The 113,354-nt window shown below is 69.0% G+C and carries 109 protein-coding genes (1 of these 109 running past the window's edge); 61 read left to right on the forward strand and 48 right to left on the reverse strand.

The genetic code is table 11. From position 1 onward, the window contains the following. Positions 1-178: 178 nt before the first annotated feature. Positions 179-946 carry an IclR family transcriptional regulator gene (locus CQ042_RS06280; RefSeq protein WP_105669813.1) on the reverse strand — a complete coding sequence of 256 codons (768 nt, stop codon included), beginning with the start codon at positions 944-946 and terminating at the stop codon, positions 179-181. A 58-nt stretch (positions 947-1,004) separates the two neighbouring features. On the opposite strand from CQ042_RS06280, the gene hutH reads away from it, so the two are divergent. The 3 genes from hutH to hutI are packed head-to-tail and all read left to right on the forward strand — an operon-like array spanning position 1,005 to position 5,467. Further along, positions 1,005-2,546: a histidine ammonia-lyase gene (gene hutH, locus CQ042_RS06285; protein ID WP_105669628.1), complete on the forward strand. Its 1,542-nt coding sequence runs from the start codon at positions 1,005-1,007 to the stop codon at positions 2,544-2,546. Next, positions 2,539-4,248, forward strand: coding sequence for a urocanate hydratase (hutU, locus tag CQ042_RS06290; RefSeq protein ID WP_258132087.1), 1,710 nt, complete (start codon positions 2,539-2,541; stop codon positions 4,246-4,248). The genes hutH and hutU overlap by 8 nt, the downstream gene beginning before the upstream one ends. 55 nt (positions 4,249-4,303) lie before the next feature. Continuing rightward, a complete protein-coding gene (gene hutI / locus CQ042_RS06295) occupies positions 4,304-5,467 on the forward strand; it encodes an imidazolonepropionase (protein WP_105669629.1) in 1,164 nt (387 codons plus the stop codon). Positions 5,468-5,553: 86 nt separating this feature from the next. Here the strand turns inward: hutI and CQ042_RS06300 are convergent, their stop codons facing one another. Genes CQ042_RS06300 through CQ042_RS06315 form a run of 4 tightly spaced genes read right to left on the reverse strand, consistent with a single transcriptional unit; the run spans position 5,554 to position 10,605 of the window. Beyond that, positions 5,554-7,419, reverse strand: coding sequence for a glycogen debranching N-terminal domain-containing protein (locus CQ042_RS06300; RefSeq protein ID WP_105669630.1), 1,866 nt, complete (start codon positions 7,417-7,419; stop codon positions 5,554-5,556). After that, positions 7,416-8,258 (reverse strand): carbohydrate ABC transporter permease, encoded by an 843-nt coding sequence (locus tag CQ042_RS06305; protein ID WP_105669631.1) that lies wholly within the window; start codon positions 8,256-8,258, stop codon positions 7,416-7,418. The genes CQ042_RS06300 and CQ042_RS06305 overlap by 4 nt, the downstream gene beginning before the upstream one ends. Next, the gene (locus CQ042_RS06310; protein WP_105669632.1) at positions 8,255-9,352 is read right to left on the reverse strand and encodes a carbohydrate ABC transporter permease; all 1,098 of its coding nucleotides are present in this window, start codon (positions 9,350-9,352) and stop codon (positions 8,255-8,257) included. The genes CQ042_RS06305 and CQ042_RS06310 overlap by 4 nt, the downstream gene beginning before the upstream one ends. A gap of 2 nt (positions 9,353-9,354) precedes the next feature. Continuing rightward, on the reverse strand, positions 9,355-10,605 hold the full coding sequence (locus CQ042_RS06315; RefSeq protein ID WP_105669633.1) for an extracellular solute-binding protein: 1,251 nt from the start codon (positions 10,603-10,605) through the stop codon (positions 9,355-9,357). A gap of 152 nt (positions 10,606-10,757) precedes the next feature. On the opposite strand from CQ042_RS06315, the gene CQ042_RS06320 reads away from it, so the two are divergent. Continuing rightward, positions 10,758-11,762, forward strand: a complete 1,005-nt coding sequence (locus CQ042_RS06320; protein ID WP_105669634.1) for a LacI family DNA-binding transcriptional regulator — start codon at positions 10,758-10,760, stop codon at positions 11,760-11,762. Between the two features lie 23 nt (positions 11,763-11,785). Here the strand turns inward: CQ042_RS06320 and CQ042_RS06325 are convergent, their stop codons facing one another. Next, positions 11,786-12,703 carry an arginase family protein gene (locus tag CQ042_RS06325; RefSeq protein ID WP_105669635.1) on the reverse strand — a complete coding sequence of 306 codons (918 nt, stop codon included), beginning with the start codon at positions 12,701-12,703 and terminating at the stop codon, positions 11,786-11,788. Between the two features lies 1 nt (position 12,704). Then, on the reverse strand, positions 12,705-13,982 hold the full coding sequence (locus CQ042_RS06330) for a DUF445 domain-containing protein (RefSeq protein WP_105669636.1): 1,278 nt from the start codon (positions 13,980-13,982) through the stop codon (positions 12,705-12,707). Between the two features lie 105 nt (positions 13,983-14,087). Between CQ042_RS06330 and CQ042_RS06335 the strand changes: the two genes are divergently transcribed. Further along, positions 14,088-14,360, forward strand: coding sequence for a metal-sensitive transcriptional regulator (locus CQ042_RS06335; protein ID WP_105669637.1), 273 nt, complete (start codon positions 14,088-14,090; stop codon positions 14,358-14,360). 177 nt (positions 14,361-14,537) lie between these two features. Here CQ042_RS06335 and CQ042_RS06340 read toward each other — a convergent pair whose 3' ends face one another. After that, positions 14,538-14,891 carry a hypothetical protein gene (locus CQ042_RS06340; protein WP_105669638.1) on the reverse strand — a complete coding sequence of 118 codons (354 nt, stop codon included), beginning with the start codon at positions 14,889-14,891 and terminating at the stop codon, positions 14,538-14,540. 204 nt (positions 14,892-15,095) lie between these two features. Between CQ042_RS06340 and CQ042_RS06345 the strand changes: the two genes are divergently transcribed. The 5 genes from CQ042_RS06345 to CQ042_RS06365 are packed head-to-tail and all read left to right on the forward strand — an operon-like array spanning position 15,096 to position 20,853. After that, a complete protein-coding gene (locus CQ042_RS06345; RefSeq protein WP_105669639.1) occupies positions 15,096-16,256 on the forward strand; it encodes an ABC transporter ATP-binding protein in 1,161 nt (386 codons plus the stop codon). Next, positions 16,253-17,431 (forward strand): spermidine/putrescine ABC transporter substrate-binding protein, encoded by a 1,179-nt coding sequence (locus CQ042_RS06350; protein ID WP_105669640.1) that lies wholly within the window; start codon positions 16,253-16,255, stop codon positions 17,429-17,431. Before CQ042_RS06345 ends, CQ042_RS06350 begins: the two co-directional genes overlap by 4 nt. Beyond that, the gene (locus tag CQ042_RS06355) at positions 17,424-18,308 is read left to right on the forward strand and encodes an ABC transporter permease (protein ID WP_105669641.1); all 885 of its coding nucleotides are present in this window, start codon (positions 17,424-17,426) and stop codon (positions 18,306-18,308) included. Before CQ042_RS06350 ends, CQ042_RS06355 begins: the two co-directional genes overlap by 8 nt. Then, the gene (locus CQ042_RS06360; RefSeq protein ID WP_219844821.1) at positions 18,305-19,189 is read left to right on the forward strand and encodes an ABC transporter permease; all 885 of its coding nucleotides are present in this window, start codon (positions 18,305-18,307) and stop codon (positions 19,187-19,189) included. Before CQ042_RS06355 ends, CQ042_RS06360 begins: the two co-directional genes overlap by 4 nt. Before the next feature lie 2 nt (positions 19,190-19,191). Beyond that, positions 19,192-20,853 (forward strand): amidohydrolase, encoded by a 1,662-nt coding sequence (locus CQ042_RS06365; RefSeq protein ID WP_105669642.1) that lies wholly within the window; start codon positions 19,192-19,194, stop codon positions 20,851-20,853. A gap of 76 nt (positions 20,854-20,929) precedes the next feature. On the opposite strand, the gene CQ042_RS06370 is transcribed toward CQ042_RS06365, so the two are convergent. Next, on the reverse strand, positions 20,930-22,318 hold the full coding sequence (locus CQ042_RS06370; protein WP_105669643.1) for an aspartate aminotransferase family protein: 1,389 nt from the start codon (positions 22,316-22,318) through the stop codon (positions 20,930-20,932). A gap of 15 nt (positions 22,319-22,333) precedes the next feature. Further along, positions 22,334-23,818, reverse strand: a complete 1,485-nt coding sequence (locus CQ042_RS06375) for a CoA-acylating methylmalonate-semialdehyde dehydrogenase (protein WP_105669644.1) — start codon at positions 23,816-23,818, stop codon at positions 22,334-22,336. Positions 23,819-23,918: 100 nt separating this feature from the next. Here CQ042_RS06375 and CQ042_RS06380 point away from each other — a divergent pair, with 100 nt between their 5' ends. After that, positions 23,919-25,466 carry a PucR family transcriptional regulator ligand-binding domain-containing protein gene (locus tag CQ042_RS06380; protein WP_105669645.1) on the forward strand — a complete coding sequence of 516 codons (1,548 nt, stop codon included), beginning with the start codon at positions 23,919-23,921 and terminating at the stop codon, positions 25,464-25,466. 246 nt (positions 25,467-25,712) lie between these two features. On the opposite strand, the gene CQ042_RS06385 is transcribed toward CQ042_RS06380, so the two are convergent. The 6 genes from CQ042_RS06385 to CQ042_RS06410 all read right to left on the reverse strand — a co-directional run bounded on the left by CQ042_RS06385 (position 25,713) and on the right by CQ042_RS06410 (position 31,779). Next, positions 25,713-27,107, reverse strand: a complete 1,395-nt coding sequence (locus CQ042_RS06385) for an aspartate aminotransferase family protein (RefSeq protein WP_105669646.1) — start codon at positions 27,105-27,107, stop codon at positions 25,713-25,715. Continuing rightward, positions 27,104-27,571: an Lrp/AsnC family transcriptional regulator gene (locus CQ042_RS06390; RefSeq protein ID WP_105669647.1), complete on the reverse strand. Its 468-nt coding sequence runs from the start codon at positions 27,569-27,571 to the stop codon at positions 27,104-27,106. The genes CQ042_RS06385 and CQ042_RS06390 overlap by 4 nt, the downstream gene beginning before the upstream one ends. 84 nt (positions 27,572-27,655) lie before the next feature. Then, positions 27,656-28,831, reverse strand: coding sequence for an acyl-CoA dehydrogenase family protein (locus CQ042_RS06395; protein WP_105669648.1), 1,176 nt, complete (start codon positions 28,829-28,831; stop codon positions 27,656-27,658). Then, positions 28,828-29,586: an alpha/beta fold hydrolase gene (locus CQ042_RS06400; protein WP_105669649.1), complete on the reverse strand. Its 759-nt coding sequence runs from the start codon at positions 29,584-29,586 to the stop codon at positions 28,828-28,830. Before CQ042_RS06400 ends, CQ042_RS06395 begins: the two co-directional genes overlap by 4 nt. A 64-nt stretch (positions 29,587-29,650) precedes the next feature. After that, positions 29,651-30,574, reverse strand: a complete 924-nt coding sequence (locus tag CQ042_RS06405; RefSeq protein WP_105669650.1) for a sugar kinase — start codon at positions 30,572-30,574, stop codon at positions 29,651-29,653. After that, complete coding sequence (locus tag CQ042_RS06410) at positions 30,571-31,779, reverse strand: MFS transporter (RefSeq protein ID WP_181157479.1); 1,209 nt, start codon at positions 31,777-31,779, stop codon at positions 30,571-30,573. The genes CQ042_RS06405 and CQ042_RS06410 overlap by 4 nt, the downstream gene beginning before the upstream one ends. A gap of 390 nt (positions 31,780-32,169) precedes the next feature. On the opposite strand from CQ042_RS06410, the gene nrdH reads away from it, so the two are divergent. Genes nrdH through nrdF form a run of 4 tightly spaced genes read left to right on the forward strand, consistent with a single transcriptional unit; the run spans position 32,170 to position 36,012 of the window. Further along, positions 32,170-32,403: a glutaredoxin-like protein NrdH gene (nrdH, locus tag CQ042_RS06415; protein WP_017828869.1), complete on the forward strand. Its 234-nt coding sequence runs from the start codon at positions 32,170-32,172 to the stop codon at positions 32,401-32,403. 6 nt (positions 32,404-32,409) lie between these two features. Further along, positions 32,410-32,844 (forward strand): class Ib ribonucleoside-diphosphate reductase assembly flavoprotein NrdI, encoded by a 435-nt coding sequence (gene nrdI / locus CQ042_RS06420; protein WP_029262703.1) that lies wholly within the window; start codon positions 32,410-32,412, stop codon positions 32,842-32,844. Next, positions 32,841-34,985 carry a class 1b ribonucleoside-diphosphate reductase subunit alpha gene (gene nrdE / locus CQ042_RS06425; RefSeq protein ID WP_105669652.1) on the forward strand — a complete coding sequence of 715 codons (2,145 nt, stop codon included), beginning with the start codon at positions 32,841-32,843 and terminating at the stop codon, positions 34,983-34,985. The genes nrdI and nrdE overlap by 4 nt, the downstream gene beginning before the upstream one ends. Positions 34,986-35,034: 49 nt before the next feature. After that, on the forward strand, positions 35,035-36,012 hold the full coding sequence (gene nrdF, locus CQ042_RS06430) for a class 1b ribonucleoside-diphosphate reductase subunit beta (protein WP_105669653.1): 978 nt from the start codon (positions 35,035-35,037) through the stop codon (positions 36,010-36,012). A gap of 191 nt (positions 36,013-36,203) precedes the next feature. On the opposite strand, the gene CQ042_RS06435 is transcribed toward nrdF, so the two are convergent. Next, on the reverse strand, positions 36,204-36,530 hold the full coding sequence (locus CQ042_RS06435; protein WP_258132090.1) for a helix-turn-helix domain-containing protein: 327 nt from the start codon (positions 36,528-36,530) through the stop codon (positions 36,204-36,206). A gap of 166 nt (positions 36,531-36,696) precedes the next feature. On the opposite strand from CQ042_RS06435, the gene CQ042_RS06440 reads away from it, so the two are divergent. Then, complete coding sequence (locus tag CQ042_RS06440; protein ID WP_105669655.1) at positions 36,697-36,993, forward strand: DUF1330 domain-containing protein; 297 nt, start codon at positions 36,697-36,699, stop codon at positions 36,991-36,993. A gap of 210 nt (positions 36,994-37,203) precedes the next feature. Here the strand turns inward: CQ042_RS06440 and CQ042_RS20405 are convergent, their stop codons facing one another. From CQ042_RS20405 to CQ042_RS06455, 5 genes are all read right to left on the reverse strand, one after another. Next, entirely contained in the window at positions 37,204-37,368 is a 165-nt protein-coding gene (locus CQ042_RS20405; protein ID WP_181157480.1) for a hypothetical protein, read from the reverse strand. 84 nt (positions 37,369-37,452) lie between these two features. Next, positions 37,453-37,611, reverse strand: coding sequence for a hypothetical protein (locus CQ042_RS20410; RefSeq protein WP_181157481.1), 159 nt, complete (start codon positions 37,609-37,611; stop codon positions 37,453-37,455). Positions 37,612-37,716: 105 nt separating this feature from the next. Next, positions 37,717-37,992 (reverse strand): hypothetical protein, encoded by a 276-nt coding sequence (locus tag CQ042_RS06445; protein WP_258132091.1) that lies wholly within the window; start codon positions 37,990-37,992, stop codon positions 37,717-37,719. 223 nt (positions 37,993-38,215) lie between these two features. After that, the gene (locus tag CQ042_RS06450; RefSeq protein ID WP_105669657.1) at positions 38,216-38,959 is read right to left on the reverse strand and encodes an alpha/beta fold hydrolase; all 744 of its coding nucleotides are present in this window, start codon (positions 38,957-38,959) and stop codon (positions 38,216-38,218) included. Next, positions 38,956-39,501, reverse strand: coding sequence for a PadR family transcriptional regulator (locus CQ042_RS06455; protein WP_105669658.1), 546 nt, complete (start codon positions 39,499-39,501; stop codon positions 38,956-38,958). Before CQ042_RS06455 ends, CQ042_RS06450 begins: the two co-directional genes overlap by 4 nt. A 410-nt stretch (positions 39,502-39,911) precedes the next feature. On the opposite strand from CQ042_RS06455, the gene CQ042_RS06460 reads away from it, so the two are divergent. Beyond that, positions 39,912-40,919, forward strand: coding sequence for a hypothetical protein (locus CQ042_RS06460; protein ID WP_105669659.1), 1,008 nt, complete (start codon positions 39,912-39,914; stop codon positions 40,917-40,919). A 5-nt stretch (positions 40,920-40,924) separates the two neighbouring features. Here CQ042_RS06460 and CQ042_RS06465 read toward each other — a convergent pair whose 3' ends face one another. After that, entirely contained in the window at positions 40,925-41,539 is a 615-nt protein-coding gene (locus CQ042_RS06465) for a flavodoxin family protein (RefSeq protein ID WP_105669660.1), read from the reverse strand. 90 nt (positions 41,540-41,629) lie between these two features. On the opposite strand from CQ042_RS06465, the gene CQ042_RS06470 reads away from it, so the two are divergent. Next, positions 41,630-41,833, forward strand: a complete 204-nt coding sequence (locus CQ042_RS06470) for a hypothetical protein (RefSeq protein WP_105669661.1) — start codon at positions 41,630-41,632, stop codon at positions 41,831-41,833. Positions 41,834-41,869: 36 nt separating this feature from the next. On the opposite strand, the gene CQ042_RS06475 is transcribed toward CQ042_RS06470, so the two are convergent. From CQ042_RS06475 to CQ042_RS06485, 3 genes are read right to left on the reverse strand one after another with little or no spacing between them, the layout of a single operon-like run. Beyond that, a complete protein-coding gene (locus CQ042_RS06475; protein ID WP_105669662.1) occupies positions 41,870-42,472 on the reverse strand; it encodes a GNAT family N-acetyltransferase in 603 nt (200 codons plus the stop codon). An 8-nt stretch (positions 42,473-42,480) separates the two neighbouring features. Then, a complete protein-coding gene (locus CQ042_RS06480) occupies positions 42,481-42,870 on the reverse strand; it encodes an ImmA/IrrE family metallo-endopeptidase (protein WP_105669663.1) in 390 nt (129 codons plus the stop codon). 48 nt (positions 42,871-42,918) lie between these two features. Further along, entirely contained in the window at positions 42,919-43,293 is a 375-nt protein-coding gene (locus CQ042_RS06485) for a helix-turn-helix domain-containing protein (protein ID WP_258132094.1), read from the reverse strand. Between the two features lie 94 nt (positions 43,294-43,387). Between CQ042_RS06485 and CQ042_RS06490 the strand changes: the two genes are divergently transcribed. From CQ042_RS06490 to CQ042_RS06500, 3 genes are read left to right on the forward strand one after another with little or no spacing between them, the layout of a single operon-like run. Further along, positions 43,388-43,618, forward strand: a complete 231-nt coding sequence (locus CQ042_RS06490; RefSeq protein ID WP_258132095.1) for a helix-turn-helix domain-containing protein — start codon at positions 43,388-43,390, stop codon at positions 43,616-43,618. Between the two features lie 31 nt (positions 43,619-43,649). Continuing rightward, on the forward strand, positions 43,650-44,579 hold the full coding sequence (locus tag CQ042_RS06495) for an aldo/keto reductase family oxidoreductase (protein WP_105669817.1): 930 nt from the start codon (positions 43,650-43,652) through the stop codon (positions 44,577-44,579). Between the two features lie 38 nt (positions 44,580-44,617). After that, positions 44,618-45,007 carry a PLD nuclease N-terminal domain-containing protein gene (locus CQ042_RS06500; RefSeq protein ID WP_105669665.1) on the forward strand — a complete coding sequence of 130 codons (390 nt, stop codon included), beginning with the start codon at positions 44,618-44,620 and terminating at the stop codon, positions 45,005-45,007. Here CQ042_RS06500 and CQ042_RS06505 read toward each other — a convergent pair. From CQ042_RS06505 to CQ042_RS06515, 3 genes are read right to left on the reverse strand one after another with little or no spacing between them, the layout of a single operon-like run. Further along, the gene (locus CQ042_RS06505; protein ID WP_105669666.1) at positions 45,004-45,972 is read right to left on the reverse strand and encodes an epimerase; all 969 of its coding nucleotides are present in this window, start codon (positions 45,970-45,972) and stop codon (positions 45,004-45,006) included. The genes CQ042_RS06500 and CQ042_RS06505 overlap by 4 nt on opposite strands. Continuing rightward, complete coding sequence (locus tag CQ042_RS06510) at positions 45,969-46,622, reverse strand: DUF4166 domain-containing protein (protein ID WP_105669667.1); 654 nt, start codon at positions 46,620-46,622, stop codon at positions 45,969-45,971. The genes CQ042_RS06505 and CQ042_RS06510 overlap by 4 nt, the downstream gene beginning before the upstream one ends. A 52-nt stretch (positions 46,623-46,674) precedes the next feature. Next, positions 46,675-47,292 (reverse strand): TetR/AcrR family transcriptional regulator, encoded by a 618-nt coding sequence (locus CQ042_RS06515; RefSeq protein ID WP_105669668.1) that lies wholly within the window; start codon positions 47,290-47,292, stop codon positions 46,675-46,677. A 108-nt stretch (positions 47,293-47,400) separates the two neighbouring features. Between CQ042_RS06515 and CQ042_RS06520 the strand changes: the two genes are divergently transcribed. Continuing rightward, positions 47,401-48,207, forward strand: a complete 807-nt coding sequence (locus CQ042_RS06520) for a sugar phosphate isomerase/epimerase (protein ID WP_105669669.1) — start codon at positions 47,401-47,403, stop codon at positions 48,205-48,207. Then, complete coding sequence (locus CQ042_RS06525) at positions 48,207-49,361, forward strand: Gfo/Idh/MocA family protein (RefSeq protein ID WP_105669670.1); 1,155 nt, start codon at positions 48,207-48,209, stop codon at positions 49,359-49,361. Before CQ042_RS06520 ends, CQ042_RS06525 begins: the two co-directional genes overlap by 1 nt. A 31-nt stretch (positions 49,362-49,392) precedes the next feature. On the opposite strand, the gene CQ042_RS06530 is transcribed toward CQ042_RS06525, so the two are convergent. After that, positions 49,393-50,586: an ROK family protein gene (locus CQ042_RS06530; protein WP_105669671.1), complete on the reverse strand. Its 1,194-nt coding sequence runs from the start codon at positions 50,584-50,586 to the stop codon at positions 49,393-49,395. A 114-nt stretch (positions 50,587-50,700) separates the two neighbouring features. Between CQ042_RS06530 and CQ042_RS06535 the strand changes: the two genes are divergently transcribed. The 7 genes from CQ042_RS06535 to CQ042_RS06565 all read left to right on the forward strand — a co-directional run bounded on the left by CQ042_RS06535 (position 50,701) and on the right by CQ042_RS06565 (position 58,737). Continuing rightward, entirely contained in the window at positions 50,701-51,810 is a 1,110-nt protein-coding gene (locus CQ042_RS06535) for a Gfo/Idh/MocA family protein (protein ID WP_105669672.1), read from the forward strand. After that, positions 51,807-53,342, forward strand: a complete 1,536-nt coding sequence (locus CQ042_RS06540; RefSeq protein WP_105669673.1) for a sugar ABC transporter ATP-binding protein — start codon at positions 51,807-51,809, stop codon at positions 53,340-53,342. Before CQ042_RS06535 ends, CQ042_RS06540 begins: the two co-directional genes overlap by 4 nt. Further along, entirely contained in the window at positions 53,339-54,433 is a 1,095-nt protein-coding gene (locus CQ042_RS06545; RefSeq protein ID WP_105669674.1) for an ABC transporter permease, read from the forward strand. Before CQ042_RS06540 ends, CQ042_RS06545 begins: the two co-directional genes overlap by 4 nt. Further along, a complete protein-coding gene (locus tag CQ042_RS06550; protein ID WP_258132096.1) occupies positions 54,430-55,509 on the forward strand; it encodes an ABC transporter permease in 1,080 nt (359 codons plus the stop codon). The genes CQ042_RS06545 and CQ042_RS06550 overlap by 4 nt, the downstream gene beginning before the upstream one ends. A 14-nt stretch (positions 55,510-55,523) precedes the next feature. Continuing rightward, the gene (locus CQ042_RS06555; RefSeq protein ID WP_374954462.1) at positions 55,524-56,720 is read left to right on the forward strand and encodes a substrate-binding domain-containing protein; all 1,197 of its coding nucleotides are present in this window, start codon (positions 55,524-55,526) and stop codon (positions 56,718-56,720) included. A gap of 117 nt (positions 56,721-56,837) precedes the next feature. Continuing rightward, the gene (locus CQ042_RS06560; RefSeq protein WP_105669676.1) at positions 56,838-57,689 is read left to right on the forward strand and encodes a sugar phosphate isomerase/epimerase; all 852 of its coding nucleotides are present in this window, start codon (positions 56,838-56,840) and stop codon (positions 57,687-57,689) included. A 40-nt stretch (positions 57,690-57,729) separates the two neighbouring features. Continuing rightward, positions 57,730-58,737, forward strand: a complete 1,008-nt coding sequence (locus CQ042_RS06565; RefSeq protein ID WP_105669677.1) for a sugar phosphate isomerase/epimerase — start codon at positions 57,730-57,732, stop codon at positions 58,735-58,737. 75 nt (positions 58,738-58,812) lie between these two features. Here CQ042_RS06565 and CQ042_RS06570 read toward each other — a convergent pair whose 3' ends face one another. The 5 genes from CQ042_RS06570 to CQ042_RS06590 all read right to left on the reverse strand — a co-directional run bounded on the left by CQ042_RS06570 (position 58,813) and on the right by CQ042_RS06590 (position 63,798). Continuing rightward, on the reverse strand, positions 58,813-59,526 hold the full coding sequence (locus tag CQ042_RS06570) for a response regulator transcription factor (protein WP_258132097.1): 714 nt from the start codon (positions 59,524-59,526) through the stop codon (positions 58,813-58,815). Further along, positions 59,523-60,731, reverse strand: coding sequence for a sensor histidine kinase (locus tag CQ042_RS06575; protein WP_105669678.1), 1,209 nt, complete (start codon positions 60,729-60,731; stop codon positions 59,523-59,525). The genes CQ042_RS06570 and CQ042_RS06575 overlap by 4 nt, the downstream gene beginning before the upstream one ends. 53 nt (positions 60,732-60,784) lie before the next feature. Beyond that, positions 60,785-61,699, reverse strand: coding sequence for a D-alanyl-D-alanine carboxypeptidase family protein (locus CQ042_RS06580; protein ID WP_146115362.1), 915 nt, complete (start codon positions 61,697-61,699; stop codon positions 60,785-60,787). Positions 61,700-61,828: 129 nt separating this feature from the next. Next, complete coding sequence (locus CQ042_RS06585; protein WP_105669680.1) at positions 61,829-62,809, reverse strand: NYN domain-containing protein; 981 nt, start codon at positions 62,807-62,809, stop codon at positions 61,829-61,831. A gap of 2 nt (positions 62,810-62,811) precedes the next feature. Beyond that, positions 62,812-63,798 carry a Gfo/Idh/MocA family protein gene (locus tag CQ042_RS06590; RefSeq protein WP_105669681.1) on the reverse strand — a complete coding sequence of 329 codons (987 nt, stop codon included), beginning with the start codon at positions 63,796-63,798 and terminating at the stop codon, positions 62,812-62,814. Between the two features lie 105 nt (positions 63,799-63,903). On the opposite strand from CQ042_RS06590, the gene CQ042_RS06595 reads away from it, so the two are divergent. The 8 genes from CQ042_RS06595 (at position 63,904) to CQ042_RS06630 (ending at position 72,894) form a co-directional block, all read left to right on the forward strand. Beyond that, on the forward strand, positions 63,904-65,301 hold the full coding sequence (locus CQ042_RS06595) for an NtaA/DmoA family FMN-dependent monooxygenase (protein ID WP_105669682.1): 1,398 nt from the start codon (positions 63,904-63,906) through the stop codon (positions 65,299-65,301). A 151-nt stretch (positions 65,302-65,452) separates the two neighbouring features. Further along, positions 65,453-67,087: a TIGR04028 family ABC transporter substrate-binding protein gene (locus CQ042_RS06600; protein ID WP_105669683.1), complete on the forward strand. Its 1,635-nt coding sequence runs from the start codon at positions 65,453-65,455 to the stop codon at positions 67,085-67,087. A 16-nt stretch (positions 67,088-67,103) separates the two neighbouring features. Further along, positions 67,104-68,084: an ABC transporter permease gene (locus CQ042_RS06605; protein WP_105669684.1), complete on the forward strand. Its 981-nt coding sequence runs from the start codon at positions 67,104-67,106 to the stop codon at positions 68,082-68,084. Next, on the forward strand, positions 68,081-68,977 hold the full coding sequence (locus CQ042_RS06610; protein WP_105669685.1) for an ABC transporter permease: 897 nt from the start codon (positions 68,081-68,083) through the stop codon (positions 68,975-68,977). Before CQ042_RS06605 ends, CQ042_RS06610 begins: the two co-directional genes overlap by 4 nt. Then, on the forward strand, positions 68,974-70,626 hold the full coding sequence (locus CQ042_RS06615; RefSeq protein ID WP_105669686.1) for an ABC transporter ATP-binding protein: 1,653 nt from the start codon (positions 68,974-68,976) through the stop codon (positions 70,624-70,626). Before CQ042_RS06610 ends, CQ042_RS06615 begins: the two co-directional genes overlap by 4 nt. Further along, the gene (locus CQ042_RS06620) at positions 70,623-71,660 is read left to right on the forward strand and encodes a putative FMN-dependent luciferase-like monooxygenase (protein ID WP_105669687.1); all 1,038 of its coding nucleotides are present in this window, start codon (positions 70,623-70,625) and stop codon (positions 71,658-71,660) included. Before CQ042_RS06615 ends, CQ042_RS06620 begins: the two co-directional genes overlap by 4 nt. Then, the gene (locus CQ042_RS06625) at positions 71,657-72,289 is read left to right on the forward strand and encodes a CMD domain protein (protein WP_105669688.1); all 633 of its coding nucleotides are present in this window, start codon (positions 71,657-71,659) and stop codon (positions 72,287-72,289) included. The genes CQ042_RS06620 and CQ042_RS06625 overlap by 4 nt, the downstream gene beginning before the upstream one ends. Then, entirely contained in the window at positions 72,286-72,894 is a 609-nt protein-coding gene (locus CQ042_RS06630; RefSeq protein WP_105669689.1) for an alkylhydroperoxidase domain protein, read from the forward strand. The genes CQ042_RS06625 and CQ042_RS06630 overlap by 4 nt, the downstream gene beginning before the upstream one ends. A 7-nt stretch (positions 72,895-72,901) precedes the next feature. On the opposite strand, the gene CQ042_RS06635 is transcribed toward CQ042_RS06630, so the two are convergent. Further along, positions 72,902-73,846: an NADP-dependent oxidoreductase gene (locus CQ042_RS06635; RefSeq protein WP_105669690.1), complete on the reverse strand. Its 945-nt coding sequence runs from the start codon at positions 73,844-73,846 to the stop codon at positions 72,902-72,904. Positions 73,847-73,885: 39 nt separating this feature from the next. Further along, positions 73,886-77,848, reverse strand: coding sequence for an ATP-dependent RNA helicase HrpA (gene hrpA, locus CQ042_RS06640; RefSeq protein ID WP_105669691.1), 3,963 nt, complete (start codon positions 77,846-77,848; stop codon positions 73,886-73,888). A 43-nt stretch (positions 77,849-77,891) separates the two neighbouring features. Between hrpA and CQ042_RS06645 the strand changes: the two genes are divergently transcribed. Then, positions 77,892-79,061 (forward strand): DUF1624 domain-containing protein, encoded by a 1,170-nt coding sequence (locus tag CQ042_RS06645; RefSeq protein ID WP_258132099.1) that lies wholly within the window; start codon positions 77,892-77,894, stop codon positions 79,059-79,061. Between the two features lie 65 nt (positions 79,062-79,126). Here CQ042_RS06645 and CQ042_RS06650 read toward each other — a convergent pair whose 3' ends face one another. Beyond that, complete coding sequence (locus tag CQ042_RS06650) at positions 79,127-79,912, reverse strand: SDR family NAD(P)-dependent oxidoreductase (protein ID WP_105669693.1); 786 nt, start codon at positions 79,910-79,912, stop codon at positions 79,127-79,129. A 128-nt stretch (positions 79,913-80,040) separates the two neighbouring features. On the opposite strand from CQ042_RS06650, the gene CQ042_RS06655 reads away from it, so the two are divergent. From CQ042_RS06655 to CQ042_RS06670, 4 genes are all read left to right on the forward strand, one after another. After that, positions 80,041-80,658 (forward strand): TetR/AcrR family transcriptional regulator, encoded by a 618-nt coding sequence (locus CQ042_RS06655; protein ID WP_258132102.1) that lies wholly within the window; start codon positions 80,041-80,043, stop codon positions 80,656-80,658. A gap of 54 nt (positions 80,659-80,712) precedes the next feature. Then, positions 80,713-81,549, forward strand: coding sequence for an aldo/keto reductase (locus CQ042_RS06660; RefSeq protein WP_105669695.1), 837 nt, complete (start codon positions 80,713-80,715; stop codon positions 81,547-81,549). Between the two features lie 89 nt (positions 81,550-81,638). Continuing rightward, entirely contained in the window at positions 81,639-82,208 is a 570-nt protein-coding gene (gene msuE / locus CQ042_RS06665; RefSeq protein WP_105669696.1) for an FMN reductase, read from the forward strand. Between the two features lie 33 nt (positions 82,209-82,241). Further along, entirely contained in the window at positions 82,242-84,044 is a 1,803-nt protein-coding gene (locus CQ042_RS06670) for a thioredoxin domain-containing protein (RefSeq protein WP_105669697.1), read from the forward strand. A gap of 3 nt (positions 84,045-84,047) precedes the next feature. On the opposite strand, the gene CQ042_RS06675 is transcribed toward CQ042_RS06670, so the two are convergent. Beyond that, on the reverse strand, positions 84,048-84,266 hold the full coding sequence (locus CQ042_RS06675; protein WP_105669819.1) for a hypothetical protein: 219 nt from the start codon (positions 84,264-84,266) through the stop codon (positions 84,048-84,050). Between the two features lie 97 nt (positions 84,267-84,363). Here CQ042_RS06675 and CQ042_RS06680 point away from each other — a divergent pair, with 97 nt between their 5' ends. From CQ042_RS06680 to CQ042_RS06700, 5 genes are all read left to right on the forward strand, one after another. Next, a complete protein-coding gene (locus tag CQ042_RS06680) occupies positions 84,364-85,098 on the forward strand; it encodes an SUMF1/EgtB/PvdO family nonheme iron enzyme (RefSeq protein ID WP_105669698.1) in 735 nt (244 codons plus the stop codon). 161 nt (positions 85,099-85,259) lie between these two features. Next, positions 85,260-85,508 carry a hypothetical protein gene (locus CQ042_RS06685; RefSeq protein ID WP_146115363.1) on the forward strand — a complete coding sequence of 83 codons (249 nt, stop codon included), beginning with the start codon at positions 85,260-85,262 and terminating at the stop codon, positions 85,506-85,508. A gap of 148 nt (positions 85,509-85,656) precedes the next feature. Further along, positions 85,657-86,760, forward strand: a complete 1,104-nt coding sequence (gene hisC / locus CQ042_RS06690) for a histidinol-phosphate transaminase (protein ID WP_105669700.1) — start codon at positions 85,657-85,659, stop codon at positions 86,758-86,760. Between the two features lie 20 nt (positions 86,761-86,780). Continuing rightward, positions 86,781-88,169 carry an amino acid permease gene (locus tag CQ042_RS06695; protein WP_105669701.1) on the forward strand — a complete coding sequence of 463 codons (1,389 nt, stop codon included), beginning with the start codon at positions 86,781-86,783 and terminating at the stop codon, positions 88,167-88,169. A gap of 3 nt (positions 88,170-88,172) precedes the next feature. Next, positions 88,173-88,655: an Lrp/AsnC family transcriptional regulator gene (locus CQ042_RS06700; protein ID WP_105669702.1), complete on the forward strand. Its 483-nt coding sequence runs from the start codon at positions 88,173-88,175 to the stop codon at positions 88,653-88,655. A 256-nt stretch (positions 88,656-88,911) separates the two neighbouring features. On the opposite strand, the gene CQ042_RS20285 is transcribed toward CQ042_RS06700, so the two are convergent. Genes CQ042_RS20285 through CQ042_RS06725 form a run of 5 tightly spaced genes read right to left on the reverse strand, consistent with a single transcriptional unit; the run spans position 88,912 to position 92,848 of the window. Then, complete coding sequence (locus CQ042_RS20285; protein WP_146115364.1) at positions 88,912-89,334, reverse strand: hypothetical protein; 423 nt, start codon at positions 89,332-89,334, stop codon at positions 88,912-88,914. Positions 89,335-89,358: 24 nt separating this feature from the next. Further along, complete coding sequence (locus CQ042_RS06710) at positions 89,359-89,742, reverse strand: hypothetical protein (protein WP_105669704.1); 384 nt, start codon at positions 89,740-89,742, stop codon at positions 89,359-89,361. Positions 89,743-89,777: 35 nt separating this feature from the next. Continuing rightward, on the reverse strand, positions 89,778-90,884 hold the full coding sequence (locus tag CQ042_RS06715) for a WXG100 family type VII secretion target (protein WP_105669705.1): 1,107 nt from the start codon (positions 90,882-90,884) through the stop codon (positions 89,778-89,780). Next, a complete protein-coding gene (locus CQ042_RS06720) occupies positions 90,881-91,243 on the reverse strand; it encodes a hypothetical protein (RefSeq protein WP_105669706.1) in 363 nt (120 codons plus the stop codon). Before CQ042_RS06720 ends, CQ042_RS06715 begins: the two co-directional genes overlap by 4 nt. Positions 91,244-91,294: 51 nt before the next feature. Continuing rightward, positions 91,295-92,848, reverse strand: a complete 1,554-nt coding sequence (locus tag CQ042_RS06725) for a dolichyl-phosphate-mannose--protein mannosyltransferase (protein ID WP_105669707.1) — start codon at positions 92,846-92,848, stop codon at positions 91,295-91,297. 62 nt (positions 92,849-92,910) lie between these two features. Here CQ042_RS06725 and rsmI point away from each other — a divergent pair, with 62 nt between their 5' ends. The 10 genes from rsmI (at position 92,911) to CQ042_RS06775 (ending at position 105,685) form a co-directional block, all read left to right on the forward strand. After that, a complete protein-coding gene (gene rsmI, locus CQ042_RS06730; protein ID WP_105669708.1) occupies positions 92,911-93,738 on the forward strand; it encodes a 16S rRNA (cytidine(1402)-2'-O)-methyltransferase in 828 nt (275 codons plus the stop codon). Beyond that, positions 93,735-94,847: a LacI family DNA-binding transcriptional regulator gene (locus CQ042_RS06735; protein ID WP_258132104.1), complete on the forward strand. Its 1,113-nt coding sequence runs from the start codon at positions 93,735-93,737 to the stop codon at positions 94,845-94,847. The genes rsmI and CQ042_RS06735 overlap by 4 nt, the downstream gene beginning before the upstream one ends. Before the next feature lie 176 nt (positions 94,848-95,023). Further along, on the forward strand, positions 95,024-96,703 hold the full coding sequence (locus CQ042_RS06740; protein WP_105669709.1) for an ABC transporter substrate-binding protein: 1,680 nt from the start codon (positions 95,024-95,026) through the stop codon (positions 96,701-96,703). Further along, positions 96,700-97,680, forward strand: coding sequence for an ABC transporter permease (locus tag CQ042_RS06745; RefSeq protein WP_105669710.1), 981 nt, complete (start codon positions 96,700-96,702; stop codon positions 97,678-97,680). Before CQ042_RS06740 ends, CQ042_RS06745 begins: the two co-directional genes overlap by 4 nt. Further along, complete coding sequence (locus CQ042_RS06750) at positions 97,677-98,591, forward strand: ABC transporter permease (RefSeq protein ID WP_105669711.1); 915 nt, start codon at positions 97,677-97,679, stop codon at positions 98,589-98,591. The genes CQ042_RS06745 and CQ042_RS06750 overlap by 4 nt, the downstream gene beginning before the upstream one ends. Next, on the forward strand, positions 98,588-100,315 hold the full coding sequence (locus CQ042_RS06755; protein WP_258132105.1) for an ABC transporter ATP-binding protein: 1,728 nt from the start codon (positions 98,588-98,590) through the stop codon (positions 100,313-100,315). Before CQ042_RS06750 ends, CQ042_RS06755 begins: the two co-directional genes overlap by 4 nt. A 41-nt stretch (positions 100,316-100,356) precedes the next feature. Beyond that, positions 100,357-101,526 carry a glycoside hydrolase family 1 protein gene (locus tag CQ042_RS06760; protein WP_105669712.1) on the forward strand — a complete coding sequence of 390 codons (1,170 nt, stop codon included), beginning with the start codon at positions 100,357-100,359 and terminating at the stop codon, positions 101,524-101,526. 69 nt (positions 101,527-101,595) lie between these two features. Next, positions 101,596-103,137 carry a molybdopterin-dependent oxidoreductase gene (locus CQ042_RS06765; RefSeq protein ID WP_258132108.1) on the forward strand — a complete coding sequence of 514 codons (1,542 nt, stop codon included), beginning with the start codon at positions 101,596-101,598 and terminating at the stop codon, positions 103,135-103,137. Positions 103,138-103,199: 62 nt separating this feature from the next. After that, positions 103,200-104,777 (forward strand): methionine--tRNA ligase, encoded by a 1,578-nt coding sequence (metG, locus tag CQ042_RS06770; RefSeq protein WP_105669713.1) that lies wholly within the window; start codon positions 103,200-103,202, stop codon positions 104,775-104,777. A 17-nt stretch (positions 104,778-104,794) separates the two neighbouring features. Then, the gene (locus CQ042_RS06775; protein WP_105669714.1) at positions 104,795-105,685 is read left to right on the forward strand and encodes a TatD family hydrolase; all 891 of its coding nucleotides are present in this window, start codon (positions 104,795-104,797) and stop codon (positions 105,683-105,685) included. Here CQ042_RS06775 and CQ042_RS06780 read toward each other — a convergent pair. Further along, positions 105,667-106,923: an MFS transporter gene (locus CQ042_RS06780; RefSeq protein ID WP_258132109.1), complete on the reverse strand. Its 1,257-nt coding sequence runs from the start codon at positions 106,921-106,923 to the stop codon at positions 105,667-105,669. The two genes, CQ042_RS06775 and CQ042_RS06780, sit on opposite strands and share 19 nt — an antisense overlap. 54 nt (positions 106,924-106,977) lie before the next feature. Here CQ042_RS06780 and rsmA point away from each other — a divergent pair, with 54 nt between their 5' ends. The 3 genes from rsmA to CQ042_RS06795 are packed head-to-tail and all read left to right on the forward strand — an operon-like array spanning position 106,978 to position 109,876. Next, on the forward strand, positions 106,978-107,859 hold the full coding sequence (gene rsmA, locus CQ042_RS06785) for a 16S rRNA (adenine(1518)-N(6)/adenine(1519)-N(6))-dimethyltransferase RsmA (protein ID WP_105669715.1): 882 nt from the start codon (positions 106,978-106,980) through the stop codon (positions 107,857-107,859). A gap of 9 nt (positions 107,860-107,868) precedes the next feature. Next, positions 107,869-108,936: an L-glyceraldehyde 3-phosphate reductase gene (gene mgrA, locus CQ042_RS06790; RefSeq protein ID WP_105669716.1), complete on the forward strand. Its 1,068-nt coding sequence runs from the start codon at positions 107,869-107,871 to the stop codon at positions 108,934-108,936. A 7-nt stretch (positions 108,937-108,943) separates the two neighbouring features. Beyond that, the gene (locus CQ042_RS06795; protein WP_105669717.1) at positions 108,944-109,876 is read left to right on the forward strand and encodes a 4-(cytidine 5'-diphospho)-2-C-methyl-D-erythritol kinase; all 933 of its coding nucleotides are present in this window, start codon (positions 108,944-108,946) and stop codon (positions 109,874-109,876) included. Positions 109,877-109,893: 17 nt separating this feature from the next. On the opposite strand, the gene CQ042_RS06800 is transcribed toward CQ042_RS06795, so the two are convergent. The 3 genes from CQ042_RS06800 to menC form a co-directional block, all read right to left on the reverse strand. Then, complete coding sequence (locus CQ042_RS06800; RefSeq protein ID WP_258132110.1) at positions 109,894-110,406, reverse strand: Lrp/AsnC family transcriptional regulator; 513 nt, start codon at positions 110,404-110,406, stop codon at positions 109,894-109,896. A gap of 226 nt (positions 110,407-110,632) precedes the next feature. Then, a complete protein-coding gene (locus CQ042_RS06805; protein WP_181157486.1) occupies positions 110,633-112,303 on the reverse strand; it encodes a helix-turn-helix domain-containing protein in 1,671 nt (556 codons plus the stop codon). A gap of 122 nt (positions 112,304-112,425) precedes the next feature. Beyond that, a protein-coding gene (gene menC, locus CQ042_RS06810; protein WP_105669718.1) for an o-succinylbenzoate synthase crosses the window boundary here: on the reverse strand, positions 112,426-113,354 show its 3' portion. 178 nt of this gene lie beyond the right edge of the window; only the last 929 of its 1,107 coding nucleotides appear in the window; the start codon falls outside the window, past its right edge; it ends in the stop codon at positions 112,426-112,428.

Consider the following 113,354-nt stretch of genomic DNA (forward strand, 5'->3'; position numbering starts at 1 on the left):
TAAGCCTCACAGCGCCGATGGTACTGCAGGGGGGACCCTGTGGGAGAGTAGGACACCGCCGGACTCCTTTTAGACAAGAAAGCCACCCAACGCTGGGTGGCTTTCTTGCGTTGTGCTGGAGAAGAGCCATCCCTCGCGGGGTGGCTCTTCTGCGTTAAGGCGACCGCGGCCGCACGACTCAGCGCTTCAAGCGCGCCTCGAGCATGGCCGCGCACTCCTGCACAGCTGCAGCCAACAGCTCCTCATCCAGATCTGAACGCCCCCACGTGACAGCGACCGCCGCAACGGGCCACCCGGCAGGGTCGAGAACAGCAGCGCCCGCGCTGCGCAGTCCGTCAGCGATCTCACTGTTCTCGGTCGCGTACCCGCGCGACCGCACGTCACGCAGCAGCTCCCGCAACTCCCGCGGCGTCCGTGGCCCGACGCCCGTGCGGTCGGGGAATGCCGATGCATCTGGGTAGAGCGCCCTCACCTGCTCGCGCGGAAGCGCAGCGAGCATCGCACGCCCCGAAGCCGTGAGATGTGCGGGAAGCCGCACGCCGACATCCGTCACGAGTGCAGGCCGCCGTGGTGCGCGTTCCTCGACGATGTACAGCACGTCGCCGCCGCTCATCACCGCGAGGTGCGCACTCTCGCCGAGACGGTCGGACATCGCGGCGACCAGAGGTCTTCCCCGTCGCGCCAGCGGCTGCTGCCTGGCGTACCCGCCGGCGAGTTCGAAGGCGGACGTGCCGAGACCCCATCGTCTCTCCTCACGCAGATGCAGCACGAAGCCGCGCGCAGACATGGTGGTGAGCAGGTGGTAAACGGTCGACCGAGGGAGAGCGAGCTCGCGGGCGATCGCCGACGCTGCCACCGGAGCGGGTCGTCCGGCGAGATAGCTCAGGATGCGGAGCGTGTTCTCCGCAGCGGGGACCTGTGAGGCGTCGGGTTTGTCTGGTATCACAGACACAGCATCGCACGAACGGGTGTCCGCGAAGGCACGTCGGGTGTGGAATCGAGTCATGACCGAACTCGCCCCCGTGCTCGTCGGAGCGGCCCCGTTGTCGCCTGCCGACGTCGTCGCCGTCGTCCGTCACGATGCTCCTGTGCTGATCGATGCGGATGCACTCGCTCGCGTCGCCGAGACCCGACGCGTGATCGATGGCCTGGCAGCAGACCCGAACCCGCACTACGGCGTCTCGACCGGCTTCGGCGCTCTCGCCACGACGTTCATCGCCCCCGACCGGCGCCTCCAGCTGCAGGCCAGCCTGATCCGCTCGCACGCCGCAGGCACGGGGGCCGAAGTCGAGCGCGAGGTGGTCCGCGGTCTCCAGCTCCTGCGCCTGCAGACCCTCGCCTCCGGCCGTACCGGCGTTCGCCCGGTCGTCGTCGAGACCTATGCCGCGTTGCTCAACGAGGGCATCACCCCGGTCGTGCGGGAGTACGGATCGTTGGGCTGCTCGGGCGACCTTGCTCCCCTCGCGCACATCGCCCTTGCTGCGATGGGCGAAGGCGACGTGCGCGACGCATCAGGCGCCCTTCTTCCCGCCGTCGAAGCCCTCGCCGCCGCGGGCATCGAGCCGCTCACCCTCGTCGAGAAGGAGGGGCTCGCGCTCATCAACGGCACCGACGGCATGCTCGGCATGCTGGTGCTCGCCCTGCACGATCTCGAGACGCTCCTGCTGACCGCCGATGTGGCCGCAGCGATGTCGGTCGAGTCCCAGCTCGGCACCGACGCCGTGTTCGCCGCCGACCTCATGGCGCTCCGTGCGCAGACGGGTCAGGCCGAGTCTGCGGCCAACCTGCGCGCCTTCCTCGGGGATTCCCCGATGGTCGCGAGCCACAAGGGGCCGGACGACGGCCGGGTGCAGGACGCCTACTCGCTGCGGTGCTCGCCTCAGGTGCACGGCGCCGCGCGCGACACCCTCGCCCACGCGGCACTGATCGCCGGCCGTGAGCTCGCCAGCGTGATCGACAACCCTGTCATCACTGTCGACGGACGTATCGAGTCCAACGGCAACTTCCACGGCGCACCGGTCGCGGCCGTTCTGGACTTCCTCGCGATCTCCGTCGCCGATGTCGCCTCGGTCTCCGAACGCCGCACGGACCGTGCCCTGGACCCGGCCCGCAGTCACGGACTCCCGCCCTTCCTCGCCGATGAGGTCGGCGTCGACTCCGGCCTCATGATCGCGCAGTATGCCGCAGCCGGAATCGTCTCCGAACTCAAGCGCCTCGCGGTGCCGGCATCCGTCGACTCGATCCCGTCTTCCGCCATGCAGGAGGATCACGTGTCGATGGGGTGGGCTGCGGCCCGCAAGCTGCGACGCGCGATCGACGGCCTCGGTCGCGTCCTCGCGATCGAGATCCTCACCGGCGCCCGCGCCCTCGACCTGCGCGCGCCGCTGCAGGCAGGACCCGCGACCGGGGCCGTGCGCGACCTCGTCCGCACCGTCGCCGCCGGCCCCGGTCCCGACCGTTTCCTCTCGCCGGAGATGGAAGCCGTCACCGCCCTCGTCCAGTCGGGCGACGTCGCCCGCATCGCAAAGGAGCACACTCATGGTTGAGTCCAGGGCATCCGACACCAGCTCTCCCGACACCACCGCTTCGGAGAACCCGGTGTCCGGGCCGCGCGTCGTCCGCGCCGCCCGCGGCAATCAGCGCACCGCGAAGAGCTGGGGTGCCGAGGCCGCCAAGCGCATGCTGATGAACAACCTCGACCCCGAGGTCGCCGAGCATCCGGAAGACCTGGTGGTCTACGGCGGTACCGGCAAGGCCGCCCGCAGCTGGGAGGCATACGACGCGATCGTGCGCACGCTCGACGAGCTCGAGCCGGATGAGACCCTGCTGGTGCAGTCGGGCAAGCCGGTCGGCGTCTTCCGCACGCACGAGTGGGCGCCGCGCGTATTGATCGCCAATTCCAACCTCGTGGGGGACTGGGCCACCTGGCCGGAGTTCCGTCGCCTCGAGGAGCTCGGGCTCATCATGTACGGGCAGATGACCGCCGGGTCGTGGATCTACATCGGCACGCAGGGCATCCTGCAGGGCACGTACGAGACGTTCGCCGCCGTCGCCCGCTCGCTCGGTCGCGACTCGCTCCGCGGAACGCTGACTCTCACCGGTGGCGCCGGCGGGATGGGCGGTGCCCAGCCGCTCGCCGTGACCATGAACGACGGGGCGGTGCTGATCGTCGACGTCGATGAGTCGCGTCTCTCCCGCCGGGTGGAGCACGGCTATCTCGACGAGTACACGACCGATCTCGACGCCGCCGTCGCGCGGATCGTCGCGGCCAAGGAGGCGGGCGAAGCCCTCTCGGTCGGCGTCGTCGGCAACGCGGCCGAAGTGTTCCCCGAGATGCTCCGCCGCGGTGTGCCGATCGATATCGTGACCGACCAGACCAGCGCCCATGACCCGCTCGCCTACCTTCCGGTCGGGATCACGGTCGCGGAATGGAAGACCGAGGCCGCGCGCGACCCCGAGGCGTTCACGCGCCGCTCGCGCAAGTCGATGGCTGCCCACGTCGAGGCCATGGTGGCCTTCCAGGATGGGGGAGTTGCGGTGTTCGACTACGGCAACTCGATCCGGGCCGAGGCGCAGCTGGGCGGCTTCGACCGGGCGTTCGAGTTCCCCGGGTTCGTGCCGGCGTACATCCGCCCGCAGTTCGAGGAAGGACGCGGACCGTTCCGTTGGGCGGCTCTCTCCGGCGACCCTGAGGACATCTACAAGACCGACCGGGCCATCGCCGAGCTCTTCCCCGAAGACGCCGCGCTGCACCGCTGGCTGGAGAAGGCCGGGGAGAAGGTGCACTTCGAGGGACTGCCCGCCCGTATCTGCTGGCTCGGGTACAAGGAGCGCCACCTCGCCGGCCTCAAGTTCAACGAGATGGTCGCCTCGGGTGAGCTCTCCGCCCCGATCGTGATAGGTCGAGACCACCTCGACGCAGGCTCCGTGGCATCTCCGTACCGCGAGACCGAGGCGATGAAGGACGGCTCGGACGCGATCGCCGACTGGCCGCTGCTGAACGCCCTGCTCAACACGGCATCCGGTGCCTCCTGGGTCTCGCTGCACCACGGCGGCGGCGTCGGCATCGGCCGCTCGATCCATGCCGGCCAGGTCACCGTCGCTGACGGGACGGAGCTGGCGGCGCAGAAGCTGGAGCGCGTGCTGACGAACGACCCCGGCACCGGAGTCATGCGGCACGTCGACGCCGGCTACGAGCATGCGCGGGAGGTCGCCCGTGAGCGCGGCCTCAACGTGCCGATGCTCTGAGGTGCCGCTGCACTGAGGCAAGAGCTCTGACACACTGTCCCTCGGAAGGATGCGGATGCGCACTCTCATCACGAACATCGCGGAACTGACCACCAACGTTCCCACCGGTGGTGACCTCACCGGGACCCTGAACGATGCCGCCGTGCTGATCGAGGGTGAACGGATCGCCTGGGCCGGCCCAGCCGCAGACGCTCCAGCCGCCGATGAGGTCGTGGACGTCGACGGTCGTGCCGTGATCCCCGGGTTCGTCGACAGCCACAGTCACCTCGTCTTCGCGGGCGATCGCGCCGCGGAGTTCGAGGCGCGCATGGCGGGGCAGAAGTACGCGGCGGGCGGCATCCGCTCGACCGTCTCCGCCACGCGTGCCGCGACCGATGACGAGCTGCGCGCACGGCTGCGAGGCTTCCTCGACGAGATGCTGGCGCAGGGTACGACGACCGTCGAGATCAAGAGCGGCTACGGGTTGAGCGTCACCGACGAAGAGCGACTGGTGCGTCTGGCGGCAGAAGTGACGCCCGAGGTGACCTTCCTCGGCGCGCACGTGGTCCCCGCCGACTACGCCGACCGTCCGGATGAGTACGTCGATCTGGTCACCGGCCCCATGCTGGATGCCTGCGCTCCGCATTCGAAGTGGATCGACGTCTTCTGCGAGACCGGGGCGTTCACGGTGACGCAGTCGCGTCGGGTGCTGGAGTCGGGCATCGCGCGCGGACTCGTCCCTCGCGTGCATGCCAGCCAACTCGGACCGGGGGAAGGCGTTCGTCTCGCCGTCGAGCTCGGTGCGGCCTCCATCGACCACGGCACCTATCTGACGGATGCCGATGTCGACGCGCTCGCCGACTCCCACACTGTGCTCACCCTGCTGCCGGGCGTCGAGTTCTCGACGCGGCAGCCGTATCCGAACGCGCGCCGCTTGATCGACGCGGGAGTCACCGTGGCCCTGGCGTGCGACACGAACCCCGGATCGAGCTTCACCTCGTCGATGCCGTTCTGCATCGCCGTCGCCGTGCGCGACATGGGGATGACCCCGGCCGAAGCCGTGTGGGCGGCCACCGCGGGTGGGGCGATGGCGCTCCGCAGAGACGACGTCGGCGTGATCGCGCCCGGGGCCAGAGCCGACCTGGTGCTGCTCGACGCGCCGACCCGCATCCACCTCGCCTATCGGCCCGGCGTTCCTCTCGTGAGGACCGTCTGGAAGGACGGTCGGGCGATCGGCTGAGCCCACTCGGCGCGCGGCCGATCGAGTCGCGTGAGCTCGGCTTCGGGCCAGCTCACCTGATCGACCTGCTCATCTGACCGACCGGCTCACTCCAGCGCATGGGCGACCACGACGGCCGCCGCTGCCGACCACGCCTGCGGGCGGCAGGCTGCGGGATACGGGAGGGGCGCGCCGCCGGGCACCAGCGCATCTCCCGAATGCAGCTCGGGCACGCGATAGTCGAAGCCCTCCGCGAGGTCGAGCAGCTGGCCGGCGACCATCCGCGCTTCCGCGTCGAGACCGGCACGCATCATGCCGTGCACGGCGATGGCGGTGTCATGCGCCCACACGCTGCCGCCGTGGTAGCTGAGCGGCCAGTAGCCGGCGGCTCCGGTCGACATCGTGCGGATACCGTAGCCACTCGACATGCTGGGTGCGGTCAGGAGCGCGGCACAGGCCTGCTCCTCCTCGCGGTCGAGGAGGCCGGTACCGATGAGGTGGCCGATGTTGCTCGTGAGGGTGTCGACCGGGGCGCCGTGGGCGTCGAGCGCGACCGCCGGGTAGTGCCCTTCCGGCGTGGTCACCCAGTAGGCGGCGCGGAATCGTTCGCGCAGATCTGCGGCCCACGCCCGGAGCTCGGCTGCGCCGGATTCGCCGAACGTGTCGAGCAGGTCTGCACCGCGGATGGCGGCTTCGTACGCATAGCCCTGCACCTCGCTCAGAGCGATCGGTCCCTCGGCCAGGCGTCCGTCTCGCCACTGGATCGAGTCGCCCGAGTCCTTCCAGCCCTGGTTCGCGAGCCCGTGACCCGACTCGTCCGCATAGTCGATGAAGCCGCTGCCCGAGGCATCGCCGTGCACAGTCATCCAGGTGAGCGCCGCGCGTAGAGCGGGGAGCAGTTCGCGGACCTCCGACTCCGGCATCCCGGCCGCGTTGGCGTCGGCGAGCAGGCAGATCCACAGCGGTGTCGCATCCACCGTGCCGTAGTACAGCGGCGGCAGGTGCACGCCCTCATTGGGCAGCGAGAGGGCGCCGCTGCGCAGCTCGTGCGCGATCTTGCCCGGAGCCTCGGCCGTCGATGCGTCGTGCACGGTGCCCTGCAGGCGTGCCAGCACGCGCAGGGTGGAGGCTGCCATGTCGGGATCGACCGCGAGCGCGAGCCGCGCGGCCCAGAGCGAGTCCCGACCGAACAGCGTGAAGAACCAGGGGGCCCCGGCGGCGTAGAACGCATCATCCGGATGCGCGGGCAGGGCGAGGCGGAGGGCGGAGAGGTCGGCGGTCGCCTGCTGGATCCAGCGCGCCGCGCGCGAGTCGGAGGGAACGGTCGGCTGCGGCGCCTGCGACGGCAGCGCGGCGGTGACGACGAGTGTCGGGTCGTCGAGGTCGACCGTCCAGCCCACGGCGACGGAACCTCGCGGCGGAACCAGCACATCCCACCGCAGTACCAGGGCGTCGCCGTCCTGCGTCGCCGTGGCCTCGGGCGCGGTGAGCGCGAAGGACGCCTCTCCCGCCCGGCAGACGGATCCGTCCCAGGTCCACGTCGCATCGGCGGCGAGCCCGGCTTTGACGAGTTGCATGGGAGCGAAGTCCGGGACGACCCGGACGGCGATGCCGACCGGAGTGGCCGTGTCGAGGTGGGCGGCGACAGTGATCCGCTCGGAGAACGACCCCGGCCCCACACGCCGGTCGCGATCCATCCGCACCTTGGGGTCGGCCGATTCGTCGTCGAGCCCGCGCAGAAGATCCGTCAGGACCACCTGCTGCGGCGCCGGAGAAGCGCATCCGATGGACTCGAGCGCGGTGCCGGCGACCGTGGTCTCGATGCTCCGGATGTGTCGCACGTCGCCGTGATAGATGCCGTGGATCGGAGCGGTGCCCATGCGGCCGACATCGTCGGACCAGGCCTGGGTCGGCGCCTCGAGCATGATCACGGCGTCGTCCAGCAGCGGCTGGAGGGGCGGGGTGGGGGTCATTCCTTGACGGCTCCTTCTGTGGAGTTCATGATGCGGCGCTGGAAGACGAAGAACATCACGGCGACGGGGATCGTCATGATGAGTGCGGCCGCCAGCTTGAGCGGGTACTGGGTGCCCTGGCTGAGTCCGCCGCTGGCCAGGGACGCGACGCCCTTGGTGAGGGTCGTCAGGGCGGGGTCGTTGGTCGACACGATGAAGTGGCTGAGCTCGTTCCAGGAGCCTTGGAACGACAGGATGACGATCGTCACGAGCGCAGGCGTCGCCATCGGCAGCACCACCGACCAGAACAGCCGGAACGTGCCGGCACCGTCGATGCGAGCCTGCTCCTCGACCGACTCGGGGATCGACTCGAAGAAGTTCTTCATGATGAACACCCCGGCCGCATCGACGAGCAAGGGCAGGACCATCCCGGCATAGGAGTTGAAGATGCCGAGCTGGTTGATCACGAGGAACTTGGGGATCAGCAGCACGACGGTCGGCACCGACATCACCGCGACCAGGGCGGCGAAGACGACACCGCGCCCGCGGAAGCGGAGTCGAGCCAGTGCGTACCCGGCGAGCGAGTTGAAGAACACGCGCCCTGCCGTGACGAAGATCGTCACGATCGCGCTGTTCACGAACCACGAGGGGAAGTCGGAGTTGCGGAACAGGCGCTCGTACGCCGCGAAGGTCCACACGTCCGGGATGAGCGTGATCCCGCTGGACGCGGCATCCTCATCGGTCTTGAAGCTCGTCGCGACCTGGATCAGGAACGGATAGATGTAGATGATCGCGAGGATGATCAGCAGCGCGTAGAGCGCGATCTGCCACGTCAGCTGCTTCGGGGAGAGCCGCCTCATGACGATGCGCCCTTCGACGGGGACTCGTAGGCGCGGATGCGGCGCTTCGACACCGGCCGCTCGCGCAGCACCCAGCGCTGCAACAGCGTGAAGATCACGATGATGACGAACAGGATGAACGCGATCGCCGCTCCCTGCCCCCACTCCTGGTTCTGGAATGCGGTCTGGTACGACAGGTAGGCAGGCGTGAGCGTGGTCTTGCTCGGCGCTCCTCGGGTGCCGGTGTAGATCTGGTCGAACACCTGCCAGCAGCCGATGAGGCCGAGGGTGAGCACGGTGAACAGGGTCGGACGCAGTTGCGGGAGCGTGATGCGCCAGAAGCGCTGCCAGCCGTTCGCGCCGTCCATCATGGCTGCTTCGTCGACGTCGGCGCCGAGGTTCTGGAGACCGGCGAGGAAGATGAGCATGAAGGTGCCGGAGGTCGTGAAGATGGCCATCAGGATGTAGGCGCTCATCGCGACAGAGGGGCCGGCGAGCCACTCCCACCACGACACTCCGAGGGTGCCGCCCTGGGTGAGGGCTGCGGGACCGGCGTCGAGGCCGACCGTACCGAGTGCCAGATGGAAGATGCCGCGCGGATCGTTGAACCAGTTGGGGCCGTTGATGCCGAACCAGGAGAGCACGTCGTTCACGGCTCCGCTCGAGGTGAAGAGGAACATCCACAGCACGGTGATCGCGACGGTGCTGGTCACCGAGGGGAAGTAGTAGGCGGTGCGGAAGAAGCCGCGACCGCGGAGCATGGCGCGGTTGACGAGGATCGCGAGGAACAGTGCGAGTGCGGTCTGCAGCGGGACCACGAGCGCGACGTACCAGGCGTTGTTGCGCAGCGACGTGCCGAAGTCCTTCGTCGCGAGCCCGCCGTCGGTGAGCACGGCGGCGAAGTTGTCGGCGCCGACGAACGACACCGATCCGGAGAGGGGGCTGCCGCGGCCGGCCCAGTCCGAGACGCTCACCCAGAGCGCCATGATCACGGGGATCAGGAGGAAGACTCCGAGGATCACGATCACCGGCGCGGTGAACAGCCACCCGGCTGCCGCCTCGCCGCGGCGGAGCCCGGTGGCCCCACCGCGGCGAGGCGTTGCCTTGACCGTCATGGTTACTCGACGACCGCTTCGAGGTTCGACTGGACGGAGTCGAGGATCGCGTTCGGGTCGGCGGTCTTCAGCGACTCCAGCTGGGAGTTGAAGTCGGCGATGACGTCGGCGGTCCCCGCCTGGTTCGGCGGGAACTGCGCGTACTCCGCGCCGGCGAGGAAGGGCTCGAGCTCCGGGTACGCCGAGGTCCAGTCGGCGGCGGCGGATTTGATCGACGGCATCGGGCCGAAAGCCTCCGAGAACGCGAGCTGGCTGTCAGCGCTCGTCAGGTACTCGACCAGTTCGAGAGCGGCCTGCTGGTTCGGGCTGTCGGCGGCCATGCCCCAGCAGTTGGTGAACTGCAGTGTGCCCGCACCTCCGGGGCCCTCGGGGAGCGCGGAGACGGTGTATGCGAGGCTGCTGTAGTCGTTCGACAGCGCTCCGGTGATCCAGTTGCCCTCGATCACCATCGCGGCGGACTGCTTGCCGAGAGCTTCTCCGCCCCAGCCGGCCCCGACATCCTTGGCGAAGGCGAACGTGCCGTCGGCGAGGTGCGACTTGACGTAGTCGAGCGCTTCGACGTTGGCAGGGTCGTCGGCGATGGCCTTGCCGTCGCTGACGAGGCCGCCGCCTGCCTGCGCCATGAAGGCGCCGACGCGCTGGTATTCCGCGCCGAAGGCGAGACCGACGTGGTCGGCAGTGGTGAGCTTCTGCGCCACGGCGGCCAGGTCGTCCCACGTCTTCGGCAGATCGGCGTCGGTGAGTCCGGCATCGGCCCACATCTGTGTGTTGATGATGAGGGACAGCGTCGAGAAGTCCTTCGGCGCGCAGTAGAACGTGCCGTCGACCGTGAAGTTCTCCACGAGCGAGGGGTAGAAGTCGTCCTTGTTGGCGAGCTGGTCGCCGTAGGCCTCGAGCGATCCGTTGGCGGCGTAGCCCGACGCCTGGTCGGTGGACAGGTAGAACAGGTCGGCCGGGTCTCCCGCGGCAAAGCCCTGCGACAGCTCCTGATCGAGGTTGCTGGCGACCTGGACCGTGACCTTCGTCCCGGAATCGGCCGACCAGAAGTCGACGGCGGACTGCACGGCCTCGGTCTCGGCATCGCCGGACGAGCCGATGAGCACCGTGAGCGCGTCGTCTGACGAGGTGAGGCCCTCGGCGTCAGCCTTCTGGTCGTCTCCGGCGAAACCGGAGCCGCAGCCGGTGAGCACGAGCGCGCCGGTGAGCAGCACCGCCCCGGTGCCGAAGACTGCGCGAGTGGTGTGCCGTGTCATGGTCTCTCTCCTTTGATGAGTCACTGCGGGCGACGGCCTCGGGGAGGGCCGTGCGGGATCAGCACAGAAATTTGAACGATCAAACTCTGCGTGGAATAGGCTAAGCGGGAGTCGCGGGAAGTGTCAACCCGGGACGTGAAAGAGGAGGTGCGATGGCGAAGGCGCCGACCGTCGAAGACGTCGCCGAGCGTGCAGGCGTCTCCCGGCAGACGGTCTCCAACGTGCTCAACACCCCGGACATCGTCCGCCCGGCGACCAGAGAGCGCGTCATCACGGCGATCCACGAACTCGGCTACCGGCGGCACGCGGCGGCGCGACGGCTCCGTCTGCGCCGCAGCTCGACGATCGGCATCCGCCTCGATCCCTACGTCGGCGGGATCTCGGGCGTCGTCCTCGACCGGTTCGTGCATGCGATCACGGAGCGGGCGAGCGAGCGAGGAATGCGGATGCTGGTCTACGCCGCTCGCACGCGTGAGGAGGAGATCGCCAGACTCGCGGAACTCTGGGAGGGATCGGAGATCGATGCGGCGATCATCACCGGCACCTCGCGCGACGACCCGCGCGTTCGCAGCCTCGACCAGGACGGGCTGCCGTTCATCTCGTTCGGCCGACCGTGGGGCGAAGACGACATCGCCGACCCGCGCCATCTCTGGGTGGACGTCGACGGAGCGGAAGGAACGCGTGCAGCGACCGTGCATGCCCTCACCCGAGGTTCGCGGATCGCCTTCCTCGGCTGGCCGACGGGCTCCGGGACCGGTGACGACCGCGAGCGTGGCTGGCGTGAGGCGATGGCAGCGGCCGGTGCTCGGGGCACGCGGCTGACGGCGGAGGAGGGCGTACCGTTCGCGCGCGCGTGCATAGACGCGGCGCTCGCCGCCGGGTCTGTGCCGGATGCCGTCGTGTGCGCCAGCGACTCGCTCGCCGTCGGCGCGCTGCTCGCGATCGCCTCAGCGGGACTCACGCTGCCCGTGATCGGCTTCGACAACACGCCGACCGCCGAGGCGCTGGGCTTCTCGAGCGTCGAGCAGCGACCGGAGGATGTGGCGACGGCGATCCTCGAGCTCCTGATGGGCCCGACCGGGGAGATCGTGGCGCCGCGGACTCTGCAGGCCGGTTCAGCGCATGCGCTGATCACCCCGGAGCTGGTGGTCCGCTGACGCCGCCGTGAGAGCGTTCCGGCTCAGCGTCGCGACGCGAGGCCCGCGAGCAGCTCCAGCACGCACAGCGCGGCGAGGCGGACCGTGCGCGCATCGTCGGCATCGGCTGTCGCATCCACCTCGGCGAGATCGGCACTGGCCACGCGGGGATCCGCGGCGACGGCACGAGTCAGTGCACGCAGCTCCCACGCCTGCATGCCTCCCGGCACGCTCGCCGGGCAGCCGGGAGCAACGGAGCGGTCGCACACATCGACGTCGATGTCGAGATGGATGCGCGAGCCGATCCCGGCTCCGGCGACCTCGACCGCTTCCGCGACGACGTCCTCGACTCCGCGGTGGCGGAGTTCATCGAGGGTGATGACCCGGATGCCCCACTCGGCGGCGCGCCGCGCGTAGGCGGCGGAGTTCGCGAAGTCGGCGATGCCGATCTGCACGATCCGCGCCGGGTCGATCCGGGCTGTGCGCAGCGACGATGCGGCGGGGGCGTCTTCGACGAGGCGCCGCACAGGCGTTCCGTTGGAGACGCCGTCGCGCAGATCGAAGTGCGCATCGAAGGTGATCAATCCCGTGGCCTCGGACCCGAGTGCGACCGGGTAGGTGAGGGAGTTGTCACCGCCGAGCGCGATCACGAGATCCGTCGCGGCCGTCAGCTCGCGCACGCGGGAGATGACCCTCGCCTCTCCGTCGGAACCGTCGGGATCGGTCACGTCGCCGGCGTCGGTGATGTGCAGCACCTCGTTCAGCTCCACCGCGGGCGGACCCATCACCGTCGTTCCATAGCGCGGGAGCGCCTCGCGGATCGCCGCCGGAGTCGCGTGCGCCCCGGTCGGCGAGAGCGAGGTGCGCCACGTCGGCACCCCGAGCAGCACCGCGTCGGCGGTTCCGCCGAAGGCGGGCCAGGAACCGGCGCGCGGCCAGAGCGGATCGTGTGCGAGTGCCATGTCAGACTCCGGGGATCAGTGCGTGGGCGATCGTGAAGATGGCGAGGCCGGCCAGGGCGCCGACGAACGTGCCGTTCAGGCGGATGTATTGCAGGTCGCGGCCGACCATGAGCTCGATCTTCTCAGTCGTCTCGGCCGGATCCCAGCGCTCGACGGTGTCGGTGATGATCGAGGCGATGTCGTGTCGGTAGCGGTCGACCAGGAAGACCGCCGCGTCCGACACCCAGGTGTCCACGCGGTGCTGGAGCGCCGCGTCCGTCGTCAGGCGCTCGCCGACCTCCTGCAGGGCCTGCACGGCTCGGCGGCGCAGACCGCTCTCGGGGTCGGCGAGGGCGGTGAGCAGACCGTTCTTCGCCGTGTTCCACGCCTCGGCAGCGAGGGCGCCGACCCGCGGGCTGTCGAACAGCGAGGCCTTGGCGTTCTCGAGCTTCGCGCGCGTCGCCGGATCGTTCTGCAGGCTGTCGGCGAGACGCGCCAGATAGCCGTCGACCGCGAGGCGCGCCGGGTGACGGGGGTCGGCCTGCACGGCATGGACGAACTTGACCGCCTCGTGGTACACGGTGTCGTCGACGAAGCGATGGGCCAGTTTCGGCACCCAGCCGGGAAGGCGACGCGAGACGAGTCCGGTGAACGACGCGGCATTCGCGTCCAGCCAGCGGGCGATGCTGTCGGCGGCGAGATCGACGGCACCGTGATGCGCGTCCGCCTCGACGATCTTCTCGAGCCAGGCGCCGGCGGGCGGCCCCCATTCGGGATCGACCAGGTGCTCACGGGCGAGGTCGGTGATCAGGTCGCGCACATCGTCGTCGCTCAGTGCGTTGAGCACCGCCGTGGCGATCGTCGCGCCTTCGGCCCCGACCCGCTCCGCGTGAGGTGCCTCGCGCAGCCACTCACCCGCGCGCAGGGCGATCCGCGTGCTCGACAGCTTGGTGCGAACGACCTCGGCGGCGAGGAAGTTCGTCTCGACGAACTCGCCGAGCGTGCGGCCGATCTCGTCCTTGCGGTTCGGGATGATCGCGGTGTGCGGGATGGGCAATCCGAGGGGGCGGCGGAAGAGCGCGGTCACCGCGAACCAGTCCGCGAGCGCGCCCACCATGCCGCCCTCGGCCGCGGCACGGACATAGCCGAGCCAGCCGATCCGCTGCTGGAACGCGAAGGCGATCACGAAGACGAGGGCCATGAACACCAGCGCTCCGAGCGCCACGGCCTTCATGCGTCGGAGCGCGCGGAGCCGCTCCTGATCGGCGGGCGAGAGCTGCGTCATCGGTGTTCGCGGCATGACGTCATCCTTTCACGCCGCCGCACGGGCGGTACCGGCTGAGGCGCGCGCGTCGTCTCGGCGGTCAGACAGCCAGGGAGCCCACAGGGCGAGTACCCTCGAGAGGTGATCGAAGACATCAAGAAGCGGGCTCTGCACCGCACCAGCATCCTCGAGGGTCAGATGCGCGGCGTCGCGCGGATGATCGAGAACGAGGAGTACTGCATGGACATCATCACGCAGTCACGGGCCATCCAGCGCTCTCTCGAGTCACTGAACCGGCTGCTGCTCGAGAACCATCTGCAGACGCACGTCACCCACATGTTCGAGGAGGGCGGCGACGAACGGGACAAGGCCGTCGTCGAACTCCTCAAGGCGTTCGACTTCGACCGCAAGTAGGCGACTCGACGCAGCGCCCCGACGGAGCGGTCGAGGCGCTGCGCGCGGAGAGTCGCCGGCCGCCGTCGAAGACCTCATCGTCCTCGGCGTCGTATCCCCAGGCCTGCGGTCGCCGTGAGAACCGCCCGAGAGTGCGTACTCCTCTTCCGTACCTGACCTGCGTCCGCGAGTGCGCTCTCAGAGGGTGAAGACCAGGAACCCCGCGACGAGGGCAGCGATCGAGCACGCGAGAGCGAGGGCGCTGACGACGTAGGCGGCGGCACGCCCCCCGCGCGAGTCGTGCACGCGGCTCGACAGCCCGAGGCACACGCCGCCCCCGGCGACGCCGACGAGCGCGAACCCCGCGCTCAGGAACCACATCGAGAAGACGGGCATCCCCTCGACGAGTTCCCCTCGCATGCCCACGGCGAGCTGGGCGGCCAGGGTGACCAGCGCCCACGCGACGAGCGCCGCGAAGGACGACGCGATCGACCACCCGACGACGACGATCGCCCCGAACGTCGTCCGCGGCGGGTAATAAGCCTGGGCCATGCGGACGAGCCTACGGAGCGGGACCGCCTCGCGGTGTCACGATCTGGTCTCGTCCGGTTTCGTGCGGAAGGGCACAATCGGTCGCGAGGTGAAGGATCGACAACGGATATCGTTGTCGATTCAGCAGGAGACTTCCGATTTCGCTATACCTGGCGCAGTTCCTGTGCCAGACTCGCGGCAAGCGAATCTCAATGGGGAGGCTCCATGCCCGACACCACCCGAACGTCGACGGCGACGATCGACGCACCCACCATCACCGGTGCGGTCCGCCTCGACGGTGTGACCAAGCGATACGGCACCGCCACCGCGGTCGACGACCTGAGCCTCGATGTGCAACCGGGGGAGTTCCTCTCCCTCCTCGGCCCGTCCGGCTGCGGCAAGACGACCACGCTGCGCATGATCGCGGGCTTCGAGTATCCGGATGCGGGGGACATCCTCATCTCCGGCCGGAGCGTCCTGAACCTCCCGCCCTACCGGCGCGAGGTCAACACGGTGTTCCAGGCGTACGCCCTGTTCCCGCACCTCACGGTCGCCGAGAACGTCGCGTACGGCCTGCAGCAGCGGCGCGTGCCCAAGGCCGAGCAGCGCGAGCGCGTGAGCGAGGCACTCGACATGGTGCAGCTGCGGGCCTTCGCCGACCGCAAGCCGACGCAGCTCTCCGGTGGTCAGCAGCAGCGCATCGCGCTGTCTCGGGCGCTCATCAACCGGCCGAGCGTGCTCCTGCTCGACGAGCCGCTCGCGGCATTGGACCGGCAGCTGCGCGAGGAGATGCAGCTCGAGTTGAAGCTGCTGCAGGCACGACTCGGCACGACCTTCGTGTTCGTGACCCACGATCAGGCCGAGGCGCTGTCGATGAGCGATCGGATCGCCGTGATGCGTGCGGGGCGGATCGAGCAGCTCGATGCGCCGGACACCATCTACGCGGAACCCGCGTCAGCGTACGTCGCGTCGTTCATCGGCCAGCAGAACTTCGTGCACGGCACGGTTCGTGCAGACGGGGACGCGGTCGACACGTCCATCGGGGTGATCTCCGGGCGCTGGGGCGGGGAGAAGGTCGCTGCGGGGCAGCCGGCCGTCGCTGCGATCCGCCCTGAGCACGTCCGGTTGGAGCGAGGCCAGGGAACAGGCGTTCCCGGGCGGGTGCTCGGCGTCTCCCACCTCGGCGAGACCCTGCAGGTGGCCGTCCGCATCGGTGAGGACGCGACCTTCCTCTCGAGAATGCCGGCGCCGACCGCACCCCGGGTGGGTGTCGACGACGAGGTCCGGTGCGTCTGGAGTGCCGTGGACGCACGCCTGTTCGCGGCCGACGGAATCCCGACCACCGCGACGCACGTGATCACCCTCCCCAAGGGCGGCGGTCGATGAGGGGCACTCCTCCGGTGCGCGTCCTCGCGCACCGGAGCGCCGCACGGGTGATCCGCACCGAGCTGACCCGCCGCGGCTTCCTCGCCACTGCCATCATGGCGGGCGGCGCGGTCGTGCTCAGCGCCTGCACACCGGGGCAGAACGCCGCCGCCGTGCACGCCAAGGGCGGCCCGCTCGAGGACAAGCTCTCCATCTACAGCTGGGGCGACTACGACGCCCCCGAGGTGCTCGAGCAGTTCACGGCCGAGAGCGGCCCGCGCATCGTGCTCGATGCCTTCAACTCGAACGAGGAGCTGATCGCCAAGCTCGTCGCGGCGCGCGGCACTTCGGGATACGACATCGTGGTGCCGACCGGGGTGTTCGTCGGGCCGATGGCCGAGAACGGGCTCCTGCAGAAGTTCAACCTCGATCTGCTGCCGAACATGAAGCACGTGGCACCCGAGTTCCGCGGACGCTCGTGGGACCCGGGCAACGAGTACTCGGTGTGCAAGGCCTGGGGAACCACCGGGTTCGTGTACGACAAGAGGGTGATCTCGCGGGAGCTCACGACCTGGAACGACTTCATCGACGCCGCACAGAACGAGGCCTCCGGCTCGACCTCCGTGCTCGACGACCCTGCGCCGCTGTTGGGCATCTACTTCTGGGCGAACGGCATCGACTGGACCACCACGGATCCCGACGACCTCGACGCGGTCGAGAAGTTCCTCGTGGAGGATCTGGCCCCGCACGTCTCGGCGTTCGACTCCTATCCCGGTGGATCATCCATCCCGCAGGCCTCGCATGCCCTGCTCCAGTCCTACAACGGCGACGCGCGTCTCGGCATCTTCGAGTCCGACGATCCCGACCGCTGGCAGTGGGTGCTGGGGAGTCCCGCGACCGAGCTGTGGATGGACAACTGGGCGATCGCCGCCGGTGCGCCGCACCCCGAGGCGGCGCACGCGTTCATCGACTTCGTGCTGCAGCCCGACGTGCAGCTCGCGCAGGTCGACTACATCGGATACGACACCGGTATCTCGGGCATCCGCGACGAGGCGGAGGCCGCGGGGCTCGAGCGGCTCGACATGGTGTTCTTCGACGAGGAGCAGGTGGCCACGATGCATGAGGGAAAGCTGACGGAAGCGCAGGATCGCGTCGTCTCGATCTGGAACTCGATGAAGGCGGCCGCCGGTGCCTAAGCTCAAGTTCGGTCTCGCGATCCCCGCCTGGGTCTGGCTGCTCGTCTTCTTCGTCGCCCCGATCTTCATGGTGGTCGTGTTCAGCTTCGGCTACAAGCCGAGCATCTTCGCCACGCACGCGCTCGACCACCTCTCGTTCGACCGCTACGTGGAGGCGCTGTCGCCGACGTTCTTCAGCACGTTCCTGAACACCCTGTGGATCGGCATCCTCGGAACGGCACTGTGCCTGGTGATCGGCGGTCCCGTCGCATACTGGATCGCGGTGAAGGCGCCGCCCTCGAAGCGCGGGCTCCTGCTCGCGCTCGTGATGGTGCCGTTCTGGACCAACTTCCTGGTGCGCACGATCGGCTGGCAGGTGATCCTCGCCCCCGAGGGGTGGCTCTCGCAACTGCTGCAAGGCATCGGGGTCATCCCCGGTCCGCTCGATCTGCTCTATTCGCGCGGTGCCGTGCTCCTCGGGGTCGTCTACAACTACCTGCCGCTGATGATCCTGCCGCTGTTCGTCGCCTTCGACCGGGTGTCAGGGCCGCTGCGCGAGGCGAGCAAGGACCTCGGCGCGAACAGCGTCACGACCTTCCTGCGAGTGACCGTGCCGCTGGCCAGGCCGGGCATCATCGCCGGGGTGCTCCTGGTCTACATCCCGCTCATGGGCGACTACATCACCGCGACGGTGCTGGGTGGGGCGAAGGGCAACATGATCGGGCAGGTCGTGGCGAGTCAATTCCAGACCGCGCAGAACTGGGCGCTCGGATCCGCGATGGCGGTGCTGCTGATCATCGTCATCATGATCTCGATCGCTGTCGCCGCAGGGCTGCTCTGGCTCGTGACGTTGCCGCTCCGACAACGCAACCGCCTCGTCCTGGGAGAGGGATCATGACTGAGACGAAGACCGCCGCGCCCGCGGCGTCGGCACCACGGGTGCGCCGGGGCGCCGGACGCTTCCTGCTGCCGATCTGGGCGGCGCTCGTGTTCCTGTTCCTGTTCCTGCCGATCCTCGTGATCATCGTGTACTCCTTCAACGTCGGACGACTCCTGGTGTCGTGGGACCACTTCGGTTTCGACTCGTTCCTCGCCATCGTGAACAAGCCCGCGATCCGCGATGCCGTGCTCGTGTCGGTGCGCACCGGACTGCTCGCCGCGCTGCTCGCGACGGCACTGGGAACGCTCGCCGGCATCGCGATGGCCCGCAACCCGGGGAAGTGGGTGTGGTGGTTCCTGGGCCTCCTGCTGCTCGTGTCGGTCACTCCGGAGATCGTGGATGCCGTCGCCCTGCTGCCGTGGCTCGTGTTCCTCGGACAGGACGTGGGTCTCGGGATCTTCAATGACGGCACCATGCGGCTCGTGGTGGGACAGTCGTTGTTCTCGGTCGCGATCGTGTCGTACATCGTGCGCGCGCGTCTGGTCGGGCTGGACGCCCGGCTGGAGGAGGCCTCGGCCGACCTCTACGCACCGCCCGTGCGCACCTTCCTCAAGATCACGCTGCCGCTCGCGATGCCGGCCGTGCTCGCCGGGTTCCTGCTCTCGTTCACGCTGAGCCTCGACAACACGGTCGTGTCGGCGTTCGTGCAGGTCTCCGGCACGACACCGTGGCCGGTCTACGTCCTCAGCGCGCTGCGCAGCGGCCTGCGTCCCGAGATCGCCGCGGTGTCGACGATCATGCTCGTGCTCACGCTCCTCGCGCTCGCGTTGGTGGCGGTGGTTCTCAAGAGGGCGGGGGACTCGGCGACCGAGATCGCCCGCACGATGGCAGGAGGATGAACATGTCGCACGCAGACCTGGTCTTCGTCGGCGGAGAGCGAGGCGGGCGGGTGTTCCTCGCGGATGCCGCGCGCTCCACGGCGCGTGCAGTGGCCGTGACGGACGGCCTCATCAGCGCAGTCGGGCACGATGTCTCGGCGCTGATCGGCCCCGACACCGAGGTCGTCGACATCGAGGGCGGACTGCTCGTTCCCGGTTTCCAGGACGCGCACGTGCATCCGGTGTGGGGCGGTCTGGACATGCTCCGATGCGACCTCGCCGACCTGTCGACACGGGAGGAGTACCTGGCGCGCATCGCCGAGTACGCGGCCGAGCATCCCGACGACGAGTGGATCCTCGGCGGCGGGTGGCAGATGTCGGCGTTCCCCGGAGGCACGCCGACGGCGGAAGACCTCGATTCCGTCCTGCCCGATCGCCCGGCGTTCCTGCCCAACCGCGACGGTCACGGCGCCTGGGTCAACACCCGTGCGCTTGCGCTCGCCGGCATCACCCGCGACACGGAGGACCCCGTCGACGGGCGGATCGAACGCGATGCCGCCGGCGCCCCCGCCGGCACGCTGCACGAAGGCGCGATGGGCCTCGTGAACCGGCATCTCCCCGGGGAGTCGCTCGAGCGACTGGTCGAGGCGCTCCTGCAGGGCCAGCGGTATCTGCACTCCTGGGGTGTGACGGCCTGGCAGGACGCGATCGTCGGCACCGAGTACGGCGATGCGGGCGACCCGCTCCCCGCATACCTCGCCGCCGCCGGCACCGGTGCGCTCACCGGCCGCGTCGTCGGCTCGCTGTGGTGGGATCGGTCGCGCGGGTTGGAACAGATCGACGACATCGTCCGGCGTCGCGACGAGAGCACGGTCGGGCGCTTCCGGGCGCGCAGCGTGAAGATCATGCAGGACGGCGTCGCGGAGAACTTCACCGCCGCGATGCTCGAGCCCTACTGCGACGGCCACGGGCATCCGCGCGAGGACTCCGGGATCTCCTTCGTCGAACCCGAGCTGCTCAAAGAAGCCGCGACCCGCCTCGACGCCCTCGGGTTCACGCTGCACTTCCACGCGATCGGCGACCGCGCCGTGCGGGAGTGCCTGGACGCGGTCGAAGCGGCGCTCGTGCACAACGGGCCCCGCGGCAACCGGCACCACATCTCCCACATCCAGGTCGTGCACCCCGACGACATCCCACGGTTCCGGGCGCTCGACGTCACCGCGAACATGCAGATGCTCTGGGCGACGCTGGAGCCGCAGATGGTCGACCTCACCATCCCGTTCCTCGGGGAGCAGCGCAGCACCTGGCAGTATCCGTTCGGCGACCTGCTGCGCTCCGGCGCCGCGCTCGCCGCGGGGAGCGACTGGTCGGTGAGCACGCCCAACCCGCTGGCCGCGATCCACGTGGCGGTGAATCGCCGTTCCGCGCCCACCGAGTGGGAGGGCGACTACGACGCGTTTCTCCCCGAACAGGCGATCGACCTCGCCACCGCGCTCGTCGCCTACACGGCGGGCTCCGCGCGGGTGAACCATCTCGATGGCACCGGCACGATCGCGGTGGGGATGCGCGCAGACCTGGCCCTGCTCGACCGCGACCCGTTCGATCATCCCGTCGACGAGATCGGCCTGACCGAAGTGCGCGGCACCTGGGTCGAGGGGGAGCGGGTCTACGACTCCGAGGGATGAGCCGCGGGACGAGCCTGAAGGCAGGAAGCCTCGGCGACGCGATGTCGCCGAGGCCTCCTGCCTTCGTGTACTCGCGTCAGACGGCGGCGGCCTCGTCGGCCACGAAGAGCGCGTCGTCGAGCACCGCGAGCCCGCGCACCAGCTCGTCCTCGCTGATCACCAGCGGTGGGGCCACATGCATGCGGTTGAAGTGCGTGAACGGCCAGACGCCGGCCTTCTTGGCGGCCGCGGCGAAGGCGCCCATGGGGGCGGCGTCCGCACCCGAGGCGTTGAACGGCACGAGCGGCTCGCGCGTCTCCTTGTCGCGTACCAGCTCGATCGCCCAGAACAGCCCGAGCCCGCGCACATCGCCGACGCTCGGGTGCTTGTCCGCCCAGGAACGCACCGTCGGCTCGACGATGCGTGCGCCGAGGTCGCGCACGCGCTCCAGGATGCCGTCGCGACGGAACACCTCGAACGTCGCGACACCTGCCGCGCACGCCAGCGGGTGGCCCGAGTAGGTCAGCCCGCCCGCGAACGGCATCGTGTCGAAGGCGCTCGCGATGCGGTCGGAGATCACCACGCCGCCCAGAGGCACGTAGCCCGAGTTGACGCCCTTCGCGAAGGTGATCAGGTCGGGACCGGCGTCGAACGCGTCGATGCCGAACCACTCGCCGAGCCGGCCGAAGCCGACCATGACCTCGTCGGCGATGTATACGATGCCGTGGCGGTCGCACAGTTCGCGCACACCCTGCAGGTAGCCGGGCGGCGGGACGAGCACGCCGTTCGTGCCGACGACGGTCTCGATGATGATCGCCGCGATGGTCTGCGGACCCTCGAGCAGAATGGTCTGCTCGAGATGGGCGAGCGCGCGCTCGGATTCCTGCTCGGGAGTCTCGGCGTGGAACGGCGAGCGGTACAGGTACGGCCCGAAGAAGCGCACGGCTCCGGAGTCGACGGTGTCGTTCGCCCAGCGCCGCGGGTCGCCGGTGAGGGAGATCGCGGTCGAGGTCGAGCCGTGATAGCTGCGGTACATCGACAGCACCTTGCGCCGCCCGGTGAACTGGCGGGCCATCCGCACGGCGTACTCGTTCGCCTCGGCGCCGCCGTTGGTGAAGAAGACCTTCTCGAGGCCTTCGGGGGCGACCTCGGCGATCAGGCGCGCGAGCTCTCCGCGCACGTCGTTGGCGATCGACGGCTGGATCGTCGAGAGGCGGCCAGCCTGCTGCTGGATCGCGGCGACCAGGTCGGGATGCCGGTGCCCCAGGTTCAGGTTCACGAGCTGGCTGGAGAAGTCGAGGTAGGAGTTGCCCTGGTAGTCCCAGAACGTCGATCCCTCGCCCGCGGCGACGGGCAGCGGGTCGATCAGGCCCTGCGCGCTCCAGGAATGGAAGACGTGGCCGCGGTCGTCCGCCCGCACCTGCGCCTCGGCCTCGGGGGCGGGGAGCGGGTGCGAGACGCCGTGGCGGTCGGTGAAGTTCGTCATCGTGATCGCTCCGTGTCAGTGGTTGCTCGGAAAGCCCAGGTCGATCTGGGACGGGGTGTGGTCGGGCCAGCGGGTCGTGACGACCTTGGACCGCGTGTAGAAGTGCACCGACTCCGGACCGTAGATGTGGGAGTCGCCGAAGAGCGAGTCCTTCCACCCGCCGAACGAGTAGGCGCCGATCGGCACCGGGATCGGCACGTTCACACCGACCATACCGACCTCGATGTCGAACTCATACTGTCGGGCGGTACCGCCGTCGCGCGTGAAGATCGCGGTGCCGTTGCCGTAGGCGTTGGCGTTCACGAGGGCCACCGCGTCGGCATACGTCTCGACGCGCACGACCGACAGCACCGGGCCGAAGATCTCGTCCTCGTAGACCTTCATGCCGGGGGCGACCTGATCGATCAGGCTGACGCCGAGGAAGAAGCCGTCGGAGTCGAACTCCTTCTGCGTGCCGTCGATCACGACCTTCGCCCCCTCGGCCGCGGCTCCGGTCACGTAGGAGGCGACCTTGTCGCGGTGCTCGCGGGTGATGAGCGGACCCATCTCGCTCGCGGCATCCGTGCCGGCGCCGATGGTGAGGCCGCCGATGCGGTCCGCGATCGCCGTGACGAGTTCGTCGGCGACGTCTCCCACCGCGACCAGAACCGAGACGGCCATGCAACGTTCACCGGCGGAGCCGTAGGCGGCGGAGATCGCCGCATCGGCGGCCCCGTCGATGTCGGCATCCGGCATCACGACCATGTGGTTCTTGGCGCCGCCGAGCGCCTGCACGCGCTTGCCTGCGGTCGAGGCGCGCTGATAGATCGAACGGGCGATCGGGGTGGAGCCGACGAAGCTGACGGCGTTGACCCGGGGGGAGTCGAGGAGCGCGTCGACGGCCTCCTTGTCGCCGTTGACCACGTTGAGCACGCCGTCGGGGAGCCCCGCCTCGGTGAAGAGTTTCGCGATCCACACGGCAGCCGACGGGTCCTTCTCGCTCGGCTTCAGGATCACCGTGTTGCCGCAGGCGATCGCTGAAGCCACCATCCACAGCGGCACCATGACCGGGAAGTTGAACGGCGTGATCGCCGCGACGACGCCGACGGGCTGCCTGACCGAGTGCACATCGACGCCGCGGGAGACCTGCTCGCTGCGCTCGCCCTTGAGCAGATGCACGAGGCCGGCGGCGAACTCGACGTTCTCGATGCCGCGTGACACCTCGCCCGCCGCATCCGAGAGCACCTTGCCGTGTTCGGAGGTGACGATCGCCGCGAGCTCGGGTGTGCGCTCCTTGAGCAGCTGGCGCAGGCGGAAGAACACATCGGCACGCTTGATCAGGCTCGTCTCGCGCCAGGCGGGCAAGGCGGCAGCGGCGGCGGCGATCGCGGCATCGACCTCGGCGGTGGATGCGAAAGCGACCTGCTTGGAGACCTGCCCTGTCGCGGGATCGAAGACCTGGCCGGTGCGCGCCGCTTCCGCGGTCTCTGCGCCGTTGATGACGTGACGGACGATGTCCACGATGTTCCTCCGACTGCTGAAATTGATGATCCGAACACTTTGACCGGCGTTCGATAGGCTGATGCTTCTCAATGATCACAGAGGGAGAGAATGACGAGCGATGTCAGAGCGTCAGGACTTCCATCCCATCCGGACAGATCGTCCGACGCGCGACCACGCGCTCCTCACGATCGCCGATGTACTCGCGGAGCCCGCGCTGCAGGCCGGCGCGCCCGAGGTCGTCGTCGGCGGCGCCGCGCTCGATGCGGCCGTGCGCTGGGTGCACGTGTCCGACAGTGCGGGTGTCGCCCGTCTGCTCGACGGCGGCGAGCTCCTGCTCAGCACCGGAGCCGGGTGGCCGACCGCCGCCGAGGAACTGGCCGACTTCGCACTCGGCCTGTCCCATGCCGGAGTCGCGGGCATCGTGGTCGAGCTCGGGTCCGGGCAGACGCGCGTCCCGGATGCCGTCGTCGAGGTGTGCACGGAGCGTGGGCTCGCCCTGATCGCCCTGCACAGCGAGGTCAAGTTCGTGGCCGTCACGGAGGCCGTGCACCGGGCACTGATCGCCGCGCAGACCATGGCGCTGCGAGAACGCCAGCATCTGCATGACCTCTTCACGGCACTGAGCCTGCGGGGAGCTCCGGCCGATGTCGTCGTCGCCGAGACGGCGCGAGCGCTCGGCGCGCCTGTGGTGCTGGAGAACATGGCGCGCGAGGTGATCGCGCACGAGACTCTGCGGACGCCGGTGGCGGAGGCGCTGGGAGAGCTGCGCTGGACGGACCGCGTTCCCGTGCAGGCGCGAGGAGTGCGGTGGGGGACCCTGCTCGCGCTGCCGGGGCCTGCGCATCCGGCCGGCCGGCTCACCGTGCTCGAGTTGGGGGCGACGGCCCTCGCTTTCGGTTGTCTCGCGGACGACGGGGATTCCGAGTGGTCGATGCTCGCGCAGCGTGGCCTCATCGACGATCTGCTCGGCGCGCGCTTCGCGAGTCCGGATGACATCGTGGCCCGCCTCGCGACCAGTGGATTCACGTTCCTCGGGCGTCACTGCCATGGCATCGTGGCCCGCGGTGCGGAGTCGGCCGGACAGCTCGCGGAGCGTGCGGCGCAGTCCGGGTTCGCTGCGGTCTCCGCGCTGGTGGGCGACGACGTCGTCGCGCTCCTGTCGCTGCCGGCATCCGTCGCGCTCTCGGATGCGGTCGTCGCACGCATCGTCGGGCCCGACCGCACCGTCTTCGTCGGACCGCCTGCGGATGATGTGCTGGGTCTGCTCGCCTCGCTGCGTGCGGCGATGGGGCTGGCGGCCGGCGATCGCTCGGATGCCGGTCCGCGAGTGCGGCGAGTGGACGACCGCCCGCTGGAGCGCTTCGTCGCCTCTTTGCGTGATGATCACCGTCTGCTCGCTCACAGCGAGCGGATGCTGGCGCCGATCGTGGCCTATGACCGTGAACGCCGGGGCGACCTGCTCGATGTGCTGTCGGCGCTGGTCGCCCATCCCGGTAATCGCTCGGCCGCGGCAGCCGCGAGCCACCTCTCGCGTTCGGTCTTCTACCAGCGCCTCACGGTGATCGGTGACCTCCTCGAGATCGACCTCGACGACGGGGAGACGCTCGCGGCGCTCCACCTCGCCCTCCTGACGAGACGGAGCACCGGGTCCGCAGGCCGACCTTGACCTGTGTGACGTCGCTTGTCTTGCACCGCGCGTGCTCGCCCTCGGACCGGTGCTCCGTCGGGCCGGTGCTCGTCCTCGGACCGGTGCTCGCCCTCGGACCCGTGCTCCGTCGGGCCTGTTTCTCCCGACGCCGGGAGCCGCAGTGTCCTGGCTTCCGGGTGCACGCTGCACGCCGACACGCCAGATGTCGGACGTACCGCACGGAAACGGCCGACATCTGGCGTGTCGGCGTGCGTTCCGCGACGGTCAGAGCACCGACTGCGCGCGTGTCAGCACATCCCGCAGGATCTGCTCGATCTCGCGGAACTCCGAAGGGCCGACCGTGAGCGGTGGTGCGAGTTGGATCACGGGGTCGCCGCGGTCGTCGGCGCGACAGTACAGGCCGGCCTCGAAGAGTGCGGGGGAGAGGAAGCCGCGCAGCAGCCGCTCGGACTCGGCTTCGTCGAAGGTCTCCTTAGTGGCCTTGTCCTTCACCAGCTCGATGCCGAAGAAGTATCCGTCACCGCGCACGTCGCCGACCAGCGGCAGGTCGAGCAGCTTCTCGAGTTCAGCGCGGAACAGCGGGGTGTTCTCGCGCACATGGGCGTTCAGCCCCTCCTCGTCGAAGATCGCCAGGTTCTCGAGGGCGACCGCGGCCGACACCGGGTGCCCGCCGAACGTGTAGCCGTGCGGGAAAGAGACATCGCTCTTCGAGAAGGGCTCGTAGATGCGATCGCTGATGATCGTCGCTCCGATGGGAGAGTAGCCGCTCGTCATCCCCTTGGCGCACGTGATCATGTCGGGCACGTAGCCGAGGCCTGTGCAGGCGAAGGTGTGGCCGAGGCGCCCGAACGCGCAGATGACCTCGTCCGAGACGAGCAGCACGTCGTGGCGGTCGCAGATCTCGCGGACGCGGGCGAAATAGCCGGGAGGGGGCGGGAAGCAGCCGCCGGAGTTCTGTACGGGCTCCAGGAAGACCGCAGCGACGGTGTCGGCGCCTTCGAAGAGGATCATTTCCTCGATGCGGTCGGCCGCCCAGCGCCCGAAGGCCTCGATGTCGTCGGCCGGTCCGCCCATCTCGGCCGCGCGATAGAAGTTCGTATTAGGCACGCGGAAGCCGCCGGGGGTGACCGGCTCGAACATCGACTTCATCGCCGGGATGCCGGTGATCGCCAGCGCTCCCTGCGGAGTGCCGTGGTAGGCCACCGCGCGCGAGATGACCTTGTGCTTGGCGGGCTTGCCCTGCAGCTTCCAGTAGTGCTTGGCCAGCTTGAACGCGGTCTCGACGGCCTCGCCGCCGCCGGTGGAGAAGAAGACCTTGTTGAGGTCCCCGGGCGCTTCGTCGGCGAGACGGTCGGCCAGTTCGATCGCCGCCGGGTGCGCGTACGACCACAGCGGGAAGAACGCCAGCTCGGAAGCCTGCGCCGCCGCGGCTTCGGCCAGTCGGCGGCGCCCGTGGCCGGCGTTCACCACGAAGAGCCCGGCGAGGCCGTCGAAGTACTCCTTGCCCTTGGCATCCCAGATCCGGTGCCCGTCGCCCTTGACGATGATGGGGACGCCCGACTCGGCCATCGTGGACTGCCGGGTGAAGTGCATCCAGAGATGGTCCTTCGCCATCGTCTGCAGATCGGACTCGGAAGGGATGGTGCGTGCGGTGCTCATCTGGTCCCCCAGTTGTAGAGCTGCTTCTGCAGCTTGGCGTAGATGAAGGTCTCGGTGGAGAGGACGCCCTCGATGGGGCGGATGACGTCGTTGATCAGCGCGAGCAGGTCGTCGTCGTCTTCGCAGACGACCTCGGCGAGCACGTCGAACGAGCCGACCGTGATGACGACGTAGTCGACGGCCTCGATCGCGGCGATGGCTTCCGCCACGCGCCGGGCATCACCGGACACCCGGACGCCGATCATCGCCTGGCGGTGGAAACCCAGCTGCATCGGATCGGTGACCGCGACGATCTGCATGACGCCCGACTCGGTCAGGCGCTGCACCCGCTGTCGCACGGCCGCCTCGCTCATCCCGACCGTCCGACCGATGTCGGAGTACGAACGACGGCCGTCTTCCTGGAGCAGCTCGATGATCGTCTTGGAGACGGCATCGAGGGAGAGATGCTTCTTCGCCGGACTCATGGTGCGATCTTCGCACTCGAGAGTGCTCTCGGCAACCGATTCCGCGGGATCGACCGACTCAATCAGCGGAATCGGCGGAATCGTTCAGGATTCGAGCGGTCCCAGCAGGGCGCTCGCCGCGGTCGAATGCGCGGACTCGGGGTCGGAGGGATGGAACGCCCCCGCCAGCACGTCGCGGTAGAGCCGGGAGAGCTCATTCGCGGAGAAGTACGATCCGCCTCCCGCGACGAGCATCGCCTGGTCCACCACGTGCTTGGCCATCGTGATCGCCCGATGCTTGACGCCGGAGAGGAGCGGGAACCAGCGTGCGCCCTTGTCGGCGCGGTCGTCGACGTCGCGCGCGAGGGCTGCGATCTGCGGGGGGAGTGCGTCGTACGCGATGGCCATGTCGGCGATGCGCCACCGGATGTCGGGGTCCTGGCTGTATGCGAGTCCGGTCTTCTTCGAGTGCCGCTTCTGCGCCGTCGCCACAGCGAGTTCCAGCGCGCGACCGGCGATGCCGGTGTACACCGAGGCGAGCAGGATCTCGAACACCGAGAAGATGCCGAAGACGATCGGATCGGGGCTCGGACCCGGATCGATGCGCCGCACGACGTGCGCGGCATCCGCGATGGCGCCGTTCAGCCGGGTGGTCCGGCTCTGCGTCGCCCTCATGCCGAGCGTGTCCCAGTCGTCGGACGTGGCGACGGCGTCCGTCCGCTCGACGAATGCGAACACGAGCTTCGGCGCGTCGGCGCTCGTGGTGTCGAGACCATGCAGCCCGAGCCGCGTCCACACCGGCGCGAGCGACGTGAAGATCTTGGTGCCCGTGAACGCGTAGCCGCCGTCGTCATCGGGCACCGCGGCGGTGTCGCTGCCGAACAGGACGAGGTCGTTGCCGCCCTCGCTGATGCCGAACGCGAAGACCTCGCCCGCCACCGCGCCGTCCTGCACGAACTCGAGGCCGGGAACGCCGCGGTCCGAGAAGACCTTCGCGACGCCGGTCCACACGAGGTGCATGTTGATCGCCAGGGCCGTCGCCGGAGCAGCGCCGGCGAGGCGCTGCTGCAGGATCGCGGCCTCGGCGAGACCGAGCCCTGCGCCGCCGCGCGCGGTCGGCACCAGGATCGACAGGTATCCCGCGGCCCGCAGCTCGTCGAGGTCCTGCTGCGGGAAGGTGTTCTCGCGGTCGTGGATCGGCGCGCGCTCGCGGATGCGTTCGATCAGGTCGTCGGGGAGGAAGACGGTGGGGTCGAACGGAGTGGGGTCGAACGTGCTCATGCCAGTGCCTCCAGAAGCTGCCGGATGGATTCCTCGGGGCGGTCGCGATGCAGGGAGTGTCCCGCGCCCTCGACAACGGAGAGGGTGATCAGCGGGTTCGCTGCGAGCACTTCGGCCGCGAGGTCGCCCGCGAAGATGCTGTAGACGGCGGGGTCGGCGCCGATCACATGCGTGGGCACGGTGAGGCGCGCAGCCTCGGCTCGCACGTCCCACGGCTGATTCTGGGCGCTGGTCTGCTCCACCGCCCACGCGCTCGCACGCCGCACGGCGTCTACCTTGAGCTCCTGGTCCTGCGGATGCCAGTGCGGGTGCTCCTGCTGCACGACCTCGAGCCGGGTGTCGGCGAATGCGCGCTCCTGGCTCCGACGGACGATCGCCGCATCGCGACCGTCCACGTGGATCGCGGGGTCGATGAGCACCAGACGCCGGGTCCATTCCGGAGCGGATGCCGCGGCGACCGTGCTCGATGCGCCACCGAGGGAATGGCCGATGACGGCATCCCAGGAGCCGCCGCCCTCCGGGAGCGTCGCGGCGAGGTCGGCACCGTATGCCGCGACCGAGTAGTCGAGGGAGCGCGGGGCATCGCCGTGACCCCGGAGATCGACGGCTGTGGCGTGCCACCCGGCCTCGGCGAGAGCGTCGCCGAGGCGCCACATCAGTGCGCCGGAGGAACCGAGACCGTGAACCAGGAGAGCCCGCCGAGAGGCCGACGGGGACCCCCATGAGATGCGAGGCAGGGTGAGCGGTGCAGGCATGGCACCAGCCTACGACCGGCCGGGTACGCGGTCGCCGCTGCGACCACGGGAACCGGGCGGGGCGTCAGCCGTGCGGCACCAGCGGCGGGAGGTCCGCGGCGATCCTCAGCACCCGCTCCGCCGCGGCGTGCCCGGCGGAGAGTCGTGCGGCGAGGTCCGCTCCCTCCAGCGTCGCCGCCAGGAAGCCGGAAGCGAACGCGTCTCCCGCGCCGACCGGCTCGACGACCTCGACCACGGGGGCGGGCACGAAGACCGGCTCGGCATCGCCGTCGAAGGCGGTGGCTCCGACGTCGCCGTCCTTGACGACCAGCAGTGCGCAGTTCGGCAGGAAGGCACGGATCTCGGCCGGGGTCACCGTGCCCCAGATGCGCTCGGCCTCGTCGCGGCCGACGAAGGTGATGTCGGCGGCGTCCGCCAGGCGCGCCAGGGTGTCGGCGGCATCCTCCTTGCTCCACAGGGGGCGACGGTCGTTCACATCGAACGACACGAGGGCGCCGGCCGTGCGCGCGTCGGCGAAGAGCCGGTCGACCATCTCGCTGCACGACGCGGAGAGTGCGGGGGTGATCCCGGTGGTGTGCACGATCCGCACGCCCTCGAGCTGCGACGCCGTCAGGAACCCCGGCTCCATGCGGGAGGCGGCCGAACCTCGCCGGTAGTAGTAGACGGAAGACGACTCGGCACCCGGGTCCTTGAACATCACTCCGGTCGAGGCGGCGTCATCGCGTTCGACCCACAGCTCCACGCCGCGGCGATCGAGCTCGGTGGCGACCCTGTCTCCGAGCGGGTCCGCGCCCAGACGTGAAGCCCACACGACACGGTGTCCGGTGGCGGCGACGCCGGCGGCCACGTTGGACTCGGCGCCGGCCAGGCCGATGGTCGCCTGGGCGGCATCGGCGAGTCGGTGATCGGTCGGGGTGATCAGCGCCATGGTCTCGCCGACGCAGACGATCTCGGGGGCAGAGGTCGGAGAGGAGGAGGAAGAGTTCATGAAGGTGTGACCGCCAGGGGTTCGGTGTCGGGATGCGGGCTCGCGTCGCGGTGACGCAGGTCGGGGAAGGAACGGACGAAGACGACGGCGACGATCAGCCCGACCGCAGCGAAGATCGTGGCGGCCAGGTACGCACCGCGCCAGTCGCCGACGTCCACGAGGAAGCCGGCGACGGCGGATCCGGCGGCGGCGCCGATCAGCTGGCCGGTGCCTGCCCAGCCGAAGGCCTCTGCGGTCTCGCTGAACTTCACGCTGGCCGAGGTGATGGCGAAGAGCACGGCCAGAGCGGGAGCGATGCCGATGCCGGCGAGGATCAGGGTGCCGCCCAGCCAGAAGACGTTGAGCATGACCATCGTCAGGCCGAGGCCGATCGTCACGATCAGCAGTCGGCGCGCCATGGCCCACGGGCCGATGGGGATGTGACCGAAGGCCAGACCGCCGGCGAGGCTTCCTGCCGAGAACACGGCGAGCACGAGGCCGGCCGCGAGGCTTCCGTGCTCGAACGTCGCGACGACGCCGACCTCGACGGCGGCGCAGGCTCCGATCAGCAGGAACCCGATCACGGTCGCCAGCAGCACGGGTGGCTTGAGCACGACCTTGCCGAGCGCGTTGCGGCTGCGCGGGATGCGCACCCGCCCGACCTCGGGGGAGAGGATGAACCAGGCGCCGCCGCCGACGAGGATGATCGCCACCAGCAGCAGGCCTTCCGCGGTGCCGATCTGAGTCGAGACGAGCGTGATCACGACGGGGGCCAGCACCCAGATGATCTCCTGCAACGAGGCGTCGAGGGAGAACAGCGGTGTGAGGTTCGAGGAGTTCACGAGCTTGGGGTAGATGGTGCGGACCGCAGCCTGCACGGGCGGGGTCGAGAGCCCTGCCACCATTCCGAGCGCCATGTACCCCGGCACTTCGAGCGGGAGCAGGGCGAGGCACAGGACGGCAACGACGCACACCGACAGGGTGAGGGTGATCACCCGTCGCATGCCCCACACGCCCATCCAGCGGCTGGTGATGGGACCAGCGATCGCCTGGCCCACGCTGGTCGCGGCGAGGACCAGGCCTGCAGAGCCGTAGGACCCGGTCTGCTGCTCGACGTGCAGCAGGATCGCGAGAGACATCATCCCGTTGGGGAAGCGCGCGGTCAGCTGGGCAGCGATCATGCGCGCCACTCCCGGCGTGCGAAGAAGATCCCGGTATCCCGCCACCAGACAACGGTACCGGGCGGCGGGGGCGGCCGCCGAAGGGGCCGATGCGCGACACGCCCGCGACACGCCGAAAGGCGATTTCCACAGGAATCCGAATGTCCGTGGGGGCCCGTAACGTCCCTCCTGTGGATGGATCGCTCACCGGGGCTTCCCAGCCGCGATTTCACGCGGTTCGAGGGCCTCCGGGAGAGGGCTCGACCTGTGGAAGAAACGGTGGAGAACCTGTGTTGTATCTGTAGAGAACGGTGGATAACTACAAGGATGTAACTACTACCCCTTGTGGTCGCCCCCAATGTCGGTCCCCATATGTAGTATTGAAGTCCCGGCAGGGGGTCTACCGGGAAACAGCCTGATGAGAAGCAGGCCAGAGATTTGAGGGGTTACGAAAAGATGTCGATCACGGTCTACACAAAGCCTTCCTGCGTTCAGTGCAACGCCACCTACCGTGCCCTCGATGCCAAGGGCATCGAGTACGAGATCCTCGACCTGTCGGAAGACCCGACGGCGCTCGAGCAGGTCAAGGCACTCGGCTACATGCAGGCACCCGTCGTCGTCACCGACGAGGGGCACTGGTCGGGCTTCCGCCCCGACAAGATCGACGAGCTCGCCTCCCGTCTGGCGTGATGTCGCATGAGCGCCGTCGCGACCGCAGCGCCGCTCCTGATCTACTTCTCGAGCGTCTCGGGTAACACCGCGCGGTTCATCGAGAAGCTCGGGCTCCCATCCCGACGCATCCCCCTCCATCGACACGAAGAAGACCTCGTCATCGACGAACCCTTCGTACTGGTCACCCCCACCTACGGCGGGGGAGCGGGGCGCGGCGTCGAGAAGGGCGCAGTTCCGAAACAGGTGATCCGGTTTCTCAACGACGAGCGCAACCGGCGCCACATCCGCGGCGTGATCTCCGCGGGCAACACCAACTTCGGCGATGCCTTCTGCCTCGCCGGTGACATCATCAGCCGCAAGTGCCACGTGCCTCACTTGTATCGGCTCGAGATCTTCGGCACACAAGACGATGTGGATCGCGTGAGCGACGGATTGGAACGACGGTGGCAGCTTCAGTGACCGAGACAGTGGCATTCAAGGCGAACCCCTCCTACGAGGGACTCGACTATCACGCCCTCAACGCGATGCTCAACCTGTACGACGCGAACGGGAAGATCCAGTTCGACGCCGACAAGCGCGCCGCGCGGGAGTACTTCCTGCAGCACGTGAACCAGAACACGGTGTTCTTCCACTCGCTCAAGGAGCGCCTGGACTACCTCGTGGAGAAGGAGTACTACGAGGGCGCCGTCATCGAGAAGTACTCGATGGAGTTCATCCAGAAGCTCAACGACCTCGCCTACGGCAAGAAGTTCCGCTTCGAGACCTTCCTCGGTGCGTTCAAGTACTACACGAGCTACACGCTCAAGACGTTCGACGGCAAGCGCTACCTCGAGCGCTTCGAGGACCGTGTCGTGATGACCGCCCTCGGCCTCGCCGACGGCGATGAGAAGCTCGCGGTCGCGCTCGTCGAGGAGATCATCTCCGGCCGCTTCCAGCCGGCCACCCCGACCTTCCTCAACGCCGGCAAGGCGCAGCGCGGCGAGCTCGTCAGCTGCTTCCTGCTGCGCATCGAAGACAACATGGAGTCGATCGCGCGCGGCATCAACTCCGCCCTGCAGCTCTCCAAGCGCGGCGGCGGCGTGGCTCTGCTGCTCTCGAACATCCGCGAGTCGGGTGCGCCGATCAAGCAGATCGAGAACCAGTCCTCGGGCATCATCCCCGTGATGAAGCTCCTCGAAGACAGCTTCAGCTACGCCAACCAGCTCGGTGCGCGTCAGGGCGCCGGCGCGGTGTACCTCAACGCCCACCACCCCGACATCATGCGCTTCCTCGACACCAAGCGTGAGAACGCCGACGAGAAGATCCGCATCAAGACGCTGTCGCTGGGTGTCGTCGTGCCCGACATCACGTTCGAGCTCGCCAAGAACGACGAGGACATGTACCTGTTCTCGCCGTACGACGTCGAGAAGGTCTACGGCGTGCCGTTCGGCGACATCTCGGTCACCGAGAAGTACCGCGAGATGGTCGACGACCCGCGCATCAAGAAGACCAAGATCAATGCGCGCGAGTTCTTCCAGACCGTCGCCGAGATCCAGTTCGAGTCCGGCTACCCGTACGTCATGTTCGAAGACACGGTGAACAAGGCCAACCCGATCAAGGGTCGGATCAACATGTCCAACCTCTGCAGCGAGATCCTGCAGGTGAACACGCCGACCACGTACAACGACGACCTGTCGTACGACAACATCGGCAAGGACATCTCCTGCAACCTCGGCTCGATGAACATCGCGCTGTCGATGGATGCCGACGACCTCGGCCAGACGGTCGAGACGGCGATCCGTGCGCTCACCGCGGTCAGCGACCAGAGCCACATCGGCTCGGTGCGTTCGATCGAAGACGGCAACGACCGCTCTCACGCGATCGGCCTCGGCCAGATGAACCTGCACGGCTACCTCGCTCGCGAGCACGTGTACTACGGCTCCGAAGAGGGCATCGACTTCACGAACATCTACTTCTACACGGTGCTGTTCCACGCGCTGCGTGCGTCGAACAACCTGGCCATCGAGCGCGGCACGACGTTCGACGGGTTCGAGGACTCGACCTACGCGTCTGGCGCGTTCTTCGACAAGTACATCGACCAGGCGTGGGTCCCCGCGACCGAGAAGGTCAAGGAGCTGTTCGCCGGCAAGCACATCCCGACGCAGGACGACTGGGCCGAGCTGAAGGCTTCCATCCAGAAGCACGGCATCTACAACCAGAACCTGCAGGCCGTTCCGCCGACCGGTTCGATCTCGTACATCAACAACTCGACGTCGTCGATCCACCCGATCGCGTCGAAGATCGAGATCCGCAAGGAAGGCAAGCTCGGTCGCGTCTACTACCCGGCGGCGTTCATGACGAACGACAACCTGGAGTACTACCAGGACGCGTACGAGATCGGCTACGAGAAGGTCATCGACACGTACGCGGCTGCCACGCAGCACGTCGACCAGGGTCTGTCGCTGACGCTGTTCTTCAAGGACACCGCCACCACGCGCGACATCAACAAGGCGCAGATCTACGCATGGCGCAAGGGCATCAAGACGATCTACTACATCCGCCTGCGTCAGCTGGCGCTCGAGGGCACCGACATGGCCGAGTGCGTCTCGTGCATGCTCTGACCTGTTGCTGACCTGAGAACGCGGCTGAACCCGAGAAACGACGAAGAAAATGACTCCCGAAAGACTCAAGCTGGTCTCCAGCGTGCAGGCGATCAACTGGAACCGCATCCAGGACGAAAAAGACCTCGAGGTCTGGAACCGTCTGGTGAACAACTTCTGGCTGCCGGAGAAGGTGCCGCTGTCGAACGACGTGCAGTCGTGGAACACGCTCACCCCCGACGAGCAGCTGCTCACCATGCGGGTGTTCACCGGTCTCACGCTGCTCGACACGATCCAGGGCACCGTGGGTGCGGTGTCGCTGATCCCCGATGCGATCACGCCGCACGAAGAGGCCGTGTACACGAACATCGCGTTCATGGAGTCGGTGCACGCGAAGAGCTACTCCTCGATCTTCTCGACCCTCGCGTCGACGAAGGAGATCGACGAGGCGTTCCGCTGGTCCACCGAGAATCCGAACCTTCAGAAGAAGGCTCAGATCATCATGGACTACTACCAGGGCGACGACCCGCTCAAGCGCAAGGTGGCCTCCACCCTGCTGGAGTCGTTCCTGTTCTACTCGGGCTTCTATCTGCCGATCTACTGGTCCTCGAAGGCGAAGCTGACGAACACGGCCGACCTGATCCGCCTCATCATCCGTGACGAGGCCGTGCACGGGTACTACATCGGCTACAAGTTCCAGAAGGGCCTCGAGAACGAGACCCAGGAGCGTCGCGATGAGCTCAAGGACTACACGTTCTCGCTCATGTACGAGCTCTACGACAACGAGGTGCAGTACACGCAGGACCTCTACGACGGTGTCGGTCTGACCGAAGACGTAAAGAAGTTCCTGCACTACAACGCCAACAAAGCCCTCATGAACCTGGGCTACGAGGCGATGTTCCCCTCGAGTGTCACGAACGTGAACCCGGCGATCCTGTCGGCGCTCTCGCCGAACGCCGACGAGAACCACGACTTCTTCTCGGGGTCGGGCTCGTCCTACGTCATCGGCAAGGCCGAGGCGACGGAAGACGACGACTGGGACTTCTAAGGTTCGGATAGGCGCGTAATTCGCGACTCCGAAGCCCCCGGAGGATCGCTCATATCGAGCGGTTCACCGGGGGTTTCTTCGTGTCCGTCCGCGTTCTGCCCGCATTGCGAGAACTGGCCGCTCGTCGAGTTCAGGCGGTTCGCATGGAGTGCATCTGGCAACCCCTGAGACGTGTCCCGCGCGGGCCGCTGTCAGAACCCGTTGCGCCGGCCGTCGACGGCATCCTCGGGGGTAGTGGGCGGCGCATCGGCAATCTCGGCGGCCCACCGCCGAGACCACTCGATGACCGGATGCAGGGCCTCGCGGGCGTCCTGGCCGAGCGGGGTGAGGGCGTAGTCGCCGTTGGACAGCACCTCGGTGAGCCGAGCCTCTTGAAGCTCTGTGAGCCGTTGTCGCAGGACGCTCGAGGACATGCCGTCGCAGCGTCGCTGCAGCAGCCGGAAGCCCAATGGCTCTTCGCCCAGCTCCCAGATGATGCGGAGAGTCCAGCGGCGCCCGAACAGATCCAGTGCCGCCATCAGCGGTCGTCCCGTGGTGGAACCGCGGACCGGCCGGCCCGGCATGGGCGTCGGCAACGCGTTCATGACTCTCCGTCAACTCTTGTGCTTCGGATTCCGAAACGGTAGTTTCGCACATCACGGTAGTGCTTCGGAATTCGAAGCGCTCATCTCACACGGAGGTTCCATGCCCAAGGGTTACTGGGTCAGCGTCTACCCCACCATCGATGACCCCGAGAAGCTAGATGCGTACAACGAATTGGCCGGCGTCGCCGTCGCGGCCGCGCGGGGGCGGGTGCTCGCCAGCATCGGCGGCCGGGTCGATGCACACGAAGCCGGAATCGCCGAGCGCGTCGTCCTGATCGAGTTCGACAGCTTCGAACAGGCAGTCGCTGCACGCGCGAGTGCGGTCTACCAGGAGGCGCTGGCCGAACTCCCCGACGGCTTCGAGCGCGACTTCCGCATCGTCGAAGGCCTCCACTGACCGAGGTCGAACGGCCCCGGCGTATCGAGACGTCTGATCAACTCCGGTTGGCAACAGAACTGCTGAATCGCGAAGGCCCCCGGGCTGCTGCCAGGACGCGCAGCTGTCTGGGTCCCGTGTTCCGACCGCGTTTGCCCACGCTTCTCCGAGACCGGCTACTCCTGAGCAGCGTTCATCGCTCCTGCCACCTCTGCTGTGCGGTGTGCGGTGTCACTGCTCGGCGGGATCCTCGGCACGCACGTCGCCGTCGTCGGCATCAGTGGGTGGCACCGTCGGCGGGGTCCCCTTGCCGTCTTCGGAGCCGAGGTTGTCGTGCTCTTCCGGGCCGGGAGATGGCTCCGTGCTGATGTCGTTGCGGTCGCTGTTCCTGCTCATGTGATGGTCCTTTCGTGAACGATCGTGCGGTGGAGGGTTCAGAAGAGGCCACGCTCTCCGCTGGCGAAGCCTCCCGGGCGGACGCTAGGGCAGATCTGAGAGGTCGATATCGTCGCCCGACTCCCGATCCCCCTCGTCATCGTCGGGGACGACGCGGTCGTCGTCGGTCGAAGGCATGTCCGGGTCGATGCCCTCGGCCTCGACTTCGCGGTCGTCGTCCTGATACGTCTGAGGGTCTGACATCAGAGTCTCCTATCGCAGTCCCGGTGGGCCACCAGTCTCCCGCGGGGAGCCCGCAGGCCACTCCCCGTTGACAGGGGACCCGAGTCCATGCCAGGTCGAGAGCCGCTACGCGGTGGCGAGGGGCGGCCTGTGCGGGATCGGGACCGGCCTGCGATCACGCGCGGGAGCATGGAAACGCTGCACATCATCCAGCACGTCCGCTGCGGACATGTAGGAGGTGGCCAGCGGGAGGTTCCGCAGCCACAGCACCTCCACCTCGACGGCATCCAGTTGGTAGACGCACGCGACGGTGCGCCGGGAATCGTTCGGCTCGTAGCGGTGATCGAGGATCAGCCACTCGGTATCGGTGATCTTCCGGAGCTCGAATCGGGGATCGGGCATCGTGAACATCTCAACACTCCAATCAGTTGACCAACGGCGGTGACCGAGAGGAACGCACGACTCCAAAAGCAGGGATAGGAACCCTGCCCGAGGGGTCAACGGGCGCCCTTCAGCCCGCCAGAATTCACCAATATATTACGACCGGTTGCTCCGCTCCTCAACCGGTATTCCCGCAGGGAAACGGGTGCAGGCGCGCTCCCCGGCTGGCGCGGGCCGCCCCTGGTCAGGATGCCGTCGGCCGGAGGGGGAGCAGGTCGGGATGGGCGGCCCCCTCGTCGAGCCAGGCGCGCAGGATGCCGTTGAAGAGGGCAGGGTCCTCGGCGTTCCACGCGTGATGCATTCCGGGGGCGAGTCCGATCGTGGACTCCGGTCGAGCAGCGCGGACGACCTCCAGGCAGTCGTGGAAGTACCGCATCTCACGCTCGCCCGCGATCGCCATGAGTGGAGCGGTGATGTCTTCCAGGGAGGTCACGTTCCCGCGGTAGACCTCCCGCAGCTGCTCGCTCAGCTTCGCGCGGGAGATCGGTGGGCAGCTCGCCACGAAGCGCGTAGCCTCCTCTCCGCGCAGTCCGAACTGACGTGCCATCCCCGCCCAGAAGAAACGTCGGTTCCACAGGGCGAGGGGCACCCGGTTCATCAGACGCATCGCCGGCCGGTAAGGAAGCACAGATGCTCCGGTGACGAACACGCTCGCGACGTGCGCGGGATGCCGTGCGGCGAGGTGCAGTGCGGCGATGCCGCCGAGAGACAGACCGACGACATCGACGGGCGTGCCGGCCTCCTCGTCGAGGAATGCCGCCAGTCGGTCGGTCACGGCATCGAAATCGCCCCAGGGATCGTCCCGGCGTGACAGGTAGCCCGGCAGGTCGGGGGCCAGGACGACGCGGTCGTCGAATGCCTGCCGTTGCGGCGCCCAACTCCAGCCGCCGACCGTGCCGCCATGGAGGAACAGCAGGGGGCGGGTCATGCGCTCGCCCCCTCTCGGATCCCCGATCGGAGCGCACCGAGCCAGCGGAGATGCTCCTCGTGCTCGCGCAGGCCCTGATCGAGAGTCATCGAACGCAGCCAGCTCGAGCGGTCGGCCCCGGCGTCGGGGTGCGCGGTCACCGCCCGGACGGCACTGAGCGCGTCGCGCGCGGCCTCCGCATCCGCCGTGCGCGCGTCGATCATCGCGATGATCTCGTCGTCTTCGAGCTCTCCTGCGAAGAACACGCGGGCGATGAAGGGGTCGCGAGGCGCGGGGCGCTCCGGCGGAGCGAGCAGCCATGTGCGCAACGCCGTACGACCGTGGGTGGTGATGTGATGCACCACGCGGTCGGGGGCATCGGTTCCCGGCACGATCTCGATCTCGGCCAGGCCCTCGGCGACCAGCTTCGCGAGCGTGCGGTAGATCTGCGCCTTGTCGGCGTGCCAGAAGTACGCCGCCGACGTCGCGAAAGCACGCATCAGGTCGTAGCCGGTCATGGGGTGGACGGCGAGGAAGCCGAGGATGACGCGGGACAGGGTCACGCCGCCAGTGAAGCATAGCCCTAGGCGACAAGTCAACTAGGGCTGCGCGGGATGCGTAGACGCCGGCGCGGATCTACACGTCTTGCGGCTGCTCCACGAATCCGCATTCGGGGCACTCCCAGCCCCCGGCGACATCCCGCATCACGACGTCATCGTGAGGGCAATGAGGCGGCGTGCTCACGTCCGGATCGTCCATGCCGAACAGCGTAGGGCGAAGGGTGTCGGGAGGCTAGGTGCTGCCACGTTCGGAAGACTCCTCGCCTCCCCTTCGCGCCGTCGGCGGTGCTTCCTGTCACCCAGGGCTGCCGGCGGACGCCCTGTACGATCGGACGCATGAAATCTCGGGGGTGCTTCGTGACCGGCGCCGGTGACAGACAGTGCCGCACGTCGCCGGTCGCTGCTCCCTCCCGATGACCGAGGAGACCACCGCCGAGACGCGCGTGCGTGTGAAGGTGACGCGGACGTTCGTGCGCGTACCGCTCCTCTTGGGCACGATCCTGCTGCTCGCGGCCATCGGCGTCACGCTCCTCGGCGACGACCTGAGCTTCCTCCCGTTCCTGCTCATGCTGATCGGAGGCTGGTGCTTCGGGTTCGCCTTCGTGAACGCGACCATGGAGATGGTGCCGGCCCGAAACGGAGCGATCCTGCATGTCGGCGTCGCCGTCGTGCTCGGTGCGATGGTCGCGTTCGTGATCGAGTTCGGGGGAGATCTGCTCGACCCCCTCCCCGAGACCGTGCGCGGGATCGCCGTGGTGCTCCAGATGGCGGCGATCCCTGCGACCGGCTGGATCTGGCTTGGGCTCATCGGTCGTGTCACGGACCTCTTCGCGCGGCGGGACGCGAAGAAGCGACCTCCACCGGTGACGCCGCAGTGGGAACGGGAGGAGAGCGGCGACGGTTCGATCGTGCGCTTCCCCGCCGTCGAGGTCCGCACGCGCGTGCTCACCCGGGCGATCGTCGTCATCGTCGCGGTGGGTGGACTCTTCGCCGTCGTGCTGATGATCGCGCTCGACGACATCGTGATGCGCATGGGGCCTCGGATCGTGATCATCCTGATGGGGGTCGTGGTCGGACTTCCGCTGTATCTGGTGTTCACGGCGATCCTTCGCCGGCGCACCCTGCAATGCACCGTCGCCTTCGGGAACGACCACCTCCGTGTACGAGTGGGGAGCGCGATGCACACGATCCCGTTCCGCGATCTGGAGCTGCTGCGCTGGCGCACCCGCAGCGATTACGCACGGATCGAGGTGCGCGGGGCGGGCGCGGACCTCTCGCTGATCACCGGGATCGCGAAGCCTCCACGAGGCTTCTCCGCCGAGCTCCCGCCGCTGCCGAGGCGCGTGTATCGACGCTTCGAACTCGCCGGGCTGTCGCTCGAGAAGTCCCGGCGAGACGAGGTCATCACCTTCCGCCGCTGATCCTCTCACGTGCCTGCCGGGTACTCCTGCCCCTTGAGTGCCCGGGCGAGGTGCGCGGCGTTCCTCGTCGCCGTCCCGATCGCTGACGCGACCTTCTCCGGGGTCTCGGCGAGGTCCTTGTAGTCGGTGGTGTGCATCGCCTCGCCGTTCCAGTAGACCGAGCCCTGCGCGGGGACCGTGAAGCCGACATCGTTCAGCGACTGGAAAAGGATCGCCGCGATGTGATGCGCTCCGTCCTCATTGCCGACGATGCCGGCGACGGCGACCTTGTCGAACAGTGTGGGGCGGCCTCGCGCGTCGGTCTCCCCGAGTTCCGCGTCGAGGCGTTCGAGCACGCGCTGCGCGACGCTCGAGTGCTGCCCCATCCAGGTCGGCGTGACGAACACGAGGATGTCGGCATCCAGGACCCGCCGCCGGATGCTCGGCCACTCGTCGTCGCCGCCCATGTCCTTCTCGACCCCGGGGCTGAGGGAGAGGTCGACGGCGCGCACGAGGCTTCCCGTCACCCCGTGTCCGGCCAGGGAATCGAGCAACTGCGTCGCGAGGAGATCCGAACTGGAGGCGGCGGGCGACGGCTTCAGCGTGCATGAGACGGCGACCGCGGTCAGTGGTGTCTTCATGCCTCGAGCAGACCAGAAGGCACCGGGTGTGGACAGGGGGTTTCCGTGTCCGGGCTATCCTGGTAAACGGCACCGACGACAGGAGATCCCGTGATCCTCAGCTTCCTCTTCTTCATGTTCCTCTTCCTCGGAGGATTCTGGCTGATGGGCATCTCGTTCGAGCTGCCGGACTACAACGCGTTCGCGTTCTGCGGCGGACTCCTCCTGGTCACCCTCGCCCTCGCCTTCATCCTGCGCGAGCGCGGCACGGCCACCCGTCGGTCCAAGAACTGGTCGGGCAACGCCACCGAGTGATCCGGCGCGGTCAGCGCGTCGTGTGACGCCGACCGCTCAACGGCGTCTGGCGAGCCTCGCCTCGAGGTTCGCCCTGACTGCGGGCCATTCGGGCTCGATGATCGAGTACTCGACGCTGTCGCGCAGTGCTCCGTTGCGGTAGCGGCTCATCGCCCTCATCACGCCGTCCTGCTTGGCGCCGAGCCGCTCGATCGCGGTGCGCGACTGGAAGTTCACCCACTGCGTCGTCAGGCCGACGCGGAAGACGCCGAGCGTCTCGAACGCGTGACGGAGCAGCAGCAGCTTCGATTCCGCGTTCGTGCCCGTGCCGTGCGCGGACGGCCGGTTCCACGTGTAGCCGATGTGCAGTCGCGGAACGTCGGCAACCATGTCGTAGTACGACGTCAGGCCGAGGATGCGGCCGCTCGTGTCGAACGCCGCGAAGGGCACCATCTCGCCTTTCGGGATGAGCCCGATCCGTCGGTCGACCTCCGCCGCGACACCGTCCGGCGCGGGGACCGACGTGTACCACGCGGTCTTCCACAGATCGCCCTCCTGCACGGCCTCGATCAGTCCGTCGACGTGCGAGCGTTCGAGCGGGCGGAGTTCGACTAGCTCTCCGGTGAGCGTGACGGGGGAGGGGGCGACGAGGAATGCCATGACGATATTCAACCAGCGACGAGGAGCGACTGACGCAGCAGGCGCTGGAAGGCGGTCACCAGCTCGATCGTGACCTCCAGTTCGAAGGCCAGGCTCGCGAGATGCGGCCCGCGGAACTCCTCGGCCTCGGCATAGGCATGCGGAGTGATCAGTCGAGACGCCGCCCACTCGTCGGCCTGGCGCTCCTGCTGGGTGCGGATCGTCGGGGTCGGGGCGGGCACGTGGCCGAGGGAGGCGTGGCCGAGTTCGTGTGCGAGCACGCTGCGCGTCGTTCGTCTGCTCATCCCCGGATCGAGTCGGATCGTCCGCGCGGCAGGGTCGAAACCTCCCGGCGTCGGGCCGGCCCTTTCGATGATGCGCAGCCCCTGGTCCTCGGCGAGGCGGAGGAGGTGCTGCATGATTCCCTCCTCGTGCGTCTCATCTCGCGCCGGGGCTGCGGACGCGGGTCACTCGTAGAGGTCGTCGGTATCGCTGTCGTGTCGTGCGCGGGATTCGAAGGCGACCTCGCGTACATCTTCGCGTGGACCGGCGACATCGGGTGCCCGTCGGATCGGCGTGATGCGCGCGGTGGTGTCGCCGTCGGCGCGGAGTCGTTCTTCGGCACGAGCGAGCAGGACGTGGGGCTCGACGCCGAGGTCTGCGCAGACGGCGTACACGACGGGCACGGGGATCGCGCGCTTGCCCGTGACGTAGTTGTCGAGCGCGCTGCGGGCGATCCCGATGCTCCGCGCCATCGCCGCGATACTGCTTCGCGACGCGGCGATCTCGGCGCGCATCTGTCGACCGACAGCGTCGTTGAACTCCTCGGCAGGTGTCTTCACCTGGCTCACCATAGCAGCGGGGCGACGCCAGAATGCTGCCATTCTGGTTCATTCGACCTCGAGATCCACCCGCTCGTGGCGGTAGTGTAGGCGTATGGGGACGGATCTGCGTCATTTGCTGGCATTCGAGGTCGACGGTGCGCGGCTCCACGCCGGAGTGTCGTTCTCCGAGCTGTCCCAGCGCTCGGGCATCGGCCCGGAGGCGTTGGGCGAGCTTCTGGAGGGGCGTGAGGACTTCACGGTCGTCGATCTGGTGCGCATCGCCGAGGTGCTCGGGGTCCCGGTCACGACGTTGCTTCCGGGGGCCGCTTCAGACGGCCCCTGACGGGCGGGTGCGGAGCGGTAGCGTGGACGGCATGAAGCTCGTGCCGTTCGGATCAGCCACCGCCCCCGCCGTCATCGCCGGCATGATGCGCATCGACGGCAAGGACGACGCGCACATCCGCACGCTCTACGCCACGGCGCGCGAAGCGGGCATCGACTTCTTCGATCACGCTGACATCTACGGCGGCCGCATGCATCACTGCGAGGCGCGCTTCGCGGATGCGCTGCGGCTCAGCCCGTCCGAGCGCGACGAGATCGTGATCCAGACGAAGTGCGGCATCGTTCCAGCGGCGGGAATGTTCGACTTCTCGTACGAGCACATCGTGGGGCAGGTCGAGGGATCGCTCGCGGCGCTGCGCACCGACCACCTCGACGTGCTCCTGCTCCACCGCCCCGACATCCTGGTCGAGCCGGACGAGGTCGCCCGGGCGTTCGACCACCTGGAAGCCGCCGGAAAGGTCAAGGCGTTCGGCGTCTCGAATCACACACCGCGACAGATCGACCTGCTCCGCACGGCGGTCGCGCAGCCTCTGGTCGCCAACCAGCTGCAGCTGTCGATCACTCACGCGCCGATCCTCGCGCAGCCGGTCGCGGCGAACATGGCCGCCCATGAACAGAGCATCGTCCGCGACGGCGGGGGAATCGTGGACTACTGCCGGATCAACGGCATCACCGTGCAGGCATGGTCGCCGTTCCAGGATGGCTTCTCGCACGGAGTCTTCCTCGGAAACCCCGAGTACGCGGAGCTGAACGCCGTGATCGATCGCCTCGCGGGTGCGTACGGTGTGACCCCGATCGCGATCGCGACCGCCTGGATCACCCGGCATCCCGCGGGCATGCAGGTGGTCCTCGGCAGCACCACGCCGCACCGCGTGCGGGAGGCCGCTGCCGGGGCCGACATCGAGCTCACACGGGCCGAATGGTACGAACTGTTTCGCGCCGCGGGGCACCTGCTCCCGTAGTCCGAGCGACTCAGCGCGCCGTCGTCTACCCTGAACTCATGTCGTTCCTGTTCTCGCTCCTCGTCATCGCCCTGATGATCGGTGCGCTGGTCGACATCTTCACCCGTGACAGTTCTCTGGTGAAGTACCTTCCGAAGCTGGCATGGATCGTCATCGTCATCCTGCTGCCGCTGGTCGGCGCCCTGCTCTGGTTCGCGCTCGGGAGGGAGTACGGCGAGTCCGGCATCCAGATCCCGCGGATGCGCCGAGCCGAGCGACCGACGGCCCCGACCGACGTGCGCCCGGCTCCGCCGGTGGACACGCGGACGACGGAACAGCAGATCGCCGATCTCGACCGCGAGATCGAGGAGTGGCGACGGCGCGAGGAGATCGAGAAGCGTCGGCATGACGGCGACGCGTCCACCGGTCCGGCCGGATCCGGCTCCTAGGCGGCGAGCGGGCGGTCGAACGACTCGCGGACCGCGTCCTCGAGGTGCGGATAGCGGAACCGGAAACCGGCCGCGGTCAGCTTCTCCGGCAGCACCCACCGGCTCTTCAGGATCAGCTCCGTCTCGGTGCGGATGCCGATCGCCCCGAGCTCCAGCATCCATCGCGGCATCGGGGGGCCGACGCGCGCACCCAGAACCCAGCGGACGGTCGCCATGAACTCGACGTTGTCGACGGGGTACGGCGAGGCGGCGTTCACCGGTCCCTCGAGCGACGGCGTCTGCTCGAGGAAGTCGATGATGCGGGCCACATCCTCGATGTGCACCCAGCTGAACCGCTGGTGCCCGCGGCGGGCTCCCGGGAAGTGCCCGGTCCCGGCGGCGCGACGCGCGGCGCTCACCGGCCACCGGCCGTCGTACTGAGGGCCGCCGAGCCCGAGGCGGGCGAGGCCCCTCAAGGGCTCCAGCACCCCGCCGTGACCGAGGACGATCGTACTGCGCAGGGCGACCCGTCGGGTGCGGGGGAGATCGTCGGCGAACAGCGCCTTCTCCCAGGTCTTCGCCACCTCGACCGAGAATCCCGTGCCGATCTCGCCGGTCGATTCGGTCATCGGGCGGTCCTCGGCGTGCCGGTAGATCGTGGCCGTCGAGGAGTTCACCCAGAGCTCCGGTGGATTCGCCGCCCGGGCGATGGCCGTGCTCAGGGAAGACGTCGTGTCCACCCGCGAACGGAAGATCTCCGCGCGGTTCTTCGGCGTGTAGCGGCAGTTGACACTCTTGCCGGCGAGGCCGATCACGAGCGATGCTCCGTCGACCGCTCGGTCGATCTCCACCTGATCGCCCCAGCGGATGTCGGCGCCCGAGCGGGAGATGGTGACGACCTCGCGGCCCTCGGCGCGGAACCGCGGCAGGAGGAATCGGCCCATGAACCCCGTGGACCCGCCGATGACTACTCGCCCTGTGTTCATGGGGTCTGCTCCTTCTCTGCAGCGGCCCGGTTCTCGCCGGGGTGCTGGATGCGATAGCGGAAGTCGCCACGGTACTCGTAGACGCGGCCGAGGACGGGGGCGTCGATCGTCAGCGTCACCACCTGTCGGTCGCGGGCGTCGTCGAAGCGCTCGGTGAGTCGGACGACGGGCGCCAGCGGGCGCGGAACGCGCAGACGGAGCCGTCCGAGGCGCAGCCCGACGGCGACGCTGGTGAGTCGCAGCGCGCCGTCGTGCGTCTCGACATCGAAGCAGGCGGCGACGAGCCCGGGTTCGCCGAGTTCGTCGACCACGCGGCCGTGCCGCGTGAGCGCGACCGCGTCGCGCATGACCCAGGGGCCGTGAGCGAGATGGAAGGTGCGCTCGCCGATCGCCCGAGAAGCGATCGTGCGGTTCTCCACGCGGAACGGGACGTCGCGCTCCCACACGGCGGCCACGACGCCCCGACGTTCGAGGACGCGGAGCAGTGGCCACAGCCAGCGTCGCGGCGTGCCGACGCGCTGGAACACACCTTCGCCGATCCCGACCGCGCCGTCGGGGATCGCCTCGAAGTACGCGCGCAGACGCGGGTGCAGATCGTCGATGCGCTCGCCGAGCGCCCTCGCGTACGGGGACTGCGGCACGGGCGTCACCCTTCGAGCCTAGCCCGCGGGTGCTGCTTCCTGATCCGTTTCGACAGGCCGTTCAGAGGGCGGGGCGCAGCAGTCGATCGAGGAGTGCGAGCGCCTCGTGCTGGGGCGCGGACTCGTCGAGGAGCCACTGCGTCTGCAGGCCGTCGGAGGCGGCGACGACGAGCGCGGCGACGGCATCCGGGTCGACGTCCTTCCGTATCCGTCCGCTCTCCTGCTGTCGGCGCACGACCTCGGCGAGTCGGGCGCGAAGACGCGTGAAACGCCCGGTGGCGAACGTGCGCGCGGCCGGATGTCCTTCCTCGAGCGCAGTGGCGACGAGTGTGGAGTACAGCTGCACGAGTCCGGGGATCGCGCGGTTGCTGCGTGCGGACTCGATCATCATCTCGACAGGGGTCGCGTCGTCTGCGGGAGCGTCGGGCTGTCGTCCCGGTGCGGTGCTCTCTTCGTAGACGGCGACGAGGAGCTCTTCGAGCGATCCGAAGTAGTGGGTGAGAGCGGCGTGGGTGACGCCGACCTCACGCGCGATGGACCGGAGACTGGTGCGGTCGGAGCCGCGTTCGGCGAACACCTCGATCGCGCGGTCGAGGATCTCCTGCCGTCGAGCGATCCCTTTCGCATAGGCGCCGCGCGCGCGGGGCTGCTCGGGATTCTCCAGCGTCTCATCGGGCATGAGCCGAGTCTAGCGAACCAAAACTTCCAGTTGGAGGTATTTGGTGATAGCGTGCCTGCACGGGACACCGGTCCCGCCCCGTCACCGATGACCGAAGGAGCATGACCGATGACGATTCGGACTTCCCTGCAGCTGTTCACGATCAAGGACGAGCTGGAGGCCGACCTCGACGCCTCGCTCGCGGCCGTCGCCGCCCGCGGATTCACGGCTGTCGAGCCCTACGATTTCGTCCGCCGTGCCGAACCCCTCTCCGCGGCCCTGACGGCTGCCGGCCTGGCGGCCCCGTCCGGGCACGCCTTCCTCGCGTCGGAATCATTCGTGAACCCCGACGGCAGCGGCACCACGGTGCCCGTCCCCTCGCCCGCAGAGGTCTTCGCGGCGGCGAAGGTGCTCGGCATGGACACGGTCATCGACCCGTACACCGAGCCCGCGCGCTGGGAGTCGGTCGCGCAGATCGAGGAGACCGCGCGCCTGCTGAACGAGGCCGCCGCGATCGGTGCGACCGTGGGAGTGCGCGTCGGCTACCACAACCACGCGCACGAGCTGGAGGCCGTGTTCGACGGCGTCACCGGGCTCGAGGTCCTCGCCGGCCTCCTGGATGACCGCGTCGTGCTCGAGGTCGACCTGTACTGGGTCGCTCGCGGTGGCGTCGACCCCGTCGCGCTGCTCGGGCGCCTGGGGAGCCGTGTGATCGCGGTGCACGCGAAGGACGGTACGCTCGATCCCGCCCTCGCCGGCGCCTACCCGCCTGCCGACCAGGTCGCCGCGGGCGAAGGCGCCGTCCCGCTGGTCGAGGCCATCGCCGCGGCCCCCGCCCTCGAACTCGCGATCGTGGAGTTCGATCACTATGAGGGAGACCTGTTCGACGCGATCGAGCGCAGCCGCGTCTACCTCGACGAGAAGGTCGCCGGCTGATGGCGATCGGCACAGGCGCAATCGGCACAGGCCCCGTCGGCGTCGGCATCATCGGCGCCGGGAACATCAGCGACCAGTACCTGTCGAACCTCACGACCTTCCCCGACGTCCGCGTCCTCGCGATCGGTGACATCCTCGAAGAGCGAGCAAAGGCGCAGGCCGAGAAGTACGGCGTCCCGCGCGCCGGCGGCGTCGACACGGTTCTCGACGATCCCGAGATCGACATCGTCGTGAACCTCACGATCCCCGCCGTGCACGTCGAGGTCTCCGAGGCGATCATCGCGGCGGGCAAGCACGTCTGGACCGAGAAGCCGATCGGCGTGAGCCGTGAGGAGTCGCGTCGGCTGCTGGAGAAGGCGGATGCCGCTGGCCTTCGGGTCGGCGTCGCCCCCGACACCGTGCTCGGACCGGGCGTGCAGACGGCCAAGCGGGCGATCGCGCGGGGCGACATCGGTCGCCCGCTGTTCGCGCAGACCACGTTCCAGTGGTCGGGTCCGGAGATATTCCACCCGAACCCCGCGTTCCTGTACGCCAAGGGCGGCGGACCGTTGCTCGACATGGGGCCGTACTACGTGTCGGCGCTCGTGCACGTGTTCGGGCCCGTCGCCTCGGTCGCAGCCCTGGGGCTGCAGGGCACGCCCACCCGGCGTGTGCAGGTCGGCGAGCTGGCCGGTCAGGAGTTCCCGGTCGAGATCCCCTCGACGCTCAGCGTCCTGATGGCATTCGAGGACGGCGGCCAGGCGCAGAGCGTCTACAGCACCGACTCGCCCGTCATCCGGCAGGGGATCGTCGAGATCACCGGCACCGAGGGCACCATCGTGATCCCCGACCCGAACACCTTCGGTGGCGCGATCTCGATCACCCGACCGCTCACGCGCCTCTTCATCCCGCCGGAGCCCGTGCAGCAGGACATCGTCGACGTCGCCCAGGAGGGCGTGCTCTCCGGTCGTGGTGTGGGACTGCTCGACATGGCGCGTTCGATCGCCGCCGGTCGCCCGCACGTCGCCACGGGAGAGTTCGGCTATCACGTGCTGGACACGCTCCTGTCGATCGAGGAGGCCGCCGAGGCTCGCCGCTTCGTCGCCGTCGAGAGCACGCTGGATGAGGTCGGTTCGATCGCCGCGGACTTCGACCCGTTCGAGGCCACGCTCTGACGACAGCCGATCGTGGCGGCGGAGATGCGGCTCAGCGCGCCTTCGCCGCCACGTAGCGGTCGACACTCGCCGGTGACAGCACCTCTCGGGCGACCATGATCGCCGCTCCGAGGACGGCAGCGCGGTCACCCGCCTGGGACTGCACGATCGCGAGGTGTTGCGTCGCGAGCGGGATGGACCGCCGGTAGACGACCTCGCGCACCCCGGCCAGCAGGTGTTCTCCCGCGCGGGCGATGCTGCCGCCCAGCACGATGATCGACGGGTTCAGGAGGTTGACGACGGTGGCGAGCACCTCGCCGACGTCGCGCCCTGCCTGACGGGTCGCCTCGATCGCGGCGGTGTTCCCCGTGCGCACGAGTTCGACGACATCCGACGCGCTGCGCACGTCGAGCCCCTCCTCGCGGAGCGCGACCGCCAGGGCGGAACCGCTCGCGAGGGCCTCGAGGTCGCGTTCATCGCCCGGCGCGCGGGTCGATCCCGCTCCCGTCGGCACCTGCACGTGGCCCATGTCTCCCGCGGAGCCCTGGGCGCCTCGCTGCAGCTGCCCGCCCGCGATGATGCCGGCGCCGATGCCGGTCGACACCTTCACGAAGATCAGGTCGTCGACCCGCGGCCAGCTCGTCGCCTGCTCGCCCAGCGCCAGGATGTTCACGTCGTTGTCGACGAGCACGGGCACGTCGAAGGTCTTCTGCACGTAGGCGGGGACGTCGAAGCGGTCCCAGCCGGGCATGATCGGCGGGTTGGTCGGTCGACCGGTGGAGTGCTCGACAGGTCCGGGGACGCCGATGCCGACTCCGACCAGCGAAAGCCCGTCGGCCGTCGCGTCGAGCAGCCCGGCCGCGTCGGCGAGGATCGTGTCGAGCAGGCTCTCCGGTCCCTCCCCGATGTCGATCGTGCGGGTGCGCGCATCGAGGATGACTCCCGCCAGGTCGGCGACGGCGACGGTCGCGTGCGTCGCGCCGAGGTCGACGGCGAGCACGAGCCCGGCGCGGGGGTTGAAGGCGACGCGCGCCGGAGGCCGTCCGCCGGTGGAGGCCGCCTCTCCTGCGGGGCGCAGGAGATCGGCGGCGAGGAGGGCGTCCACGCGCAGCGCGACCGTGGAGCGGGCGAGGCCGGTGATCGTGGCGAGTTCCGCTTTCGTCCTGGCATGCCCGTCGCGGAGGATCTGGAAGATCTCTCCGGTGCCGGAGGAGATCGCCGGAGCCGGCCTCAGAACGTCAACCATTGCGTCAGTAAACCACAGCACTTCGGCGTCCCGTCGATTGACTTCAGATTTGTGTCAGGCGACTTTTGACGAATGTCTAGCAAAAGTTGGGAGGTCTGTGTCAGAATCAGCGACATGACAACGGATGTCACTGACACCGGTATCGGGACGATCCGAACCGGCATCCTCGGCGGAGGATTCATGGCCCGCGTGCATCGCACCGCGGCACGAGACGCCGGCGGCGAACTGCGTGCGGTCGCCACCCGCTCCGCCGAAGGAGGCCGCGACGCGGCGCAGGCGCTGGGTGCCGAACGGGCCGAGAGCGATGCGGAAGCGCTGCTCGGGGCCGCGGACATCGACGTGGTGCATATCTGCACCCCGAACGCGACGCACGCCCAGCTGGCGCTCCGCGCCCTGAACGCGGGCAAGCACGTCGTCTGCGAGAAGCCACTCGCCACGACGGCGCAGGATGCCAGAGCCCTCGCCGAGGCCGCGGAGGCCACGGGGCGGGTGGCCGCCGTACCGTTCATCTACCGTTATCACCCGATGGTGCGCGAGGCCAGGGCGCGGATCGCCCGCGGCGAGGCCGGTGACCTGCTCACCCTCGACTGCTCGTACCTGCAGGACTGGATGCTGCTGTCGAGCGACGACGATTGGCGGGTGCGCTCCGAGTCCGGCGGCGCCTCCCGTGCGTTCGCCGACATCGGCTCGCATCTGTGCGACCTGATCGAGTTCGTGACCGGCGAGCGGATCCGCACGCTGAGCGCCCGCACCCGCCAGGTGTTCTCCGAGCGCTCAGGACATGCCGTCGACACCGAGGACATCGTCGCCGTGCTGATCGAGACCGACTCCGGCGCCCTGGGAACACTGCTCATCTCGCAGATGGCGGCCGGTCGCAAGAACGCCCTCACGCTCGAGCTGCACGGTTCGCTCCAGAGCCTCCGCTTCGAGCAGGAGCGACCGGAAGAGCTCTGGATCGGCATGCGGGAGGAGTCGCGGCTGCTGCTGCGCGACCCCGTCGCATCGGCTCCGGATTCCGCGCGACTCCAGCGCGTCCCGGCGGGGCACTCGATGGGCTATCAGGACGCCTTCAACGGATTCGTCGCCGACGTGTATGCGGCGATCGCCGGAGAACGGCCCGACGGGCTCCCGACCTTCGCGGACGGATACCGCTCCGCCGTGCTGACGGAGGCCGTGCTGGATTCGGCTGCGGACGGCGGCCGATGGGTGGAGGTGGCGGCATGATCTCGACCACGACGCAGCCGGTGCTGTCGGTGACGGGCATCCGCAAGTCGTTCTTCGGAGTCGAGGTGCTCACAGGCATCGATTTCGATGTGCGGCCGGGGGAGGTGCACGGTCTCGTCGGCGAGAACGGGGCGGGCAAGTCCACGCTCATGAAGATCATCGCGGGCGTGCAGCCCGCCGACGACGGAGTGGTCTCGTACCGCGGCGAAGAAGTGCACCACGCGCACCCGCGGCAGGCGATGGATGCCGGGATCGTCACGGTCTTCCAGGAATTCACCCTCCTGCCCGAGCGGACCGTCGCGCAGAACGTGTACCTCGGACGCGAGCCCCGCCGCGGGGGTCTCGTCGACCGTCGCGCCATGAACACGAGGACGGCGGAGCTGCTGACCGACCTCGGGGTCTCGTTCATCGAGCCGCAGGCGCGCGTCGGCTCGCTCACGGTCGCGGAGCAGCAGATCGTCGAGATCGTCAAGGCGCTCTCTTTCGACGCGCAGGTCATCTCGATGGACGAGCCGACCGCCGCGCTCAGCGACCGCGAGGTCGAGCTGCTGTACGCGATCATCCGCCGTCTCACCTCGCGCGGGGTCGCCGTGATCTACGTCTCGCACCGGCTGAAGGAGATCTTCGACCTCTGCGACCGCATCACGATCCTCAAGGACGGTGCGCTCGTCTCGACCGACGACACGACAGCCCTCACCACCGACGAGCTGGTGCGGCGCATGGTCGGCCGCTCCATCCAGTCGTACTTCCCCGACGCGGTCGAGGGCACGACCGTGGGGGAGCCGCGCCTCGAGCTCGAAGGCTGCGGCAACGCCTACGTCGACGGAGTGTCGCTGACGCTCCGCGCCGGGGAGATCGTCGGCATCGCGGGGCTGCAGGGCTCCGGGCGCACCGAGCTCGTGGAAGGGGTGTTCGGCATCCAGGCATTCACCCGCGGTTCGATGCGGATCGACGGGGCACCCACCCGGATCACCAGCGCGCGAGCCGCCGTCCGCGCCGGACTCGCGCTGGTCTCCGAGGACCGCAAGGCCCAGGGGCTCGCCCTCGGGCAGTCGATCCTCGACAACGCGCTGCTGGTGGTGCGGAGCGTGTTCGCCGGGCGCACCGCCGCGTCGCGTCACGAGGTCCCCGGCGTGCTGAGCGCGCTCGAGGTCAGCTCGCAGGGCGTCGATCAAGAGGTGCGCTTCCTCTCCGGCGGCAACCAGCAGAAGGTCGTGCTGGCCAAATGGCTCCTCACCGGACCGCAGATCGTGCTGTTCGACGAGCCGACACGGGGCATCGACGTCGGCGCGAAGTACGCCGTCTACCAGCTGATGCGCGATCTCGCCGCGCAGGGGAAGGCCGTTCTGATGGTGTCGAGCGAACTGCCCGAGGTGATCGGCATGAGCGATCGGATCCTGGTGATGCACGACGGCGAGCTGGTCGCCGAGCTGCCCGCAGGATCGGCGGAGCACGAGATCCTCGGCGCCGCGACCGGAGCCACGACCGGCGAGAGCGATGCCGGGACCGCGACCGAAGGGGGAGCACGATGAAGCGCTTCCGGGTCGATTCCACCGTCATCGTGCTCGCGATCCTCCTGCTCGTGATCCTCATCGGCGCGATCCTGGTCGGCACCGTCGGACGCAACTTCCTGAGTCCGGGGAACATCCGCGACATCCTCACCGGCATGAGCGTGCTCGGTCTCGTCGCGATCGGCCAGACGCTGGTCGTGCTCGGTGCCTCCCTCGATCTCTCCGTGACCTACGTGATCAGCCTGTCGAGCCTGCTCGCGGCGACGATGATGAACGGCAATGCGGGCAACATCCCTCTCGCCGTGATCGTCACGCTGCTGGTGTGCGCCGGTATCGGCCTGGTGAACGGGCTGATCGTGACCGTCCTCAAGGTGAACGGCTTCATCGCCACCCTCGGCGTCGGCCTCATCCTGCAGGGCATCCTCAACACGAACTTCGAGGGTTCGGCAGGCAACGTGCCGTGGGCGTTCCAACTCATCGGCGCCACCGGCCTCGGCCCCATCCCGGTGTCGACGCTCATCATGATCGTCCTCGCCGTCGTGGTCTGGATCCTTCTCAATCGCACCCGTACCGGTGCCCACCTCTATGCGGTCGGCGGCGATCCTGAGATCGCCCGGTTGTCGGGAGTCCGCATCCGGATGCCGCTGATCTGGGCGCACGTGCTGTGCTCGGTGTTCGCAGGGCTCGCCGGTCTCCTCCTCGCCAGCCGTCTCGGTGTCGGCAGCCCGACCGTCGGGCAGCAGGGCGGCTATGCGCTCCTCTCGATCGCCGCGGTCGTGCTCGGCGGCACGCTGCTGCTGGGCGGGCGCGGCTCCGTCTGGGGGACGATCGGCGGCGTCGCGATCCTCGCGGTGGTCGACAACGTCATGAGCGTGATGCAGATCAACCCGTTCCTCAAGGACGTCGTCCGCGGAGTGGTGATCGTCGCTGCCGTGGCGGTGTACAGCCGTCGCTCCATCATCCGCCGTCGCCCGCGCTTCGGCGCCGGGGGCACGCGCACCGGGGGCGACGACGCCGCGAAGGCGGCCGAGCCCGAGATGGCTGCCGCCGTATCGCAGCTCGTCGATGCCACCCCCGATACCACCTCCGCGGCGGAAGGAGCGCGCTCATGAACGCGCTGCGCACACTCGTGAGTCCGCGCGGAGCGGTGTTCCTGCTGCTGGTGCTCCTGCTGGTGGCGGTCACGATCCTCAATCCGAGCTTCGCCGAACCCGGACAGTTCATGCGTTTCATCCAGCGCGTCGCCCCGATCGCGATCGTCGCGATCGGTCAGTACTTCGTCATCGTCGCCGGAGAGTTCGACCTGTCGCAGGGGTCGCTCATCACGGCGCAGGTGATCATCGCCGGGAACCTGGTCGGGCAGGACGACTCCCGCACCGTCCCGGTGCTGCTGCTCATGATCGTGTTCGCCGTGGCCGTCGGCCTCGTCAACGGGCTGATCACGACGCTGCTCAAGGTGCCGTCGTTCATCGTCACCCTCGGCATGATGCTCGCCCTCCTCGGCGGGGTCATGTGGTGGACGGGGGGAGCGGCGACGGGGAACCCCGCCGACAGCTTCCGCGAGATCGGCCGCGGCGGCATCCGCGACGTGCCGTTCCTCGACTTCATCCCGTGGGCGGTGCTGCTGCTCATCGTCTGGCTCGCCCTCGGCATCTGGATCACCAAGCGACCGCTCGGCAAGACGCTCATCGCCGTGGGCGACAATGCCCGCGCCGTCGACTACGCCGGCGCCCGCCGCGCCTGGGTGACGACGCGCGCTTTCATCATCTCGTCGCTGTCCGCGTCGCTGTCGGCCGTGCTCCTCGTCGGATACGCCGGTGTGCACCCCTCGGTCGGCCGCGGCTACGAGTTCACGGCCATCACCGCCGTGGTCCTCGGCGGCGTGGTGCTCGGCGGAGGGCGAGGCTGGATCGTGGGCGCCGTCGCCGGCGCCTTCGCGCTCGAGGCCCTGTTCATGCTGCTGAACATCGCCGGCGTCCCCTCCACGCTCCGCGATGCCGTCCAGGGCGTCATCATCATCGCCGCCGTCGCCTACTCCGCCGTCGCCTTCCGGGCACGACGCCGGCGCGGCCCCCAGTCTTCTCCCGATCAGGGGAAGGAGCAGGTCCCCCCACCGGGGACTCCTGCTCGAGAGTCCGCTTCACCTGCCCTCGCCTCCGGGGGCCACACAGAAACCAGAGGAGATTAGCAATGCGACGATCAATGAAGATCGCCACCGCAGGGGTGGCTCTCTTCGGCCTCATCGCGCTCGCCGGGTGCACCACCGACCCGTCCGTGGCGCCGGTGGAGTCGGAGAACCCCGATGCGGCGGCGGAGACGACCGAGTGGTTCGACCAGGAGCTCTTCGACAAGCAGGACGAGGAGCGCGGGGTCACCCCGCAGGGGCCGGCAGGCGAGCCGTACCTGCAGCACATCAACGCCGAGATGGTCGACACGTCCGAGTTCGCCAGCACGGGTGCGAAGAAGGCCTGCTTCGCGAACGCCTCGATCTCCAACCCCTGGCGCCAGACGGGCTGGATCACGATGAACGAGCAGCTCAAGGCGCTGCAGGACGCCGGCGCGATCAGCGACATGGAGACGCGCGACGCGAAGGACTCCGATGACACGCAGATCGCCGACATCGACTACTTCATCGCCGAAGGCGGCTGCGATGTCTTCCTCATCTCGCCGAACAGCACGGCGGCGATGACTCCGGCCGTGGAGCGGGCGTGCGAGACGGGCAAGCCGGTCGTCGTGTTCGACCGCGGCGTCAACACCGACTGCCCCGTCACGTTCATCCACCCGATCGGCGGCTTCGCCTGGGGCATCGACACGGCCGAGTTCCTGATCGACAACCTCGAAGAGGGCGACAAGGTCGTGGCGCTGCGCATCCTCCCGGGTGTGGACGTGCTGGAGCACCGCTGGGCCGGGGCCGAGAAGCTTTTCGAGGAAGCGGGCATCGAGGCCGTGGACCACTTCACGGGTGCGGACCCTGCCGAGATCAAGAGCATCATCAGCGACGAGCTCGCCAAGGGCGACGTCGACGGCATCTGGATGGACGCCGGTGACGGCGCCGTCGCAGCCATCGAAGCGTTCGAAGACGCCGGGGCCGACTACCCGGTCATGACCGGCGAGGACGAGATGAGCTTCCTGCGCAAGTGGAAGGACACGGGTCTCACGGGCCTCGCCCCGGTGTACTCCAACTTCCAGTGGCGCACCCCGCTTCTCGCCGCGCAGATGATCTTCGCCGGCACCGAGGTGCCGAAGGAGTGGGTGCTGCCGCAGAAGCCGATCACCGAACCCGAGCTCGACGACTACCTGAAGGCGAACGAGGGCATGCCCGACGGCCACTACGCCAAGTTCGGCGGGGAGAACCTCCCCGGCTACCCGACGGTGTGGCAGGAACGGCAGATCCCGTAACCTGACCTGACACGCGTCTCGTCTCATCGCTTCGCTCCTCGCTCGACGACCGGGTGCCCACCCGGTCGTCGAGCGATCGGAGCGAGACGAGACGTCGTCACGATCAAGAGGACAACGATGCCCCGCACGATCGCCGTCAACACCTGGGTGTGGACGTCTCCGCTGACCGACGCCACGATCGAACCGCTCGCCCGCAAAGCCGCCGCCCTGGGATACGACGCCCTGGAGCTGCCGCTGGAGAGCGTCGGCGACTGGGACCCGGCGCGCGTCCGAGACGTGCTCGACACGGTCGGCCTCGGCGCGATCGTGGTCGGCGCGATGGGACCAGGACGCTCGCTCGTGGCCCGCGCCGGTGACGTCGCCGCGACGCAGGAGTACCTCCGGACCTGCATGGCGGCAGCGCGGACGCTGGGTGCGCGTGTCGTCGCGGGCCCGTTCTACGCACCGACCGGCGTGACGTGGCGGATGGATGCCGACGAGCGCACCGCCGTCGTGGGGGAGCTGCGCATGAACCTCGCTCCGCTCGTCGAGGAGGCCACCGCATCGGGTATCGCGCTCGCGATCGAACCGCTGAACCGCTACGAGACGAGCCTGCTGAACACGGTCGAGCAGAGCCTCGACGCCCTCGGTCCGCTGCTCGGCGCAGGTCTCGGACTCGCGCTCGACACCTACCACCTCAACATCGAGGAGAAGAAGCCGGCGGACGCGGTCCGGACGGCAGGGCAGGCGATCGCCCACGTGCAGGTGTGCGGCAGCGACCGCGGGGCCGTGGGCGACGACCACATGGACTGGCCCGGAATGCTCGCCGCGCTCGACGATGCCGACTATCGAGGACCGCTCGGACTGGAGAGCTTCACCGGCGAGAACGCCACGATCGCTGTCGCCGCCTCGGTCTGGCGCCCCCTCGCCCCGAGCCAGGACGACCTCGCCGCACGCAGCATCGCCGCGCTCCGCGCGCTCGGTGCCTGAACCGCACGACCTCGATCCAGTCCGAGACGAAGGAGTCCCCATGACGAGTCACCCGGTCACCCTGTTCACCGGCCAATGGGCCGACCTGCCCTTCGAGGAGGTGGCCCGTCTCGCCGCCGAGTGGGGATACGACGGCCTCGAGGTCGCGGCATCGGGCGACCACCTCGATCTGCGGCGCGCGGACGAGGACGACGCCTACGTCGCCTCCCGCCGGGAGATCCTCGACCGTCACGGGTTGAAGATCTTCGCGATCTCGAACCATCTCGCCGGTCAAGCCGTGTGCGATGCCCCGATCGACTTCCGCCACCAGGCCATCCTGCGCGACTATGTGTGGGGCGACGGCGAGGCCGAGGGGGTCCGGCAGCGCGCGGCGGAGGACATGAAGCGCGCGGCGAGAGTCGCGCGCAAGCTCGACATCGACACGGTGGTCGGATTCACCGGATCGTCGATCTGGCCGTATCTGGCGATGTTCCCTCCGGTCCCGGCCTCCGTCGTCGAGGGCGGTTTCGACGACTTCGCCCGGCGCTGGAACCCGATCCTCGATGTCTTCGACGGCGAGGGCGTGCGGTTCGCACATGAGGTGCATCCGGGGGAGATCGCCTACGACTACTGGTCGAGCGTGCGGGCTCTCGACGCGATCGAGCACCGGGAGGCGTTCGGGTTCAACTGGGACCCCTCGCACATGATGTGGCAGAACGTCGACCCGGTCGGCTTCATCGTCGACTTCGCGGATCGGATCTATCACGTGGACTGCAAGGACACCCGGATGCGCCCGAAGAACGGTCGTGCCGGGGTCCTCGGCTCGCATCTGCCGTGGGGCGACCCCCGACGCGGCTGGGACTTCGTCTCGACGGGGCACGGAGACGTGCCGTGGGAGGATTCGTTCCGCGCTCTCGACGCGATCGGCTACACCGGGCCGATCTCGATCGAATGGGAGGATGCGGGCATGGATCGCCTGCACGGGGCTGCCGAGGCGCTGTCCTTCGTGCGATCGCTGCTGTGGCCGAAGCCGGAAACCTCGTTCGATGCCGCCTTCAGCAACCAGTGATCGTCGGACAGGATCCCTCCTGCCCGTGCACGGGACGGTCATCCCTCTGATCGGTCCGGCGGGAACCGCACGGGCTCACACCCCGATGTCGCTTCCCGCCGAGCGGTTCAGCCACCCAGGGCGGACGAAGCCGCTCTCGTAGGCGAAGACGGCGGCGGCCACGCGGCTGGGAACCCCGAGTTTGCTCAGCACGTTGCCGATGTGCGTCTTGACGGTCGCATCGCTCACGAAGAACCTCTCCGCGATCTCGCTGTTGCTGAGGCCGCGGGCGATCTCCGACAGCACCTCTCTCTCGCGTGCGCTGAGGGAGGCGAGCTTCGCGGACGCGGCCGACGACGGCGAAGCGTCGGTGGCGGAGTCGCGCAGCCGACGTTCGATGAGCGCCCTGGTCATACCCGGATCGATGAGCGCGTCTCCGCGCCCGGCGCTGCGCACCGCTGCGGCGAGGAGATCCGGCCCGGCGTCCTTCAGCAGGAAACCGCACGCTCCGGCCCGCACGCTGTCGAGCAGATACTCCTCGTCGTCGAAGGTCGTGACCATGAGCACAGCGGACGCGGTCTTCTCCGCGAGGATTCTGCGCGTGGCCTCGACACCGTCGATTCCCGGCATGCGGATGTCCATCACGACGATGTCGGGGCGCAGCACCGCCGCGGCGCTGACGGCCGCCAGGCCGTCGCCCGCGTCGCCGACCACGCTGATGTCGGGCTCGGCGTCGAGCATCAGGCGGAGCCCGGCACGGACCACCGGTTGGTCGTCGACGATGAGCACGGAGATCATGGAGCCCGTCACAGCGAGATCCACTGATCCGAGAGGGGCAATGCGGCTCGCACTTCCCACCCGCCATCGACATGAGGGCCTGCCGTGAGTGTTCCCTGCAGGGCGAGTGCGCGTTCGTGCATGCCGATCAGTCCGAATCCGTTCTCCTGGGTGTGCGCGGGTGGTTCCGTGCCGTCGTCTCGGATGAGGAGATGCAGCTCATCGCCGACGAGATGCGCCTGCACGACGGCTCTTCTCGCGCCGGAGTGTCGCATGACGTTGGTCAACGCCTCCTGCACGATGCGAAGCGCGCCCGCCTGGACGAACTCCGGCAGCAGGAACTCCTCGATCTGCAGATCGACGTCGATGCCGATCGCTCTGACACGGTCCGCGAGCGTTCTCACGCTGTCGGCGAAGAGGGAGACCGGGGCATCGGGGCGTTCGCGATCACGCAGCATCCGCACCACGCGGCGCATCGCGGCGAGCGCTTCACTGCCCTCGTTCGCGATCGTCCGCACGGAGGAGCGAAGCTGTGTCGGATCACTGTCAGCCACGCGATCTGCGGCCTGTGCGCCGATGACCATCGCGGTGACATGGTGGGCGACGACATCGTGGATGTCGCGGGCGATGCTCGCCCGCACCTGGTCCGCGACGCGCTCACGATCCGCGGCGCGGAGCTCGACGAGCTGCTCATTGCGCTGCCTCAGGATCTCGGCGGTGGTGCGATGGAGGTACAGGGCCCTGCTCAGAGCCACGACGGCGATGACCACGAGCGCGGCGAGGATGCGCCGCGAGGGATCCGGCACGATGAAGTCGTAGTACTCGTCCAGCCGTCCGCGGATGGTCGCCTCGAGAAGCGCGGACAGCTCCCACGGGACCAGAGCGAAGGCCAGGCCCGTCACCGTGAGGACCCCGACGAAGACGATGGATGTGCCCCGGGCGGCGGCCCTGCCCGCGATGAGGACGAGCGGAAGCAATCGCAACTCGAGGATGTCGCCCCACCCATCGGGCCAGGCGTACCAGGCGACGACGAGGACGAGCGTCCCGCGGGGGAACTTCCGCGACAGGGGCCAGGCGACTGCGCCGATGAGGGAGATGAGGAGGTAGTTCTCGGGGCTGATCGGGTACCAACCGACCGCTCTCGCGCCCGCGATGACCGCACTGGCGAGCGCGAAAGCAGTCGCCGCGATGACGAGGTCGCCGGCGAGCGACCCGCCGTTCGCGAACCACTTGCGCATCAGGCCAGGGTACGGGTCCGCGACGGGGGATGGCTCCGCAGAAATGATGAGATTCAGGGCTTCAGGAGGTTCGCCACCTGGTCGAGAAGGTGGCGGGCGGCGCGGTAGCGCTCCTCGTCGTCGCTCTGCTCCAAGACGACGACGAACACACGGACAGGCGTCCCCTGGTCGTCTCCGAGGTCTTTCGCCGACAGCAGGCTGTATCCGCCGAGCGTCCCCGTCTTGATCCCGACCGCCCCGGCGTCGGCGAGAAGGTCGTTCGTGTTCTCGACGTAGCCCACTCCGGGGAGGTCGATCGACCGTTTCGCGACGATCTCGGCGACGACGGGGTGGGCCAACGCTCGCCTGCCGAGATCGATGAGGGACGCGGGAGTGGCGGTGTTCCGGGGGTCGATTCCGGTCGGCTCGATCATGGTGATGCCGGTGAGGTCCTCCCGGGCGAGGAATGCCTCGGCGGCGGCGGTGAAATCATCCCGGCCGCTCCACACGCGGTCCACCAGCATGTCGGCGAAGTTCGATGCCGAGCCGACGAGGATGCCCTCGAGCATCTGGTACTCCGTCAACTCCGTTCCGATCGGAACGAGCAGCGCCGACTGTCCCCGATCCCGATACGCGAGGTAGTCCTGGTCCTCGTCCGCGGTGAACACGATGGTGTCGCCCTGGTCCCCGAGCCGTAGCGGTCGCTCCTCGAGGAGCATGAGCACCGTGACCACCTTGGAGATGCTCGCCATCGGGAGTGCTTGATCAGAGCTGGCCGCGACCTCGCCGTCGACCAGGCCGATGGCGGCCGCGCCGGCAGACGGCCACGACACCGCGCTGAGATCCACGGAACGCTGCACGGCGGCGTCGGGCTCCGTCTGCGGGTCGCCCCAGGCCTGACCATAGCCCCAGAGCGCGACGGCACCCAGGAGAACGATGAGCACGACCGGGAACGCGGCGTACGACGACCGCCTTCTCTTGCTGTTCATGAAGGACAGCTTCGCCGCTCACCGGCGGGACCTCATCGGCAAGAAGTACGGAAACGAGTAGTCACTTCTGATGAGGACCCGGCGCGGTCGCGGGACGATGCGACGCTCCAGGACGACGACGGCGTGAGGTCAGGCCGTGGGCTCGCGGAGGCGGACCAGCCGCTCGTGCCCGGTCTCCTCGAGTTCGGCGATGTCGTCGCGCGACTTGAGGAAGTCCGAGAACGAACGGTAGCCGAGGGCCTTCTCGCTGAACGACGGGTCCATGCGACGCATGTGCGTCTTCACGGCGGAGCTGTGCAGCCATTCATCGGCGTCGGCCTTGTCGTGACCGAGGCGCAGCGCGCGCTCCAGCAGCTGCGTCGCCACCTCCTGATCGTCGACCTTGTCCTCGACCCGGGGCTCTTCCACCTTCGGGGCGGATTTGGCGCGCGTGCGCTTCGGGGCGGTCTTCGGCTTCGCAGTCGCCTCGGCAGCTGCTTCGGTCACCGGTGCCGGAGGCTCGACCGGGGGTGCCGCGACGGGGGAGACGACCGCCTTCGTGGGGCGCACGACGCCGGGCAGCGAGTCGTAGGACTCGAACTCGTCGCAGGCGGCGGCCAGCGACTTGGCGGTCGAGCCCGACACCCCGACGCCGATCACATAGCGGCCGAGACGCTTGCAGCGCTGGGCCAGGGGCACATAGTCGCTGTCGCCGGCGACGATCACGACGTGCGTGAGGTCGGGCAGGCGGAACATGTCTTCGACCGCGTCGACGGCGAGCCGGATGTCGGCGCCGTTCTTCGCGTAGGCGGCGGCGGGGAAGAGCTGCACGAGATCGACCGCTCGTGCCACGAGCTGCGAGCGGTACACGGCGTTGACGGGGGACGACCAGTCGGCGTAGGCCCGCGTGAGCACGAGTGTGCCGAAGGAGGCGGCGTAGTCGATGATCGCGCCGACCTCGATCATCGCGCGGCTCAGCCGGTCGGTGACCTCCGGATCGTTCGGGTTCTCGCTGATCCGCTGACGGTCCTTGCCGTAGGCGTTGCGTCCGTGCACACGGTCGTACCAGGAGATGACGATGTTGTCGAAGTCGAGGTAGACGGCGACGCGGGCATCGGTGGTCTCGGCCATGATCAGGCCTCCTCACGGGGGTAGCGGACGCCGATCTGCGCACGGATCTCGTCGAGCGTGCCCATGATGGCGACGCTCTCGGCGATCGGGAGGATGTCGCCCTCGAGGATGCCGTCGCGCACCAGGCGCTCGGCGGCGAACGCCTGGTACTGCATGCCACGACCTTCGACCTGGGAGGAGTACTCCTCCTGCACCGTGCCGTCCGGCAGGACCACACGGAACGTCGTGGGGGCGTACCAGACCGTGTCGATCTCGATGCGCGCGGCGGTGCCGAGGATGCCGGCGACGTTGGGTCCCGCCGCTCGAGACGACGAGAGGCTGGTCGAGACGGCGCCACCCTCGTGCGTCATGACGGTGGCGACCTCGGCGTCGGCTCCCGTCTCGATGAGTCGCCCGACGGCACGGATCGTGGTCGGGGCGCCGAGGATGTCCCAGATGAAGGAGATCGGGTAGATGCCGAGGTCGAGCAGCGCACCGCCGCCGAGTTCGAGGGCGTTGAGACGGTGCGCGGGGTCGGAGGGCAGCAGCTGCGTGTGATCGGCGCTCACCGCGCGGATCTCGCCGAGGGCGCCCTCGGCGATCAGCTCACGGATGCGGACCATGTGGGGCAGATACCGCGTCCACATCGCCTCCATCACCAGGAGACCCCGCTCCGCGGCGAGAGTCTGCAGATCATGCGCTTCGGCGGCATTCAGGGTGAAGGCCTTCTCGGCGATCACATGCTTGCCGTTCTCGAGAGCGAGTCTGGCGTTCTCGTGGTGCATCGGGTGCGGAGTCGACACGTAGATGATGTCGACGTCGGGGTCGGCGACCAGCGCCTCGTACGAGGGGTGCGCGTGGGCGATGTCGAAGCGGGCGGCGAAGGCATCGGCCGACTCCTGCGAGCGCGATCCGACGGCCACGAGGTCGAGCCCTGCCGTTCGCAGATCGGACGCGAAAGCGCCGGCGATGCCGCCGGTCGCGAGGATTCCCCAACGAAGACCTGTCATGGTCTCAGCGTAGGGGGTGCGGCGCGTGTGACCGACTGTTACATCCCGTGACGCCCGGCATCGGGCGCGTGGCAGCGGTGGGCGTCTGCTCCTACCGTGACGGGCATGACCGAACCCCTCATCATCGGCGCCATGGTGCGCACCCTGGGCGCGTATCCCTCGGGCTGGCGGCAGCGTGGTGCACACCGCGATCCCGCAGCCGACGCCGACATCCTTCGGCACATCGCGCGCGAAGGGGAGGATGCGGGGCTCGACTACCTCTTCTTCGGCGATTGGCTCGCCACGGGGCCGGACCTGGAGTTCCGCGACCCGTACCTGCTGGCCCGCATCGATCCCGTGAGCGCCGTGCTGTTCCTCGCCGGTGTGACCTCGCGGATCGGTCTGATCGCCACGGTCAACACCACCTACGCCGACCCCTACACGACAGCGCGTTCGCTGGCCTCCCTCGATGTGCTCACGCGTGGTCGTGCCGGCATCAACCTCGTCACGGGTGCGGAGCCGCGGGCCGCGGGCAACCACGGCAGGGACGCGCACGCCGACAACGAGACGCGCTACGACCGCGCGGAGGAATTCGTCGAGGCGCTGCGACGGCTCTGGGACTCGTGGGGGGAGGATGCCTGGATCGCGGACGCCGAGCGCGGTGTGCTCATCGATCCGGACGGCCTGCGTGCCGCCGACCTGCGGGGCACCCAGGTGCGGGTCTCCGGACCGCTCAACGTGGCTCGTCCCCCGCAGGGGCAGATCCCGATCGTGCATGCCGGCACGTCGCCGCGGTCACGGGCGCTCGCGGCCACCGAGGCCGACCTCGCGCTGACCGCCGCGCCGACCTTGGCCGACGCGATCACCACGCGCCGGATCCTCCGGGACATCGCAGCGGAGGCCGGAAGGGCACCGGACGCGCTGAAGGTGATCGCCCCCGTGCTCCCGGTCGTCGCCGATACGGATGCCGATGCGCGCCGCATCGTGGAGCGCCTGCTCGCACTGGTGCCGCTCGCCGAAGGGCATCAGGCGGCCCGGACGGCCTTCCCGCCGAACCGGACCGTCGGTGCGCTCGCCGACGCGCTGGAGGTCGCGGCGGACGACACGCTGCGTTCCGCTGCCTTCGACGCGCCGGTGACCGCCGCGGAGGCGCGGCGACTGGGTGAGGGCGGCGAGGCATTGATCGAGCGGCTCGCCCGCATCGCAGGGCTGCGCGTCGCGGGGTCGGGGATCGGGAGCGACGACCCCCTCACCTGGCGGCACCTCGTCGCGGCGAACGCGGTGCCCGGCGCCTTCGTCGTGGGCGACGCCGGCACGATCGCGGACCACTTCGAGACCTGGCGGGACGAGGGGGCAGCGGACGGCTTCAACGTCCTGTCGGCGTTCCAGCCCGCGCAGTTCGAGGCATTCACGCGCGGCGCTGCGCCCGAGCTGCGCCGCCGAGGGCTGCTGCGAGACGCGGACGAGGGCCAGGGGGCGACGCTCCACGACCGCCTGCGTATTTCTTCGTATGTCGACGCGTGACCACGGGCGTCGTCGCGCGACATCCGGAGTCCGTCGCGTCGCGCCGAGGCATCGCCGATTCCTACCGTGAAGACACCACGACCACAGCAACGCATCTGAGAACACCGCACCGCACCCGAAGCACCGCACCCGAAACCTGGAGGCCCTCCCCATGAACCGTCGTCTCATCCGCGCTGCCGCCGTGGCGCTCCCGCTCATCCTCGCGGGAAGCCTCGCCGCCTGCGCATCGACCCCGGCTCCGGCGAACTCGCCCGCCGAAGCCGGAGACCCCGTCACGGGAGGGACGCTCACCTACCTCGAGCACCAGGCGTACACGAACCTGTATCCGCCGCAGGCCGGTTTCTACCCCAACGGCGGCATCGTCAACAACATCGCGGCCCGCCTCACCTGGCAGAACCCGGACACGCTCGAGATCGAACCGTGGATCGCCTCCGACTGGACGGTGAACGACGACGCCACCGAGTACACGTTCAATCTGAACGCCGACGTCACGTTCTCGGACGGCACGGTGCTCGACGCCGCTGCCGTGAAGAAGAACTTCGACACGTACGGCCTGGGCGACGCGGAACGCGGCCTCACCGTCTCCGAGGCGATCAACAACTACGAAGGCAGCGAGGTGGTCGACGAGGACACCGTGACCTTCCGCTTCACGGCCCCGTCGCCCGGGTTCCTGCAGGCGACCTCGACCATCAACTCCGGCCTGCTGTCGCCGGAGACGCTCGACGGCACGATCGAGGACTTCGGCGCGGGCAACGCCGCCGAGATCATCGGATCCGGTCCGTTCACGGTCACGGGCGAGAAGCTGGGCACCGAGTACACGCTCACCGCCCGTGACGACTACGAGTGGGGTCCCGACAGCGTGGACAACGACGGACGCCCCTACCTCGACGCCGTGCACGTGCTGATCACGCCCGAGGACTCGGTGCGCATCGGGTCGCTCCTCGCCGGCCAGGCCGACTACGTCCGCTACGTCCAGGCATTCGACGAGGACCGCGTCGAGAGCGCCGGCTTCACGCTCTACGCCCCGCAGACCCGCGGCGTGAACAACTCGATCGCCCTTCGCCCCGAGAACCCGCTGCTCGCCGACATCCGTGTCCGACAGGCGATCATCGCCGCCGTGAACGCGCAGGAGGTCGTCGACACGCTCTTCACCGAGAACTACCCGGTGGCGACGTCGGTGCTGTCCTCCCAGGCGGTCGGGTACAAGGACGAGTCCGCGCACTACGAGTACGACCCGAAGAAGGCCGAGGATCTGCTCGACGAGGCCGGATGGAAGCCCGGCTCCGACGGCATCCGCGAAAAGGACGGGGAGCGGCTGTCGATCACGGTCTACGAGGCCAAGCCGCAGCCGCTGTCGAAGCAGTCGCTCGAGCTCGTCGCCCAGCAGCTGGCGAAGGTGGGCGTGGAGCTCTCCGTCAAGCCGGGCGACGCCGGCAGCGCGGCCGAGGACACCCGCGACCCGCTGAAGACCGGCTTCTACCACTCGATGGTCGGACGGGCGGATCTCGACGTGATCAAGAGCCAGTACTTCACGAAGAACCGCGACGTGCTCATCTCGCAGGATGCGAAGCTCGATGAACTGCTCCTCGCCGTGGCCTCCGAGCCCGACGCCGACAAGCGCATCGCCGCATCGCAGGCCGTGCAGGACTACATCGCGGAGCAGGCGTACGTGATCCCGCTGTTCGAGGAGCCGCAGGTGTACGGCACCGCGACCTACGTGCACGGCGTCGCCTTCGAGTCGGTGGGGCGTCCGACGTTCTCCGGCGTGTGGCTCGCCGAGCACTGAGCGGCATGGTGCTTCGATGACGTTCGTCCTCCGACGAGCCGGGCAGGCCGCGATCGTTCTGATCGCGGCCTTCACGGCCACCTTCTTCCTTCTGCAGCTGCTGCCGGGCGATGCGATCCTGATCAAGTTCTCCGACCCCAGCCTCGGGCTGTCGCCGGATCAGCTCGACAGCATCCGCGCCACGTACGGTGCGGATCTGCCCTGGTGGGAGCAGTACGTCCACGCCGGCCTGGGCTTCCTCGCGGGGGACTTCGGCTTCTCGACGCAGTTCGGCACACCGGTGCTGACGATGCTCGCCGAGGCGCTCCCCGCGACGCTGCTGCTGGCATCGCTCGGACTCGTCGTCGCCCTGCTGCTGGCGATCCTCATCGCCGGGCTCTCCTCGCTCGCGTCGTTCGCCTGGCTGCGCGACGGCCTCCGCCAGGTACCGGGTCTGTTCGTGGCTGTGCCGGTCTTCTGGCTCGGCATCCTGCTCATCCAGGTCTTCTCGTTCGGGCTCGGCTGGGTGCCGATCGTCGGGGCCGACCCCGTGAGCGGTCTCATCCTTCCCGTGCTGACTCTCGCCGTGCCGATCTCGGCGCCCCTGGCGCAGGTGCTGGTGCGCGCGATCGACCAGGTGCAGGCGCAGCCGTTCGTCACGGTGGTCCGCGCGAAGGGCGCTCCGCCGCTCTGGGTGCTCACGCGCTCGGTCGCCCGCAACGCCGCCGTGCCGACCCTGACCATCGCCGGCGTGCTGTTCGGCGAGCTCGTCGGCGGTGCGGTCGTCACCGAGACCGTGTTCGGACGCACCGGCATCGGACGTCTGACCGAGCAGGCCGTGGCGAACCAGGACATCCCGGTGCTGCAGGGGGTCGTGCTGCTCTCGGCGCTCGGGTTCGTGATCATCAGCTTCACGGTCGACCTCGTCACCCCGCTCATCGACCCGCGTCAGCGCACGGTCGCCCGATCGACCGCATCGCCCCCCGCGCGACGCGCACCCCAGGAGGTGGCAGCATGACCGCTCCCGTGATCGCCGAGACGAGCGTGGAGCCCGAACTCGTGCCTTCGCCGGTCGTCCACGAGCACGCGCCGGCGCTTCGCCGCCGTCGTGGACTGCGCGGTCGCGCCTGGGGGCTGTACCTGGCCTTCGCCGTGGTGACCCTCGCCGTGCTGTGGGCGGTCATCCCCGGCGTCTTCGCGCCCGGCGATCCCCTCACGGGCATACCGGCCGACAAACTGCTGCCGCCGAGCGCCGCCCACTGGTTCGGCACCGACACCCTCGGCCGCGACCTGTTCGGTCGTGTCGTGCACGGCGCCGTGCACTCGCTGTCGGGCGCGCTCATCGCCGTCACGGTCGGCCTCGCCCTCGGCACCGTTCTCGGACTCATCGGCGGCGCGGTCGGCGGTGTCGTCGACGACGTCCTGATGCGGGTCGTCGACGTGCTGCTCGCGATCCCCGGGCTCCTCCTGTCGCTGTCGGTGATCATCCTGCTCGGATTCGGCACGGTGAACGCCGCGCTCGCCGTGGGCCTCGGCAGCGTCGCCGCGTTCGCCCGCCTGATGCGCGCCGAGGTCGCCCGCGTGCGGCGCACCGAGTACGTCGAGGCGGCCTTCGGCAGCGGCGCCACGTTCTTCGCAGTGCTGCGTCGGCACGTGCTGCCCAACTCCCTCACGCCGATCGTGGCTCTCGCCGCGCTGCAGTTCGGTACCGCGATCCTGGCGATCTCGACGCTCGGGTTCCTCGGATACGGCGCTCCGCCGCCCACCCCGGAGTGGGGTCTGCTCATCGCGGAGGGACGCAACTACGTCGGCACGGCCTGGTGGCTGACGGCTCTTCCCGGTCTCGTCGTCGTCGCGGTCGTCCTCAGCGCCAACCGCATCAGCCACCGCATCGGAAGGGGCACACGATGAGCGTTCTCGCAGCGACCGATCTGCGGATCTCCTACGGCGGACGGGAAGTCGTGCACGGCATCTCGTTCGAGATCGGCGAGGGGGAGACACTCGCGCTCGTCGGGGAGTCGGGATCCGGCAAATCGACGACCGCCCACGCGCTCCTCGGTCTCCTCCCGGACGGCGGCAGAGTCGATGGAGGACGGGTCGTGCTCGGCGACCTCGACATCTCCGGATGGTCCGATCGTGCTCTGCGCGGTATCCGCGGTGCGGAGATCGGCCTGGTGCCGCAGGACCCGACGACCTCCCTCGACCCGGTGCGTCCGATCGGCGCGCAGGTCGAGGAGATCCTGCGTCTGCACGGGCACCGCGACCGCCGCTCGCGCCGTGCGCGGGCGATCGAGCTGCTCGACCGCGTCGGCATCGACGATCCCGACCTGCGGGCCCGCCAGTATCCGCACGAACTCTCCGGCGGCATGCGCCAGCGCGTACTGATCGCCACCGCGATCGCCCTGCGGCCTCGTCTGCTCATCGCCGATGAACCGACCAGCGCCCTCGACGCCACGGTGCAGCGCAAGGTGCTGGACCTGCTGGACGAGCTGCAGCGCGAGGAGGGGACCAGCATCCTGCTCGTGACGCACGATCTCGGTGTCGCCGCGGACCGCGCGGAACGGCTCGTCGTTCTCAAGGACGGTCGGATCGTCGAACAGGGGCGGAGCGAGGCGATCCTCGCCGCGCCGTCCGACGCCTACACGCGGCAACTGCTCGCGGACGCTCCGGCGTTCGCGACCGGGTTCCGTCGCCCCGAGGTGCCGCCCTTCCTCCGCGACGCCTCAGCGGTGGCGGCGGAGAACCCCTATGCGATCGTCGCCGAAGGGCTCGTGAAGGAGTTCCGCGTCGCCGGGCGCGAACGTTTCCGTGCCGTCGACGACGTGTCCTTCCGGGTGCGCAAGGGAACCACGCACGCGCTCGTGGGGGAATCGGGATCGGGGAAGACCACCACGGCGCGGCTGATCACGCGCTTCCACCAGCCGGATGCCGGGACCATCGTCGTCGCGGGCGAAGAGGTGACCCATGCCAAGCGCGAGCAGCTGCGCGCTCTGCGCCGGCGCATCCAGCTCGTCTATCAGAACCCGTTCGCCTCCCTGGATCCGCGGCAGCAGATCATCGACATCGTGGCGGAGCCGCTGCAGAACTTCCATGTCGGCTCGCGCACCGAGCGCAGGGATCGTGCCCTCGCACTCCTGGACCGCGTCTCGCTTCCGGCCGACGTCGCCCGGCGCACGCCGCGCGAGCTCTCGGGGGGACAGCGGCAGCGCGTCGCGATCGCCAGGGCGCTCGCGATCGACCCGGAGATCGTGGTTCTCGACGAGGCGGTGTCGGCACTCGATGTGACCGTGCAGGCGCGCATCCTCGAGCTGCTCACCTCGCTGCAGGCCGAGCTCGGACTCACCTACCTGTTCATCTCGCACGACCTCGCGGTGGTGCGCAGGATCAGCCACACGGTCTCGGTGATGCGCCGCGGCCGCATCGTGGAGGAAGGGCAGACCGAAGACCTCTTCCGCGCCCCGCAGCACGACTACACCCGGGAGCTGCTCGCCGCGGTCCCCGGCACCGGAGAGCCCTCGAACGCTCGAGAGCTCTCGCACACCAGAGAGGTTCCCGCATGACCGCGCCCACCGTCGCCTTCTTCACGCGTCTGCTCGACGACGCGTCGCCCGCCGAACGCTACGCGCTCGCGACCGCGCAGATCCGACAGGCCGAGCAGCACGGCATCGGGAGGGCCTGGGTCGCCCAGCACCACTTCCACGCCGCGGAGGGCGGGCTGCCGTCACCGCTGGTGTTCCTCGCGCACGTGGCTGCGGCGACCAGCGACATCCGCCTCGGCACCGGGGTCATCACCCTGCCGTTGGAGGATCCGGTGCGCGTGGCCGAGGATGCGGTGGTCGCCGATCTGCTCTCCGGGGGGCGCGTGGATCTGGGACTCGGCAGCGGCGGCACACCGTCGTCGTTCGCGCCTTTCGGAGAGGACGTGCGCGACAAGGCCCCGACATACGACCGCAAGCTGCGGGTGCTGCTCGACGGTCTGGCCGGGCGCGACGTCGGGGCGGGCAACACCCTCTACCCGGATGCCGGAGACCTCGCCGACCGTATCTGGCAGGCCACGTTCTCGGCGCCGGGGGGACACCGTGCCGGCATCCACGGGCACGGTCTGCTGCTCTCCCGCACGCAGCCGCGCGGTGCCGACCGGCTGCACGCCCCGTTGTCGGAGCTGCAGGATCCGATCATCGACGCCTACCTCGAAGCTCTGCCGGCCGGTGTGGCACCGCGGATCACCGCCTCGCGCACCGTGTTCGTCGCAGACGACCGTTCCGAGGCGCTGCGGTTCGCCGAGGTCGGACTCCGCAGGGCAGCCGAAGGCTTCCGTCGCCAGGGGCAGACCATCCCCGGCGACAGCATCGACGAGTTGATCACCGCGCTCGACACGCACCTGGGCACGCCGGAGGAGGTGGCGGAGTCGCTCGCCGCCGACGCCACCCTCGCCCGGGCCACCGAGGTCGCCTTCCAGGTGCACTCGGTCGACGCCCCGCACGAGCAGGTGCTGCGCTCGATCGCGCTCTTCGCCGATGAGGTCGCCCCGGCCCTCGGCTATGCGCTCACCCCGTCCACCGCAGAGAACCACACCATCAAGGAGAACGCATGACCGACGACATCGTGGACCGGATCGCGGAGGTGACGCCGGAGTTGGATGCCCTGCGCCGTCGCCGGCCGGTCACCAGGGAGCAGCTGCAGGCGAGCTTCGACGCCCTCTTCCGGCCGGTCACGGTCGAGCACGTCTCGCAGGCGGAGCGCGAGCTCGTGGCGGCCTTCGCCACCGGTCTCGCCGGGGCCGACGACGCGTCCGCGGCTTTCTACGCCGCTCGCGCGCAGGAGGGCGACCCGCAGCGCGCGACCGCCGTGATCGCCGAGGCGACCGGTGCGGCGGACAGCGGTCCGTTCGGCGCGTACACCGAGCTCGGTCTCCAGGGGGAGAACACGGAGGGGGAGCGGTACGCGCCATCCGATGCCGTCACGGCAGCCATCGGCGAGCGGCTCGCCGCAGCCCTCGCGCACACGCACCTGTTGGTGTTCCGCCCCCGCGAGGCGTCCGGTGCCGATCTCGGACGCCTGCTCGACGCCGGCTGGTCGACCGACGGGATCGTGACGCTGTCGCAGCTGGTCTCGTTCCTCGCCTTCCAGCAACGGGTCGTCACCGGCCTCCGGGCGCTCGCCACCGCGGGACTGGTCACGACCACCGCGAGCGAGATCTCCGAGGAAGAGGAAGCAGCATGACCGCCGAACAGACCGTGCTCCGTCACGACGACGCTCCGCACCCGCACGCCTTCACCCGCGGTGAGGTCGGCTGGGTCCCGCACCTGGAACCCCTCGCGGAGGAGGAGCTGACCGAACGGCACTACGACGGCCTCGTCGATGCCGCGCGCGCCAAGAACGACTATTTCCGTCTGCTCGCGCGCGATCCCGAAGTGCTCAAGGCCCGCACGCTGGTCGACAAGGACATCTTCTACAACGCGGCTGAGGGGCTCCCGCGTGCGGACCGCGAACTGGCGGCGACGGCGGCATCCCGTCGCAACGGCTGCGTGTTCTGCGCGTCGGTGCACTCGCGCTTCGCCGCGCACCACAGCAAGCGTGCAGACGACGTCGACCAGCTGCTGGACGAGGGTGTCGATGCGGACCTCGGCGAGCGCTGGAACGCCGTCGTCGCGGCATCCGTCGCCCTCACCGACACGCCCAGCGCGTTCGGGGAGGACGAGATCGCGCGGTTGCGCGCGGCGGGTCTCGACGACCTGGAGGTCGCGGACGTCATCCACGGCGCGGCGTTCTTCAACTGGGCGAACCGGCTGATGCTCTCGATCGGACGGCCGGTGGCTCCGGCCTGATCCGCCCCTACGGCACGAGGATGATCTTGCCCGACGCGGCGCCGGACTCCATGAGCTCATGGGCCTGCGCCGCCTCGGCGAGGGGAAGCTGCGGACCGAGCTCGATCACGAAGTCGCCGGTGTCGAGGAGCGCGATCGTCTCGGGCAGCGCCTCGGCGCGCCAGGCGAGTTCCTGGTCGGTCAGCGGCACCGGTGAGCCGCCGGAGAAGGCGCGGATGCCGAAGGACGCAGCATCCGGCCCCCGCACGATCGTCGCGATCCGGTCGCGGTCCGCCACGAGGGCGAGCGAGGTCTCGATCGCCTCGTCGGTGCCCGCGCAGTCGAGCACGACCGTGACGGCGGAAGGTGCGGCTTCACGGACGCGGTCGAGCAAGCCGTCGCCGTAGGCCACGGGGAGAGCGCCGAGTTCGCGCAGCTGGTCGTGACGTGCGGGACTCGCGGTCGCGATCACGGTCGCACCCCAGGCGACGGCGAACTGCACGGCGGCCTGTCCGACGGCTCCGGAGCCGCCGTGCACGAGCAGCACGTCGCCGTCGGTCACCTCGAGCGAGCGCAGCGCCTGATAGGCGGTGCCCGCCGGGATGCCGATGCCGGCGCCCTCGGCTGTGGTGACGGAGTCGGGGAGCTTCGCGAGCTTCTCGGTCGAGATGGCGAGCGCCGAGGCATAGGTGCCGTGTCCGTCGCGGATCGCCACCCGGTCGCCGACGGCGAAGTCGTCGACGCCCTCGCCCAGCACCTCCACGACGCCGGCTCCGTCGAAGCCGACGGGGCGCGGCTCGGTGATGGGTGGGGAGGGCCGCTTGCCGCCGCGCAGCTTCGCGTCGATCGGGTTCGCGCCCGCCGCCTCGATGCGGACGACGACCTCGCCGCGCGCCGCGACGGGATCGGGGATCTCGATCAGGTGGAGGACGGCAGGGGATCCGATTTCGGTGTAGACGATCGCGCGGGCCATGGCTTCAGGCTACCCGCGCCAGGCGTGAGCGGTCGCTGATCAGCGCCCGGAGAGCGCCTTCATGATGCGTTGCGGCGACACCGGCTGCGCGGTTCCCAGGCGCTGGGCGAACACGCTGATGCGGTACTCCTCCAACAGCCAGCGCACTTCGACGAGCGCGGGAGGGGCGTCGGCGGCAAGGGGGATCGTGCCTCCGGCGTCTTCGAACGCCTTGGCCATCCGCTCGTACTCGGTCATGCGCGCGCGGTCTTTGCCCGGTTCGCTCGAGAGGGTCTTCAGCCGGTCCAGCATCCCTTCGAGATATCTCGGGAAATGCGTGAGACGGTCTGCGCCGGCGGTGGAGACGAACCCCGGATGCAGCAGTCCGCTCAACTGGGTGCGGATGTCGTTCAGCGGGCCGAGCAGGGCGAGGGAGTTCTGCGACTTGATCCCGCGTTCGACGTCGCGCGACTTCGTGAGGATGCGCGCGACCAGCGAGACGCAGGCGAAGAGCTCGTCGACGAGCGTCGCCGAGACCGCATCCCGCACCCTCGCGAAAGCCGCCTCGCTGCGCACGATCCCATCCGGCACGATGCTCTCGATGACCTTGCGGGCCACGGCCGCGCGGCAGTCCTCGATGAGTGCGGCAGCGGATTGGTAGGGCGAGGCCGCGAGGGCGAGCTTCTCCTGGCTCGTGAGGTGCTCCTGCACGTACGAGGAGGGGGAGGGCACGCCCAGCAGGACGAGCCGCAGCACGCCGTCGCGGGTGGCGGCGGCTGCGGCATCCGGAGTGGATTCCACGCGCACCGACACGCTCTTGCCCTGGTCGACGACGGCGGGGTAGCCGCGCACGACACCGCCGGCGACGCGCGTGTCGAGCACTTCGGGCAGGTCGCCGAAGGTCCACGCGGTGAGGCCGGTCTGCTCGATGGGTGCCGAGGCGATGCGTTCGACCCCGCCGCGTTCGGTTCCGCGATTCGCCCCCGGCGAGCCGGTGCGGGAGGGAGCCGCGATCGAGCGGGCGACACTGCTGCGCGCCCGATCGGAGAGCTGCGTCTGCAGGGCACGCAGGTCGCGTCCGGAGCCGACCACCCTGCCGCGTTCGTCCACGGCGCGGAAGTTCATGCGCAGGTGCGGCGGCACCCGCTCGTCGTCGAAGTCCGCCGCCGAGACGAGCTGATTCGCGAGCGGCTGGATGCGGCGAGCCAGAGCCTCCTTCAGCGTGCGCGGGGGCAGCCCGCCATGCGACTCCGGCCCCTCCTCGGCGAGCTCGGCTCCGAACTTCTCCGCCCAGTCGGCGGCGGGGACCACATGGCGACGGATCGCCTTGGGGAGGGCGCGCAGCAGGCCGGTGACGAGTTCGGCACGGAGCCCGGGAACCTGCCAGTCGAAGCCGCGGTCCTCGATCTGCGCGAGGAGCGGCAACGGCACGACCACGCTGACACCGTCGTCGTCGGCGCCGGGCTCGAACCGGTACGCGAGGCCGAGCACCTGGTCGCCCTGCGTCCATCGTGTCGGGAACTCGCGCTGATCGGCACGCTCCTCGTCGTCGATCAGGTCGCTCTCGCGCATCACGAGCAGCTTCGGCGTCGTCGCCATGGTCTCGCGCCACCAGCTCTCGAAGGAGCGCACGTCGAACACCTCGGCCGGGATGCGCTCGTCGTAGAACCGGAAAACGGCTTCGTCGCCGGCGAGGATGTCGCGTCGGCGCTCGCGCTCCTCCAGCTTCTCGAGGCGCTTGCGCAGTTCGGCGTTGCTGCGCCAGAACGCGCTCACCCGCTTGTCGATCCGCGTCGGGTCCCACTCGCCCTCGACGAGCGCATGCCGCACGAACAGCTCGCGCGAGGCGGCCCGGTCGATGCGGGCGAACTGCACTCGTCGCCGCGGGATGATCTCGAGACCGAACAGGGTCACCTTCTCGAAGGCGACGGCGGCACCGGCGTCCTTGGACCAGTGCGGCTCGGTCACCTGGCGCTTGGCCAGGTCGCCGGCGAGGGGCTCCGCCCAGGCCGGATCGATCGCGGCGACCGTGCGCGCGAATGTGCGCGAGGTCTCGACGATCTCGGCGGCGATCACGGCACGCGGGCTCTTCTTGCGCAGGCCCGACCCGGGGAAGATCGAGAAGCGGATGCCGCGGGCGCCGCGGTACTCCGCGATGCGACGACCCTTCGGCTCCTTCGCGGGGGAGTGCGCCTTGCCGGCGGGAGCCGTGCGCTCGTCGAGGATGCCGATCTGCGAGAGCAGGCCCGACAGCAGCGCACGGTGGATGGCGTCGGGATCGCTGGTCCCGTCGTCGTCGCCCGCTCTCCGGTCGTCGCGGGTGCGGTCGGGCGTCTTCACGAGGGTGCGCAGCTGGCGATGCACGTCGAACCACTCGCGCACCCGCACGTAGTTGAGGTGCTCGGAGCGGCACAACCGTCGGAACGCGCTCGAGCCGAGTTCACGCTGCTGTTCGCGCAGGTGGTTCCACAGGTTCAGCAGGGTGAGGAAGTCGCTGGTCGGGTCGACGAACCGCGCGTGCAGACGGTCGGCCTCGTCGCGTCGATCCTCCGGGCGCTCCCGCACGTCCTGGATCGTCATGCCCGAGACGATCGCGAGCACGTCGCGCGTCACGGCGCCGCCCGAGTCCGCCTTCCCGGCTTCGATCAGCATGCGTGCGAACCGCGGATCGATCGGCATGCGCGAGATGTCGCGACCCGTGCGGGTGAGGCGCGGAGCGCCGTGATCCGGTCCCTGAGCCGGCCGAAGGGCGACCGCGCCGAGCTCGGTGAGCAGATCGAACGCGGCCTTCACACCTCGGGAGTCGGGCGGGGTGAGGAAGGGGAACGCCGTGATGTCGCCGAACCCGAGCGACAGCATCTGCAGGATCACCGAGGCCAGCGAGGTGCGCAGGATCTCGGGCTCGGTGTACTCCGGGCGCTTGTCGTAGTCCTCCTCCGAGTAGAGACGGATCGCGATGCCGTCGCTGGTGCGGCCCGCACGGCCGGAACGCTGATTCGCCGACGCCTGCGAGACGGCCTCGATGGGCAGGCGCTGCACCTTGGAGCGGTTGCTGTAGCGCGAGATGCGCGCGGTGCCGGTGTCGATCACGTACTTGATGCCGGGCACGGTGAGGCTGGTCTCGGCGACGTTCGTGGCGAGGATCACCCGGCGGCGCACCCCGGCCACCCGGCTGCGCTCGAAGACCCGGTGCTGGTCGGCGGCGGAGAGCCGGCCGAACAGGGGCAGCACCTCTGTGGGCGAGCGATCGTTCGCGTAGGCGCCGCGCACGGCATCGGCGGCATCACGGATCTCGGCTTCTCCCGGCAGGAACACCAGCACATCGCCCGGCGCCTCGCGGTCGAGCTCGCGCAGCGCCGCGACGATCGCCGAGACCTCGTCCTCGGGCTCGCCGGCGGCGGCCTCGGCCTCGGCATCCTCGACCGGCCCGCGGTAGCGGATCTCCACCGGATACGTACGGCCGGAGACCTCGATGATCGGCGCCGGGGTGCCGTCGGGGGAGGCGAAGTGCTTCGCGAAGCTCTCCGGATCGATCGTCGCCGAGGTGATGATCACCTTCAGGTCGGGGCGCTCCGGGAGGATGCGGGCCAGATACCCGAGCAGGAAGTCGACGTTGAGCGAGCGCTCGTGCGCCTCGTCGATGATGATCGTGTCGTAGCGGGTGAGCAGCCGGTCGCGGTGGATCTCGTTGAGCAGGATGCCGTCGGTCATCAGCGCGATGCGGGTGGCGTCCGACACCTTGTCGGTGAAGCGCACCTTGTAGCCGACCAGCGTGCCCAGTTCGACCTGGAGCTCTTCGGCGACGCGCTCGGCGATGGTGCGTGCGGCGAGGCGCCGGGGCTGCGTGTGGGCGATGCGCTCGCGACCCAGTTCGAGTGCGATCTTCGGCAGCTGCGTGGTCTTGCCCGAACCGGTCGCGCCCGCGACGATCACGACCTGGTGGTCGCGGATGGCGTCGGCGATCTCGGCCCTGGCCGCGCTGACGGGCAGCTCCGGGGGATAGGAGATCACAGGGGAGGACATAGCCCTCCATCGTATGACGGGAATCGCGCCCTACGATCATCTGGTGATCACTGCTCTCGCTCCCGTCCGGTGGTTCCGCGAGTTCGGTCGGCCGCCGCGCATCCTCGGGCTGGACATCGCCAGAGGACTGGCGATCCTCGGCATGGCCGGAGCGCACATCGGCGAGATGGACTCCTTCGACTGGCTCGACCCCGCCACGTGGACCGATCTGGTGAACGGGCGGTCGTCGATCCTGTTCGCCGTTCTCGCCGGCATCTCCATCGCCCTGATGACCGGACGAAGCGCTCTCCCCGAGCGCGAACGGATTCCGAGCATCCGGCTCAATCTGGTCGGACGTGGTGCGGTGATCTTCCTCATCGGTCTGGCGCTGGAGATGCTGAACACCCCGATCGCGGTGATCCTCACCCTGTACGGGCTGCTCTATGTGGCCGTGATCCCCTTCCTGCGCTGGCGGCCATGGCAGCTGCTGGCCGGTGCTGCGGTGCTCGCCCTCCTCGGCCCGGCGCTGCTCGCCTTCCTGAGCGCGGTGATGCTCGTCCCGTACGGATCCGGCATCGGCTTCGTGCTCTACGGCACCTACCCGATCACGGTCTGGCTGGCGCTCGTGCTGGGTGGCATGGCACTCGGACGCCTGCGGGTGGGGGAGGTGCGCACCGCGCTGGCCGTGCTCGGCATCGGGCTCGCGCTCGCCGTGGTCGGCTACGGTCTCGGCGGGGTGGGACAGGCGATGGGGGCCTCCGGCTCCGCCGCGAGCAGCTCGTTCGTCGACGAGGGCTCCGAGGGGGCATCACCGCGATCCGGCTGGGAGGGCTATCCCCAGGCGCTCGCCGAGACGGATCCGCTGGGGGCGGCGCTCTCGGCGGTGTTCGCCGTCGATCCGCACAGCGGCGGCACGGCCGAGGTCCTGGGCTCCGGCGGATTCGCGCTCATGGTCATCGCGCTGTGCCTGCTGCTGAGTCGACCGCTGCGCTGGGTGCTGCTGCCGCTGGGCGCACTCGGATCCATGCCGCTGACGGCATACAGCGTGCACGTGCTCTCGATCGTGCTGATCGGCGGACCGGGAGCGTTCTTCTCGAGCAACGCCTTCTGGGCGGCGACCGCAGGGGGTCTGCTCCTGGGGGCGACGCTCTGGTCGATGTTCTTCGGCCGGGGCCCGCTCGAACGTCTGGTGGGGCGGGGAGCAGCGGCGATGGCGGCGGTTCCCCGGCGCTGAGTCGGGTCGTCCCCGTCCGCAGCAGGGGCGCACCGTCATCGGGTCCGGTGCACCCCTGCGGTCTCTCAGAAGTGGGTGCCGCCGTCGATGCGCACCTCGGTGCCGGTGATGAAGGCGCCGTCCTCGCTGGCGAGCATCGCCACGACACCGGCGACCGACTCCGGGCCGGCGAAGCCCTGGCCGATCGCGGGTGCGAGCTTCATGAACAGACTCATGTCGGCGTCTGCGGGCAGGCCAGGACCGTTGCTCTGGTTGCTCTGACCCGAGCCGTCGGTCATGCCCGAGGAGATCGAACCGGGCTGCACCGCGGTGAAGCGGATGCCGCTCTTCGCGTACTCGGCCGCGAGCGCGTGGGTCATCGACTGCACGCCGCCCTTGCTGGCTGCATACGCCGCCATGTAGGGGTGCGCGAAGCCGGCTGAGGTCGAGCTGAAGTTGACGACCGCGGGGACGTCGCCGTCGAGCAGCGCGGGGATGGCTTCGCGGATCACGAGGAACGTGCCGACGAGGTTTATCCGGATGACCTGCTCGAACTGGTCGAGCGTCGTCTCGTGGGTGTGCGAGGAGCGCAGGATGCCGGCGGCGTTCACGAGCACATCGAGTCCGCCCAGGGCGGCGACGGCCTCGGCGACGCCCGCGGCGACGGAGGCCTCGTCCGCGATGTTCATCGTGACGGTCGTCAGGCGCTCCGCGAGCGGCCCCGCCTTGGCGACGGTGTCCTCGAGACCGGCGGTGCTGACGTCGGCGGCGACGACGCTGCCGCCTTCGCGGAGCATGCGCAGCACCGTTGCCTGGCCGATGCCCGACCCTCCGCCGGTGACGAGCGCCCGACGTCCTTCGTAGCGGTTCATGATCTTCCCTTTCCCTGGTGGCGTCGTGGTGTCGACGCTTCCTGTTAGGCAGAATATGCCCGTGTGGCAGATCGTGCCACTTAGTCCTAACCTGTCGCGTCTGTGATCCATTCCCGTACGCTGTGACGGTGGAGACCTCGACCCTCACCGAGCGCCGAAAGGCCGCGACCGAGCGCGACATCGCGGCAGCGGCCGCAGCACTGTTCGCCGAGCAGAGCGTCGCCGGCGTCACGGCGGAGCAGATCGCGGTACGGGCGGGGGTGTCGGTACGGACCTTCTATCGGTACTTCGCGCGCAAGGAGGATGCGGTCGCCCCGATCCTCAGCTTCGGAGCCCGGCGGTGGCAGGAGGCGTTCGCGCAGGTCGGCGAGCGTTCGCTGCGCGAGCAGGTGCCGGCCGTGATCCGGGCGCAGCTCGCCGAGGGATCCTCTGCTGAGGGCGACCCTTCCCTGGGCGATGGGCTCGAGCTGGAGACGATGCTCGGTGTGCTCCGCGGCCTCGACGATGACACGGCGATGCGCGATGTCTGGCTGCGCGTCAACGACGACTCCGAACGTCGGCTGCGCGAGATCCTCCAGGAGTGCGGTGTCACGGTGTGGGAGTCCCGGCTGATCGCCGCCGTGGGGACCGCCGCGATACGCGTGGGGCTGGAGCAGTGGGCGGCCGACCCCGAGGGGCCGCGTCCGGCGGTGCGGGCGGTCGACGCCTTCCAGGTGATGTCGCAGGGGCTCCGCGGCCTCGACTGACTTCTTTCGTCACCGGCCGGCGCAACCTGTCATCACAGGTCATAGGCTGGGGGCATGACGATTCCTGCACTCGAACTGAACGACGGCAACTCCATCCCGCAGCTCGGCTACGGCGTCTTCAAGGTGCCGCCGGCAGAGACCGAGCGCGCGGTGAGCGAGGCGCTCGAGATCGGCTACCGCCACATCGACACCGCCGCGATCTACGGCAACGAGGAGGGCGTCGGCGCCGCCATCGCGGCCTCCGGCATCCCGCGTGACGAGCTGTTCGTGACGACCAAGCTCTGGAACGACCGCCACCACGACGAGGAGCCGCGCGCCGCCATCGGCGAGAGCCTCGACAAGCTCGGCCTGGAGAAGGTCGACCTGTACCTGGTGCACTGGCCCACCCCGGCCAAGGACGACTACGTGCATGCCTTCGCGAAGCTCGTCGAGCTCCGCGAGGCGGGCCTCACCCGCAGCATCGGCGTCTCGAACTTCCTCGTGCCCCACCTGGAGCGCACGGTCAAGGAGACCGGTGTCGTGCCTGCGGTGAACCAGATCGAGCTGCATCCGGCGTACCAGCAGCGCGACGTGGTCGCCTGGGCCGACGCGAACGGCGTCAAGATTGAAGCCTGGGGCCCACTCGGGCAGGGGAAGTACGACCTCTTCGGCACTCCGGCGGTCGCTGATGCGGCGGCCGCGCACGGGGTCACCCCCGCGCAGGCGGTGCTGCGCTGGCACCTGCAGAAGGGCATCATCGTGTTCCCGAAGTCGGTGCGCGCCGAGCGTCTGCGCGAGAACCTCGACGTCTTCGGCTTCGAGCTGACGGATGCCGAGATCGCCGCCATCGACGCCCTCGACCCGCTCGACGGCTCCGGCCGCGTCGGCTCGCACCCGGACGAGGTCAACTGAGACAGGTCTCCGAGACCGGCCTTCCGGCCCACATGACGCCCCGTGTCGCCTCGCGCGACACGGGGCGTCGTCGTGAGTACCGTCGAGGCATGACAGCTCCGTTCCGCGTGGTGGCCGTGTCAGGATCCCTGCACGAGCCCAGCAAGACGACCGCCCTCGTCCGCGCGATCACGGCCGCGATCGCCGAGCGCGCCGAGGTCGAGTCGCAGCTCATCGAGCTGACGCAGATCGGCCCTGGCCTGGCCGGTGCGCTCCAGCGCGACCAGCTGCCTCCGGAGGTCGAGGCGCAGCTGCAGGCGATCGAGTCCGCCGATCTGCTGATCGTGGGGAGCCCGGTCTACCGCGCGTCCTTCACCGGACTGTTCAAGCATCTGTTCGACTTCGTCGGGCAATACGACCTGGTCGGCAAGCCCGTGCTGCTCGCGGCCACCGGCGGCGGCGAGAAGCACGCACTGATCATCGAGCATCAGTTGCGTCCGCTCTTCGCGTTCTTCCAGGCGCTCACGCTCCCGGTCGGCGTCTACGCGAGCAACACCGACTTCGACGGCTACGAGATCGCCTCCGATGTGCTGCACGCGCGCATCGTCCTCGCTGCCGAGCGCGCATTGCCGCTCGTGGGATACGCGGCTTCACGTCCGGTCGAGCTCCTCGTCGGCTGACCGCGCCCGCGTCGCGCGGCGTAGCGTGAGGGCATGACCAACCGGCTCGCCGACACTCTCAGCCCGTACCTCCGCGCGCACGCCGACAACCCCGTCGACTGGTACCCGTGGGGCGAGGCCGCGTTCGCCGAGGCGCGGCGACGCGATGTGCCGCTGCTGATCTCGATCGGCTACTCCACCTGCCACTGGTGCCACGTGATGGCGCGGGAGTCGTTCGCGGACTCCGCCACGGCCGCGCTCATCAACGAAGGATTCGTTGCCGTGAAGGTCGACCGCGAGGAGCATCCGCAGGTCGATGGTGCGTACATGGCCGCGGCCTCCGCGTTCACGCAGAACCTCGGCTGGCCCCTCACGGTGTTCGCCACGCCGCGCGGGCGCACCTTCTATGCCGGCACCTACTGGCCGCCGGAGGCCAGGGCGCCGATGCCCGCATTCCGTGACGTGCTCACCGCGGTTCGGGAGGCGTGGACGCTGCGGCGCGAGCAGGCCGAGGAATCGGCGGATGCCGTGACCGATGCGCTCGCGCGTGCGGCGGAATCCTCGCCGTCGGAGCTGCCGGACGTCGTCGCGATCGCGACCGCGGCGGAGGGGATCGCGCAGCGGGAGGACCGGCAGTTCGGCGGCTTCGGGGGAGCGCCGAAGTTCCCCGTCGCGACGACTCTGCGGTTCCTGCAGCATCCACTGGTGCGCGATGCTGCTCCGGAAGCGGCGGCATCAGCCGTGCGCGCGCTCGCGGCGATGGCGGGTTCCGACCTCCGCGATGCCGATGGCGGGTTCTTCCGCTACGCGACTCAGCGCGACTGGACGGTGCCGCACTACGAGCGGATGCTGACCGACAACGCGCAGCTGCTCGACGTCGCGCGCGATGCGGGCGACGAGCGGACCGTCCGTGGGATCGCCGCCTTCCTCATCGACGTGCTCCGTCGCGACGAGGGCGGATTCGGCGCCGCCCAGGATTCGGAGTCGATGATCGACGGCGCCCGTAATGAAGGCGGGTACTACCTTCGCCCCGTCGCCGAGCGTGCCGGGCTGGAGCCGCCCTCCATCGACGGCAAGGTGATCACCGGCTGGAATGGATTGGCCATCGGCGCGCTGGCCAGGGCAGGAGCGTATCTCGGTGAGCGGGGGTGGATCGACGCGGCCGCCGCTGCCGCGGATCATGTGCTGCGCACCAACCGCGATTCCGAGGGCGCGCTCGTGCGCACGTCGCTCGACGGCCGGGCATCCGCCGCCGTCGCGACAGCCGCCGACCGGGGACTCCTCGCCGACGGTCTGTTCGCACTCGCCCTCGCCACCGGAGAGGCGGAGTGGGCGATCGCGGCGCGCAGCATCCTCGACGGGGCACTCGACGGCGCCGTCGGCGACGATCCGCTCCTGTCGGCCCAGGGCATCGCGACCTCGCCCGACCAGGCCGACGGCGACCTGCCCTCCGACGCCGCAGCGGTCGCCGGTGCCGCGCTGACCGCCTGGTGGCTGGGGGCGGGGGACCGCTATCGCGAAGCGGCCGTCTCGACGGCGAGCGCACTCGCCGCGCGCTCTCTGGAGCAGCCGTTCGCCCACGGCACGCTGCTGCGCGTCGCAGCCGGGCTCGCGGTCCCGCCCCGGCAGCTCGTCGTCGTCACCACGGATCGCGTCGGCGCACTCGCCGGCGCGGCGCGCGGCGCGGACGCCGAGGCGATCGCAGTGGTGACACCCGCTCAGGCGAAGGCGTTCGCCGAGGCGGGGTTCGAGCTGTTCGACGGCAAGGACGCGGTCGCGGAACGCGCATACGACTGCCGCGCTTTCGTTTGCAGACTGCCGGTGAGCGACCCCGCTGATGTGTCGGTCGCGCGCTGACCGTCAGGCCTGGTTGCGCGGATGTCGGCGCGCCGTGCGCTCGTTGCCGCGGCGGTAGTTCCCCGTCACCCGTGCCATCAGCAGCTGTGCATCGCCCTGTGCCGCGTGGGCGAGGAACTCCTGGGCAGGTGCGCCGCGCAGCACGGTCGCCGTGACCCCGTGATGCCGGATGACGACGTCGTCACCGCGCACCGCGTACTCGAATCCCGAGGGGCTGCGCATGCAGCGAGCGTACCGGCCGATGCCGCATCGCATCGGCCCTCGCCCCCGCTGCGGCTCCTACGCTGGAGGGACGGACCGGATTCGAGGGGGAGCGGGCATGATTGCGCAGCAGATCGAGTGGATCGAGATCCCGGCGGGAACAGTACAGCGGGGCACGCCGCTCGACGAGGTCGACGCCCTCACCGTCCGGTATGCACACACGGGCGTGCCGCGCGCCTGGTACGTGAAGGAGACGCCGCGCACGCCGGTCGTCGTCCCGGCGTTCCGCCTCGCCCGCACCCCGGTGACGGTCGCACAGTGGACGGCGTTCGCGGAGGCGACCGGCGCCCGCTCGCTGTCCGGGATTCCCGACCACCCGGTGGTCGGCGTCACCTGGGACGAGGCCTCCGCCTACGCCGCGTGGATCGGTGCACAGCTCGGTGTGGACGCGCGGCTGCCGACCGAAGACGAATGGGAGAGGGCAGCGCGCGGCGACGACGCCCGCGAGTTCCCGTGGGGCGACGAGTATGCACCGGGCCGGGCGAACCTGTTCGACCTCGGCCTCGGCACCACCACCCCGGTCGGGTCCTTCCCGGAGGGAGCCAGCCCGTTCGGCGTGCTCGACATGGCAGGAAACGTCGACGAGTGGACCTCGACGCTGTACGCGCCGTATCCGGGAGCGCCCGACGAGGTCCCCGCGCGCGAGGACTGGGCGGCCGACCCGCACATCACCCGAGGCGGAGCGTTCCGCCACGACGTGGATCTCGCCCGCTGCGCGCGGCGGCACGGGGCGTACGAGGCCGACCTCGTCGCGGTGGGCATCGGCCTCCGGCTCGCGGCTCCTGCGCTCTGACGAAGAACACGAGCGGTATCCTCCGTGTGAGGAAGAGGTCTCGTGCCATGAAGTCGAACCCGCAGTCGCCGAGGCACGTCCCGGTGTGGCCTTCTCTGAGGCCGAAGCCGGCGCCCCCGTCGCGCGCCGCACGAATGGGCCCGTGGTTCACCGTGGCGGCGGTGCTTCTGAACGTCACGCTGAACCTGGCCGTGCGCCCGGAGACGGCGCTGTCGGTGGGGATCATCCAGATCATCCTGGTTCCCGCACTCACGCTCACGGGGCTGATCGTCTCATCGGTGGGAATCCGCCAGACGCGGAACGGGCGGCGCAGCGGAAGAGGGTCCGCCGTGGCCGGTGTGTGGATGGCGATCATCTATCTCGTGATCACCGCCCTGTCTCTGATCGTCGTCACTGTGCAATCTGCCTAGCAGTTCCGGGTCGGTCGGCTATTGATTGCGCGGGATGCGCAGCTTCCGGTGCGCCGATTGCCCAGTGGATGCGATCCGTTCTACTGTTGCGCGACAGCAGGCGGTGCCACCAGGGCCGCCGCCCGATCACAGCAAGGATGCTCTGACGATGCCCCTCCCCACCCGTGCCGGACTCGACGCCGTTCCCGCGTACCGTCAGGGGCGCTCTGCCCCGGCCGGTGCCTCGAAGCTCTCCTCGAACGAGTCCCCGCATCCGCCGCTGCCCTCGGTCGTGCAGGCTGTGCGGGATCGCCTCGACGGCATCCACCGCTACCCGGACATGAGCGCCGCGAGGCTGCGCGAGCGGCTCGCCGAGCGCTACGGCGTCGATGCGTCAGAGGTCACCGTCGGCGCGGGGTCGGTCGAGATCGCCTCCCAGCTCATCCACGCGGTCGCCGGCAGCGGTGACGAGGTCATCTTCGCGTGGCGGTCGTTCGAGGCGTATCCCTCGCTCGTCCGCATCGCCGGAGCCACTCCCGTCCCGGTGCCGCTCGACGCGGGCCACGGGCACGATCTCGACGCGATGCTCGCGGCGATCACCCCGCGCACCCGCCTGATCTTCGTGTGCAACCCGAACAACCCGACAGGGACCGTGGTCGGCGCCGAGGAGCTGGAGCGCTTCGTCGCCGCGGTGCCGCACGACGTGCTCGTGGTGATCGACGAGGCGTACGTGCACTTCGACCGCACCGAGAGCCGGGGCGCCGGCATCGAGCTGTTCCGGCGTCACCCGCATGTGGCCGTGCTGCACACCTTCTCGAAGGCCTACGGGCTCGCCGGACTCCGCATCGGCTATGCGATCGCGCCGGCTCCGGTCGCCGAGAATCAGCGCAAGGTCGCCGTGCCCTTCGGTGTGACCGATCTCGCCCAGACCGCAGCGCTCGTCTCGCTGGACGCCGAGGACGAGCTGGCCACGCGCATCGACGAGGTGGTCGCGCAGCGCGACAGGCTCTACACCGTGCTCACCGCGGCCGGATGGCCGGCCGTCCGCTCCCAGGCCAACTTCGTGTGGGTGCCGACCGTCGAACGCACGGCAGAGCTCGAGAGCGTGCTGCAGGAGGGCGGAGTCGTCTCGCGGGCATTCGCCGGGGACGGGGTCCGCATCTCCTCGGGCTCCGCAGAGGACATCGACCGGGTGGAGGCCGCGCTCGCCGCAGCCGGTCGCGATGCCGTCGGCCGCGATGCCGCCGTCGAGCGTGCGGAGGTCGGCGCATGAGCGGTGAGGGCAGGACCCCCATGACCGAGGTGCCCGCCACCACCACGACGACCAAGGGCCTGCATCCGGGGCTCACACGCCGCCAGATCTCGATGATGGGCCTGGGCGGTGCGATCGGCGCCGGTCTGTTCGTCGGATCGGGCCAGGCGATCAGCATCGCAGGCCCCGCGGTCCTGGTGTCGTACCTCGTCGCGGGCGGCATCGTCGTGCTCGTGATGGCGATGCTCGCCGAGATGGTCGCCGCACGACCCAGCTCGGGTGCCTTCAGCTCGTACGCCCAGAAGGCGATGGGGCGCAGCGCGGGCAGCGCGGTCGGCTGGCTGTACTGGATCCAGCTGATCGTGGTGATCGCCGCCGAGGCGACCGGTGCCGGCGCGATCGTGGCCAACTGGACTCCGGGCATCCCCGCCTGGGCCTGGGTGCTGATCTTCGTCGTGGCGCTCACCGCGGTCAACCTGTTCGGCGTGCGCAACTACGGCCGCTTCGAGTTCTGGTTCGCGGCGATCAAGGTCGCGGCGATCATCGCCTTCCTCGTGGTGGGGGTGTGCGCGATCGTCGGGCTGATCCCCGGCGTGCCGGCGACCGGCATCGCGAACCTCGTCGACAACGGCGGCTTCGCCCCGAACGGCATCGCCGGGATCGCCGGCGCCCTGCTGATCGTGGTGTTCGCCTTCGGCGGCACCGAGGTCGTCGCGATCGCCGCCGCCGAGTCGAACGACCCGGCGCACAACATCCGCCGCATCGTGCGCGAGGTGCTCGTGCGCATCCTCGTCTTCTACGTCGGATCGATCTTCGTGATCGTCGCGGTGCTGCCCTGGAACGACCCGGCGGTGAAGGCGGGGCCGTTCTCGGCGGTGCTCGAAACCTTGAACGTGCCCGGCGTCGGCCTGGTGATGGACCTCATCGTGATCATCGCGCTGCTGTCGGCCATGAACGCCAACATCTACGGCGCCTCCCGCATGGCGTACTCACTGGGGGAGCGCGGGCTCGCCCCGCTGGCCGCGACCCGCACGAGCCTCAAGGGCGTGCCGTTCGTCGCCGTGCTGGCATCCGTCGCCTTCGGCTTCGTCACGGTCGGCCTGAACTGGGCGTTCCCCGACGTGGTCCTGCCGGCCCTCCTCAACGTGGTCGGCTCGACGCTGCTCGTGATCTGGACCGCGACCACGGTGGCGCAGATCATCCTCCGTCGTCGTGCGGATCGTGCGGGCGAGGCGATGCCGATGCGGATGTGGGGCTTCCCCTGGCTGTCGTGGTTGTGCCTGGTGCTGCTCGCCGCCGTGATCGCCCTCGCGATGATCGACCCGGCCGCTCGCCTCCAGCTGCTGCTCACGCTCGGGCTCACGGCGGTGCTCCTCCTCGTCGCCCGCGCGACCAGAGGCATGGCACGCCCCGGAGTGGCGAGGGAATAGTCGATGCGCATCGATCGCCTCGACGCCCGGATCATCCGTCTGCTCACGGAGTCGCCCCAACTGCCGATCCTGGAGCTCGCGCGACGGCTCGGGATCGCCCGTGGCACCGCGACGAGCCGTCTCGCGCGCCTGCACGAGGGCGGGGTGATCGAGGCGATCGTGCCGCGCATCGACCCGGCAGGGTTCGGCTACGGCGTCGTCGCGTTCTGCCTGGTGGAGATCGATCAGAAGGTGGGGCACGACGACGTGGCCACCGCCCTCGCGGATGCCGTTCCCGAGATCGTCGACATGCATACCGTCACCGGCGCCAGCGACATGCAGCTGCGGCTGGTGGCGCGTGATGCCACCCAGCTGCAGGAGGTGCTCGATCGGGTCGCGCTCGTGCCGGGGGTCGCTCGCACCGCCTCGTCGATCGCGATGCGCACGCATCTCTCGGGACGGGTTCTCCCGCTGGTCGAGCACGTCGCTACCGATGAGGTGCTCTAGGGCGAGGCGATTTCGGCGTCCTCTCGGACGATGTACCAGGTGCCGGGGCTCATTTTTGGTCTATTCCGCGGTGTCGTCTACGAGCCAGAATTCGATATCGATCAATCCCTCCGCGTCTTGGAAACGGAGCGCGCCGGAGCGGAAGGTGACGAAGCTGTCTGCGTCTCTGCCTTGGAGCGGGTTGAAGGACGCGTCGGTCGTGGTGAAGGCCCCGTCGGGGCGGATGGCGATGGTATCGTTTCGGTCCGCCGCGTCCCTATTCCGGGGTTTCGTCCACGAGCCGAAACTCGATATCGAGTACGTCATCAGGGTCGTGGAAACGGATGGTGCCTGAGCGGAACGGAACAGCAATCCCGCTCGGCTCAACGTCCCAGTTCCCCTCTGAAGCCTCTTCGAAATCGAAAAGAACTTCGGCATCGTCGCGCACGATGCGCCAGGCTCCAGTGGCAGTGAAGTCGTTGTCAGCATCCCTGTCTTCGAGGGGATTATAGGACGCGTCAGTGATCGTGAAGGTGCCGTCAGAGCGAATTGACAAGGTGCCGTGATCGTCCTCGATAGCGACCCATTCGCCCACCGGTGAAGTGATTTGAGGGCCCGCACAACCGGTGAGGGCGAGGATGGCGGCGATGGTGATGTTCGCAGCTGTCCAGTTTCGGCGGCGGGAGGATCGTGGCTTCATGGGTGGGGATATCTCCCTGCGGTCCTACTCGGAGGTTTCATCCACGAGCCGAAACTCGATATCGAACAGCCCCTCCGCATCTTGGAAACGGAGGGTGCCGGAGCGGAACGGGACGAAATAGATGCGAGGTTCGACGTCCCGCGACCCCTGTGATGCCTCTTCAAAATCCAAGGCAATCTCGGCGTTGTCGCGTGCGGTGAGCCAAGTGCCCGTGGCGTTGAAGTCGTTGTCAGCGTCTCTGCCCTGGAGCGGGTTGAAGGATGCATCGGTCATGGTGAAGGTACCGTCAGGGCGGATGGAGAGGGAGCCGTCGTCGTCGTTGACGGCGACCCACTCGCCGACAGGTGAAGTGATCTGTGGACCCGCGCAACCCGTCAGAGCGAGGACGGCGGCGATGGTGATGCTCACAGCTGTCAGGTGTTGGCGGCGGGAGGATCGTGGATTCATGGGTACACCGTTTCGGTCCAGACGATGGTTTGGTGATGTGTGGCCCATTCCCCATCCTTAGCATTCGCTTCTGACATGGCCTCGAATACACCGGGGATGTGCGCTCCGCCAGTGCCGGGGATACGGGTCGCGGAATCGATCGACGTGTCGTTGTTGATCACGTACGTCACCTCAACCCCGCCATCCGGCCGAGGTTCCCCGGCTCGGACTTCGAGGGTGTAGGAGCCGAGGAAGGATTCGGGCAGGTTCTGGCCGCCGAGAACAGCATCCGCAACCGGGCCTATCGACCTCACGGAGAGGACATTGATCCCGTCGACGCCCAGCACCCACGGTTGATCGCTGATCGACCGATCATAGATTCCAACCTTCTGCGAGGTGAGAATGCCACCGCGTATGTCGTCGAGTACGTGCTCCCGTGTCGCGGCGATGTGTGCGCTGCGCATGAGGGTCTGCACGAAGATTTCGTCATCGGTGAGGACTGCACCGCGTTCATCACCTTTCATGAAACTCCCGAACAGGCCCAACACCTGCCTGTTTGTCGCGTCCCTCCGGGTTCCGGTGATCGGATCGGCGGTGCAGTCCAGATCACCCCACCCGACCGAGGCCGCCGTCGCGAGCGAAACCGCGAGGCTCCGATCAGCCGCTTCGCGGTCGACCGCGAGTTTCTTCAGGGCTGTTGCGGCTGTGCTGGCGGTGGTGAGGGCTTGTTGCTCGGCAGCGAAACGGTCCCCGGACTCACCACTGAAGGGCACGTCGTTGATCACCCCGCTCAGCGCCACCTGTGCAGCTGCGAGGTCTTCTTTCAGAGGTTCGGCGAGCCGGGCGATCTCCGCCACGGCATCCCCGTACGTGAGGATCGCCTTCCGTGCGGTGGTCATCGCCTCAGTCGAGTCATGAAGGCGGGTGTGGAATTCCTCGAGGCGTGCGCGGAACGCGTCCGCGCTGCGCCCGGTCCACGCATCGTCGAGATCGCGCAGGATCATCGACACCGTGTCCTGGGCATCGGCCAGATCGACCAACTGCCCATCGACCCATGTGACAGCGGTGCCGCACGCGTGAGGACCACCCGCCCCGGGATCCAGGTCCGTCCAGTTCGCGGTCATCGCCCCAGAGCCCCGATCGACATCGCGAGAGAGTCGAGGTGAGCCTGTTCCGTGGACAGGAAGTCAGCCAACGTCGCATCCACGCCGTCAGCGAGCGCGGTACTCGTGAGGATGAGAAACTCGAGTACATCCGACCACCCGCTCGCGAACACCTCCGCCGCGGACGTGACAAGGTCACTCCTCAGCGCAGACAGATCGAGGCCCGACGAACGTCCGGCATTGAGCTCGTGGAGCGACGAAGCCGCAGTACCGATCGTCTCAAAATCGACGTGAATACGCGTATCCATGCAATCCCCCCGGATCATCAGCCGCTCGACGATCGTATTCGGCACCTGGCGGAGAAAGCCGTCAGGCGGCACGAAATCGGTGTTGATATCTCGGTATGGGATCTTGGCGTCGCGCCGGTGGATTCACACCCAGCCGGGTAGCCAGTTGTGCAGCAGCCAGAAGTCGTACGGGACGCTCATGCCCGTCCACAGGGGCAGGAAGAACGCCGACACCAGCACCACGAACGCGAGGTAGATCATCACCGTGCGCTCGCCGGACTGCCGGCGGTACAGCGGATCCTCGCGTTTCCCGGCGATGATACGCAGCGTCATCGCCAGCGCGATCACGAGGAACGGCATCATCACGACCGTGTAGAACTGGAAGATCGTGCGGTCGGGGAACATCAGCCAAGGCACGTAGGTGACGGCGAGCCCGACCAGGGGCACGCTCAGCTCGGGGCCGACGGACTGCCGCGAGATCCACCCGCGCACGACGCGGTACAGGAGGTACACGGCGGCCGCGACGCCGCCGTACCAGACCAGCGGATTCGGGACGGCGGAGATCACGCCGATGCAGTGGTCGGTGCCGCAGCCCGAGGGGTCGGAGTCGACCCAGACCGCGGTCGGACGCAGCAGGAACGGCCATTCCCATGCCGGGCTCGCGTAGGGGTGCCCGCGGTTGAGGCCGACGTGGAAGCCGAGCATGGACTCGTGGTATTTCCAGAGTGCGATCAGCGGTTTCGCGTCGCTCTGCCGGTCGTAGCCTCCTGCGGTCACGAGCCAGCCCGTCCAGCTGAGCAGGTAGACACCGAGGGCGGGGAAGACCAGCAGGACGAACGAGACGGGCCCCTGGCGGAACGCGGCCGCCGTCGGCCAGAGGACCACGCCCGCGCGGCGCCTGGCCAGCGCGTCGGTGACGACGACGTACAGGCCGAAGCCCGCGAGCACGTAGAGTCCGGACCACTTCACAGCGGAGGCCGCTCCCAGCGCGACTCCCGCGGCGACGAGCCACGGACGGCGCCACAGGATCGGGCCCCAGAACGGCTCGGGGTCATCCGGGTCGCGCCGCTCGAGCACCGGGATGGTGCGCTGCCGGTCGATCAGCACGAACAGCACGCCCAGCAGCACGAAGAACGTCAGGATGCCGTCGAGCAGGGCGATACGGCTCATCACGATGCTGAGGCCGTCGATCGCCAGCAGCGAGCCGGCAACGCTCGCGACCACCACGGATCCGCTCAGGCGTCGCGCGATCAGATACACCAGCAGCACCGATCCCGCTCCCAGCACTGCCGTGGCCAGACGCCACCCGCCACTGTTGTCGGGGCCGCCGATCGCCATCCCGAGCGCGATGAGCCACTTGCCCAGCGGCGGATGCACGATGAAAGAGCCCTGCTCGGAGAGCGGCAGCTCCTGCAGCGTGACGAACGCGTCGTTGGCGTTCTCGCCCCACGTCCCCTCGTAGCCGAGCGTCCACAGCGACCACGCATCCTTGACGTAGTAGGTCTCGTCGAAGGCCAGCTGGTGCGGGTGCCCGACGTTCACCAGGCGCAGCAGCGCGGCCGCGGCCGTGATGAGCAAGGGGGCGAGCCACCGGATCGCACGACCCCAGTCGGGGGCGTGCAGCAGGCGATCGCGGAGCTGCCCGTAGCGCGTCAGCCGCTCCTCGGGAGCTGGCAGCAGGGGCACGGGCGCGGTCACCGCTCCAGCCTAGACAACGAGCCTTCTCCGTCCGCCGTATCCTGCCCGCATAAGCTGGGCGGGTGATCATCCTCGCCGCCACTCCGATCGGAAACCTCGGCGACGCGTCGCGGCGCCTCGTGGAGGTGCTCGAGAACGCCGAGGTCGTCGTCGCTGAAGACACCCGCACCACGCAGCGTCTGCTGAAGGCGCTGCAGATCGACAACCGCCCTCGCCTGATCGCCCTGCACGACCACAACGAGAAGCAGAAGGCTGCGGAGCTGGCGGCCCTCGCGGCGGAGACCGACATCGTGGTGATGAGCGATGCCGGGATGCCCACCGTGAGCGACCCCGGCTACGGGCTGGTCGCCGAGGCTGTCGCCCAGGGCGTCACCGTGACCGCGATCCCCGGTCCGAGTGCGGTGCTGATGGCCCTCGCGATCTCGGGGCTGCCCACCGATCGGTTCACGTTCGAGGGCTTCCTGCCGCGCAAGCCGGGGGAGCGGCGCTCGACGCTCCGTGCCCTGGCCGCCGAACCCCGCACGATGGTCTTCTTCGAATCGCCCGCCCGTCTCGCGAGCGCGCTCGCCGACATGGGGGCGGCCTTCGGCGACGAGCGGCGGATCGCCGTGTGCCGCGAGCTCACGAAGTTCTACGAGGAGGTGCGTCGCGGCACGGCTCCCGAGCTGGTCGCCTGGGCCGAAAACGGCGTGAAGGGCGAGATCGTGGTCGTCGTCGAGGGGGCGACGCGCCGAGACGCCTCCCCGGAGGACGCCCTCGCCCAGGTGCAGAAGCTCGTCGCCGACGGCATCCGGCTGAAGGATGCCGCCTCGGAGGTCGCGGCTCTCACCGGCCTCTCCTCCCGCGACCTCTATCAGGCGGCTCTCGCCGCACGCTCCGGAGGAGCGTGACCGTGAGCAAGGCGGCGACCGTGTACGACGTGGCCGATCGGGCCGGCGTCTCGATCGCCACCGTCTCGCGCGTGCTGCGCTCGCCGGATGCGGTGCGTCCGGTCACTCGTGAGCGCGTGCTCGACGCCGTGTCCGCGCTCGGGTACGTCCCGAGCGGCAGCGCCCGTGGACTCGCCGAGCGCCGTACGGGGGTGCTCGGTCTGTACTTCCCGGGGTTCGATGCCGCCGAGGACGCTCCGGCCCTCGACGTGCTCTCGGCTGCCGGTGCGGATGCGCCCCCGTTCGCGATCTTCCGCGACGAGACGGACGCCGAGGGCGAGCACACCTCGATGCTGTTCCTCGACGAGGTGCTGCGCGGCGCGGAGCTGGAGGCATGGAAGCAGGGCTTCGTGCTCATGGTCGGCGTCGGGCGCGACGACCCCGACCGCTCCACCGTGCGCGACATGGCCGGCCGCGTCGACGGGCTCATGGTGCTCGCGCGCAGCGTGCCGGACGACGTGCTGGCGCGACTCGCCCGGCGCATCCCGGTGGTGGTGCTCTCCGGCCCGCCGCGCGGCGACCACTACGACCACGTCACGGTGAGCAACGCCGAGGCGATGGCCGAGCTGACCAGGCACGTGCTCGCGCAGGTGGGGGATGGGCGGCTCGCCTTCCTCGCGGGGCCCGAAGACTCGCCGGACGGCCTGCAGCGCTGGGACGGATTCGCCGCCGCCGTGAAGGCGGCGGGCGGGTCGATCGATGACGTGACCGTGTTGCGCGGGGATTTCACGCGGGCATCCGGCCGCCGGGCGGCCGAGGAGCTGGTCGGCTCGGGCGTGCCGGCAGCCCTCATCGCGGCGAACGATCAGATGGCTCTCGGTGCGCTCGACGTGCTCCGCGGCGCCGGGATCCGCGTGCCGACCGACGTGCTCGTCACGGGCTTCGACGGCATCGAGGCGGCGGCGCTGTCCCGCCCGCCCCTGACCACGATCCGCCAGCCGATGATCGACCTCGGCCGGGCCGCGGTGCAGGTGCTCGCGCGACGCCTGGAGAACCCGGACGCCGACCCCGTGGTCGCACGTCTGCCCCTGCAGATCCTGCTGCGCGAGAGCTCGCAGCGCCCTTCCTGACCGCGCCGACGCATCCGGATGCATCGGCGTCAAGGGGTTGCGATCTCAAAATGTATGCGCTTACAATCACTGAGGCGGCGCAAGTCGCCCTGAGACGGCACAGGCCGTGCGGGTGTTCCAGCTCCGGTGATCCGGGGAGGGACGCCCTTCATGACAGAGACGACATGAGGTGGCAGATGTCAGGTGGCAGAGAGCCGAGAGGTCGATGGGCCCGGCGCTGGCGCAGAGCGGCGATCGTGGGTCTGGCGGCGGCCGCGGTCGCACTGAGCGGCTGCAGCATCCAGATCACATCCCAACCCGATCCATCGATCGGCGACGACACGATGCTGATCAACGCCGACAAGGGCAACCCGTTCTTCACCAAGAACTTCAACCCGTATCTCACCAACACGCGCACGGCGTCGCGGTGGATCTACGAGCCGCTGATCCTGATCAACCCGCTCGACGGCACGCAGAACCCCTGGCTCGCCTCGGAGTGGGCCCAGCCCGACGCCCGCACGATCGTCATGACCATCCGCGACGACGTGAAGTGGAGCGACGGGGAAGACCTGACGCCCGAGGACGTGGCGTTCACGTTCCAGCTGTTGAAGGACAACCCGGCGCTCGACATCAAGGGCGCGTGGCAGCACCTGGAGAGCGTCGAGACCGAGGGTGACGACGTCATCCTGCATCTGAAGACCGAGGATGCTCCGTCGCTGCCGATCCTCGGGCAGACCATGATCGTGCCGGAGCACCTCTGGGCCGATGTGAAGGATCCCGCCACGTACCGCAACGAGACGCCGGTCGGGACGGGGCCGTTCGTCCTCGGCAACTACAACGACCAGCAGTACTCGATGGACAAGAACGCCGACTACTGGCAGGCCGACAAGATCGAGATCGAGCACATCGTCCTCCCCTCGACCAACTCGCAGCTCGACACGGTGAGCCGCGGCTACGACTGGGCGTACTCGTTCATCTCCGATGTCGAGGGCACCTGGGGCGCCGCGAGTCCGGACAACAAGTGGTGGTTCCCGCCGGGCGGTGTGATCGCCCTGATGCCGAACCTCGAGGTCGCCCCCTTCGACGACGTGAACGTGCGCCGAGGCATCGCGCTCTCCCTCGACCGCGAGGAGATCGCCGAGACCGCCTCCGAGGGGTACATGAAGCCGGCCGGCCAGACCGGACTGATCCTCCCGAACCAGGAGGAGTACCTCGACCCGAGCATCCCCGATCAGGGCATGATCACGCAGGACGCGGATGCCGCCCTCGCGGCCTTCGAGAAGGCGGGTTACACCCTCGACGGCGACCGGCTCGTGAACGCCGACGGCGAGCAGCTGGAGTTCGCCCTCACCACAGCCAACGGCTTCACCGACTGGACCAGGGCCGCGCAGACCGTGCGCAGCCAGCTCGCCGAGGTCGGCGTGAAGGTCACGCTCAAGCTTCCGCAGCCCGCGGGGTATCAGAGCGCGATCAGCAACGGCGACTTCGAGATGGCGATCGGAGGCATGGGCAACGGCGATGTCTACCAGGCCTACAACAACCTCCTCTCGAGCGAGTTCTACGTGCCGTCCGGCGAGACGACGGCGAACAACTTCGAGCGCTATCGCTCGGACAAGGCCGACGCACTGCTCGCGGAGTACCGCGAGACCGTCGACACCGCCCGTCAGGCCGAGATCGTCAAAGAGCTGCAGGGCATCGTCTACGACGAGCTGCCCGTGATCGGCCTCTACTACGGCGGCATCTGGGGCCTGTTCAACGACGCCAAGTTCACGGGCTGGCCGAGTGAGGAAGATCCCTACATGATCCCGCAGAACTACGACTCCGCGCCGCTGGGCATCTTCACGCGGCTCGAGCGAGTGAAGGAGGACGACAAGTGAAGTACGTGCTCCAGAAGTTCGGCCTGTTCGTGCTCACCCTGTGGGCCGCGGTCACCCTGAACTTCTTCCTCCCGCGCATGATGCCGGGATCTCCGGCGGATGCCGCCATCGCCAAGCTCTCGCAGAACGGACCGGTGTCGGATGCCACCCGGGCCGCCATCGAGGCGCAGCTGGGTGTGCCGACCGGGTCGCTGTGGGACCAGTACGTGGCCTACCTCGGCCAGGTCGTCCGCCTCGACTTCGGCGTCTCGTACACCTTCTATCCGCAGTCGGTGTCGAGCATGGTGTCGACGGCCCTGCCGTACACGATCGGACTCGTCGGCATCGTCACGATCCTCGCGTTCGTCATCGGCACGCTGATCGGCGTCGCAGCCGCGTGGCGCCGCGGCACCTGGCTCGACACACTGCCGACGCTGACCGGCTCGTTCCTCAGCACGTTCCCGTACTTCTGGACCGCGCTGCTGCTGCTGTTCTTCTTCGGCTACGTGCTGCACTGGTTCCCGACGACGGGCGCCTACTCCGCCACGACGACCCCCGGGTTCACCTGGGAGTTCCTCGGCGACCTTCTGAGCCACGCGTTCCTCCCCGCGCTGACGATCCTGCTCACCTCGCTCGGGGGCTGGATCATCGGGATGCGCAACGCGATGATCAACACGCTCGGCGAGGACTACATCACGTTCGGCGAGGCGAACGGCCTGCACGGCCGGACGATCGCCCTCCGCTATGCGGCACGCAACGCGATCCTGCCGAACCTCACCGGATTCGGGCTCACGCTCGGCGGTGTGGTCGGCGGATCGATCCTCGTGGAGCAGGTCTTCGGGTATCCGGGCATCGGGTATCTGCTGTTCAACGCCGTGATCGGGCAGGACTACCCGCTCATGCAGGCGCTCTTCCTGATGATCACCGTGAGCGTGCTCATCGCCAACTTCCTCGTTGACATCCTGTACGGGGTACTCGACCCAAGGACCCGCCGATGACTTCCACCATGAACGTCAAGATCCCCGCCGAGCGCATCGCCGCGCCCAGCCCGTGGCGCGCCTTCGGGCGCATGGTCGCCACTCTCTGGGGCAACGGTAAGGCACGGCTCGGACTGTGCATCCTCGCCTTCTTCGTGCTGGTGGCGGTGTTCGCCCCGCTCCTCGCCCCGTACGGCGCGAAGGACAACGGCTTCGAACGCAACGCCGACGCGTCCTGGGCGCATTGGCTCGGAACCACGGCCGCGGGGGAGGACGTGCTCAGCCAGCTGATCTACGGCGCGCAGATCAGCCTCCTGGTCGGCTTCGCCGCCGGCATCCTGTCGACCATCGTCGCGGTGCTCATCGGTCTCAGCTGGGGGTACATGCGCGGTTTCGCCGGTGAGGTGGTCGGTTTCATCGTCAACCTCTTCCTGGTGATCCCGGGACTCCCGCTCATGATCGTGATCGCCGCGTATCTGCAGAACGGCGGCATCCTGATGATCATCGCGGTCATCGTGGTGACCGGTTGGGCGTGGGGTGCTCGTGTGCTCCGCAGCCAGACCCAGTCGCTGCGCGGCAACGACTTCGTCACCTCGGCGCAGTTCTCGGGGGACAGCAGGACGCGCATCGTGTTCCGCGAGATCCTGCCGAACATGACGTCGATCATCGCCGGCACGCTCTTCGGGGCGGCCACGGCCGCGATCCTGGCGGAGGCGGGCCTGGAGTTCCTCGGCCTCGGCGACTCCAGCATCGTCAGCTGGGGCACGATGCTCTATTGGGCGCAGAACTCCAACTCCCTGCTCACCGGACAGTGGCTGCTGCTGTTCGCCCCCGGTCTGTGCATCGCACTGCTGGCACTGAGCCTGACACTGATCAACTTCGGCGTGGACGGCATCTCCAATCCGCGCCTGCGAGAGGGGAAGGGCCGATGAGCGCCATGACCGAGAACACCGACATGCGCGAGAACGACATCCTGCTCGATGTGCAGGGGCTGTCCGTCGAGTACGCCTCGCCGGGCACGACACCCATCGCGGCGGTGCACGACGTCTCGTTCTCGCTGCGCCGCGGCGAGTTCGTCGGTCTGGTCGGAGAGTCGGGGTCGGGCAAGTCGACGCTCGGCTTCGCCCTGACCCGGCTGCAGAAGCCGCCCGCGCGCATCAGCGGCGGACGCATCCTCTTCGGAGGACGCGACATCCGCGAGCTGGATGCCGAAGAACTGCGACGCCAGCGCCAGGGCGGCTTCGCGATGGTGCTGCAGTCGGGCATGAACGCCCTCAACCCGGTGCGGACGGTGGGCAACCACTTCCGAGACATCTTCGCCGCGCACGGTCATGTGCCCAAGGACGCCCGGGAGACCCGAGCCCGTGAGCTCATCGGCAAGGTCGGTCTCGACGAGTCGGTGCTCGCCCGGTATCCCGGTGAACTCTCCGGCGGCATGCGTCAGCGCGCCTCGATCGCGCTCGCGCTGTCGCTCGAACCGCAGCTCATGGTCTTCGACGAGCCCACCACGGCTCTCGACGTGCTCGTGCAGCACGCGGTCATGGACACGATCAAGGAGCTGCAGCGGGCCGAGCACTTCACAGCGATCCTCATCAGCCACGATCTCGGCATCGTCCTGGAGGCGACCGACCGGGTGATGGTGATGCACGAGGGACGGATCGTCGAAGACGCGCCGAGTCTCGACATCCTCCAGCGCCCGCAGGACGAGTACACGCGGATGCTGCTGAGCCACTATGCCGATCCCCGCGCGAAGACGCTCTCGATCCCGGGATTCGTCGACCTCGGGACGCGCCGCCGTGAAGGGCGATCGCGGACCGATGTCACCGAGACGATGCCGACGGTGTCGCCGCGGGATGCCCGTCGTGCCGACGCGGCGATCGTCGTCGACGGCGTCTCGAAGCACTACCCGGCCCCGCGCCGAGGGCAGGATGCCGTCACGGCGGTCGACGACGTGTCGTTCCGGCTCGAACCCGGAGAGGCGCTCGCGCTCGTCGGCGCCTCGGGCTCGGGCAAGTCGACCATCGCCAAGATGCTCACGGGCGTCGAGAAGCCGACTTCCGGCACCGTCCACTTCGGCGACGTCGACGTGGCGACGCTCAAGCGCCACGGGCTGCGCGACCTGCGCAAGGACGTCCAGATGGTGTTCCAGGACCCCTATGCGGCGCTGAACCCGCTGCACACGGTCGAGTACGCCCTGACGCGGCCGGTCATGAACTACACGAAGCTGCGCGGACCCGAAGCCAGGGCCCGAGTGCTCGAACTGCTGGAGACGGTCGGCCTCACGCCCGTCGAGCAGTTCGCGGCCAAGCTGCCGCATCAGCTCTCCGGCGGACAGCGGCAGCGTGTCGTGATCGCCAGGGCGCTCGCCAGCGACCCGCAGGTGCTCATCGCCGACGAGCCGGTCTCGATGCTCGACGTCTCGCTCCGTGCCGGCGTGCTGGCTCTTCTGGAGGATCTGCGCGAGCGCTGGGGCATCAGCATGCTCTACATCACGCACGATCTCCTGAGCGCCCGGCTCGTGACCGAGAACATCCTGGTGCTCAACGGCGGCCGGGTCGTCGAACGCGGCGAGACGGCCGAGGTGCTGCAGCATCCGGAGGATCCGTACACGATCCAGCTGCTGGACGCCGTACCCAACCCCGCACGCGCGCGATAACCCCCTCGCGCGCAGAAACCCCCAACCCGAAAGGAGCACTCGTGCTCGCATTCCCCGACGGCTTCCTGTGGGGTGCCGCGACAGCGGCCCACCAGGTGGAGGGCAACAACACCACGAGCAACTGGTGGGCGATGGAACACGCGCCCGGCTCGCCCATGGTGGAGCCCTCCGGTGACGCCGCCGATCACTTCCATCGCTACCCGGAGGACATGCGGCTGCTGGCCGCGGCCGGGCTGAACTCCTACCGGTTCTCGGTGGAGTGGGCGCGGATCGAGCCCGAGCGCGGCTTCGTCTCGCGGGCGATGCTCGACCACTACCGCCGCATGATCGACACGGCCCGCGAGAACGGGCTCGACCCCACGGTCACCCTCATGCACTTCACGGTGCCGCAGTGGTTCCAGAAGGACGGCTTCTGGCGTGCCGACGACGCGGTCGACCTGTTCGCCCGCTACGTCGAGACGGTCCTCCCGATCCTCGACGGGATCGACTACGTGTGCACCATCAACGAGCCGAACATCGCCGCGATGCTCGCCGGGGGAGAGGACGCAGCGAACCTCGTCGCCTACGGCCTCCCGAACCCCGACCTCGCCGTCGCCGACACGCTGCTCGAAGCGCACCACCGTGCCACCGAGATCCTGCATTCTGTGCCGGGGGTCAAGGCCGGATGGACGATCGCGACGCAGGCGTTCCACTCCACCGGTGAGCCCGGCGCCGACGAGATGCTCGCCGAGTACGGCGACCCGCGCGACCACTGGTACCTCGACCAGTCGGCCGGCGATGACTTCGTCGGCGTGCAGGCCTACACACGCACCTTCATCGGCCCCGAGGGTCCGCGACCGGTGTCGGCGGACGTGGAGACCACGCTGACCGGCTGGGAGTTCTTCCCCGAGGCGCTCGAGATGGGTGTGCGCAGCGCCTGGGAGCGCAGCGGCGGGGTGCCGGTGCTCGTGACCGAGAACGGCATCGCGACCGCCGACGACACGCGTCGCATCGCCTACACGCAAGGTGCGCTCGAAGGACTGCACCGCGCGATCTCCGACGGCATCGACGTGCGCGCCTACCAGCACTGGAGCGCACTCGACAACTACGAGTGGGCCAGCGGGTTCCGCCCCACGTTCGGCCTCATCGGCTTCGACCACGAGACCTTCGAGCGCTCGCCGAAGCCCTCGCTCGCGTGGCTCGGAGAGGTCGCTCGTCGCAACGCGCTCTGAGATCCCACGATCCGCGGATTGTAAGAATTGCGGTGAATCGTGGCGTGCCCGGAGGGTTAGCCTCGGGTCATGACGCACGCGATGCACGCGACGCGGGGAGACACGCTCAGGTCGGCCGCTGCCGGCCTGAGCGCGTCGTTCCTCGCCGTCGGCCTGGCCGAACTCGTCGCCGCGGTCGTGGAGCCGAGTGCGAGCCCGTTCGCCGTGATCGGGAGCGGGCTCATCGATCTCGCGCCGAGCTGGGCGAAGGACACGGCGATCGCGCTGTTCGGTACCGGCGACAAGGCGGCCCTGATCGTGGGCATCGCCCTGGTGCTCGTCGTGGTCGCCGCGGGTGCCGGCATTCTGGAGCTTCGACGATCCGGCATCGGAGCGGTGATCCTGGGAGCGCTGGGTGCGCTCGCCGTCGTGGCCGCGATGATCCGCCCTGGCGCGGGTCCGTTCGCGTGGCTTCCCGGTCTCGTCGCCGGTCTCGTCGCGGTGATCATCCTGCGCCTCCTCGTCGCTCGACTGCGTCCGGTCGGCGGCCTGCAACCCGACGGTGAGGACCGGAGACGGTTCCTGCTCTGGACCGCCGGAGTCGCGGCCACGGGTGCTGTCGCCCTCATCATCGGGAACGTCGCGCGCGGTGCGTCCCGCTCGATCGAAGCGGTCCGCGCGGCGCTGCGGCTGCCCAAGGCGGCACGAGCGGCAGCTGTTGTCCCTGCCGGTGCGGAGCTGGCGATCCCCGGCCTCGCACCCGTGGTGACCCCGAACGCCGAGTTCTACCGCATCGACACCGCGCTGATCGTCCCGCAGGTAGACCCGGCCGACTGGTCGCTGCGCATCCACGGGATGGTCGACCGCGAGGTGGAGATCACCTGGGACGAGCTGCTCGCGATGCCGATGCAGGAGTCGGACGTGACGCTCGCCTGCGTGTCGAACGAGGTCGGCGGATCACTGATCGGCAACGCCCGCTGGCTGGGCCTCCCGATACGGGAGGTGCTCGCACGTGCGGGCGTCGACGCCGATGCCGACATGGTGCTCTCGACCTCGGCCGACGGCTTCACCGCGTCGACGCCGATCGAGGCGCTCACCGATGACCGCGATGCCCTGCTCGCGATCGGCATGAACGGTGAGCCGCTGCCGATCGAACACGGCTTCCCGGTGCGGATGGTGGTCCCGGGGCTCTACGGCTACGTGTCCGCCACGAAGTGGGTCACGCAGCTGGAGGTGACGCGGTTCGACCGCACCAAGGCCTATTGGACGACACGGGGATGGTCTGATCACGGGCCGATCAAACTGCAGTCGCGCATCGACGTCCCGCGCCGCGGTCAGGCGGTACCGGCGGGCGATGTGGTGATCGCCGGGATGGCCTGGCAGCAGCACGTCGGCATCGCCGGCGTCGAGGTGCGCATCGACGACGGCCCGTGGCGGGCCGCCGAACTCGCGACCGCGATCTCCACCGACACCTGGGTGCAGTGGAGCATCGACTGGGCGGCGGAGAGCGGCGCGCACACCGTCGAATGCCGGGCGCTCAGCGTCGATGGCGAGACGCAGACGTCGGATCCGGCCGCACCGGCACCCGACGGTGCGCAGGGATGGCACCGCATCGACGTGTCGGTGGCGTGAGCCCGGCGCGAGGTCCGTGGGAACGGCGTAACCAGCTGCGGCATCCCACCTAGAATTGCTCCATGCCCGCAGGCGAATCCTTCTACATCACCACGCCCATCTACTACCCGTCCGACGTGCCGCACATCGGCCACGGGTACACGACGGTGGCCGTCGACACGCTCGCACGGTGGCACCGCCAGGCGGGGGATGACACCTGGATGCTCACGGGCACCGACGAGCACGGCCAGAAGATGCTGCGGGCTGCGGCGGCGAACAACGTCACGCCGCAGGAGTGGGTCGACAAGCTCGTCAGCGAGAGCTGGTTCCCGCTGCTGACGACGCTCGACGTCGCCAACGACGACTTCATCCGCACCACGCAGGAGCGCCACGAGACGAACGTGCAGACGTTCTTCCAGCGCCTCTACGATCGCGGCTACATCTACGCGGGCGAGTACGAGGCGCTCTACTGTGTGGGCTGCGAGGAGTTCAAGCCCGAGTCGGAGATCGTCGACGGCACCGGTCCCTTCGAGGGGCTGAAGGTCTGCGCGATCCACTCGAAGCCGCTCGAGCTGCTCCAGGAGAAGAACTACTTCTTCAAGCTGAGCGAGTTCCAGGACCGTCTGCTCGAGCTGTACAAGACGCAGCCCGACTTCGTGCGCCCCGACTCGGCGCGCAACGAGGTCGTGTCGTTCGTGAGCCAGGGTCTCAAGGACCTGTCGATCTCGCGTTCGACCTTCGACTGGGGCATTCCGCTGCCGTGGGACGAGTCGCACGTCATCTACGTGTGGGTCGATGCGCTGCTCAACTACGCCACGGCCGTCGGCTACGGCTCCGACGAGGAGACGTTCGAGCGCCGCTGGCCCGCGTACCACGTGGTCGGCAAGGACATCCTGCGCTTCCACGCCGTGATCTGGCCCGCCCTGCTGATGGCTGCCGGCCTCGAGGTGCCCCAGGGCGTGTTCGCGCACGGCTGGCTGCTGGTCGGCGGCGAGAAGATGTCGAAGTCGAAGCTCACCGGCATCGCGCCGACCGAGATCACCGACGTCTTCGGCTCCGACGCGTACCGCTTCTACTTCCTGTCCGCGATCGCCTTCGGTCAGGACGGCTCCTTCTCGTGGGAAGACCTGTCCGCCCGCTATCAGGCCGAGCTCGCGAACGGCTTCGGCAACCTCGCCTCGCGCACGACTGCCATGATCGAGAAGTACTTCGAGGGGATCGTGCCGCCCGCGGCCGAGTACACCGAGAAGGACCTCGCGATCCAGAAGATCGTGGCGGATGCTGCGGCGAACGCGGATGCGTCGATCGCGCAGTTCCGCATCGACGAGGCGATCTCGGCGATCTGGACGATCGTCGACGCGCTGAACGGCTACATCACCGAGAACGAGCCGTGGGCCCTGGCCCGCGACGAGGACCAGCGCGCGCGCCTGGGCACCGTGTTGTACACCTGCGCCGAGGGCCTGCGCGCGCTCGCCGTGCTGCTCTCGCCGGTGATGCCGCAGTCGACCGAGAAGCTCTGGATCGCCCTCGGCGCCGCCGAGACCCTGGGCCGTCTGCAGGACCAGCCGATCCGCGAGGCCGGAGCCTGGGGCGTGCTGCGCCCCGGCACCAGCGTCAACGGTCTCGCGCCGCTGTTCCCGCGGGTGGAGCCCACGGCCTGAGCCGAGGTCGGAACCACATGGCAGACACGTACGTGCGTGAGCGCTCGGGGGACGGACGCAAGGATCTGAAGTATCCGTCCGCACCCGAGCCGCTGACGGTTCCGGTGTACGACAACCATGCGCACCTGGAGATCGTCGACGGCGATGAGCCGCTGTCGCTGACCGAGCAGCTCGACCGTGCAGAGGCCGTGGGCATCGCCGGGGTCGTGCAGGCCTCGGGCGACATCGAGTCGTCGCGGTGGGCGGTCGAGGCTGCGGCATCCGACCCGCGCGTGCTCGCCGCGGTCGCCATCCACCCGAACGATGCGCCGACGTACGCGGAGCAAGGCCGCCTGGGCGGTGTCGGTCTGGACGAGGCGATCGCGGTGATCGACGAGCTCGCCGCACACCCGCGCACCCGGGCGATCGGCGAGACGGGGCTCGACTTCTTCCGCACCGAGCCCGAGCGGCAGGCGCCGCAGTTCGAGTCGTTCGAGGCGCACATCGCCCTCGCGAAGAAGCACGGCATCGCGATGCAGATCCACGACCGCGACGCGCACGACGCGGTGCTGGAGACCCTCGCCCGCGTCGGTGCCCCCGAGCGCACGGTGTTCCACTGCTTCTCCGGCGACGACGCGATGGCCCGCATCTGCGCGGATGCCGGATATCACCTGTCGTTCGCGGGCAACGTCACCTTCAAGAACGCCCAGAACCTGCGCGATGCGCTGCAGGTCACCCCGCTCGATCGCATCCTGGTCGAGACGGATGCCCCGTTCCTCACTCCCGTGCCGCTGCGGGGCCGCCCGAACGCGCCGTACCTCGTGCCGATCACGGTGCGCTTCATGGCCGCAGAGCTCAGCATCGACGTCGACGAGTTCTCGGCGCAGCTCGCCGAGAACACCCTGCGGGTCTACGGCTCGTTCGACTGAATCTCTTGCACGGGCTTCGCGCTCACGATCTGCGAGATCGGCTTCCACACCAGCAGCAGCGTGAGCGCCGCGCCGGCGAACGCGAACCACCACGGTGCCGTGAGTCCCCACGTCTGGGCGATCACGCCGCCGAGCGCCTGCCCGACCACCATGCCGCCGAAGACGCCGACCATGTTGACGGAGGCCACGCGACCCTGCAGCTCTGCGGGGACCAGTCGCTGTCGGACGGTCGTGGAGATCGTTCCCCACACGAACGCATATGCGCCGAAGAAGAACATGATGATCAGGGCGACCCAGCCCGCGGTGGTGAGCGCGAACGCCAGGTGCATGAGCACTTCGAGGGACAGCACGACGCGCATCAACGTCGCGAAGGACACATGCCTCTCGAGCCAGCCGAAGCTGAGCGTGGCCAGGATGCCGCCCGCGGCGGAAGCCGTGGTGAGCGCCCCGTAACCGACCGCTCCCATGTGCAGGTGCTCGGTCGCGTAGAGCACGAGGACGCCCCACGGCGCCGCCCACGTGATGTTGAAGACCAGGATGATGAGCACCAGCATCCGCACCGGCGGGTTGCGCCACAGCCACCGCAGTCCCTCGGCGATGTCGGTGTGCACCGGCGGGTGGGTGTCGGTCGCCCTGGGCGGGACGGGCGTCTTCGCCATGCGTGAGATGAGCACGACCGCGAAGCTCACGCACACGACCTCGAGCAGGAACGGCCAGGCGGTGCCCGCGGCGAACAGGAACGCGCCCAGAGGGGGACCGGCGAACTGATTCGCGACCAGGTACCCGGCCTGCAGGCGGGCGTTGCCGATGCCGAGGTCGGCGGGCTTCACCAGCATCGGCAGCAGCGTGCTGCCTGCCGTGTCGACGAAGACCTCGGCCGTGCCGTACAGGAACGCCACGGCGAGCACGATCCAGATGTTCGCGACGCCGGTGAGGAGGAAGACGCAGAGTGCGGTGAGCACGACGGCCCTGGCGGCGTTGGCGAACATGACGAGGCGACGGCGGTCGAAGCGGTCGGCGATCGCGCCCGCATGCAGGCCGAACAGCAGCCACGGGAGGAACTGCAGGATCGCGCCGGACGCCACCAGGATCGGCGACGACGTCAGCGAGGCGATCAGCAGAGGCGCGGCCGCGAGCGCGACACCGTCGCCGACGTTGCTCGTCCACGACGATGCGAGCAGCCAGCGGAAGTCTCGGCCCATGCGGCGGGGCGCGACGAGTTCACCGAGAGAAGGCACCAGAGAAGACTACTGACGGCGGGCGACATCGATGCCGTGGGGGAGAATGGGGGGATGACCGTCACCCTGCTCGGCGCCACCGAGATCCGCCGCCTCGCCGCCGAGCTCGACGTCACCCCGACGAAGAAGCTCGGCCAGAACTTCGTTACCGACGCGAACACCGTCCGAAAGATCGTGCAGGCCGCCCGCGTGCAGCCGAGCGAGCGCGTGGTCGAGGTCGGACCGGGACTCGGCTCGCTGACGCTCGCGATCCTCGAGACCGGCGCATCCGTCACCGCGGTCGAGATCGACCACCGCCTCGCCGCGCGACTGGCCCGGACCGCCGCCGAGCACGGCGTCGAGGCCGACCGGCTCACGGTCGTCGATGCCGATGCGCTGCGCATCACAGAGCTGCCCGGTGAGCCCACCGTGCTGGTGGCCAACCTGCCGTACAACGTCTCGGTACCGGTGCTGCTGCACTTTCTCGAGAACTTCGCCTACCTGCAGCGCGGTGTCGTGATGGTCCAGGCCGAGGTCGCCGAGCGGCTGGCCGCGAAGCCCGGCTCGAAGATCTACGGCTCGCCCAGCGTCAAGGCCGCCTGGTACGGCGACTGGAAGCTCTCCGGAAACGTCTCCCGCCAGGTGTTCTGGCCCGTGCCGAACGTCGACAGCCTGCTCGTGGGGTTCGACCGCTCCGAAGGGGAACGCGGCACGGAAGACGAGCGTCGCCGCACGTTCAAGATCGTGGATGCCGCGTTCAACCAGCGCCGCAAGATGCTCCGCCAGGCGCTGTCGGGGATCTTCGGCAGCTCGGCAGCCGCCTCCGAGGTGCTGATCGCCGCGGGCGTCGCGCCGACGGCTCGCGGGGAGGACCTCACGGTCGAGGACTACCAGCGCATCGCCCAGCACGCCGCGGCGGCGGAGGTCGTCGCTGACGACGTCGCCCCCACCCAGTAATCTGGCACCGTGACCGACTCTCCCCGCTTCCGCCCCGATGTCCCCGAGCTGCACCGTCCGTATGCGGCGGACGAGAGCCGCTATCAGCAGTTCTCCTACCGACAGGTCGGGACGTCCGGCCTGTACCTGCCCCCGATCTCGCTCGGGCTGTGGTGGAACTTCGGCGACAACATCCCCCTCGACAACCAGCGCGCACTGCTGCGCCACGCGTTCGACCGCGGCATCACGCACTTCGACCTGGCCAACAACTACGGTCCGCCCTACGGCTCGGCCGAGAAGAACTTCGGACGCATCTTCGCCGAGGACCTCCGCCCGTACCGCGACGAGCTGATCATCTCGTCGAAGGCCGGCTGGGACATGTGGCCCGGCCCGTACGGCGACTTCGCGAGCCGCAAGTACATCCTCGCCAGCGCTGAGCAGTCGCTCACGCGCATGGGGCTCGACTACGTCGACATCTTCTACTCGCACCGGGTCGACCCGGTCACCCCGATCGCCGAGACGGTGGGCGCGCTCGACACCCTCGTGCGCCAGGGTAAGGCCCTCTACGTCGGCATCTCCTCCTACAGTGCCGAGCGCACGGCAGAGGCCGTGGCCGTCGCGAAGGATCTGGGCACCCCGCTCGTCATTCACCAGCCCGCGTATTCGATCCTGAACCGCTGGGTGGAAGATGGCCTCACCGACACCCTCGAGCAGTCGGGACTGGGCGCGATCGCTTTCACCCCGCTCGCGCAGGGGCTGCTCACCGACAAGTACCTCGGCGACGGCACGGCCGAGCGGGCGCAGAAGCGCGGCTCGCTGCCGGACGGGCGTCTCACCGACGAGGCCGTGCAGACGCTGCGTGCGCTGAACGAGGTCGCGAAGGGCCGTGGACAGTCGCTGGCTCAACTCGCCCTGCAGTGGACGCTGCGCAACCCGGTGGTGGCCTCCGCGTTGATCGGGGCCTCGCGTCCTGAGCAGCTCGACGAGAACATCGCCGCCGTGAACGGCCCCGCCTTCACGACCGAGGAGCTCGCCCGCATCGACGAACTCGCCGGAGCGATCGACGTGAACCTGTGGGCGAAGTCCTCGGAGCTGTGACCCGATCATGAGCCACGCCGCGTTCACCGACTCCGTGCACGTGCGCGCCCCGGGGAAGATCAACGTCTTCCTCGGGGTCGGCGGGCGGCACGACGACGGCTACCACGCGCTGGCGACGGTGTTCCAGGCGGTCTCCCTCTACGAAGACGTGATCGCGCGCCCCGCCGACGACTTCTCGGTCACGGTCTCGGGCGTGGAAGACATCGACGGGGTTCCGCTCGACGACCGCAACCTGGCGATGCGAGCGGCCAAGCTGCTGGCTGTGGCCGTGGATCACCGGGGCGGGGTCGCCCTGGAGATCCGCAAGAGCGTGCCCGTGGCCGGAGGCATGGGCGGAGGGTCGGCGGATGCCGCGGCCGCCCTGGTCGCCTGCGACGCGCTGTGGGGAACGGGGCTGTCGCAGACGCGGCTGCATGACCTCGCCGCTCGCCTCGGCGCCGATGTGCCGTTCGCGCTGCACGGCGGCACCGCTGTGGGCACCGGTCGCGGCGACCAGCTCAACCCGGCGCTCGCCCGCGGGCGCTTCGACTGGATTCTGGTGCCCAGCGAGCAGGGGCTCTCGACGCCGGTGGTCTACGAGCGGCTCGACCTGCTGCGCGAGGAAGAGGGCGCTCTCGCCGACGACCCGCCGCTGTCGCTCGACGTGCCGATCCCGGTCCTGCAGGCGCTGAGATCGGGTGACCCCGTGCAACTCGCCGAGACGCTGTTCAACGACCTGCAGGCTGCCGCGCTGTACGAGCGGCCCGATCTCGCCGAGACCATCCGGCAAGGTGTCGCCGCCGGTGCCCTGCAGGGGATCGTGTCCGGCTCCGGCCCCACCGTCGCGCTGCTCTGTCCGAACCCCGAGACCGCCCAGGATGTGCAGTCGTCGCTGCGTGAGATCGGACTCGACCCTCTGCATGTGCACGGTCCCGTGCCCGGCGCCCGCATCATCGGCTGACGACCGGCGATCGCGCGTCAGTCCGCCTGCAGGAGCGCGCTGACCCGGTACGGGATGACCTCGCGGAGGAACAGGCTCGTCGAGGTGCGGAGGATGCCGGGGCACAAGCGCACGACCTCCGCCACGCGGTAGAGGTCGTCGGGATCCTTGGCCACCACGCGGAGGAGGAGGTCGGTGTCGCCGGCGGGAGCGAAGCACTCCAGCACTTCGGGGACCCGGCTCAGGGCGTCGATCGCGGCGGTGATCTGGTGTTGATCGAGCTCGACCAGGATCGAGGCGGCGACGCCGCGGCCCAGGGCCTGCGGGAGGATCCGCGAGCTGTGGGCACGCAGGTATCCACCGGATTCGAGACGGTCGAGTCGGGCGTGCACCGTGCCGCGGGCCAGGCCCAGGTCTTGGGCGATCAGCGCGACGGGTCGGCGCGGGTCGGTGTCGAGGACCGTGAGGATCCGCCGGTCGGTCTCGTCGAGGTTGGCCAATTCGATCACCGTTGCCTTCGTCGTGGCGATGAAATTGATCGGATCGATCAATCAGAATCAACTCTATGGTCTGAATGACCGTCTCGTGCTGAAATGAGTGTCAGATACGCAGGATGCCGGCCACGAGCGGGCATCACGCGCACTCGACCGGGAGGCCACGAGCCCACGCGGCGGGTGTCGACGGCGAACGGCCACGAGCCCCAGCCGGCCCCGTCCCCTCGAGGGGCGGGGCGGGCGCAGTCCTCCGGGATGCTTCGAAGTCGGAAGTGCTCGCGCGTCAGTCGCGGGGAACCAGCAGGCGCAGCTGCACCATGGCCGAGAACCGGGCTTCCGGGTCCGTCAGGTCGAGTCCGCTGATCTCGGAGAGGCGGCGCAGCCGGTAGCGGAACGTGTTGGGGTGGGTGTAGATGCGGGCCGCGGCCACCGCGACGTCTCCGAAGGCGTCGAGCCAGGCGCGCAGCGTCTCCACCAGATGCGTACCCTTCTCCCGGTCCTGAGCCAACAGCTGCGCGACAGGGCCGGTCGGCTGATCACCACGGGCTCGGACGAGGTCGCCGAGCTCGACCAGCAGCGCCTCCATCTGCACGGCCGTGAAACGTGCGACGGGCTCGCGCGATGCGACCCGGCGGACGACCCGGAGGGCTCGATCGGCGTTCGCGCGCGACGACGGTATGCCCGCCGCGTCCTCCGCCACGGTGCCGACGCCGATGCGGATCTCGCTCGTCGCTCCGAGACGCCCGAGGAAGTCGGTCGCGACGCGCGCGGCGCGGGTGTCGGCGTCGCTGTGCGCGGTGCCGGCGTCGGCATCGCCCTGCTGCGGGCGGATCCCGACGACCGCGTACACGATGTCGCCGATCACCGCGACAGCCGACCGGAGATACACCGCACCCAGGTGCACGGCGAAGGCGTCGGCGATCCGCTGCCGCTCGGCGACCCCGCGGGCGCCGGCGGAGGGCTCGTCGTCGTTCTCCTCCGCGGCGGACAGGGCGAGCACCACGCATCGATGGTCGCTGAGGCGCAACCGGGCCGTGGCGTCTGCTGCTCCCGGCCCTCCCTCGAGGATCGTGGCGAGGAGATCGGCGCGCAGACGGCGCTCGACGTCGGCTCCCGCACGCAGGCGCAGCATGTGCAGGGCCACGAGTCCGGCGGAGTCCTTGAGGGCGCGGACGCGATCGGGGGAGAGCGGCTCCTGGACCGCGGCCCAGATCGAGCCGAGGATCTCATCGCCGGCGCGCACCGCCAGCGCCACGCGGGGGAAGGAGGGGAGGCCCTCGGTGTTGAGCACGGGGCCGACGTCGATCGGATCCTCGCTGCGGTACAGCTCCTGGAAGACGCCGCGTTCCTCGAGCTGGCGCGCGAACCGCTCCGGCACCTGCCGCCCGAGCACGGTCTCGATCCGGGCGGGGTCGGCCTCATGCTGGCGGCCCGAGAACGCGACGACCCGGGAGTTGCGATCCTCGATCGTGACCGGGGCGTTCAGCAGGGTGGCGATCGCGTTGGCGAGCGCGAAGAGGTCGCCGGAGGGCATGCCGCCCAGCGTCGTGGCTCCCTGATCGCCGACGTCGCCCTCGGCGATCAGGGAGCGCAGCATCGCCGCCAGCTGCGCCCACGACGCCCCCCGGGTGAGCGCGAGCACGGGGATGCCCGTGGCCTCGGCCGCATCGCGCACCGGCTGCTCCGCCCGAACCGGAGCACGCAGCACGAGAGCGGAGGCGTGCTGGGAGGCGAGGGTCTGCAGCAGGTCGGCGATCTCGTCGGGGTCGCTCAGCCCGACGCCGAGCACGAGCGCGCCGCGCATCGGCATCGCGTCGTCGAGGACGTCGTGGATCACGACGGTCTCGATCTCGGCGTCGCCGTCGACGGCACCGCTCACCACCTCGAGCAGGGTGTTGCCGAGGTCTTCGATGACCCGGCCGAGGCTGGCGCGGGGCCTGGTCGTCACGGACATGAGCACAGGGCCCAGGCTAGGGGGCGACCGTGGGGCGCGGAGCTGTGGAGCACGACGAAATCGTATCGACTCTTGGTCGTGCTCGACAGGAATCCGCGAAGCCGTCGGAGGCTATCCGACGTTCAGAACGTGATCCACTCGGTGCGCACCGTGACCGCATCCAGCGCATCGGCGTCAGGAGTGACGCCGATCCCCGGCCCGGTGGGAACGGCGAGCGTGCCGTCCTCGACGACGAACGGCTCGGTGATGTCGCGCGCGTAGTACCGGCCGGAGCCCGAGGTGTCGCCGGGGAGTGTGAATCCGGGGAGAGCTGCGAGAGCGACGTTCGCCGCACGGCCGATCCCGGTCTCCAGCATCCCGCCGCACCACACCGGGATGTCGTTGGCGACGCACACGTCGTGGATGCGACGGGCCTCGAGGTAGCCGCCGACACGACCCGGCTTGATGTTCACGATCGAGCACGCGCCGAGGGCGATCGCATCCGCCGCCGCCCGCGCCGACACGATCGACTCGTCCAGGCACACCGGGGTCGTGATGGCCTTCGCGAGCTGCGCGTGGCCGAGCAGATCCTCCTCGTCGAGCGGCTGCTCGATCAGCAGCAGATCGAACGGGTCGAGTTTGGCGAGATGCCGGGCGTCGCCGCGGTGGTAGGCCGTGTTCGCGTCGACCTGCAGCAGCACGTCGTCGCCGAAGCGCTCGCGCACCGCGCGCACGGGGTCGATGTCCCACCCCGGCTCGATCTTCAGCTTGATGCGCACATACCCCTCGTCGAGGTAGCCGCCGACTGCATCGAGCAGCTCGGGGATCGAATCCATGATGCCGACCGAGACACCGCAGTCGACCCGGTCGCGCACGGCACCCAGTTCGCGCGAGAGCGGCACCCCGGAGGCACGCAGCTCGGCGTCGAGGATCGCCAGCTCGACGGCGGCCTTCGACATGCGGTGCCCCTTGAACTTCGCGAGCGCCGGAGCGACGCCGCCGGAATCCAGGTGCTCCACCTGCGCGAGCGCCGGCAGCAGGAACCGGGTGATCACATCGACGCTCGCCTCCA

The sequence above is a fragment of the Microbacterium sp. MYb62 genome, assembly GCF_002979475.1.
In the GTDB taxonomy this organism is placed as follows: domain Bacteria; phylum Actinomycetota; class Actinomycetes; order Actinomycetales; family Microbacteriaceae; genus Microbacterium.

Coding starts and splice junctions, on each gene's coding strand:
- hutH (WP_105669628.1), top strand. CDS start 1,005: ATGACCGAACTCGCCCCCGTGCTCGTCGGAGCGGCCCCGTTGTCGCCT.
- hutU (WP_258132087.1), top strand. CDS start 2,539: ATGGTTGAGTCCAGGGCATCCGACACCAGCTCTCCCGACACCACCGCT.
- hutI (WP_105669629.1), top strand. CDS start 4,304: ATGCGCACTCTCATCACGAACATCGCGGAACTGACCACCAACGTTCCC.
- CQ042_RS06300 (WP_105669630.1), bottom strand. CDS start 7,419: ATGACCCCCACCCCGCCCCTCCAGCCGCTGCTGGACGACGCCGTGATC.
- CQ042_RS06305 (WP_105669631.1), bottom strand. CDS start 8,258: ATGAGGCGGCTCTCCCCGAAGCAGCTGACGTGGCAGATCGCGCTCTAC.
- CQ042_RS06310 (WP_105669632.1), bottom strand. CDS start 9,352: ATGACGGTCAAGGCAACGCCTCGCCGCGGTGGGGCCACCGGGCTCCGC.
- CQ042_RS06315 (WP_105669633.1), bottom strand. CDS start 10,605: ATGACACGGCACACCACTCGCGCAGTCTTCGGCACCGGGGCGGTGCTG.
- CQ042_RS06320 (WP_105669634.1), top strand. CDS start 10,758: ATGGCGAAGGCGCCGACCGTCGAAGACGTCGCCGAGCGTGCAGGCGTC.
- CQ042_RS06325 (WP_105669635.1), bottom strand. CDS start 12,703: ATGGCACTCGCACACGATCCGCTCTGGCCGCGCGCCGGTTCCTGGCCC.
- CQ042_RS06330 (WP_105669636.1), bottom strand. CDS start 13,982: ATGCCGCGAACACCGATGACGCAGCTCTCGCCCGCCGATCAGGAGCGG.
- CQ042_RS06340 (WP_105669638.1), bottom strand. CDS start 14,891: ATGGCCCAGGCTTATTACCCGCCGCGGACGACGTTCGGGGCGATCGTC.
- CQ042_RS06345 (WP_105669639.1), top strand. CDS start 15,096: ATGCCCGACACCACCCGAACGTCGACGGCGACGATCGACGCACCCACC.
- CQ042_RS06350 (WP_105669640.1), top strand. CDS start 16,253: ATGAGGGGCACTCCTCCGGTGCGCGTCCTCGCGCACCGGAGCGCCGCA.
- CQ042_RS06360 (WP_219844821.1), top strand. CDS start 18,305: ATGACTGAGACGAAGACCGCCGCGCCCGCGGCGTCGGCACCACGGGTG.
- CQ042_RS06365 (WP_105669642.1), top strand. CDS start 19,192: ATGTCGCACGCAGACCTGGTCTTCGTCGGCGGAGAGCGAGGCGGGCGG.
- CQ042_RS06370 (WP_105669643.1), bottom strand. CDS start 22,318: ATGACGAACTTCACCGACCGCCACGGCGTCTCGCACCCGCTCCCCGCC.
- CQ042_RS06380 (WP_105669645.1), top strand. CDS start 23,919: ATGTCAGAGCGTCAGGACTTCCATCCCATCCGGACAGATCGTCCGACG.
- CQ042_RS06385 (WP_105669646.1), bottom strand. CDS start 27,107: ATGAGCACCGCACGCACCATCCCTTCCGAGTCCGATCTGCAGACGATG.
- CQ042_RS06390 (WP_105669647.1), bottom strand. CDS start 27,571: ATGAGTCCGGCGAAGAAGCATCTCTCCCTCGATGCCGTCTCCAAGACG.
- CQ042_RS06395 (WP_105669648.1), bottom strand. CDS start 28,831: ATGAGCACGTTCGACCCCACTCCGTTCGACCCCACCGTCTTCCTCCCC.
- CQ042_RS06400 (WP_105669649.1), bottom strand. CDS start 29,586: ATGCCTGCACCGCTCACCCTGCCTCGCATCTCATGGGGGTCCCCGTCG.
- CQ042_RS06405 (WP_105669650.1), bottom strand. CDS start 30,574: ATGAACTCTTCCTCCTCCTCTCCGACCTCTGCCCCCGAGATCGTCTGC.
- nrdH (WP_017828869.1), top strand. CDS start 32,170: ATGTCGATCACGGTCTACACAAAGCCTTCCTGCGTTCAGTGCAACGCC.
- nrdI (WP_029262703.1), top strand. CDS start 32,410: ATGAGCGCCGTCGCGACCGCAGCGCCGCTCCTGATCTACTTCTCGAGC.
- nrdF (WP_105669653.1), top strand. CDS start 35,035: ATGACTCCCGAAAGACTCAAGCTGGTCTCCAGCGTGCAGGCGATCAAC.
- CQ042_RS06435 (WP_258132090.1), bottom strand. CDS start 36,530: ATGGCGGCACTGGATCTGTTCGGGCGCCGCTGGACTCTCCGCATCATC.
- CQ042_RS06440 (WP_105669655.1), top strand. CDS start 36,697: ATGCCCAAGGGTTACTGGGTCAGCGTCTACCCCACCATCGATGACCCC.
- CQ042_RS20405 (WP_181157480.1), bottom strand. CDS start 37,368: ATGAGCAGGAACAGCGACCGCAACGACATCAGCACGGAGCCATCTCCC.
- CQ042_RS20410 (WP_181157481.1), bottom strand. CDS start 37,611: ATGTCAGACCCTCAGACGTATCAGGACGACGACCGCGAAGTCGAGGCC.
- CQ042_RS06445 (WP_258132091.1), bottom strand. CDS start 37,992: ATGCCCGATCCCCGATTCGAGCTCCGGAAGATCACCGATACCGAGTGG.
- CQ042_RS06450 (WP_105669657.1), bottom strand. CDS start 38,959: ATGACCCGCCCCCTGCTGTTCCTCCATGGCGGCACGGTCGGCGGCTGG.
- CQ042_RS06460 (WP_105669659.1), top strand. CDS start 39,912: ATGACCGAGGAGACCACCGCCGAGACGCGCGTGCGTGTGAAGGTGACG.
- CQ042_RS06465 (WP_105669660.1), bottom strand. CDS start 41,539: ATGAAGACACCACTGACCGCGGTCGCCGTCTCATGCACGCTGAAGCCG.
- CQ042_RS06475 (WP_105669662.1), bottom strand. CDS start 42,472: ATGGCATTCCTCGTCGCCCCCTCCCCCGTCACGCTCACCGGAGAGCTA.
- CQ042_RS06480 (WP_105669663.1), bottom strand. CDS start 42,870: ATGCAGCACCTCCTCCGCCTCGCCGAGGACCAGGGGCTGCGCATCATC.
- CQ042_RS06490 (WP_258132095.1), top strand. CDS start 43,388: ATGGGGACGGATCTGCGTCATTTGCTGGCATTCGAGGTCGACGGTGCG.
- CQ042_RS06495 (WP_105669817.1), top strand. CDS start 43,650: ATGAAGCTCGTGCCGTTCGGATCAGCCACCGCCCCCGCCGTCATCGCC.
- CQ042_RS06500 (WP_105669665.1), top strand. CDS start 44,618: ATGTCGTTCCTGTTCTCGCTCCTCGTCATCGCCCTGATGATCGGTGCG.
- CQ042_RS06505 (WP_105669666.1), bottom strand. CDS start 45,972: ATGAACACAGGGCGAGTAGTCATCGGCGGGTCCACGGGGTTCATGGGC.
- CQ042_RS06515 (WP_105669668.1), bottom strand. CDS start 47,292: ATGCCCGATGAGACGCTGGAGAATCCCGAGCAGCCCCGCGCGCGCGGC.
- CQ042_RS06520 (WP_105669669.1), top strand. CDS start 47,401: ATGACGATTCGGACTTCCCTGCAGCTGTTCACGATCAAGGACGAGCTG.
- CQ042_RS06525 (WP_105669670.1), top strand. CDS start 48,207: ATGGCGATCGGCACAGGCGCAATCGGCACAGGCCCCGTCGGCGTCGGC.
- CQ042_RS06530 (WP_105669671.1), bottom strand. CDS start 50,586: ATGGTTGACGTTCTGAGGCCGGCTCCGGCGATCTCCTCCGGCACCGGA.
- CQ042_RS06535 (WP_105669672.1), top strand. CDS start 50,701: ATGACAACGGATGTCACTGACACCGGTATCGGGACGATCCGAACCGGC.
- CQ042_RS06540 (WP_105669673.1), top strand. CDS start 51,807: ATGATCTCGACCACGACGCAGCCGGTGCTGTCGGTGACGGGCATCCGC.
- CQ042_RS06545 (WP_105669674.1), top strand. CDS start 53,339: ATGAAGCGCTTCCGGGTCGATTCCACCGTCATCGTGCTCGCGATCCTC.
- CQ042_RS06550 (WP_258132096.1), top strand. CDS start 54,430: ATGAACGCGCTGCGCACACTCGTGAGTCCGCGCGGAGCGGTGTTCCTG.
- CQ042_RS06555 (WP_374954462.1), top strand. CDS start 55,524: ATGAAGATCGCCACCGCAGGGGTGGCTCTCTTCGGCCTCATCGCGCTC.
- CQ042_RS06560 (WP_105669676.1), top strand. CDS start 56,838: ATGCCCCGCACGATCGCCGTCAACACCTGGGTGTGGACGTCTCCGCTG.
- CQ042_RS06565 (WP_105669677.1), top strand. CDS start 57,730: ATGACGAGTCACCCGGTCACCCTGTTCACCGGCCAATGGGCCGACCTG.
- CQ042_RS06575 (WP_105669678.1), bottom strand. CDS start 60,731: ATGCGCAAGTGGTTCGCGAACGGCGGGTCGCTCGCCGGCGACCTCGTC.
- CQ042_RS06580 (WP_146115362.1), bottom strand. CDS start 61,699: ATGAACAGCAAGAGAAGGCGGTCGTCGTACGCCGCGTTCCCGGTCGTG.
- CQ042_RS06585 (WP_105669680.1), bottom strand. CDS start 62,809: ATGGCCGAGACCACCGATGCCCGCGTCGCCGTCTACCTCGACTTCGAC.
- CQ042_RS06590 (WP_105669681.1), bottom strand. CDS start 63,798: ATGACAGGTCTTCGTTGGGGAATCCTCGCGACCGGCGGCATCGCCGGC.
- CQ042_RS06595 (WP_105669682.1), top strand. CDS start 63,904: ATGACCGAACCCCTCATCATCGGCGCCATGGTGCGCACCCTGGGCGCG.
- CQ042_RS06600 (WP_105669683.1), top strand. CDS start 65,453: ATGAACCGTCGTCTCATCCGCGCTGCCGCCGTGGCGCTCCCGCTCATC.
- CQ042_RS06605 (WP_105669684.1), top strand. CDS start 67,104: ATGACGTTCGTCCTCCGACGAGCCGGGCAGGCCGCGATCGTTCTGATC.
- CQ042_RS06610 (WP_105669685.1), top strand. CDS start 68,081: ATGACCGCTCCCGTGATCGCCGAGACGAGCGTGGAGCCCGAACTCGTG.
- CQ042_RS06615 (WP_105669686.1), top strand. CDS start 68,974: ATGAGCGTTCTCGCAGCGACCGATCTGCGGATCTCCTACGGCGGACGG.
- CQ042_RS06620 (WP_105669687.1), top strand. CDS start 70,623: ATGACCGCGCCCACCGTCGCCTTCTTCACGCGTCTGCTCGACGACGCG.
- CQ042_RS06625 (WP_105669688.1), top strand. CDS start 71,657: ATGACCGACGACATCGTGGACCGGATCGCGGAGGTGACGCCGGAGTTG.
- CQ042_RS06630 (WP_105669689.1), top strand. CDS start 72,286: ATGACCGCCGAACAGACCGTGCTCCGTCACGACGACGCTCCGCACCCG.
- CQ042_RS06635 (WP_105669690.1), bottom strand. CDS start 73,846: ATGGCCCGCGCGATCGTCTACACCGAAATCGGATCCCCTGCCGTCCTC.
- hrpA (WP_105669691.1), bottom strand. CDS start 77,848: ATGTCCTCCCCTGTGATCTCCTATCCCCCGGAGCTGCCCGTCAGCGCG.
- CQ042_RS06650 (WP_105669693.1), bottom strand. CDS start 79,912: ATGAACCGCTACGAAGGACGTCGGGCGCTCGTCACCGGCGGAGGGTCG.
- CQ042_RS06660 (WP_105669695.1), top strand. CDS start 80,713: ATGACGATTCCTGCACTCGAACTGAACGACGGCAACTCCATCCCGCAG.
- msuE (WP_105669696.1), top strand. CDS start 81,639: ATGACAGCTCCGTTCCGCGTGGTGGCCGTGTCAGGATCCCTGCACGAG.
- CQ042_RS06670 (WP_105669697.1), top strand. CDS start 82,242: ATGACCAACCGGCTCGCCGACACTCTCAGCCCGTACCTCCGCGCGCAC.
- CQ042_RS06675 (WP_105669819.1), bottom strand. CDS start 84,266: ATGCGCAGCCCCTCGGGATTCGAGTACGCGGTGCGCGGTGACGACGTC.
- CQ042_RS06680 (WP_105669698.1), top strand. CDS start 84,364: ATGATTGCGCAGCAGATCGAGTGGATCGAGATCCCGGCGGGAACAGTA.
- hisC (WP_105669700.1), top strand. CDS start 85,657: ATGCCCCTCCCCACCCGTGCCGGACTCGACGCCGTTCCCGCGTACCGT.
- CQ042_RS06695 (WP_105669701.1), top strand. CDS start 86,781: ATGACCGAGGTGCCCGCCACCACCACGACGACCAAGGGCCTGCATCCG.
- CQ042_RS06700 (WP_105669702.1), top strand. CDS start 88,173: ATGCGCATCGATCGCCTCGACGCCCGGATCATCCGTCTGCTCACGGAG.
- CQ042_RS20285 (WP_146115364.1), bottom strand. CDS start 89,334: ATGAAGCCACGATCCTCCCGCCGCCGAAACTGGACAGCTGCGAACATC.
- CQ042_RS06715 (WP_105669705.1), bottom strand. CDS start 90,884: ATGACCGCGAACTGGACGGACCTGGATCCCGGGGCGGGTGGTCCTCAC.
- CQ042_RS06740 (WP_105669709.1), top strand. CDS start 95,024: ATGTCAGGTGGCAGAGAGCCGAGAGGTCGATGGGCCCGGCGCTGGCGC.
- CQ042_RS06750 (WP_105669711.1), top strand. CDS start 97,677: ATGACTTCCACCATGAACGTCAAGATCCCCGCCGAGCGCATCGCCGCG.
- CQ042_RS06755 (WP_258132105.1), top strand. CDS start 98,588: ATGAGCGCCATGACCGAGAACACCGACATGCGCGAGAACGACATCCTG.
- CQ042_RS06765 (WP_258132108.1), top strand. CDS start 101,596: ATGACGCACGCGATGCACGCGACGCGGGGAGACACGCTCAGGTCGGCC.
- metG (WP_105669713.1), top strand. CDS start 103,200: ATGCCCGCAGGCGAATCCTTCTACATCACCACGCCCATCTACTACCCG.
- CQ042_RS06775 (WP_105669714.1), top strand. CDS start 104,795: ATGGCAGACACGTACGTGCGTGAGCGCTCGGGGGACGGACGCAAGGAT.
- rsmA (WP_105669715.1), top strand. CDS start 106,978: ATGACCGTCACCCTGCTCGGCGCCACCGAGATCCGCCGCCTCGCCGCC.
- CQ042_RS06795 (WP_105669717.1), top strand. CDS start 108,944: ATGAGCCACGCCGCGTTCACCGACTCCGTGCACGTGCGCGCCCCGGGG.
- CQ042_RS06805 (WP_181157486.1), bottom strand. CDS start 112,303: ATGTCCGTGACGACCAGGCCCCGCGCCAGCCTCGGCCGGGTCATCGAA.